At 40.5% G+C, this 115,343-nt stretch carries 105 protein-coding genes and 1 tRNA gene; 38 read left to right on the plus strand and 68 right to left on the minus strand.

Annotation, left to right across the window (positions count from 1 at the left end):
• Positions 1-330 precede the first annotated feature (330 nt).
• Both pruA and ACST14_RS08120 read right to left on the minus strand, forming a co-directional pair.
• Positions 331-1,959 (minus strand): L-glutamate gamma-semialdehyde dehydrogenase, encoded by a 1,629-nt coding sequence (gene pruA / locus ACST14_RS08115; RefSeq protein WP_459462418.1) that lies wholly within the window; start codon positions 1,957-1,959, stop codon positions 331-333.
• 57 nt (positions 1,960-2,016) lie between these two features.
• Complete coding sequence (locus tag ACST14_RS08120) at positions 2,017-2,712, minus strand: helix-hairpin-helix domain-containing protein (protein WP_459462420.1); 696 nt, start codon at positions 2,710-2,712, stop codon at positions 2,017-2,019.
• A gap of 411 nt (positions 2,713-3,123) precedes the next feature.
• On the opposite strand from ACST14_RS08120, the gene rpoB reads away from it, so the two are divergent.
• From rpoB to ACST14_RS08160, 8 genes are all read left to right on the plus strand, one after another.
• Entirely contained in the window at positions 3,124-6,996 is a 3,873-nt protein-coding gene (gene rpoB, locus ACST14_RS08125) for a DNA-directed RNA polymerase subunit beta (RefSeq protein ID WP_459462422.1), read from the plus strand.
• Between the two features lie 57 nt (positions 6,997-7,053).
• Positions 7,054-11,385 carry a DNA-directed RNA polymerase subunit beta' gene (rpoC, locus tag ACST14_RS08130; protein ID WP_459462424.1) on the plus strand — a complete coding sequence of 1,444 codons (4,332 nt, stop codon included), beginning with the start codon at positions 7,054-7,056 and terminating at the stop codon, positions 11,383-11,385.
• Positions 11,386-11,457: 72 nt separating this feature from the next.
• On the plus strand, positions 11,458-11,778 hold the full coding sequence (locus tag ACST14_RS08135) for a DUF3467 domain-containing protein (RefSeq protein ID WP_459462426.1): 321 nt from the start codon (positions 11,458-11,460) through the stop codon (positions 11,776-11,778).
• A gap of 88 nt (positions 11,779-11,866) precedes the next feature.
• Complete coding sequence (locus ACST14_RS08140) at positions 11,867-13,318, plus strand: tagaturonate reductase (RefSeq protein WP_459462428.1); 1,452 nt, start codon at positions 11,867-11,869, stop codon at positions 13,316-13,318.
• A gap of 186 nt (positions 13,319-13,504) precedes the next feature.
• A complete protein-coding gene (uxaC, locus tag ACST14_RS08145; protein WP_459462430.1) occupies positions 13,505-14,911 on the plus strand; it encodes a glucuronate isomerase in 1,407 nt (468 codons plus the stop codon).
• Positions 14,911-15,921, plus strand: a complete 1,011-nt coding sequence (locus ACST14_RS08150) for a PfkB family carbohydrate kinase (protein ID WP_459462432.1) — start codon at positions 14,911-14,913, stop codon at positions 15,919-15,921. Before uxaC ends, ACST14_RS08150 begins: the two co-directional genes overlap by 1 nt.
• 2 nt (positions 15,922-15,923) lie before the next feature.
• Complete coding sequence (locus tag ACST14_RS08155) at positions 15,924-16,586, plus strand: bifunctional 4-hydroxy-2-oxoglutarate aldolase/2-dehydro-3-deoxy-phosphogluconate aldolase (protein ID WP_459462434.1); 663 nt, start codon at positions 15,924-15,926, stop codon at positions 16,584-16,586.
• Position 16,587: 1 nt separating this feature from the next.
• Positions 16,588-17,871, plus strand: coding sequence for an MFS transporter (locus ACST14_RS08160; protein WP_459462436.1), 1,284 nt, complete (start codon positions 16,588-16,590; stop codon positions 17,869-17,871).
• Here the strand turns inward: ACST14_RS08160 and ACST14_RS08165 are convergent.
• The 6 genes from ACST14_RS08165 to ACST14_RS08190 are packed head-to-tail and all read right to left on the minus strand — an operon-like array spanning position 17,868 to position 22,713.
• On the minus strand, positions 17,868-18,452 hold the full coding sequence (locus tag ACST14_RS08165) for a precorrin-2 dehydrogenase/sirohydrochlorin ferrochelatase family protein (RefSeq protein WP_459462438.1): 585 nt from the start codon (positions 18,450-18,452) through the stop codon (positions 17,868-17,870). The genes ACST14_RS08160 and ACST14_RS08165 overlap by 4 nt on opposite strands.
• Positions 18,445-19,497 (minus strand): dual-specificity RNA methyltransferase RlmN, encoded by a 1,053-nt coding sequence (gene rlmN, locus ACST14_RS08170; protein WP_459462440.1) that lies wholly within the window; start codon positions 19,495-19,497, stop codon positions 18,445-18,447. Before rlmN ends, ACST14_RS08165 begins: the two co-directional genes overlap by 8 nt.
• 2 nt (positions 19,498-19,499) lie before the next feature.
• A complete protein-coding gene (locus ACST14_RS08175; protein ID WP_459462442.1) occupies positions 19,500-19,952 on the minus strand; it encodes a GatB/YqeY domain-containing protein in 453 nt (150 codons plus the stop codon).
• A 12-nt stretch (positions 19,953-19,964) separates the two neighbouring features.
• On the minus strand, positions 19,965-21,479 hold the full coding sequence (locus tag ACST14_RS08180; RefSeq protein ID WP_459462443.1) for a GH3 auxin-responsive promoter family protein: 1,515 nt from the start codon (positions 21,477-21,479) through the stop codon (positions 19,965-19,967).
• Positions 21,480-21,481: 2 nt separating this feature from the next.
• Positions 21,482-22,300 carry a glycerophosphodiester phosphodiesterase family protein gene (locus ACST14_RS08185; RefSeq protein WP_459462445.1) on the minus strand — a complete coding sequence of 273 codons (819 nt, stop codon included), beginning with the start codon at positions 22,298-22,300 and terminating at the stop codon, positions 21,482-21,484.
• A 41-nt stretch (positions 22,301-22,341) separates the two neighbouring features.
• Positions 22,342-22,713: a DUF4296 domain-containing protein gene (locus tag ACST14_RS08190; RefSeq protein ID WP_459462447.1), complete on the minus strand. Its 372-nt coding sequence runs from the start codon at positions 22,711-22,713 to the stop codon at positions 22,342-22,344.
• An 84-nt stretch (positions 22,714-22,797) separates the two neighbouring features.
• Here ACST14_RS08190 and ACST14_RS08195 point away from each other — a divergent pair, with 84 nt between their 5' ends.
• The 4 genes from ACST14_RS08195 to ispE are packed head-to-tail and all read left to right on the plus strand — an operon-like array spanning position 22,798 to position 26,305.
• Entirely contained in the window at positions 22,798-23,664 is an 867-nt protein-coding gene (locus tag ACST14_RS08195) for a DUF58 domain-containing protein (protein ID WP_459462449.1), read from the plus strand.
• Positions 23,664-24,518, plus strand: coding sequence for a hypothetical protein (locus ACST14_RS08200; protein WP_459462451.1), 855 nt, complete (start codon positions 23,664-23,666; stop codon positions 24,516-24,518). The genes ACST14_RS08195 and ACST14_RS08200 overlap by 1 nt, the downstream gene beginning before the upstream one ends.
• A complete protein-coding gene (locus ACST14_RS08205; RefSeq protein WP_459462453.1) occupies positions 24,508-25,500 on the plus strand; it encodes a VWA domain-containing protein in 993 nt (330 codons plus the stop codon). The genes ACST14_RS08200 and ACST14_RS08205 overlap by 11 nt, the downstream gene beginning before the upstream one ends.
• A 1-nt stretch (position 25,501) precedes the next feature.
• Positions 25,502-26,305 (plus strand): 4-(cytidine 5'-diphospho)-2-C-methyl-D-erythritol kinase, encoded by an 804-nt coding sequence (gene ispE, locus ACST14_RS08210; protein ID WP_459462455.1) that lies wholly within the window; start codon positions 25,502-25,504, stop codon positions 26,303-26,305.
• On the opposite strand, the gene ACST14_RS08215 is transcribed toward ispE, so the two are convergent.
• Genes ACST14_RS08215 through ACST14_RS08225 form a run of 3 tightly spaced genes read right to left on the minus strand, consistent with a single transcriptional unit; the run spans position 26,302 to position 32,243 of the window.
• Positions 26,302-27,420 (minus strand): efflux RND transporter periplasmic adaptor subunit, encoded by a 1,119-nt coding sequence (locus ACST14_RS08215; RefSeq protein ID WP_459462457.1) that lies wholly within the window; start codon positions 27,418-27,420, stop codon positions 26,302-26,304. The two genes, ispE and ACST14_RS08215, sit on opposite strands and share 4 nt — an antisense overlap.
• A complete protein-coding gene (locus ACST14_RS08220; protein WP_459462459.1) occupies positions 27,413-31,804 on the minus strand; it encodes a CusA/CzcA family heavy metal efflux RND transporter in 4,392 nt (1,463 codons plus the stop codon). Before ACST14_RS08220 ends, ACST14_RS08215 begins: the two co-directional genes overlap by 8 nt.
• Before the next feature lie 55 nt (positions 31,805-31,859).
• Entirely contained in the window at positions 31,860-32,243 is a 384-nt protein-coding gene (locus tag ACST14_RS08225; RefSeq protein ID WP_459462461.1) for a hypothetical protein, read from the minus strand.
• A gap of 82 nt (positions 32,244-32,325) precedes the next feature.
• Between ACST14_RS08225 and ACST14_RS08230 the strand changes: the two genes are divergently transcribed.
• The 10 genes from ACST14_RS08230 (at position 32,326) to ACST14_RS08275 (ending at position 39,567) form a co-directional block, all read left to right on the plus strand.
• The gene (locus tag ACST14_RS08230) at positions 32,326-32,943 is read left to right on the plus strand and encodes a DedA family protein (RefSeq protein WP_459462463.1); all 618 of its coding nucleotides are present in this window, start codon (positions 32,326-32,328) and stop codon (positions 32,941-32,943) included.
• The gene (locus ACST14_RS08235) at positions 32,940-33,419 is read left to right on the plus strand and encodes an NADH-quinone oxidoreductase subunit A (protein ID WP_459462465.1); all 480 of its coding nucleotides are present in this window, start codon (positions 32,940-32,942) and stop codon (positions 33,417-33,419) included. Before ACST14_RS08230 ends, ACST14_RS08235 begins: the two co-directional genes overlap by 4 nt.
• Positions 33,409-34,881 carry a bacillithiol biosynthesis cysteine-adding enzyme BshC gene (locus ACST14_RS08240; RefSeq protein WP_459462467.1) on the plus strand — a complete coding sequence of 491 codons (1,473 nt, stop codon included), beginning with the start codon at positions 33,409-33,411 and terminating at the stop codon, positions 34,879-34,881. Before ACST14_RS08235 ends, ACST14_RS08240 begins: the two co-directional genes overlap by 11 nt.
• The gene (mnmH, locus tag ACST14_RS08245; protein WP_459462469.1) at positions 34,881-35,900 is read left to right on the plus strand and encodes a tRNA 2-selenouridine(34) synthase MnmH; all 1,020 of its coding nucleotides are present in this window, start codon (positions 34,881-34,883) and stop codon (positions 35,898-35,900) included. The genes ACST14_RS08240 and mnmH overlap by 1 nt, the downstream gene beginning before the upstream one ends.
• On the plus strand, positions 35,890-36,693 hold the full coding sequence (epsC, locus tag ACST14_RS08250) for a serine O-acetyltransferase EpsC (RefSeq protein ID WP_459462471.1): 804 nt from the start codon (positions 35,890-35,892) through the stop codon (positions 36,691-36,693). Before mnmH ends, epsC begins: the two co-directional genes overlap by 11 nt.
• A gap of 1 nt (position 36,694) precedes the next feature.
• Entirely contained in the window at positions 36,695-37,570 is an 876-nt protein-coding gene (cysM, locus tag ACST14_RS08255; protein ID WP_459462473.1) for a cysteine synthase CysM, read from the plus strand.
• A 99-nt stretch (positions 37,571-37,669) separates the two neighbouring features.
• A tRNA-Phe gene (locus tag ACST14_RS08260) sits at positions 37,670-37,742 on the plus strand.
• A 169-nt stretch (positions 37,743-37,911) separates the two neighbouring features.
• Positions 37,912-38,673: a TylF/MycF/NovP-related O-methyltransferase gene (locus tag ACST14_RS08265; RefSeq protein ID WP_459462475.1), complete on the plus strand. Its 762-nt coding sequence runs from the start codon at positions 37,912-37,914 to the stop codon at positions 38,671-38,673.
• Between the two features lie 161 nt (positions 38,674-38,834).
• Positions 38,835-39,167 (plus strand): type II toxin-antitoxin system HigB family toxin, encoded by a 333-nt coding sequence (locus tag ACST14_RS08270; RefSeq protein ID WP_459462477.1) that lies wholly within the window; start codon positions 38,835-38,837, stop codon positions 39,165-39,167.
• A 4-nt stretch (positions 39,168-39,171) separates the two neighbouring features.
• Positions 39,172-39,567 (plus strand): helix-turn-helix domain-containing protein, encoded by a 396-nt coding sequence (locus ACST14_RS08275; protein ID WP_459462479.1) that lies wholly within the window; start codon positions 39,172-39,174, stop codon positions 39,565-39,567.
• On the opposite strand, the gene ACST14_RS08280 is transcribed toward ACST14_RS08275, so the two are convergent.
• Entirely contained in the window at positions 39,528-40,175 is a 648-nt protein-coding gene (locus tag ACST14_RS08280; protein WP_459462481.1) for a hypothetical protein, read from the minus strand. The genes ACST14_RS08275 and ACST14_RS08280 overlap by 40 nt on opposite strands.
• A 44-nt stretch (positions 40,176-40,219) precedes the next feature.
• Between ACST14_RS08280 and ACST14_RS08285 the strand changes: the two genes are divergently transcribed.
• From ACST14_RS08285 to ACST14_RS08310, 6 genes are all read left to right on the plus strand, one after another.
• Positions 40,220-43,234, plus strand: coding sequence for an amidohydrolase family protein (locus ACST14_RS08285; protein WP_459462483.1), 3,015 nt, complete (start codon positions 40,220-40,222; stop codon positions 43,232-43,234).
• An 8-nt stretch (positions 43,235-43,242) separates the two neighbouring features.
• Entirely contained in the window at positions 43,243-44,547 is a 1,305-nt protein-coding gene (locus tag ACST14_RS08290; protein ID WP_459462485.1) for an amidohydrolase family protein, read from the plus strand.
• A 185-nt stretch (positions 44,548-44,732) separates the two neighbouring features.
• Positions 44,733-44,939 (plus strand): helix-turn-helix transcriptional regulator, encoded by a 207-nt coding sequence (locus ACST14_RS08295; RefSeq protein WP_459462487.1) that lies wholly within the window; start codon positions 44,733-44,735, stop codon positions 44,937-44,939.
• A 20-nt stretch (positions 44,940-44,959) separates the two neighbouring features.
• Positions 44,960-45,499, plus strand: a complete 540-nt coding sequence (locus tag ACST14_RS08300) for a hypothetical protein (RefSeq protein ID WP_459462489.1) — start codon at positions 44,960-44,962, stop codon at positions 45,497-45,499.
• Positions 45,500-46,081: 582 nt separating this feature from the next.
• Positions 46,082-46,816, plus strand: coding sequence for an LPS export ABC transporter ATP-binding protein (gene lptB / locus ACST14_RS08305; RefSeq protein ID WP_459462491.1), 735 nt, complete (start codon positions 46,082-46,084; stop codon positions 46,814-46,816).
• Positions 46,813-47,940 carry a trans-sulfuration enzyme family protein gene (locus ACST14_RS08310; RefSeq protein WP_459462493.1) on the plus strand — a complete coding sequence of 376 codons (1,128 nt, stop codon included), beginning with the start codon at positions 46,813-46,815 and terminating at the stop codon, positions 47,938-47,940. Before lptB ends, ACST14_RS08310 begins: the two co-directional genes overlap by 4 nt.
• On the opposite strand, the gene ACST14_RS08315 is transcribed toward ACST14_RS08310, so the two are convergent.
• Positions 47,937-48,203 (minus strand): PEGA domain-containing protein, encoded by a 267-nt coding sequence (locus ACST14_RS08315; protein ID WP_459462495.1) that lies wholly within the window; start codon positions 48,201-48,203, stop codon positions 47,937-47,939. The two genes, ACST14_RS08310 and ACST14_RS08315, sit on opposite strands and share 4 nt — an antisense overlap.
• 61 nt (positions 48,204-48,264) lie before the next feature.
• Positions 48,265-49,788, minus strand: a complete 1,524-nt coding sequence (locus ACST14_RS08320; RefSeq protein WP_459462497.1) for a capsule assembly Wzi family protein — start codon at positions 49,786-49,788, stop codon at positions 48,265-48,267.
• A gap of 56 nt (positions 49,789-49,844) precedes the next feature.
• Between ACST14_RS08320 and ACST14_RS08325 the strand changes: the two genes are divergently transcribed.
• Positions 49,845-51,233, plus strand: a complete 1,389-nt coding sequence (locus tag ACST14_RS08325; protein WP_459462499.1) for an undecaprenyl-phosphate glucose phosphotransferase — start codon at positions 49,845-49,847, stop codon at positions 51,231-51,233.
• Here ACST14_RS08325 and ACST14_RS08330 read toward each other — a convergent pair.
• From ACST14_RS08330 to ACST14_RS08345, 4 genes are read right to left on the minus strand one after another with little or no spacing between them, the layout of a single operon-like run.
• Positions 51,208-51,915: a WecB/TagA/CpsF family glycosyltransferase gene (locus ACST14_RS08330; RefSeq protein WP_459462501.1), complete on the minus strand. Its 708-nt coding sequence runs from the start codon at positions 51,913-51,915 to the stop codon at positions 51,208-51,210. The genes ACST14_RS08325 and ACST14_RS08330 overlap by 26 nt on opposite strands.
• A 46-nt stretch (positions 51,916-51,961) precedes the next feature.
• A complete protein-coding gene (locus tag ACST14_RS08335; RefSeq protein ID WP_459462503.1) occupies positions 51,962-53,224 on the minus strand; it encodes an O-antigen ligase family protein in 1,263 nt (420 codons plus the stop codon).
• Complete coding sequence (locus ACST14_RS08340) at positions 53,211-54,848, minus strand: capsule assembly Wzi family protein (RefSeq protein ID WP_459462505.1); 1,638 nt, start codon at positions 54,846-54,848, stop codon at positions 53,211-53,213. Before ACST14_RS08340 ends, ACST14_RS08335 begins: the two co-directional genes overlap by 14 nt.
• Positions 54,842-56,410: a capsule assembly Wzi family protein gene (locus ACST14_RS08345; RefSeq protein ID WP_459462507.1), complete on the minus strand. Its 1,569-nt coding sequence runs from the start codon at positions 56,408-56,410 to the stop codon at positions 54,842-54,844. Before ACST14_RS08345 ends, ACST14_RS08340 begins: the two co-directional genes overlap by 7 nt.
• Before the next feature lie 36 nt (positions 56,411-56,446).
• Here ACST14_RS08345 and ACST14_RS08350 point away from each other — a divergent pair, with 36 nt between their 5' ends.
• Positions 56,447-57,337 carry a glycosyltransferase gene (locus tag ACST14_RS08350; RefSeq protein WP_459462509.1) on the plus strand — a complete coding sequence of 297 codons (891 nt, stop codon included), beginning with the start codon at positions 56,447-56,449 and terminating at the stop codon, positions 57,335-57,337.
• Here ACST14_RS08350 and ACST14_RS08355 read toward each other — a convergent pair.
• From ACST14_RS08355 to ACST14_RS08555, 41 genes are all read right to left on the minus strand, one after another.
• Positions 57,308-58,759 (minus strand): flippase, encoded by a 1,452-nt coding sequence (locus tag ACST14_RS08355; protein ID WP_459462511.1) that lies wholly within the window; start codon positions 58,757-58,759, stop codon positions 57,308-57,310. The genes ACST14_RS08350 and ACST14_RS08355 overlap by 30 nt on opposite strands.
• Entirely contained in the window at positions 58,759-59,580 is an 822-nt protein-coding gene (locus ACST14_RS08360; protein WP_459462513.1) for a hypothetical protein, read from the minus strand. Before ACST14_RS08360 ends, ACST14_RS08355 begins: the two co-directional genes overlap by 1 nt.
• A gap of 1 nt (position 59,581) precedes the next feature.
• Complete coding sequence (locus ACST14_RS08365) at positions 59,582-60,274, minus strand: glycosyltransferase family 25 protein (RefSeq protein WP_459462515.1); 693 nt, start codon at positions 60,272-60,274, stop codon at positions 59,582-59,584.
• Positions 60,267-60,986: a hypothetical protein gene (locus ACST14_RS08370; RefSeq protein WP_459462517.1), complete on the minus strand. Its 720-nt coding sequence runs from the start codon at positions 60,984-60,986 to the stop codon at positions 60,267-60,269. Before ACST14_RS08370 ends, ACST14_RS08365 begins: the two co-directional genes overlap by 8 nt.
• On the minus strand, positions 60,986-62,002 hold the full coding sequence (locus tag ACST14_RS08375; RefSeq protein WP_459462519.1) for a hypothetical protein: 1,017 nt from the start codon (positions 62,000-62,002) through the stop codon (positions 60,986-60,988). Before ACST14_RS08375 ends, ACST14_RS08370 begins: the two co-directional genes overlap by 1 nt.
• Positions 62,002-64,461 (minus strand): polysaccharide biosynthesis/export family protein, encoded by a 2,460-nt coding sequence (locus ACST14_RS08380; RefSeq protein ID WP_459462521.1) that lies wholly within the window; start codon positions 64,459-64,461, stop codon positions 62,002-62,004. Before ACST14_RS08380 ends, ACST14_RS08375 begins: the two co-directional genes overlap by 1 nt.
• A 109-nt stretch (positions 64,462-64,570) precedes the next feature.
• Entirely contained in the window at positions 64,571-65,422 is an 852-nt protein-coding gene (locus ACST14_RS08385) for a nucleotidyl transferase AbiEii/AbiGii toxin family protein (protein WP_459462523.1), read from the minus strand.
• Positions 65,419-66,057 carry a type IV toxin-antitoxin system AbiEi family antitoxin domain-containing protein gene (locus tag ACST14_RS08390; protein ID WP_459462525.1) on the minus strand — a complete coding sequence of 213 codons (639 nt, stop codon included), beginning with the start codon at positions 66,055-66,057 and terminating at the stop codon, positions 65,419-65,421. Before ACST14_RS08390 ends, ACST14_RS08385 begins: the two co-directional genes overlap by 4 nt.
• 303 nt (positions 66,058-66,360) lie before the next feature.
• Complete coding sequence (locus tag ACST14_RS08395; RefSeq protein ID WP_459462527.1) at positions 66,361-67,461, minus strand: Wzz/FepE/Etk N-terminal domain-containing protein; 1,101 nt, start codon at positions 67,459-67,461, stop codon at positions 66,361-66,363.
• Between the two features lie 5 nt (positions 67,462-67,466).
• The gene (locus tag ACST14_RS08400) at positions 67,467-69,857 is read right to left on the minus strand and encodes an SLBB domain-containing protein (protein ID WP_459462529.1); all 2,391 of its coding nucleotides are present in this window, start codon (positions 69,855-69,857) and stop codon (positions 67,467-67,469) included.
• Between the two features lie 160 nt (positions 69,858-70,017).
• Entirely contained in the window at positions 70,018-70,566 is a 549-nt protein-coding gene (locus ACST14_RS08405; protein ID WP_459462531.1) for a sugar transferase, read from the minus strand.
• Positions 70,559-71,776: a glycosyltransferase family 4 protein gene (locus tag ACST14_RS08410; protein ID WP_459462533.1), complete on the minus strand. Its 1,218-nt coding sequence runs from the start codon at positions 71,774-71,776 to the stop codon at positions 70,559-70,561. The genes ACST14_RS08405 and ACST14_RS08410 overlap by 8 nt, the downstream gene beginning before the upstream one ends.
• Before the next feature lie 8 nt (positions 71,777-71,784).
• Positions 71,785-72,918 (minus strand): non-hydrolyzing UDP-N-acetylglucosamine 2-epimerase, encoded by a 1,134-nt coding sequence (wecB, locus tag ACST14_RS08415; protein WP_459462535.1) that lies wholly within the window; start codon positions 72,916-72,918, stop codon positions 71,785-71,787.
• Positions 72,919-72,920: 2 nt separating this feature from the next.
• Positions 72,921-74,036: a polysaccharide biosynthesis C-terminal domain-containing protein gene (locus tag ACST14_RS08420; RefSeq protein ID WP_459462537.1), complete on the minus strand. Its 1,116-nt coding sequence runs from the start codon at positions 74,034-74,036 to the stop codon at positions 72,921-72,923.
• Positions 74,037-74,038: 2 nt separating this feature from the next.
• Positions 74,039-75,079, minus strand: a complete 1,041-nt coding sequence (locus tag ACST14_RS08425) for a polysaccharide biosynthesis protein (protein WP_459462539.1) — start codon at positions 75,077-75,079, stop codon at positions 74,039-74,041.
• A complete protein-coding gene (locus ACST14_RS08430; protein WP_459462541.1) occupies positions 75,080-75,859 on the minus strand; it encodes an AglZ/HisF2 family acetamidino modification protein in 780 nt (259 codons plus the stop codon).
• A gap of 9 nt (positions 75,860-75,868) precedes the next feature.
• Entirely contained in the window at positions 75,869-76,483 is a 615-nt protein-coding gene (gene hisH, locus ACST14_RS08435; protein ID WP_459462543.1) for an imidazole glycerol phosphate synthase subunit HisH, read from the minus strand.
• Positions 76,480-77,628 carry an N-acetyl sugar amidotransferase gene (locus tag ACST14_RS08440; protein WP_459462545.1) on the minus strand — a complete coding sequence of 383 codons (1,149 nt, stop codon included), beginning with the start codon at positions 77,626-77,628 and terminating at the stop codon, positions 76,480-76,482. Before ACST14_RS08440 ends, hisH (ACST14_RS08435) begins: the two co-directional genes overlap by 4 nt.
• Positions 77,615-78,820 (minus strand): hypothetical protein, encoded by a 1,206-nt coding sequence (locus tag ACST14_RS08445; RefSeq protein ID WP_459462547.1) that lies wholly within the window; start codon positions 78,818-78,820, stop codon positions 77,615-77,617. The genes ACST14_RS08440 and ACST14_RS08445 overlap by 14 nt, the downstream gene beginning before the upstream one ends.
• Positions 78,813-80,213: an O-antigen polysaccharide polymerase Wzy gene (gene wzy, locus ACST14_RS08450; protein ID WP_459462549.1), complete on the minus strand. Its 1,401-nt coding sequence runs from the start codon at positions 80,211-80,213 to the stop codon at positions 78,813-78,815. The genes ACST14_RS08445 and wzy overlap by 8 nt, the downstream gene beginning before the upstream one ends.
• A complete protein-coding gene (locus ACST14_RS08455) occupies positions 80,213-81,415 on the minus strand; it encodes a glycosyltransferase family 4 protein (protein ID WP_459462551.1) in 1,203 nt (400 codons plus the stop codon). The genes wzy and ACST14_RS08455 overlap by 1 nt, the downstream gene beginning before the upstream one ends.
• On the minus strand, positions 81,408-82,673 hold the full coding sequence (locus ACST14_RS08460) for an MATE family efflux transporter (protein WP_459462553.1): 1,266 nt from the start codon (positions 82,671-82,673) through the stop codon (positions 81,408-81,410). Before ACST14_RS08460 ends, ACST14_RS08455 begins: the two co-directional genes overlap by 8 nt.
• Entirely contained in the window at positions 82,636-83,631 is a 996-nt protein-coding gene (locus ACST14_RS08465) for a glycosyltransferase family 2 protein (RefSeq protein WP_459462555.1), read from the minus strand. Before ACST14_RS08465 ends, ACST14_RS08460 begins: the two co-directional genes overlap by 38 nt.
• 2 nt (positions 83,632-83,633) lie before the next feature.
• On the minus strand, positions 83,634-84,944 hold the full coding sequence (gene rfbH / locus ACST14_RS08470) for a lipopolysaccharide biosynthesis protein RfbH (RefSeq protein WP_459462557.1): 1,311 nt from the start codon (positions 84,942-84,944) through the stop codon (positions 83,634-83,636).
• Positions 84,945-84,965: 21 nt separating this feature from the next.
• Positions 84,966-86,021: an NAD-dependent epimerase/dehydratase family protein gene (locus ACST14_RS08475; RefSeq protein WP_459462559.1), complete on the minus strand. Its 1,056-nt coding sequence runs from the start codon at positions 86,019-86,021 to the stop codon at positions 84,966-84,968.
• Positions 86,018-87,031 carry a 4-hydroxy-2-oxovalerate aldolase gene (gene dmpG, locus ACST14_RS08480; protein ID WP_459462561.1) on the minus strand — a complete coding sequence of 338 codons (1,014 nt, stop codon included), beginning with the start codon at positions 87,029-87,031 and terminating at the stop codon, positions 86,018-86,020. Before dmpG ends, ACST14_RS08475 begins: the two co-directional genes overlap by 4 nt.
• Positions 87,032-87,040: 9 nt before the next feature.
• Complete coding sequence (locus tag ACST14_RS08485) at positions 87,041-87,910, minus strand: acetaldehyde dehydrogenase (acetylating) (RefSeq protein WP_459462562.1); 870 nt, start codon at positions 87,908-87,910, stop codon at positions 87,041-87,043.
• A 6-nt stretch (positions 87,911-87,916) separates the two neighbouring features.
• Entirely contained in the window at positions 87,917-89,755 is a 1,839-nt protein-coding gene (locus ACST14_RS08490) for a thiamine pyrophosphate-binding protein (RefSeq protein ID WP_459462564.1), read from the minus strand.
• Complete coding sequence (locus ACST14_RS08495) at positions 89,752-90,804, minus strand: NAD-dependent epimerase/dehydratase family protein (protein WP_459462566.1); 1,053 nt, start codon at positions 90,802-90,804, stop codon at positions 89,752-89,754. Before ACST14_RS08495 ends, ACST14_RS08490 begins: the two co-directional genes overlap by 4 nt.
• Entirely contained in the window at positions 90,801-91,898 is a 1,098-nt protein-coding gene (rfbG, locus tag ACST14_RS08500) for a CDP-glucose 4,6-dehydratase (RefSeq protein WP_459462568.1), read from the minus strand. Before rfbG ends, ACST14_RS08495 begins: the two co-directional genes overlap by 4 nt.
• Entirely contained in the window at positions 91,892-92,668 is a 777-nt protein-coding gene (gene rfbF, locus ACST14_RS08505) for a glucose-1-phosphate cytidylyltransferase (protein ID WP_459462570.1), read from the minus strand. The genes rfbG and rfbF overlap by 7 nt, the downstream gene beginning before the upstream one ends.
• A gap of 20 nt (positions 92,669-92,688) precedes the next feature.
• Positions 92,689-93,429 carry an SDR family oxidoreductase gene (locus tag ACST14_RS08510; protein WP_459462572.1) on the minus strand — a complete coding sequence of 247 codons (741 nt, stop codon included), beginning with the start codon at positions 93,427-93,429 and terminating at the stop codon, positions 92,689-92,691.
• Entirely contained in the window at positions 93,422-94,345 is a 924-nt protein-coding gene (locus ACST14_RS08515; RefSeq protein WP_459462573.1) for a Gfo/Idh/MocA family protein, read from the minus strand. The genes ACST14_RS08510 and ACST14_RS08515 overlap by 8 nt, the downstream gene beginning before the upstream one ends.
• Complete coding sequence (locus tag ACST14_RS08520; RefSeq protein WP_459462575.1) at positions 94,342-95,064, minus strand: acylneuraminate cytidylyltransferase family protein; 723 nt, start codon at positions 95,062-95,064, stop codon at positions 94,342-94,344. Before ACST14_RS08520 ends, ACST14_RS08515 begins: the two co-directional genes overlap by 4 nt.
• 2 nt (positions 95,065-95,066) lie before the next feature.
• Positions 95,067-96,113: a nucleotidyltransferase family protein gene (locus tag ACST14_RS08525; RefSeq protein ID WP_459462577.1), complete on the minus strand. Its 1,047-nt coding sequence runs from the start codon at positions 96,111-96,113 to the stop codon at positions 95,067-95,069.
• Positions 96,100-97,212, minus strand: a complete 1,113-nt coding sequence (gene neuC, locus ACST14_RS08530; RefSeq protein WP_459462579.1) for a UDP-N-acetylglucosamine 2-epimerase — start codon at positions 97,210-97,212, stop codon at positions 96,100-96,102. The genes ACST14_RS08525 and neuC overlap by 14 nt, the downstream gene beginning before the upstream one ends.
• Positions 97,209-98,225 carry an N-acetylneuraminate synthase gene (gene neuB / locus ACST14_RS08535; protein WP_459462581.1) on the minus strand — a complete coding sequence of 339 codons (1,017 nt, stop codon included), beginning with the start codon at positions 98,223-98,225 and terminating at the stop codon, positions 97,209-97,211. The genes neuC and neuB overlap by 4 nt, the downstream gene beginning before the upstream one ends.
• Positions 98,226-98,227: 2 nt before the next feature.
• Positions 98,228-98,851: an acetyltransferase gene (locus ACST14_RS08540; protein ID WP_459462583.1), complete on the minus strand. Its 624-nt coding sequence runs from the start codon at positions 98,849-98,851 to the stop codon at positions 98,228-98,230.
• A complete protein-coding gene (locus ACST14_RS08545) occupies positions 98,841-99,983 on the minus strand; it encodes a LegC family aminotransferase (protein ID WP_459462585.1) in 1,143 nt (380 codons plus the stop codon). Before ACST14_RS08545 ends, ACST14_RS08540 begins: the two co-directional genes overlap by 11 nt.
• On the minus strand, positions 99,976-100,974 hold the full coding sequence (locus ACST14_RS08550) for an NAD-dependent 4,6-dehydratase LegB (RefSeq protein WP_459462588.1): 999 nt from the start codon (positions 100,972-100,974) through the stop codon (positions 99,976-99,978). The genes ACST14_RS08545 and ACST14_RS08550 overlap by 8 nt, the downstream gene beginning before the upstream one ends.
• 244 nt (positions 100,975-101,218) lie before the next feature.
• Entirely contained in the window at positions 101,219-102,589 is a 1,371-nt protein-coding gene (locus ACST14_RS08555; protein ID WP_459462590.1) for an MFS transporter, read from the minus strand.
• A 296-nt stretch (positions 102,590-102,885) separates the two neighbouring features.
• Here ACST14_RS08555 and ACST14_RS08560 point away from each other — a divergent pair, with 296 nt between their 5' ends.
• The 3 genes from ACST14_RS08560 (at position 102,886) to ACST14_RS08570 (ending at position 103,996) form a co-directional block, all read left to right on the plus strand.
• A complete protein-coding gene (locus ACST14_RS08560; RefSeq protein WP_459462591.1) occupies positions 102,886-103,221 on the plus strand; it encodes a type II toxin-antitoxin system RelE/ParE family toxin in 336 nt (111 codons plus the stop codon).
• Positions 103,205-103,501: a helix-turn-helix domain-containing protein gene (locus ACST14_RS08565; protein WP_459462593.1), complete on the plus strand. Its 297-nt coding sequence runs from the start codon at positions 103,205-103,207 to the stop codon at positions 103,499-103,501. Before ACST14_RS08560 ends, ACST14_RS08565 begins: the two co-directional genes overlap by 17 nt.
• A 75-nt stretch (positions 103,502-103,576) precedes the next feature.
• Positions 103,577-103,996 (plus strand): helix-turn-helix domain-containing protein, encoded by a 420-nt coding sequence (locus ACST14_RS08570; RefSeq protein ID WP_459462595.1) that lies wholly within the window; start codon positions 103,577-103,579, stop codon positions 103,994-103,996.
• A 320-nt stretch (positions 103,997-104,316) separates the two neighbouring features.
• Here ACST14_RS08570 and ACST14_RS08575 read toward each other — a convergent pair whose 3' ends face one another.
• The 5 genes from ACST14_RS08575 to hisH (ACST14_RS08595) are packed head-to-tail and all read right to left on the minus strand — an operon-like array spanning position 104,317 to position 107,343.
• Positions 104,317-104,655 (minus strand): phage holin family protein, encoded by a 339-nt coding sequence (locus ACST14_RS08575; RefSeq protein WP_459462597.1) that lies wholly within the window; start codon positions 104,653-104,655, stop codon positions 104,317-104,319.
• Positions 104,656-104,663: 8 nt separating this feature from the next.
• Entirely contained in the window at positions 104,664-105,263 is a 600-nt protein-coding gene (gene hisIE, locus ACST14_RS08580) for a bifunctional phosphoribosyl-AMP cyclohydrolase/phosphoribosyl-ATP diphosphatase HisIE (RefSeq protein ID WP_459462599.1), read from the minus strand.
• Positions 105,264-105,270: 7 nt separating this feature from the next.
• Entirely contained in the window at positions 105,271-106,032 is a 762-nt protein-coding gene (gene hisF / locus ACST14_RS08585) for an imidazole glycerol phosphate synthase subunit HisF (RefSeq protein WP_459462601.1), read from the minus strand.
• Positions 106,026-106,754, minus strand: a complete 729-nt coding sequence (gene hisA / locus ACST14_RS08590) for a 1-(5-phosphoribosyl)-5-[(5-phosphoribosylamino)methylideneamino]imidazole-4-carboxamide isomerase (RefSeq protein ID WP_459462603.1) — start codon at positions 106,752-106,754, stop codon at positions 106,026-106,028. The genes hisF and hisA overlap by 7 nt, the downstream gene beginning before the upstream one ends.
• 1 nt (position 106,755) lies before the next feature.
• Positions 106,756-107,343 (minus strand): imidazole glycerol phosphate synthase subunit HisH, encoded by a 588-nt coding sequence (hisH, locus tag ACST14_RS08595; RefSeq protein WP_459462605.1) that lies wholly within the window; start codon positions 107,341-107,343, stop codon positions 106,756-106,758.
• Positions 107,344-107,384: 41 nt separating this feature from the next.
• Between hisH (ACST14_RS08595) and ACST14_RS08600 the strand changes: the two genes are divergently transcribed.
• Complete coding sequence (locus ACST14_RS08600) at positions 107,385-108,047, plus strand: TVP38/TMEM64 family protein (protein ID WP_459462607.1); 663 nt, start codon at positions 107,385-107,387, stop codon at positions 108,045-108,047.
• 238 nt (positions 108,048-108,285) lie between these two features.
• Positions 108,286-108,711, plus strand: a complete 426-nt coding sequence (locus ACST14_RS08605) for a hypothetical protein (RefSeq protein WP_459462609.1) — start codon at positions 108,286-108,288, stop codon at positions 108,709-108,711.
• A gap of 85 nt (positions 108,712-108,796) precedes the next feature.
• On the opposite strand, the gene ACST14_RS08610 is transcribed toward ACST14_RS08605, so the two are convergent.
• Entirely contained in the window at positions 108,797-109,183 is a 387-nt protein-coding gene (locus ACST14_RS08610; protein WP_459462611.1) for a Dabb family protein, read from the minus strand.
• Positions 109,184-109,209: 26 nt separating this feature from the next.
• Between ACST14_RS08610 and ACST14_RS08615 the strand changes: the two genes are divergently transcribed.
• Both ACST14_RS08615 and gpmI read left to right on the plus strand, forming a co-directional pair.
• The gene (locus ACST14_RS08615) at positions 109,210-109,887 is read left to right on the plus strand and encodes an NAD-dependent epimerase/dehydratase family protein (RefSeq protein ID WP_459462612.1); all 678 of its coding nucleotides are present in this window, start codon (positions 109,210-109,212) and stop codon (positions 109,885-109,887) included.
• Positions 109,888-109,939: 52 nt separating this feature from the next.
• Positions 109,940-111,460, plus strand: a complete 1,521-nt coding sequence (gene gpmI / locus ACST14_RS08620) for a 2,3-bisphosphoglycerate-independent phosphoglycerate mutase (protein WP_459462613.1) — start codon at positions 109,940-109,942, stop codon at positions 111,458-111,460.
• Positions 111,461-111,855: 395 nt separating this feature from the next.
• Here the strand turns inward: gpmI and ACST14_RS08625 are convergent, their stop codons facing one another.
• Together ACST14_RS08625 and eno are read right to left on the minus strand one after the other, a co-directional pair.
• Complete coding sequence (locus ACST14_RS08625; protein ID WP_459462614.1) at positions 111,856-112,176, minus strand: FtsB family cell division protein; 321 nt, start codon at positions 112,174-112,176, stop codon at positions 111,856-111,858.
• Between the two features lie 10 nt (positions 112,177-112,186).
• Positions 112,187-113,464, minus strand: a complete 1,278-nt coding sequence (gene eno, locus ACST14_RS08630; RefSeq protein ID WP_459462615.1) for a phosphopyruvate hydratase — start codon at positions 113,462-113,464, stop codon at positions 112,187-112,189.
• Positions 113,465-113,584: 120 nt separating this feature from the next.
• Here eno and ACST14_RS08635 point away from each other — a divergent pair, with 120 nt between their 5' ends.
• Positions 113,585-114,265: a thioredoxin domain-containing protein gene (locus tag ACST14_RS08635; RefSeq protein WP_459462617.1), complete on the plus strand. Its 681-nt coding sequence runs from the start codon at positions 113,585-113,587 to the stop codon at positions 114,263-114,265.
• Here ACST14_RS08635 and ACST14_RS08640 read toward each other — a convergent pair.
• The gene (locus tag ACST14_RS08640) at positions 114,246-115,217 is read right to left on the minus strand and encodes an aldo/keto reductase (protein ID WP_459462619.1); all 972 of its coding nucleotides are present in this window, start codon (positions 115,215-115,217) and stop codon (positions 114,246-114,248) included. The two genes, ACST14_RS08635 and ACST14_RS08640, sit on opposite strands and share 20 nt — an antisense overlap.
• Positions 115,218-115,343: the final 126 nt, after the last annotated feature.

Genomic DNA, 115,343 nt, shown 5'->3' on the forward strand with positions numbered 1-115,343 from the left:
GATTTAAACACAGTATCTCTTCTTTATTTCTATCAACACGTCAAAGAACTCTTGTACCTCCAAAATAGACCAACAAAGCAACCCGCCTTGTCGTGAATTTAATCACCGTCTTTTCTTTCAGTCTTGCTCTAAGAACCTTCTGTTCCTAGCGATTGGGAGTGCAAAGATGTAGGATTAATTCTTTAAACGCAAGTCTGCCTGCGAAACTTTTTAGGAAGAATTGCCTAAAACACTGAAAATCAAAGAGAACAAATGAAATAAAAAATGAAAAAATCCCCGCAAAAATTAATTCTGCGAGGATTTGGACTTTATTTGGCAATAAACAGATTATTACTTTTCTAAGAATGGGTACCTGAAATCCGTAGGAGAAACGAAGACTTCCTTCACCGTACGCGGCGAAACCCAGCGCAATAAATTCAAATAAGAACCGGCCTTATCATTCGTTCCAGAGGCGCGCGCACCACCGAAAGGCTGCTGGCCCACCACGGCGCCCGTGCATTTATCATTCAAGTAAATATTACCTGCGGCATTTTCTAACGCCTTCGTCGCCTCTAGCATCGCATATTTATCTTGGGCAAAAATTGCACCCGTTAGGGCGTAAGCAGATGTCGAGTCTACTAGGGCTAAGGTCTCTTTCCAGTCAGCATCTTTATATACGTAGATGGTTAATACTGGGCCAAAGATTTCCTCCACCATCGTGCGATAGGTCGGATTCGTGGTTAATAAGACCGTAGGCTCTACGAAATATCCTTTCGAATCGTCAAAGTTACCGCCAGAAACGACGGTTACTTCCGATGATTTTTTTGCTTCGCTTATATAAGAAGTGATTTTGGCGAAGGCTTTCGCATCAATAACCGCATTCACGAAGTTTTCGAAATCTTCTGTGCCGCCCATTTTGATAGCGGCTAAATCCGTTTTCAATTGTTTTTCTACGGCTGGCCATAAAGAAGCTGGAACGTAGGCACGCGAGGCGGCGGAGCATTTTTGGCCTTGGTATTCAAAAGCGGCACGGATTAAACCCGTTACTAAAGCTTGCGGATCTGCGGATGCATGTGCCACGACGAAGTCCTTTCCGCCTGTTTCACCTACGATTCGAGGATAGGATTTATAGTTGGCGATGTTTTGGCCTATATTCTTCCAAATCGTCTGGAACACCCCCGTCGATCCCGTAAAGTGAATCCCCGCAAAGTCACGGTGCGAAAACACCACTTCCCCTGCTTCCGGGCCATCCGCTAGCACTAAATTAATAACGCCAGCCGGCAAACCGGCCTCCTCTAAAATATCCATCAATAATCCCGCCGAATAAACCTGCGTAGGCGATGGCTTCCAAACCACCGTATTCCCCATCAAGGCCGGCGCTGCTGGTAAATTACCCGCAATCGCCGTGAAATTAAACGGAGTCAACGCATATACGAACCCCTCTAAAGGACGGTATTCTAGTCGATTCCAAACTCCCGGAGAAGAAATAGGCTGTTGGCTATAAATTTGTTGTGCATAATGCACGTTAAAACGTAAGAAATCAATCCACTCACAAGCCGCATCGATTTCCGCCTGGTAGGCATTCTTCGATTGCCCTAACATCGTGCGCGCATTCAATTGCATTCTATATTTAGTTGCTGAAAGATCCGCCGCCTTCAAAAAGATGGCTGCACGATCCTCCCAAGGCATCGATGACCAAGCTGGTCTAGCCGCTAAGGCCGCATCAATCGCCTGAGCAACCTCTACTTTTCCTCCTTCATAATAATGACCTAATACATGCTGGTGATCGTGCGGGCAAGTCATTGCGACTTTTTTGGCCCCCTTCACAGAACGACCCGCGATACGCATCTGCACATCGATTTGCTGATTGCGCAAACCATCTAAGGCTTGCTTTAATTTTATGCGTTCCGCTGAATTCGCGCCATATTGTAAAATCGGCTCATTCACAGGTATGGGAACTTGGAAAACTCCTGAGGACATATTGTTTGGTTGATGTGTAATTAATAGGATGCTAAATTACGTCTTTTCAAATAATTATCAAGGCGCATAACTAATGTAAGGACGCAGCCGCCTCCACGCCACTAGATCCAGCAAGGGCATTTGCTGCAAGGTTTCGAAATCCTTTAAAGGACCATGCTGTTTTCGATAGGCCAAAACCACCTTGGACTGCCCATATGGTAAATACGGATGCTTGAAATCTTTCCACTCCACCTGATTAATTTTCAAAAAGCGATAAACGCCTGCCCCTACTTTCAATAAAGCCTTATTTTCTTTCACCCAAATCGAGTCCAAGCCATAGACCTCCTTCAATTGATCCACCTGATAAAATCCCCCTAATTTCTCCCGATAAGTCAAAATCCTTTTGGCAAACCCTGGACCTATCCCATTCAGCGCCACCCAAGCTGCCGAATCCGCGGTATTAATATCAATCGCTAGCTGTCGCCTGTGACCTCCGGACTTATAGCTTCCATAGTCAACCCAACCTTTCCTTCGGACTCCGGACTCATAACCTCCGGACTCTTTCCCTTCGGACTTTGGACTAATTGCCTTATAATTCGCCTCCCAAACCACCGGATTAAATTCCAGCTTTTGCTCCTCCTTCTTTCGCCATTCCCAACCTATGTATATGAGGGCATAAAGAACCATCATCCCAAAGAGAACAATTATCCCTTTTATCTCGGCATGAGTGTATGCGAGGGTGAAGCGGAGGTAGTACATTAGTTTTGATTTCATTAGTGGTAGGTTTAAAAGCATAGAGCATAAAGCACAAAGAATAAAGTAGGTTAAAAATGAGGCTGAAGCCCCATTTTCGTATTGATAAAAAAGAAGACAACAACATTTCTTAAATGCGTCGCCTATAGCGACTCCAAATTTATTCTTTGTGCTTTATGCTCTATGCTTTCTTGCAAGCAATTTCAAATAAAAAAACGATACCCCCCTTGCATCTCGAAAAATTATCAGTACCTTTGCAGGCTATTTTAGGGTACAAGTCTACGGACCTACCCAAAAGAAATGATTTCTGAAACACAATTCCTTTATCGTAGGGGAAACGCAAAGGGGAATCATTTTTTCATCTACGAGGCATTTCAGCTTTAAATTGTGCCCTAAGGGCGCTTATTCATTTAATTTAAAACGTATATAGCCTTGAGTAACATCACTGCCACCGGAAGACACAGCTTTGCAAAAACGCAGTCTGTGATCGATTATCCAGATTTTCTGGATATCCAAATCAAATCCTTTCAGGATTTTTTCCAGCTAGAAACAGCTGCCGAGAATCGTACTGACGAAGGTTTATTTAAAGTATTTGCTGAGAATTTTCCAATCGCGGATTCGCGGGAAAATTTCGTTTTGTCGTTCGTTGACTACTCTGTAGATCCGCCGAAGTATTCGGTAGATGAGTGTATCGACCGCGGTTTAACGTATTCAGTACCTTTAAAAGCGAAATTACGTTTGATCTGTAATGATACAGATAACGAGGATTTCCAAACCATCGAACAGGAGGTATTCTTAGGAAACATCCCTTACATGACGGAGCGTGGATCATTCGTGATCAACGGCGCTGAGCGTGTAATCGTTTCACAGTTGCACCGTTCACCAGGTGTATTCTTCGCACAATCGAAGCATACAAATGGTACTAAATTGTATTCGGCTCGTATCATTCCATTCAAGGGTTCTTGGATTGAATTTGCAACGGACGTTAACAATGTGATGTACGCGTACATCGATCGTAAAAAGAAATTCCCAGTGACGGTATTGCTTCGTGCAATTGGTTACGGAAATGACAAGGATATCCTTGATTTATTTGGCCTAGCTGAAGAAATGAAGGTGGACAAGAAGAATTTAAAAACTACGGTAGGACGTCGCTTAGCTGCGAGGGTTTTGAAAACGTGGCAAGAAGACTTCGTAGATGAAGATACAGGTGAGGTAGTTTCTATCGACCGTAACGAAATCTTGATCGAGCGTGATACCGTTATAACGGAGAACGAGATCGAGACGATTTTGGAATCAGGATCAAGCACGATCATCTTGCATAAAGATGATGTGAACGTATCTGATTATAACATCATCTACAATACATTACAAAAAGATACATCCAATTCGGAAAAAGAGGCGGTAGAAGTTATCTACAAGCAATTACGTAATACGGATGCTCCAGATGAGCAAACGGCACGTGATATCATCCAAAACTTGTTCTTCTCGGACAAGCGTTATGATTTAGGCGAAGTAGGTCGTTACCGTATCAATAAAAAATTAGGCCACGATATCCCGATGGATATTAAGGTATTGACTAAGGAAGATATCATTTCTATCGTGAAATATTTGATCGGTTTGATCAACTCTCGCGCGGTTGTCGATGATATTGACCACTTGTCTAACCGTCGTGTTCGTACGGTAGGTGAGCAATTATATGCTCAGTTCGGCGTAGGTCTTGCACGTATGGCTCGTACTATTAAAGAGCGTATGAACGTTCGTGATAACGAGGACTTTAAGCCAGTAGATTTAATTAATGCACGTACGTTATCGTCTGTGATTAACTCGTTCTTTGGAACGAATCAGTTATCTCAGTTTATGGACCAAACAAATCCATTAGCCGAGATCACGCACAAGCGTCGTATGTCTGCACTAGGGCCAGGTGGTCTTTCTCGCGAAAGAGCTGGTTTCGAGGTTCGTGACGTTCACTATACGCACTACGGTCGTCTTTGTACGATTGAAACACCAGAGGGACCGAACATCGGTTTGATTTCTTCTCTTTGTGTGCACGCGAAAGTAAACGGAATGGGCTTCATTGAAACTCCTTACCGTCTAATCGAATCAGGTAAAGTAGATACGTCTACGACTGTTTCGTATTTAACGGCAGAAGAAGAAGATGGAATGAACATCGTTCAAGCGAATGCACAGATTGACAAAACGGGTAAATTCTTATCTGAGCGTGTGAAAGCACGTTTTGAAGGTGACTTCCCTTTAGTGAATCCAGCGGATGCACAATATATGGACGTTGCGCCTAACCAAATCGTATCCGTTGCTGCTTCTATGATTCCTTTCTTAGAGCATGATGATGCGAACCGTGCCTTGATGGGATCGAACATGCAGCGCCAGGCTGTACCTTTATTGCGCCCAGAAGCGCCTATCGTAGGTACAGGTTTAGAGCACCGCGTGGCGATTGACTCTCGCACATTAGTAGTAGCAGAAGGTAGCGGGGTTATCGATTATGTAGATGCCTTGAAAATCGTTGTTAACTACGATCAAACAGAAGAGCAAAAATTAGTGAGCTTCCACGGTTCTACTAAAGAATACAAATTAATCAAGTTCCGTAGAACGAATCAGGATACAACGATCAACTTAAAGCCAATTGTCTTCAAAGGACAAAAAGTGGTGAAGGGTCAAGCGCTTTGCGAGGGTTATGCAACTCAAGCGGGTGAGCTAGCTTTAGGTCGTAACATGAAAGTGGCATTTATGCCATGGCAAGGTTACAACTTTGAGGATGCGATCGTGATGTCTGAAAAAGTTGTTCGTGACGATATCTTTACTTCGATCCACATTGAGGAATTCGAATTAGAGGTACGTGATACGAAACGTGGTGAGGAGGAATTAACTTCAGAGATCCCGAACGTTTCAGAAGAAACTGTTCGTAACCTAGACGAGAACGGTGTTGTTCGTGTAGGTTCAGAGGTGAAAGAAGGGGATATCTTAATTGGTAAGATTACACCAAAAGGAGAATCTGATCCAACTCCAGAAGAAAAATTATTACGTGCCATCTTTGGTGACAAAGCAGGTGACGTGAAAGATGCTTCGAAGAAAGCGCCACCGTCATTAAAAGGGGTGGTTATCGATACGAAATTGTTCGCTCGTCCTAAAAAGGATAAAGAAGAACGTGACAAATCGAAAGCTGAATTGAAGAAAGTAATGAAGCAATACGGTAAAGACTTATTAGACGTGCGTAAAATCATGATCGAAAAGACCGTTACTTTATTAGCTGGCAAAACGAGTGGTGGTATCCGTCACAAGTTTGGTACAGTGATCGTAGAGAAAGGAGTTAAATTCACTGCGAAAAACATCGAAGAATTATTATTCCCAGATAAAAACTTATACCGCGATGAGTCAACGTATGCAGTTCCTGAAGAAGCAAATTTACTTTCAGATTTGATCGTAGAGGACGCTACTGCGGATGCAGCGACTAACGCGACTTTCTTAGCCTTAATCAAGAGCTTCCACGTTCGTCGTAACGAAATCGCTGGAAACTTTAAGCGTGAGCGTTTCGTGTTAGAGGTAGGTGATGAATTGCCTGCAGGTATCGTGAAATTAGCGAAGGTGTATGTAGCTAAGAAGCGCAAGTTAAAAGTGGGTGATAAGATGGCTGGTCGTCACGGTAATAAGGGTATAGTTGCCCGTATCGTTCGTGAAGAAGATATGCCATTCTTAGAAGATGGAACACCAGTAGATATCGTATTGAATCCACTAGGAGTACCATCTCGTATGAACTTAGGACAAATTTACGAGACCGTATTAGGTTGGGCTGGACAAAAATTAGGAAAGCGTTATGCTACGCCTATTTTCGACGGTGGAACTGAAGCAGAGGTGGCAGCTGAATTAACGTTAGCAGGCTTACCAGACTGGGGTCGTACGTATTTATACAATGGTTTAACGGGTGATAAATTTGATCAACCGGTGACTGTAGGTATCATCTATATGTTGAAACTGGGTCACTTAGTCGATGATAAGATGCACGCACGTTCGATCGGACCTTACTCATTAATTACGCAACAACCATTGGGTGGTAAAGCTCAGTTTGGTGGTCAGCGTTTTGGTGAGATGGAGGTTTGGGCATTAGAGGCCTTCGGAGCAGCAAATATCTTGCAAGAGATTTTAACTGTGAAGTCTGATGATGTGATCGGTCGCGCTAAAGCTTATGAAGCGATTGTAAAAGGAGAGAACATGCCTAAGCCGAACATTCCAGAATCATTCAACGTATTGATTCACGAATTGAGAGGTTTAGCTCTTGAGATCACCTTAGAATAAAACCATTGGGCTTTGGCCCTAAAAAAAGAGTTCATTTTCCAATAAAATACAAAGAAAATGTCATTTAAAAAGACTAGAAAGCTGAATAGCGATTTCCAAAAAGTAACTATTTCCCTTGCCTCTCCAGAGTCAATCTTAGAGGGGTCTAACGGGGAGGTAACTCAACCGGAAACCATCAACTACCGTACCTATAAGCCCGAAATGGGTGGTTTGTTTTGCGAGCGTATCTTCGGTCCTACCAAGGATTGGGAGTGTCACTGCGGTAAATACAAGCGTATTCGTTACAAAGGCATCATTTGCGATCGCTGTGGTGTAGAAGTAACAGAGAAAAAAGTACGTCGTGAGCGTATGGGCCATATTGAATTAGTGGTTCCCGTAGCACACATCTGGTACTTCCGTAGCTTACCGAATAAAATCGGTTACATGCTAGGTCTATCTACTAAGAAATTAGACCAAGTAATCTATTACGAGCGTTTCGTGGTAGTTCAAGCAGGTATGTACGCGGAAGAAGGAAAGATAGGTAGCCAATACCTTGATTTCTTAACAGAAGACGAGTACTTAGATATCTTAGACAAATTACCGCGCGAGAACCAACATTTACCTGATGAAGATCCACAGAAATTCATCGCGAAAATGGGTGCTGACGCGTTAAATATGTTATTATCTCGTATTGAACTTGACAGCTTATCGGCTGACTTGCGTCACTCTGCGGATACTGAATCATCTCAACAACGTAAGGCAGAAGCCTTGAAGCGTTTGAAGGTGGTAGAAGCATTCCGTGAGTCGATCGGTCGTATCGATAACCGTCCAGAGTGGATGATCATCAAAATGGTACCCGTAATTCCACCAGAATTACGTCCATTAGTGCCATTAGATGGAGGTCGTTTTGCGACATCTGATCTAAATGATCTATACCGTCGTGTGATTATCCGTAACAACCGTTTGAAGCGTTTGATCGAGATCAAAGCTCCAGAGGTAATCTTACGTAACGAGAAGCGTATGTTGCAAGAAGCTGTTGATAGCTTATTTGATAACTCACGTAAAGTAAATGCGGTTCGTTCTGAAGGTAACCGTGCCTTGAAATCCCTTTCTGATATGTTGAAAGGTAAGCAAGGTCGTTTCCGTCAAAACTTATTAGGTAAGCGTGTCGATTATTCAGGTCGTTCGGTTATCGTCGTAGGTCCAGAATTGAAAATGCACGAGTGTGGTCTTCCTAAGGATATGGCAGCTGAATTATTCAAGCCGTTTGTTATCCGTAAGTTGATCGAGCGTGGTATTGTGAAGACGGTTAAGTCTGCAAAGAAAATTGTTGATCGTAAGGATCCAGTGGTTTGGGATATTTTGGAAAATGTAATGAAAGGACATCCGATTCTTTTAAACCGTGCTCCTACCCTTCACCGTTTAGGTATCCAAGCTTTCCAACCGAAATTAATCGAAGGAAAAGCGATCCAATTGCACCCATTAACTTGTACGGCATTTAACGCCGATTTTGATGGTGACCAGATGGCGGTTCACGTTCCACTAGGACACGAAGCGATTTTGGAAGCCTCTTTATTAATGCTTGCATCACATAACATCTTGAACCCAGCGAATGGTGCCCCTATTACGGTACCTTCTCAGGACATGGTGTTAGGTTTATATTATGTAACGAAAGGTCGTAAGACAACTCCTGACCACATAGTACAAGGAGAAGGACGTCGTTTCTACGGATTTGAGGAGGTTGTTATCGCCTTGAACGAGAAGAAATTATCGAAGCACGCGAACATCTTAGTGAAAGCTACGGTACGTAAGGAAGATGGTACATTGGTAGAAGAAATGGTGGAAACTGTGGCTGGCCGAGTATTATTCAACTTATGTGTTCCTGAGGCGGTAGGTTATATCAATGAATTATTGACTAAGAAGAAGTTACAACAAATCATCTCACACGTTCACAAGATCTGTGGTATGGCTCGTACGGCTCAATTCTTAGATGATATTAAAGATTTAGGTTTCCAACAAGCCTTCCACGGTGGTTTATCGATGGGTATTGGCGATGTTCAAATTCCTGCTGAGAAAGCTTCTTTAGTGAAGAAAGCACAACAAGATGTTCAAGCGGTTTGGGACAACTACTTAATGGGTCTAATCACAGATAACGAGCGTTACAACGCAGTTATTGATATCTGGACAAAAGTGAACTCGAAAATTACCGAGACGCTGATGAAGCAGATGGAGGAAGACAACCAAGGATTTAACGCGATCTATATGATGATGCACTCCGGAGCCCGTGGTTCTCGTGAGCAAATTCGTCAACTAGGTGGTATGCGTGGTTTGATGGCGAAGCCTCAGAAGAACTTACAAGGTTCTATTGGTGAAATCATCGAAAACCCAATCCTTTCTAACTTTAAAGAAGGTCTTGACGTATTAGAGTACTTTATCTCGACTCACGGTGCGCGTAAAGGTTTGGCAGATACTGCCTTGAAAACAGCCGATGCGGGTTACTTGACACGTCGTCTACATGATGTAGCACAAGATGTTATTGTTAATGAGGACGATTGCGGTACCCTTCGTGGTATTGAAGTTTTCCCATTGAAAGACAACGAGGAGATCATCGAGCCATTATCTGAGCGTATCTTAGGTCGTGTTTCTATTCACGATGTATATGATCCGATCACGAATGAATTAATCGTTGCTTCAGGTGATGAAATCACTGAAATAGTAGCGAATAAAATTGATGAGACAGCGATCGAGTCAGTAGAAATTCGTTCAGTATTAACTTGTGAGACTTTAAGTGGTGTTTGCGCGAAATGTTACGGACGTAACTTAGCAACAGCAGCCATGGTGAACTTAGGAGAAGCAGTAGGTGTAATCGCCTCTCAATCGATTGGTGAGCCAGGTACACAGTTAACATTACGTACATTCCACGTGGGTGGTACGGCACAAAACGTTTCTTTAGATGCGAGCGTAAAAGCGAAATTTGACGGAGTAATTAACTTCGAAGAAGTTCGCTCTGTAAGCTCTACAGATGCGGATGGTAAGCCAGTTGAAATTGTGATGGGTCGTTCTGGTGAGGTTCAAATTGTGAACCCAGCAAACAAACAAATATTAATCTCTTCTAACATTCCTTATGGTTCATTCTTACGTGTTAAGGAAGGCCAAGCAGTGAAAAAAGGAGATGAAATCTGTGCTTGGGATCCATACAATGCGGTAATCCTTTCTGAGGCTGAAGGTAAAATTGAATTCGAAGCAATCGAAGAAAATAATACCTACAAAGAGGAAGCGGATGAGCAAACAGGTATGCGTGAGAAGGTAATTGTAGAATCGAAAGATAAGACGAAGAACCCATCTGTATTAGTTAAAGCAAAAGGAAAAGAAGATTTAGTATATAACGTTCCAGTAGGTGCTCGTTTAGCTATCGACGAAGGAGATAAAATCAAAGCGGGTCAAATTATCGCTAAGATTCCTCGTGCGGCTGGTAAAACGCGTGACATTACGGGAGGTCTTCCACGTGTAACGGAATTATTCGAAGCACGTAACCCTTCTAATCCTGCGGTGGTAACTGAGATTGATGGAGTTATTTCTTACGGTGTGATTAAGCGTGGTAATCGCGAGATTATCGTGACACCTAAAGAAGGAATAGAGCGTCGTTACTTAGTACCTTTGACTCGTTTCATCTTAGTACAAAATAATGACTTCGTACGTGCAGGTTCTCCTTTATCTGATGGTGCTATTACGCCTTCGGATATCTTGAAGATCAAAGGACCTACGGCAGTACAAGAATATTTAGTGAACGAGATCCAAGACGTTTACCGTCTACAAGGTGTGAAGATCAATGATAAGCACATCGAGTGTATCGTTCGCCAAATGATGCAAAAAGTACAGATCCTAGAGCCAGGTGACACACAATTCTTACAAGGTCAAAACGTAGATCGTTTCGTATTCCGTCACGAGAACGACTTGATCTTAGATCAGAAAGTGATCACGGAAGCTGGAGAGTCTGAAAAATACAAAGCAGGATCGATTCTTTCTGCTCGTGCTTTACGTGATGAGAACTCTTCGTTAAAACGTAGAGACTTGAAGTTAATGAAAGTGCGTGATGCGCAAGCAGCCGTTTCTTCGTCGAACTTACAAGGTATCACGCAAGCGTCGTTAGGAACTGAATCATTCATCTCCGCTGCGTCGTTCCAGGAAACTACGAAAGTACTTTCTGAGGCGTCGATCCGCGCGAAAGTGGATACCTTAGACGGCTTGAAAGAGAACGTTATCGTAGGTCACTTGATTCCAGCAGGAACAGGTCTTCGCCGTTACAAAGATATCATCGTTACATCGAAAGATGAACTGAGAGCTTTGGAAGCGAAGAAGGAAGCTGCTGAGATCGCAGAGGCGAAAGAAAAAGTAGAGGCTGCAAACTAATTTGTAGATTCATTTGAATAGACCCCCGGCTTTTCTTAAGTTCGGGGGTTTATTTTTTATACCAAAAGAATTATGGAAAATCCCACAGAAGAAAATCAATTAAATATCGAGCTTCCAGAAGAAATGGCGGAAGGTCATTATGTGAATTTAGCGCTCATTGCGCACAGCCCATCTGAATTTGTGATGGACTTTATTCGCATCCTGCCCGGCCTTCCTAAGGCAAAAGTAAAGTCACGAGTTGTCATGACTCCAGACCACGCTTACCGCCTGATGCAAGCGCTACAAGAGAATATTCAGAAGTATGAAGAGGCTTTTGGCCCTATTATGAAAGAAGGCGATACCACTGGTTTTCAATTTCCCATGAATTATAACGGCCCCATAGGCGAAGCGTAAACGTTTTAGGTCATTTAATCCCATTTTTTTACCTTAAAATCAGGTAAAAAGGCGGGATTTATGCCTTTAAAAGGAAATTACTATTACCATGCGTTTAACCAAAAAATTCCTAGAGTCAGGACAACTAAATTCTACTATTCCTTTACAGACCCCACCGGCGGAGATTTTCAACTATCCGGAGAAAGTCTTGCAGTTTGGCACGGGCGTATTGCAACGCGGACTTTGCGATTTTTATATCGATAAAGCGAACCGCGCTGGAATATTTAAAGGACGTGTGGTCGTGGTAAAATCGACTTCGAAAGGAGGCGCAGATGCCTTCGACGAACAAGATGGATTGTATACACACTGCATTAAGGGAATCGAAGATGGCGTAGCGAAAGAAGAAAATATTATTAACTCCTCCATCTCTAGAACGATTACTGCTTCTAAGGATTGGGATAAAATTTTAGCCTGTGCAAAAAGTGAGGACATGCAAATCGTCCTTTCGAATACAACAGAAGTGGGCATTAGCTATGTAGCGAATGATCCGATTGCAAATGGATGTCCAGCCTCCTTCCCTGCGAAATTGTTGGCTTTCTTACACGCGCGTTTCACGCATTTCGAAGGCTCGGCTTCATCAGGTATGGTGATCGTGCCTACCGAATTGATTATCAACAACGGAGATGTTTTGAAAGGCATCCTCTTAAAATTAGCGGCAGACCATGGTCTTTCATCCGAATTCGTTTCTTGGTTAGAAAACGCGAATCATTTCTGTAATTCCTTAGTGGATCGCATAGTACCTGGTAGTCCAGATGCGGCAACTAATGCCGAGATTTGTGCTCAGTTAGGTTATGAAGATTCTTTACTGATAATTTCTGAAGTTTATAGTCTGTGGGCTATTCAAGGCGGAGCTAAAGTAAAAGAAGTATTGTCTTTTGCCCCAGCAGATAAAGGGGTGATTATTGCAGAAAACATCGAAATTTACCGGGAATTAAAGTTGCGCTTATTGAACGGCACTCATACCCTACTTTGTGGAATGTCCTATTTATTAGGCTTCCGTTTAGTGAAAGATGTGATGGCAAATGGCTATTTGAGCAAACTGATTATGAATTTAATGCTGAGCGAATTAGCGTTGGGCATTCCATATAAGATGGATTTTAAGGTGGCAGACCGCTTCGGACGTTCAGTTTTAGACCGCTTCCGCAATCCCTATATAAACCATAAATTGATCGACATTACCGTACAGTATACGACGAAAATGCGGATGCGTAATGTGCCCTTGTTGATTAATTATGCCCAAAACTTTGGCAAAGCACCCGAGCTTTTCTGCATGGGATTCGCGGCCTATTTACAGTTTATGCAGGCGGTGAAAGAGGAAAATGGAAAGTATTATGGCGACAGCAATGGCGAGGCCTATCTGATCCAATGTGACTACGCTCCGTATTTCTACGAGGCTTGGAAGAATTTTGATTTGAAGAAAGTCTTGTCTGACACGGAATTATGGGGCGCTGATTTAAGTGCGGTTCCAGGGTTTGAGGAGGGGGTTAAGAAGTACCTTTAAGAGATTATAGATAAGAGAGTAGAGAGTATAGATTTAAAGCATAAAGAATAGAGCACAAAGCATAAAGAAGGAATCGCCTGCGGCGATGAATATGAAATGTTTTAATGTCATTCTTTGAACTTTGAACTTTGCCCACTGACCACTGACCACTGACTACTGAATAGATAAGAGATTAACCGACCTATTATGAAAGTATTTTTAGATAAAGATTTCTTGTTGCAGTCGCAGACGGCGCAGACTTTGTACCATCAATATGCGGCAAAAATGCCCATCATTGATTACCACAATCATTTGATCCCTCAGCAGATTGCGGAGGATAAGCAGTTTGATAACATTACCCAAATCTGGTTAGCCGGCGACCACTACAAGTGGCGTGCGATGCGTGCACACGGAGTGGATGAAAAATATATCACGGGGAATGCGTCGGACGAGGAGAAATTCTTGAAATGGGCAGAAACCGTTCCCTATACGATGCGCAATCCGTTGTATCATTGGACTCACTTGGAGTTACAGCGTTATTTTGGGATTACCGAATTATTGAATGCAGAGAGCGGTAAACGCATTTACGATCAGTGTAATGCTTTATTGCGGACACCGGCATTTTCGGTGCGTAATTTATTGCAAAAGATGAACGTGAAGGCACTTTGCACGACGGATGATCCGATCGACAATTTGGCCTACCATTCACAGATCAAAGCAAGTGGATTCTCGATCAAGGTCTTGCCTACATTCCGTCCGGATAAGGCGATGGGCGTGGATGACGAACTGACGTTTGTGGAATATGTGAATTCTGTGGCAGCAGCAGCTGAAATGGAGATTCACACCTTAGCGGATTATAAAAAAGCGATCGCTGCGAGACATGATTTTTTCCATTCGGTAGGGTGTCGTTTAAGCGATCACGGATTAGAACAGATTTACGCGGATGAATATAGTGAGCAAGAAATTGCGCACATTTTTGAGCGTTTGATGACAGGAAAAACGATTAATCAAAAGGAGAAAGTTCAATTCAAATCGGCGATGCTGGTTTATTTTGCGCATTTAGATCATGCCAAAGGTTGGACACAGCAATTCCACCTCGGTGCGATTCGCAATAATAACGACCGTCTTTTAGGAACTTTAGGCCCTGATACGGGATTTGATTCGATCGGGGATTTTGAGCAGGCGAGACCTTTATCGAAATTCTTAAATCATTTAGATTCGACGAATCAATTAGCGAAGACGATATTGTATAATTTGAACCCGCGCGATAACGAATTGTTAGCGACAATGACGGGTAATTTCCAAGATGGAACAATCGTAGGAAAGATGCAATTTGGGTCTGGCTGGTGGTTTATGGATCAAAAAGACGGCATGGAAAAGCAGATCAATACGCTATCTAATATGGGTATGTTAAGTCACTTCGTGGGGATGTTAACAGACTCTAGAAGTTTCCTTTCCTTCCCCCGCCATGAGTATTTTAGAAGAATCTTGTGTAATTTACTGGGCGCGGATGTGGAAAACGGCGAATTACCGGCAGATATCACTTGGTTAGGTAAGCTGGTGGAGGACATTTCTTATAATAACGCGGCAGGGTTTTTTAATTTCAAGAATTAATGAAGAAGGTTATTACTTTTGGCGAAATCATGGGACGATTAAGTCCTGCAGGCTACGGTCGAATCACACAAGCTCAATCGCTTAACATTACCTATGGTGGTGGCGAGGCAAATGTCGCGGGAGGATTAGCCCATATTGGGATTCCTGCGGAACACGTCACATGCTTTCCTAACAACGAATTAGGTAAGGCGGCGGCAGGATACTACCGTCAAGTGGGCGTAGATATGTCACATACTGTCTACAAAGAGGGCCGTTTGGGTTTGTATTTTGTGGAGTTTGGGGCTGCGATGCGTCCGAGCAAAGTGACGTATGACCGCGCTGATTCAGCTTTTGCCAATTTAAATCCAGCCGATTTTAACTGGAAAGAAATATTCACAGGAGCCGGTTGGTTCCATTGGACGGGAATTACGCCGGCGATCTCAGAGGCAGCAGCGACTGCCTTGAGAGCGGCTTTGAAAGAAGCCAAAGCACAAGGTTTGACGATTTCGGCAGATGTGAATTACCGTAAGAACCTTTGGCAATATGGCAAAACCGTTAAAGAAGTAATGCCTGATTTAATTGCGCAATGCGACATCATCGTGTGCGGGAAAGGCGATGCGGAAGATATCTTAGACATCGTTCCTAACGGTTCACAGAAAAGTGGCTGGCACGATATCTGTATTCAAGTTAAGGAGCGCTTCCCGAACATTAAGAAGATTATTAACACCAAAAGAGGCCAGATTTCTGCCTCCCAAAATAACTTGTCAGCGACCTCTTTCGACGGCAAAAAAGTCATCAAATCGGAGACCGTAGAAATTTCTCAAATCGTCGATCGCATCGGTGGAGGAGACGCATTTATGGCCGGATATATTTACGGAAACCTAGTTTTTAGCGATGAGGCAAAGTCTTTAGCTTTTGGAGTAGCAGCTTCCGCCTTAAAACATACGATCGAAGGGGACATTAATTTGTCTGACATAGATGAGATTGAAACCGTTATGGCCGGTGATTTAACAGGACGATTAAAACGATAAAAATGGCTAGAAATTCAGCAGATATAGTGTATGCACGATTAGCGGAAACGCCCATCGTTCCTTTATTTTTTAATGCCGATCAAACGATCGCGGAAAATGTCCTTAAAGCCTGCTACGACGGTGGAATTCGCGTTTTCGAATTCACGAATCGCGGCGAAGCGGCTCCCGCTATTTTTGCTAAATTAATCGATTTCTGCGAAAAAGAATGCCCGGATTTAGTGCTTGGAATAGGTACTATTTATGATGCCAAACAAGCGAGCGAATTCATTGAAATGGGGGCTGATTTTATGTTGCAGCCCTTTACTACACCCGAGGTAGGCGAAATCTGTGCGAAACACAACATCCCTTGGATGCCCGGTACGATGACCTTAACAGAAATCCGCAACGCGGAAATTTTAGGAGCAAAATACGTGAAGATTTTCCCAGGCAATGTGGTAGGACCCGCTTTCGTGAAAGCAATTCAAGGACCGATGCCGAAGACCAAAATTATGGTTACTGGTGGAGTTGAACCGAACAGAGAAAGTCTACAATCTTGGTTTGGCGCAGGTGCGGCAGCCGTAGGATTAGGATCCCAATTATTCCCAGCCGAATTAATTAAAAAACAAGACTATACCTCTATATCAAACACGATCGCTAATCTGATCAAAACCTATCACGAACTATAATATGGAAACAATTGGAAAGTACCGCTGGAAAATATGCGCTTTGCTATTTTTCGCGACGACGATTAACTACTTAGATCGACAGGTAATTGGATTATTAAAGCCGGTTTTAGAAAAAGAATTTAATTGGTCTGAGACAGATTACTCCAATATTGTGATTGCTTTCCAAGCGGCTTATGCCATTAGTTTATTGGGTTTTGGCGGCATTATTGATCGTATCGGAACCAAGTTAGGCTATTCGATATCGATCGTAGTTTGGAGTATCGCGGCGATGATGCATGCTTTAGCCACAGGCACGATGAGCTTTGCGTTTATGCGCGGTTTATTAGGTCTAGGCGAGGCAGGAAACTTTCCGGCAGCGATTAAGACGGTAGCCGAATGGTTCCCTAAAAATGAGCGGGCGCTGGCAACAGGTATATTTAATTCTGGAGCGAACATCGGTGCGGTGGCTGCTCCCATTTTAGTGCCTTGGATTTTAGGCGCTTATGGTTGGGAAATGGCATTTATCGCAACGGGGGCGATCGGGTTTATTTGGTTAATTTTTTGGTGGTTCTATTATGAAGTGCCTTCTAAGCACAAATCTTTATCGAAAGCTGAATTCGACTATATCCACGCGGATATGGAGGCAAAAGATGATAATGTAACGCCCGTGCGCTGGGCTAAATTATTTGGGTTCAAGCAGACCTGGGCCTTCTTTTTTGGCAAAATGTTCACGGATCCGATCTGGTGGTTCTTCCTATTCTGGTTACCATCCTACTTCTCTGAGCGCTTCCAATTAGACTTGAAGAAGCCTAGTCTAGAATTAATCATCGTCTATACGGCGACGACAATCGGCAGTATTGGAGGCGGTTGGCTATCAGGTTATTTGATTAACAAAGGCTGGCCATCGTTCAAAGCACGTAAATGGTCCATGTTCAGTTTCGCCATCGCGGTGGTGCCTATTATGTTAGCGCGTTACTGCGATAATATCTGGCAGGCGGTAGGGTTGATTTCCCTAGCAGCTGCGGCTCACCAGGCTTGGAGTGCGAATATTTATTCGATTGCGACGGACATGTTCCCAAAGAAAGCCGTGAGTTCGGTGATCGGAATCGGTGGAATGGCCGGCTCTGTCGGGGGTATTTTCTTCCCGATGATCGTGGGATCGCTACTAGATAAGTATAAATTATTAGGCAATATCAACGACGGTTATAACATCATCTTCCTACTGTGCGGAAGTGCGTACATGATCGCTTGGGTGATTATTTACAGCTTAGTTCCTACGCTAGAGACAGCTAAGATCGACGACTAATTTTTCTTAGGAAAAATCAAGTTCTTCGTTAATTCATTTAATTGGGTAATTTTCTCTTGAAAGTCACCCTTTAATGTCTTACGGGCAGCCTCTAATTGATCGAGTGAAGTTTGAATGTCTTCGGGGATCACATCTTCGAGGAAGGCTCTGATTCTTTTTGCCAAAGTAGGCGATTTCCCATTCGTCGAAATCGCGATCTTTAAATCCCCTTTCTGGACGATAGATCCTAAATAAAAATCACACAAAGGTGGCGTATCTGCTACGTTGCACAATAAATGCTGCGCAGCTGCTAAGGCTTTGATTTCTGCGTGCAACTCAGGTGAATCAGTGGCACAAATGATGAGGTCTAGGCCTTCTAAATCCGATGGCTGAAATCCGCGCGCTAAGATGCGAACATGGGGAAAATCTTGTAAATACTCCAGCGTTTCTGGGCGGAAAAAAGGCGCTACGAGCGTCAATTTTGCCTCCGGCGAATTGCGTAAAATCGCAGATGCTTTTTCTAAAGCCACATTCCCTCCTCCTACGACCAAAGTCTGGATTTGATCCATTTTCACGAAGATGGGAAACATCGTATTAGGCATCTACAGGAGCTTTTTTGCCGGCTAATTGACCACAAGCTGCGTCAATATCGCGTCCGCGAGAACGACGAATATTTACGATCATTCGTTTGCTTTCAAGATAAGCCGAAAACTTCGCGATGGCATCTGCCTCCGCATTGACGAAGGTCGATTGTGCGATCGGATTGTATTCGATGAGGTTGATTTTGCAAGGGATGCCTTTGGCAAACTCATACAATTCTCTTGCGTCCTCAATCGTATCATTAAACTTATTAAAAACGATGTATTCGAGCGTAATGTCATTCCCCGTTTTATCGAAGAAATACAATAGCGCTGCCTTCAGGGACTCCAAAGTATTGCTCTCGTTAATGGGCATAATCTGGTTCCGCTTCGTATCGTTAGCGGCATGCAGGGAAAGCGCTAAATTGAACTTCACCTGATCGTCCCCTAATTTCTGAATCATCTTTGCGATACCCGCCGTGGACACCGTAATGCGGCGCGGCGACATTCCCAAACCGTCCGGGGACGTAATCTGCTCGACAGACTTCAACACATTCGCATAGTTCAAAAGCGGCTCCCCCATCCCCATATAGACGATATTCGTTAGCGCTTGACCATATTTTTCCTGTGCCTGATCGCGGATGAGCACCACCTGATCGTAGATCTCGAAAGACTCCAAATTGCGCTTGCGGTCCATATAACCCGTCGCACAAAAGCTGCAGGTTAAGGAGCATCCGACTTGAGAGGACACGCAAGCCGTCATACGTTCGCGCGTGGGAATAAGTACTCCCTCTATGAGGTTTTTATCGAATAATTCGAAACTTGATTTGATCGTGCGATCTGAACTGTATTGCGCCTCCGCGGTAGTCACGATTTGCAATGAGAATTTCTCCGAAAGCCATTCGCGTGTCGTCTTTGGGATATTTCCCATCGCATCGAAACTGCGGACAGATTTCTTCCAAATCCATTCGTAGACTTGTTTTGCCCGGAATGCGGGTTCCCCAGCCGCGAGCATTTCTGCTTTCAGCTGATCAAAACTCATATTCCGTATCGCCACTTTCTTTTCCAATCCTATTTCTTTAATAATTCATTCACCTTCGCAGAAATGGCTTTGCCATCTGCTAAACCGGCTAATTGCTTGGAAGCGACGCCCATCACTTTGCCCATATCGGCAGGACTTGTTGCCCCTACGGAGGCAATGATTTCGGTAATTTTACCAGTTAATTCTGCCTCAGACAATTGCTTAGGCAAGAATTCTTCGATGATCGCTAATTCTACTTGCTCTTTTTCGGCTAAGTCAGGGCGGTTTTGGGCTACGTATACTTCTAATGAATCGCGGCGTTGTTTCGCTGCTTTCATTAAGATTTTCATCTCTGCATCTGCACTTAATCCATCCGAGCTAGAGCCTGAAGTTTCTTCTAATAAAATCATGGATTTGATCGCACGCAACGCACGTAAACGGTCTGCGTCTTTCGCGCGCATGGCATCTTTGATACCATTCTCGATAGTTAATTTTAACGACATAGCTTGTTTTGATTAAAAATGAGCTTTCACTCCTTCTAAAAATTCCCGGTGGTTACTTAACCTCGGAACTTTATGCTGGCCTCCTAATTTTCCCCGTTCTCGCATCCAGTTGTGGAAAGTTCCGGCTGGGGCGATGTGGATTACAGGTGGGCCAAGCACTAAATCATAAGACCTTTTCGCATCGTAATCCGAGTTTTGCTCGCGTAGCGTTTGGTCTAAAATCTGTGCAAAGGTACGAAAATCTTTTGGGGCTTTTGAAAATTCAATCACCCATTCGTGACAGCCATTTTTCCCTTCGTTCATAAAGGCAGGCGCTGCCGTATAATCCTTGATCTCCGCTGAAGTCGCGGCGCAAGCGCGCGCGACGGCCGTCTCTGCATTCTCAATGATCAATTCCTCCCCAAAAGCATTGATAAAATGCTTCGTCCGACCCGAAATCTTAATCCGATAGGGCTTCAAAGAGGTGAACTTTACGGTATCCCCGATCTTATAGCGCCACAAACCCGCGTTCGTCGAAATCACCATCGCATAGTTTACGCCTACTTCTACTTGGTCTAAAGCCACGATTGTATTAGCCTCTTCCCCCTCGTCGTTCATTGGAATGAACTCATAAAAAATGCCGTAATCGAGCATTAAAAGCATCTCATCGGGTTTGGACAGATCATCCTGAATCCCAAAAAAACCTTCCGACGCATTATATATCTCTAAAAATCCGACCTGTGAAGACGGAAAAATTTGGTTCTTAAACAACTCGCGATACGGCCCAAAAGCCACCGCCCCGTGAATCATAAACTCAAAATTCTCCCACACCTCTAAAATCGATTTCTTCCCCGTGATCTCTAAAATCTTCTCAATCAACACCAGCGTCCACGTAGGCACGCCTAAAATACTCGTTACATTCTCCTTCGAGGTCTCGAGCGCCATCTTCTCAATCTTCTGATCCCAGTCCCCCATCAGCGCCACATCGAGCGAAGGCGTGCGAATTATCTGTGCCCAAATAGGTAAATTCTTCATCACCACCGCCGACACATCCCCCATCAACATCCGTGAATTCACCGGACTTTCCGATAAACTTCCCCCGATAGACAATCCCTTCCCCTCGAAAACCTTCGTATCGGGCTTATTCTCAATGAGCAACGTAATCATGTCTTTGCCCCCCATCATGTGGCATTCCTCCAGCGATTCCTTCGAAACGGGAATAAATTTACTTCGCGCATTCGTCGTCCCAGAAGACTTCGAAAACCAGTTAATGGGCGTATCCCACAAAATATTTTGCTCGCCTTGCATCATGCGATCGATGTAAGGAAAAATCTCTTCGTAAGTAGAAATGGGAACTTGCTGCTTAAATTTTTCGTAATCGCTAATGTCTTGATAACCGTGTTTAGACCCCCATTCCGTCGAGCGACCGTGGGTCAAAAGACCCTGCAACATTTGTTCTTGTAGTTCCAAAGGCCTGTCATACATCGCCTCTATCCGTGGCATCCGCCGCTTCATAAACCATAACAAAGTCTCGTTAAACAGCGACATGTTTAGGGTTTTAGGAATTGAGGGGCGCGATTAGGGTAATCGGTGATGATTCCATCCACCTGCCATTCGCTGAATTTTTGCATCTCCGCCGTTGTGTTGATTGTCCAGGGAATAACCCTCATGCCTTTCGTGTGACACAAATCAATCTGCTCCTTCGTCAAAAACCGATGCGATGGACTAAAAATCTCCGGCACAAAACCGAGGTCAGCAAGCATCTGCTCCGGTGACTCTTTCTCCACTAAGGCAGAAATGCGGCCTTGATGAATCTCTGATTTCCAGTATTTTAATACAGCAAAATCGAAGCTTTGCAAAATCAAGGCATAAGGCAAAATCTGCCCAGCAATCACCGACCAAACCCGATCCGCAAACTCTTTCACCGTCGCCGGCTGGGAGATTCCATATTCAGAGGGTTCGGATTTGATTTCGATATTATAAAAAATCTGACGTCCTGTCTTGCGCGCATAGGCTTCCCCTAGGGCTAAAACCTCTGAAAGCAAGGGTTTATAGGTCGATACGCGTACTTGTTCTGGGAAAAGCTTGTTTCCACGAGAACCTACATCGAAGGATTTGATTTCTGAGTAGGGCCTTTGGTATAAATTAATCGTCGACTCTGTCACCGGACGCCCATCTGGAAAAGAAGCATATAATGGATTCATGTAGGGCTCATGCGAGACGTATACCTGGCCATCAGCAGAAAGGCAAACATCCATTTCGAGTACGGTCACTCCCATCTCAAGAGCATGTTGAAATGCGGGTAAAGAGTTCTCTGGATACAAGCCCCTGCAACCTCTATGTCCTTGAATATAAGAAGATTGTCCCATAGCAACTAGATTTACGCACAGTAATAAAAGAAGGTAGATTCTCATGGTTTTTTCTTTTCGGCCTTTTTAACCGCAGCTTTTTTCCCGCGCTCCTCGATGATCTCATTCACACGGGTATATAATTTGACAAAAGCGGCGGGATCCTGTACATAAGATCCAAAGCTTTTCGCGACCTGTGTCGAATCAAGTCCACGTTTTTTCAAAGTCTGCTGAGATAATTCATGATATAAGACAAGTGAAGTATCGGAATTGCCTACGTACATGTTTTGGATAATCGCTTCATCTATATGAATATCTGCCAAAACTTGCGCCATTTCTTCTTGGTCTAATCGATTGCTCGTCGATTCTTCCTTACAGGCGCTAAAAGTACCTGCACTCCAGGCCAAGAAAAGCAAAAATAAACCCTTTTTCATCTTGTAAATATACCCGTAAATTAGAAAGCTTTTCGCTCATTTCATTCAGATTGGGTAAAAAATAGGTAATTTAGTCTCGTGGATATGGATATCAAAGCCTTCCTGACACATGTCGTTCAGCTGGAAATTCGCATTAGAAAAGCGATTAACACGCAAATGCATGGAAATTTCTCCTCCGTCTTTAAAGGGTCGGGCTTAGAGTTTAGTGACCTACGCCAATACCACTATGGAGACGACGTGAGACACATTGATTGGAACACCTCGTCGAAGGGCCATGGTACTTTCGTGAAGCTATTTAAGGAGGAAAAAGAACAAACGGTATTCTTCCTGATCGACGTAAGTGCGTCGGGTTCTGTGGGGAGACGCGGGAATAGTAAAATCAAAACCTTGAAGGAAGTCGCTGGAGTTTTAGCCTTTGCGGCTATTCAAGAGGCAAGTCATTTAGGCTTCGTCTGCTTTAGCGATAAAAACGAGAAATATATGCCAGCGGCGATGGGCAAAAAACATGGCTATAAGGTAATTTCAGAGCTTTTTCGGGTGGAGCCGGAGAATACGGCCACGGATTTGAAAGCGGGACTAAACTTTGCCTTGCAGACTTTGAAGCGGAAGAGTTTACTGTTTGTCTTATCTGATTTCATCGACGAAGGTTACGAAGATTTATTGCGAGCGGCGGCTTTAAAACACGATTTAGTGGTCTTGCATGCCCTTGATAAACAAGAGATTCAATTGCCTTCTATGGGCATCATTCCCATTTATGACCCGGAGCGTAAGCGGACTACTTGGGTGAATACGTCTAGACGATCTTTTAAAAATTTACTCCAGCAGCAGGTCAAAAACCGAGGTGGGGAATTGAAAGAAATGTGCAAGAAATGGCATGCAGATTACGTGGAATTACGTTCTGGAGAGGATTTCGTGCCGTCATTAGTGCAACTTTTTAATGCCCGACGCTAATGCAAGAGACGCCATTCATCATAAAAGGAAAATTCCAGGAGGATTCCGTTGTCATAGGGCAGCCGATTCACTATTCCTTGTATGTGCGTCACCCGAAAGGACAAGAGGTGTTTTTTCCGAATGCGAACCACAATTTTGGGGCATTTGAAACTGTAAAAAGGGAGTTCTTTGCGACAAAAACAACGGCTTCCGGATCTTTGGATTCTGCCGTATATACCCTACGCTTATTTAATTTAGCTCCGGTTCAAAAACTGCAAATTCCTATTTACCTGTTGCAAGAGCCGGATTGCACGATTATTTACCCCGTCGTGGACAGCATTCATTTAAAACGTTTGCTGCCGCATCCGGAACAGATAGATTTGGATTCTTTGTACCAAAGCATTCCCATACAGCCTATCAGCCCGAAAACAGAATTGAAAAATGTGTTTGCGGGAGGGATTAGTTTGTTGATTTTGGTGGGTTTGATTTATTGGATTTTTGGCAAAACGATATCTAAACTATTCCAGCGATACTTATTGTGGAGACGACGCCGGGAATTTAGGCGGACTTTTCAACGCTATACGCGCCAGGTGGCTGGCACGCCGGTGGGTTTATCGAATTTAGAGAAGGCCTTTTCTGCCTGGAAGAAGTATTTAGAGGAATTAACCCATTTGCCCTTTACCACTTTTACCTCGAAAGAGATGCTGGATAATTTAGCGGATGAGGCAATGGAAAAGGTATTAAATGAATTAGATTCGGCGATTTATGGGGGGAATTTCTCCGCTAAAACAACGGAATCAGTTCAATATTTAGACGCATTAGCGACAAATTTATACGAAATAGCACAAGAGAAAATCAAGAATAATGAAGTTTAATCCGCTTTATTCCTGGCATCAAATACAGGCTTTTTTCACCTTTGAGTGGGAGAATGGCTTGTTTTTGTATGGCTTGATTTGGCCGTTTTTGCTTTACTTTATTAAGTACCTTCGCCAGCGAGGAAATAGACCGCGTCTCGAATTGTCATTATCGGTTCCGCTGAAACAAAATCGCCTTTCTTTGTTGCTGAGCTATGTACCCATGGTCATTCAGATGCTGTGCATTTCGTCTTTGATCATTGTGGCGGCTGGACCTTACCGAGTGATTAAGCACCAAAAGAAACAGGTGGAGGGTATCGATATCGCACTAGCCTTAGATATTTCCTCTTCTATGCAGACGCGGGATATCGCGCCTAGTCGTTTAGAGACCGCTAAAACGATGGGGACAGCCTTCATTCGTAAGCGCAGCCACGATCCTATCGCTTTGGTGGCCTTTGCAGGCGCGCCCTATTTAGCAAGCCCCATCACAACGGATACGGCTTTTTTATTGCATCAATTACGGCAATTTCAGACGAAACAAATTGTGGAGGAAGGGACGGCTTTGGGGGATGCTTTGGGGATGTGTATAAACCAAATCCGCGACAGCGAAAACCCCAAGAAAATCAGTATCCTTATATCTGACGGAAACAATACGGCGGGAAATTTAGACCCCGTTACCTCTGCAGAACTAGCTAAAAACTTTAACATCAAAGTCTATACCATCGCGGTGGGAAGCCTGCAAGCCAGTACTGACCCCGTTGATGAAAGTACCTTACGAGAGATTGCTAGCCTCACAAAGGGCAAGTTTTTCAGGGCTACAAATAGCCAAACATTGCAACAAATTTTCCAAGAAATTGATAAAATGGAAGCCTCCATTGTGAAAACGGTTACTTGGGAAGAACACATTTCCCTTTCTTATTTATTCGCAGAAATTAGCCTCATCCTGTTCTTTATCAGTCTGTGGGTTCGATTCAGTTGGATAGGCAACTCTTTAGAAGATTAATATGGTTTTATTTCCGCACGCGAAGATCAATATTGGATTATATATTACGAAGAAACGAAAGGATGGATTTCATGATTTGGAGACCTGCTTCTTTCCGGTGCCTTGGACTGATGTGTTAGAGATCAGCCCATCAGACGAATTCAGTTTCAGCTCGTCGGGACTAGAGATTACCGGAGCCATCGAAGATAATCTTTGCTACAAGGCTTATCAACTGTTGCGAAAAGAGCATAAAATGCCTCCGGTACATATTCACCTGCATAAAATCATCCCGATGGGAGCTGGTTTAGGCGGAGGATCATCAGACGCCGCCTTCACACTGATGGGATTGAGAGATTTATTTCAATTGCCATTGACGAACGAAGAGTTGCAACCTTATGCGGCAAAATTAGGCAGCGATTGTGCGTTTTTCCTTTCGAATCAGGCGGCTTTTGGGAAAGGAAAAGGGGACGTGCTGAGCCCGATAGATGCAAGTCTACAAGGCAAATTCCTCGTTTTATTATACCCTGCCGTGGGTATCTCCACAGCGGAAGCCTATGCAGGTGTAACGCCAGCAAAAGCTCCGGTCGATCTGCGCAAGGCTATTTTGAAAGAGGGTTGGAAAGAGATAATATCGAATGATTTTGAAAAAAGTATCTTCCCTCATTATCCTATTTTAGCCTCTTTAAAAGAGGAAATGTATGCGCTGGGTGCTAGCTATGCGGCGATGAGCGGTTCAGGATCGACGATTTTTGGAATTTTTGACAAAAAAATCGACCCACCTGCAGGATGGGCCGATTATACGATTTGGTCTGGATTAGTAGACTAATCTTTAGCAAAAATGGCCTCTAAAGCCGAGGCGCCCTTGATGACTAATTTCCCGGCCGGGAGTTCTTTCAATAATTTGATCCCCGCAAATTCCGGCGTAGAACTTATAATCTCCACAGGTATTTGCGCCATCACTCCATTCGTCATTTCCACATATATGAAGCCGCCTTTACCTACGCGCGCCAAACCCGCCTGCGGAATACTAGGAATTTTTTGCGTTCCTACCTCCACTCGCGCACTCACGAATTGACCCACTGTGAAATTCTTTTCGTCTGCTTTGTTCTCGAAATGTCCGTGAACAGACGTAGTGCGATTCGTTAAATCGACTTGAGGAGCAATTAAGAAGATTTTTGCTTTGGCTTTTTGGCCTTCTGATTCAAAATCAATGATCTGGCCTATTTTTAATTTGCCCAAATCCTTTTCAAACACCTTCAATTCCACGTGCTTATCTTCCATACCTACCACCTTAATTAACACATCAGACGGAGTCACATATTTGCCAATTGCTAAAAATTGATCTTGAATATAGCCGTCGATGGGCGAACGCAAGGTTAAAACGGAGGAGATATTTCCCTTCGCCAGCGATTTTAGATCACAGCCCAATACCTCTAATTTCAGCCCTAGCGCCTTCACCTGCGCATTGACATTCCCTAAATCTGCTTCCGATTGCTGCAACTTCTTCTTCGACCCCACTTCCTCATTTGTCAAAACCTGTTGACGCGATTTCTCCGAACTCATAAAAGTTTGAGATGAAAGTGCTTGTAAATATTCCTGCTGCATCTGGATAAAATCAAGCGAAGTCAAAGTCGCTAAGGCCTGGCCTTTAGACACTTTTTTTCCTGGAAGCAATTCATAGGTGGTCTTCACGTAACCTGCGATCGGAATCGAAATGGACGCTAAAGATACGGGGGGCACATCCACCACACCCGTGCACTTTATTTCTGTGGACATATCTTTTTCTTCCAAAGCCCCGAACTCGATTCCCGCATTCGTTTTTTGGTCCACCGTTAATTTAATTTCTGACATCGGGGTCTCTTTCGACGTTTCTTCCTTTTTCGAGCAAGAGACTAAACTGAATAAAAGGCTTAGGGCTGCGTATGTGAATAACTTATTCATTTCCAATGATTGTTTGACGTGTGATAATCGCCTGGTTGTAGGCGTTGACTTCTTGAATATAACTCTCTCGAATCTGCCAGGCTTGCTGCGTATTTTGCAGCATTTCGACGTATTCGATTTCCCCTTGCTGGTAACTTTTCAACGCTGTCTTTTCTAATAAAGCCGCCTGAGGTAGTGCCGTGGTGGTATAATAGACCAAACTCGCTTGGTATTTTGCGACCGCTGCCTCCGCGTTTTTATAATCCGTTTGCAAGGCCGATTCCGTTTGAATTTTTTGACTGACAAAAGCCTCCTCTTGTAATTTCGCTGAAGCGATTTTAGCTTTCTGCCCTTTCATAAAAATTGGTATGGCAAGGCCGGCTTGAACGAAGTTTTGGCCCCCTACCTTTTCTATACTCTGAGAAGTTATCCCAAAGCGCAAATCTGGTTTCAAGCGTTCCTGTTCTACTGCTGTCAGCAATTTCCCATGTTGCACCTGTTCGGCTAAAAGTTCGATGGTCGGATTTTTCGACAGATCAAATCCGTTCATTCCAGATTCCATTGTCAGAGATTCCTTACCTTCAATTTCAAATTCTCCGGGTTCATTAATCCAATAAGCCAGGTTTTGATAGGCTGTTTTTTGATCAGCTTCTAAGGCGATTCTTTTCTGTTGAAACTCTCTCAAACGAGTTTCTGCCGCCATTAATTCGAGGCGATTCGTCTCCCCTTGTTGAAACTTAATCGTAGCCGCACGCTTCATCTGCGTGTATAAACTATCTTGCGATTGCAAAAAGTATAGATTTTTTTGCTGTGCCAAAATCTGATAATAATAGAATTTCACACTCGAAGCCACTAAGTTTTGGGTGATTTTTAAACGCTTTTCACTCAATACTTTGGCTGAAGTCAAAGCCTTCACCTGTGCCCTCAATAGTGTAGGCCAAGGAATACTTTGGGACGCCATCAACGTATAATCCTGACTAGAAGAAGTCTGTGTCTTTCCGTACTGTGCATCCACCGTACTCTTCGGTAATTCTTTACCAGAATTGATAAAGGCCTCCGCGGTTTTAACGTCGGCGATGCCGGTGGCAAGGAGGGCGTTGCGTGTGGAGGCGAGGGAGAGGCAGCTCCTTAAAGAGAGACGGGCAGAGCCGGCAGTGGGCAGTGGGCAGTCGACAGTGGGCAGTGGGTCGTCGCTGTGCGACTTAGTCGACTTCGTCTTAGTCACTGCAAATGAAGTAAAGGATAGTAAAATAAATAAAACAATCATCCCTAATCCTTTGGCCTTCTGCTTCTGCTCTCTGCGGCCCATGACGATTGAGTATACGACCGGAATAACGACTAGCGTTAAGAAAGTGGCGGTGATCAAACCACCGATAACGACCGTGGCTAAAGGACGTTGCACCTCAGCACCCGGCGAGTGACTAAGCGCCATCGGCAAGAAACCTAAAGAGGCCACAGCCGCCGTCATAATCACGGGTCTGAAACGCAATTCCAAGCCTTTCTTCAAGCGTTCTTCCACGCCTAATCCTTCCTCAGATAATTGCTTAAAGTAGGAAAGGAGCACGATTCCATTCAAAACCGCGACACCAAACAAGGCGATAAAACCAATCCCCGCCGAAACTGAGAAGGGCATTCCTCTGAGCCAAAGCGCCACGACACCACCGATCGCCGATAAAGGAATCGCCAAATAAATGATGGCCGCTTCTAAGAAGGATTGGAAAGTAAAGAATAACAACACAAAAATCAGGGCGAGGGCGATAGGCACTACTAGTGCTAAACGCGATTTTGCTGCTTGTAAATTTTCAAACGTTCCACCATAGGTCACATAATAACCGGCAGGCAAAGTAATCTTGTTCTTCATGACTTTTTGGATATCAGCTACGACACTTTCCACATCACGACCCCGCACATTGATACCGATGGTAATTCGGCGGTGCGTATTATCACGGGAAATCTCTAAAGGTGCATTCTCATAATTCACGTCCGCCACCTCTTGAAGTGGAATTTGTGAGCCGGATGGCAAGTCGATGTACAATTCGCGTAAATTTTGAATGTCTTGGCGATGCACCGAATCCATCCGCACGACTAAATCAAAGCGTTTCTCCCCTTCCATCACGATTCCAGCGGTTTCTCCCGCAAAGGTCATTTTGATAGCCGAATTTACTTCGTTTACATTTAAACCATATTGCGCCATCTTCACGCGATTGTATTTCACGACAAGTTGTGGAATGCCATCGATTTGTTGGACTTTAATGTCGCCTACGCCATCGATTTGACGGATGTAACGGGACGCTTCGGTCGCATGATCAAATAATTCTTGTAGATCTTCTCCAAAAATCTTCACCGCAATATCCGACTTCACCCCTGCAATTAATTCGTTAAAACGCATCTGAATGGGTTGTGTGAATTCGAAACTTACTTCTGGAAAAGCATCTAATTCCTTATCCATCTTCTCTTCTAGCTCTTCCATCGTCTTCGCATTCTTCCATTCAGATGGATCCTTCAATTGAATGATCAAGTCACAGGAATTGATCCCCATGGGGTCCGTTGGGATTTCAGACGCTCCTATGCGGGATACCACTTGATTGATTTCTGTTGGAAATTTCTTCAATAACATGGCTTGAGCGGCGGTGTTCACTTTGATACTTTGGGACAAAGACGCATTCGTAGGTAAAATCGTTTCGACCGCGAAATCGCCTTCATTCAGTTCCGGAATGAACTCCCCGCCTAAAGTCATAAAGAGCATAATGCTAGCAGAAAATAGACCAAAAGCCGCTAATATCACTGCCTTGCGTTGCTTCAAAGCCCAGTGGATGATAGGTTGATAGCCACGGTACAAAAAGCCCATGATGCGGTCAGCAATGGTCAGATCATGACTGATTTTCTTGTTCAGAAACAAGGCAGTCATCATCGGGACATAGGTCAACGATAAGATCAAGGCGCCAAAGATGGCGAAACTCACCGTTTGAGCCATCGGCCTAAACATCTTTCCTTCGATTCCTCCTAAAGCCATAATGGGCAGGTAAACAATCAAAATGATGATGACCCCGAAGGCAGCGGATCCGAAAATGGCTTTGGCAGAAATCCCCACTTCCTCATCCATCGCATGCTGGCTTAATTCCTCGCCCTTTCGATGGCTATGGAGCCTATGTATAATGGATTCCACGATGATGACGGCGCCGTCTACAATCAGGCCAAAATCAATCGCCCCCAAACTCATCAGGTTCGCCGACACACCGAAAATGTGCATCAGTACAAAGGCAAATAAAAGACTTAACGGAATCACCGAGGCCACAATCAAGCCGGCACGCCAGTTTCCTAATAATAAAATCAAAATAAATACAACGATTAATCCCCCTTCGATCAGGTTCTTCTCCACCGTATTAATGGCGCGGCCAATTAGGACACTGCGGTCTAAATAGGGTACGATGTGAATTCCCTGCGGCAAGGTTTTACCAATAATGTCTAGCTGAACTTTAACGTCCTGCACGACTTGATTCGCGTTTGCTCCTTTTAACAATAACATGACGGCTCCTACAGATTCGCCTTCGCCATTACGGGTCATCGCACCATATCGCACCGCCTTCCCAAAACCTACTTTCGCCACATCTTTCACCAAGATGGGTAGCCCGGCTTCGCCTCTTTGGGATACTACCGTATTCTCAATATCCTCTAAGGAAGTCAGCATTCCTTCTGAACGAATAAAATACGCGTCCGTCCCTTTTTCTAGATAGCTACCGCCGGAATTGGAATTATTGATTTGAATGGCTTTGAAAACTTCGTTCACGCTCACATTCATCGCGCGCAAACGCTCCGGATCTACCGCCACCTCATATTGTTTCACATTACCACCAAAAGAGCTAACCTCCACCACGCCTTTGATCCCCAAAAGCTGGCGTTTAATCAACCAATCCTGGTAGGTCCGCAAATCCGACAGCGAATATTGGTCCTTAAATGCGGGGTCAACGACTAAAGAGTATTGAAAAAACTCCCCTAAACCCGTTGTAATAGGTGCCATTTCGGGCACTCCAGCGCCTTGCAATAAATAAGGTTCCGCGGCCTTTAATTTTTCCGCGACCTGCTGCCGGGTCACCTCCGTGGCGACCTCATCTTCAAAAACGACGGTGATAATAGATAAACCCATCCGAGAAATCGAGCGGATATCTTTTACATTCGGGATAGTCCGTAAGGAGATTTCCAGCGGATACGTAATGAATTTTTCGACCTCTGAAGTTGCCAACGCCGGCGATTGGGTAATCACCTGAACTTGGTTCGACGTAATGTCTGGAAGGGCATCGATTGGCAATTTACTCAACGAATATCCTCCCCAAAAAATCAGTCCCAGGACAAAAAGCCCCACCACTAATTTATTGCGTATACTAAAATTGATAATGGAATTAATCATGATTTTAAAATTAAGCATTTACATGAACGGTACAAACCGTGACTGTAGGCGTAATTTAAAATCGGGGAGGCGCGATTAAAACACGCTCCATAGAAAAATAGTAATTATTTTCGTAGAATTCTGAACGACGGCGGGTGATAATCAAGCCAGCAGCACAGATAAAGAACAAGGAAGCAACTGGAAGCACAAAGCCCATCGCACCTGAGAAATCGAAACTAGGTAAACTCGGATGACTAGTTGATTTTGCATGCTTCGAATCAGCAGCATAATGCATCCAAAGGAAGTCTGTAAAACTGAAACCTGCCGGAGCTTGTTTCTTGTGATCCTGAAAATGTTTTACTAATTCGTTCGCCTTAATGGCTTGCTCCATACCCACCTTGGGCAATAAGCCGCCAGTGAACATAATCACAAAAAGAACGTATGCAAGGACATTTTTCATCCCCCAAATGTAACAAAAATTCGAATTTTTCACCCATATTTATGTTTTCATTTTAATTTAAGATGGAATGTAGGCCTAAATCATGGATGAAATAAATCTTTTGTGGCATCAGCTCACTGATTCTGAAACTATTATCCGCTCCGGATTACTAGTAATTACCCTGATTGTTTTTGCTGAGAATGGCCTGTTTTTCGCATTTTTCCTTCCTGGCGATTATTTGTTGTTTTTGACAGGGGTTTTTGGCGGCACAGGAGTGCTAAAAGAGCCTTTAAGCACGTTATTGCTAAGTATTTTCGCGGCCGCCGTCATCGGTTCACTGGTGGGTTATTTAAGCGGACGTTTTTTCGGAAAATCGCTAATGAGCAGGCCAGATGGCTGGTATTATAAGAAAAAACACTTGGAGTCGACACGGGAATTCTTCGATAAATACGGTTTTATGGCGCTAGTAATCAGTCGCTTTTTGCCCATCGTGCGCACCTTTACGCCCATTTTAGCCGGAATTAGCCACTTATCTTGGTATAAATTTATCCTACTAAATGTAGTGGGAGCCGCTATGTGGGTAGGTATTCTGGTGACGGGAGGTTATTATTTAGGCCAAAATTTTCCCGGCATCATCAACTACGTACAATACATCATTATATTCTTCCTGGCTATCACGACGTATACGGTGATCAAAGGATATTTGAAATTGAAACAATGATCGAGCAATTTGGCTATGTAGCGGCATTTTTAGGGGCTGGGATTCTATTCCTAGGCTTGATTCTGATGCTTGCCCGATTCATTCGACCTAATCGTCCTAATGTCGAGAAATTAAGCACCTATGAATCGGGTGAAGCTCCTGTAGGAAATGCGAATGTCCGTTTCAATCCCCGATTTTATGTTATCGCACTCTTGTTCGTGCTTTTCGAAATTGAATTAGTTTTCTTGTTTCCCACGGCAACATTATTGCGAAACAAAGAGCTAGCAGATGCCGCACCGGAATTTCCCTTATATGCCGTAGTGGAGATTTTATTATTCGTGGGAATTCTGGCACTAGGTTTAGCTTTCGCTTGGGTGAAGGGTTATTTGAACTGGGAAAAGCCAGAAAGTTCAGCCGAGAAATTGAACATTCCCATTCCTGATGGTGTTTACGATAACATTAGAACGAAACATTCCTCCGCCAAAAATGTCTCATAAAACGCATAATTTCTCTTCATTAAACGCTTTTTCTTCTTTGCTACTGGATTATTTAGCAGAAAAGCCGGCGTTGAAAGAGTTTTATGGGAATGCTCCTCAAATTGCAAAGTTCAAAGAGCAAATTTCAGATAAAAAAGGGTTTCCTACTTCTTCGCGAGTGGTTTTGCAGACCGTTTTAACAGAGCAATACACAGCTATCGGAGTGGAGATGCCTTCCGTTGATTTACGGGATGAGAACACCTTTACGGTGACGACGGGACATCAATTAAATATCTATACGGGTCCGCTTTATGTGATATATAAGTTAGTCTCGACGATTAATTTAGCTAGAGCACTTCGCGCGGCCTATCCCTCTCAGCGATTTATCCCAGTCTATTGGATGGCAACGGAGGACCACGATTTTGAGGAGATTAATCATTTCTTTGCTTTTGGGACGAAATATGAATGGAATACGTCCCAAAAAGGTGCCGTCGGTCGCTTTCAGCTAAGTGATTTTCCACGTATACCGTTAAGAAACGAAATTTTCGATCAGGCTTATTCCGAAGGTAAAACGCTTTCTGAAGCAGTGAGAATGTATATGCACGCGCTTTTTGGCGCTGAAGGTTTAGTTTGTTTAGATGCAGATGATGCGCGGTTAAAGTCGATTTTCGCTCCCATCATGGAGGCGGATTTAAAGCAACAGGTGCACGAACCAATCGTGCGTGCGACCACAGAAAAATTAGAGGTTTTAGGTTATAAAACTCAGGTTTCGGCGCGTCCGGTGAACCTTTTCCGCTTGACGGCAAATGATCGCGTGCGATTAGAAAAAGGGGATTTCGTCGAGATAACAGATGCAAGTCCGAATGTGATTTTACGTCCCTTATACCAAGAAGTTATTTTGCCTAACCTTGCCTACATCGGTGGGCCGGCGGAGGTCGCTTATTGGTTGCAGCTAAAGGGCATTTTCGATTTACACCAAATTCCATTCCCTATCTTATTGCCACGAAATTTTGCCATCGTAAAGACGCAGAAACAGGCAGATAGAGCAGAGAAACTCGGATTAAGTTTGGCGGATTTGTTTAAGAATGAGTTAGAGCTTCGCCGCGATTTTGTGGCGGGTCGTACGGAACATGTACTAGATACTGCCTCAGAATTAAAGGCTTTGCAACCTATACTAGCTTCTCTCGCGGAAAGGGCAAAGTCCATCGATTCAACCTTAGAAGCCAGCGTTTTAGCCGAACAGGCACGTTGGACGAAAGGGTTAGAGCGATTAGCGAAGAAAATGAAGCGCGCGGAAGAGCGGAATCAAGGGGATGAAGTGAGGCAGGTTTTGGCCTTGAAAGAAACCCTATTCCCGGATGGCGAGTGGCAAGAAAGACACACGAATTTCCTCGAATTCGCCAGCGATCACCCTCATTTTATTACTGATTTACTCCAGACATTCGATCCATTACACTTCGAATTCTACGAAATAACCCTATAATGCCCGAAAAACTTAGTCCATCAGACTTCCTCGAAGCCGCAAAAATGTATCCGGTGCTCGATGTACGATCACCTGGCGAATACGCGCGGGCTCGGATTCCGGGTGCCATTTCGTTCCCTATTTTTGATGATGAACAGCGCGCGGAGGTAGGAACTTGTTATAAACAAAAGGGGAAAGATAAAGCGATTGAATTAGGGCTGGAAATAGTGGGGCCGCAACTCGCTAAATGGGTGAAAGCGGCGAAAAAAGTGGCTGTCGATAATACCGTATTAGTTCATTGCTGGCGCGGAGGAATGCGCTCAGGTAGTATGTCCTGGCTTTTTGAGACGGCTGGATTACAGGTAAAAATACTCGTAGGAGGCTATAAGGCCTACCGAAATGAGGTCTTGGACATTTTCGAAAGGCCTATTCCCTTCCGCGTTTTAGGCGGGAAAACGGGGTCAGGAAAGACAGAAATCCTGCATGAATTAGCCAAAAGAAGCGAACAAGTTTTGGATTTAGAGGGCTTGGCACACCACCGCGGTTCGGCTTTTGGTCATTTAGGACTGGCGGAACAGCCCACGAGTGAGCATTTTGAGAATGAAGTTTACCGCGTTTTAAACGGTTTTGATTATAGCCAAAAGATTTGGGTGGAGGATGAAAGTCGCCACATAGGCAAGGTATTTATGAGTGCGCCGCTGTATAATCAGCTGCGAGAAGCGCCTGTCGTATTTTTAGACATTGAAGCCATCTACCGTTTACCTCATTTAGTACACGTATATGCGTCGTATCCGAAAGAGGATTTAGCTACGGCTTTGGACAAAATAAAAAAACGCTTAGGCCTGGACCGCTACGCCATCGCGATGGAAGCACTGGAGGCCGGGGATTTCAGTTTAGTCGCAGAAATCACCCTCCATTACTACGACAAGGCCTATATGTATGGCTTGGAACAAAGAAACGAATCACAAATTACGCGCATCGAGGTCCGCACTTTGGACCCGATCGAACAAACCGAATTACTTTTAACACATGCTACCTAAGGAATTTTTAAGCCATATTTTAACGCAACATCAGCAGACGCCCCCATTTCCGGCGACCTCTGACATTATGAAGCTATTTACGAAAATTGTTTTGACGCTTTTCCCAGAACAAACGCGTAAACATTTTTCCAAACCGGAAGAGTTGAAAGCTGTTTGGGAAAGTATTGAAAACGGGTTAGAAAGTCTATTGCATTCGATGAAAGATCAACTTTCGGAAGAGCCCGCAGTCATTTCGCAGCGCTTTTTGGACCGCATTCCGTCAATATATGATTTATTGCAAACCGATGTAGAGGCAATGGTCGCGGGTGATCCGGCGGCGACGACTTCCTATGAAGTTATCCGTACGTATCCTGGCTTTTATGCCCTTGCTTTCTATCGTTTAGCGCATGGATTGCACCAGGAGAAAGTGCCCTTGATTCCTCGGATTTTGACCGAATATGCGCATTCCAAAACAGGTATCGACATCCACCCCGGCGCCAGCATCGGTCGCTATTTCTTCATGGATCACGGCACGGGAATCGTCATAGGCGAAACAACGGTGATAGGCGAACGCGTAAAATTGTACCAAGGAGTCACTTTAGGTGCCCTCTCAGTTGATAAATCGATGGCCTCTACGAAGCGCCACCCGACCATCGAAGACGGCGTAGTGATCTATTCCGGAGCCACCATTTTAGGGGGTGATACCGTTGTAGGAAAAGGCTCCGTCATAGGCGGAAATGTCTGGTTAACACGAAGTGTTCCTGCGAATACCAAGATATACCACCAAGAAACCGTCAAAGTCATCCAAGATTAATATGAGCCAGCTACTAGAATTAATCGGAAATACTCCCTTAGTTGAATTATCTCGCTTGAACCCGAACCCGAAGGTGAAGATTTTTGGGAAATTAGAAGGGAATAATCCAGGAGGTTCGGTCAAAGACCGTGCCGCTAAAAGCATGATCGAAGGCGCCATCGCACGCGGCGAATTAAAGCCTGGGATGAAGCTCATCGAAGCCACTTCCGGAAATACGGGGATCGCGCTTGCGATGATCGCTCGTTTATATGACATCGAAATCGAATTAGCCATGCCATCGAATTCCACGCGCGAACGCGTGCTGACGATGGAGGCTTTTGGCGCTACAGTTACCTTAACCGAAACGATCGAATCCGCTCGCGACTATGCTGTCGAAAAAGCGGCGTCTGGCGAGTTTTTTATGCTGAATCAATTCGAAAATCCAGATAATTATTTGGCCCATTACAAAACAACGGGTCCCGAAATCTACCGTGATACGGCTGGCCAAATCACTCATTTCGTCGCCTCGATGGGAACGACCGGCACCATTATGGGCACTTCGATGTATTTAAAGGAACAAAATCCTTTGATCCAAATCATCGGTTGCCAGCCCACAGACGGCTCGAAAATCCCCGGTATCCGCCGTTGGCCCATCGAATACCGCCCCAAAATCTTTGATCCCTCCCGCGTGGACCGCATCATGGACATCTCCGAAGCAGATGCCACCGCGATGACTCGGGCTTTAGCTAAAGTAGAAGGCGTCTTCGGCGGCATGAGCAGTGGCGGCGGCGTTTTAGCCAGTTTACGCTTAGCTACTGAGTTAGAGGAAGGTGTCATCGTCTGCATCATTTGCGACCGTGGAGATCGCTATTTGTCGAGTGGACTATTCGGCGAATAATTCCCTTCCTTACGAGATTTATTCGGTTTTTTTAGCCCAAGATTGGGATTAAATAAAATTTTACTTATTTTTGCACTCCCGATTAACGCGGGCAATTGAGGTGGATTAGCTCAGTTGGTAGAGCATCGGATTGAAAATCCGTGTGTCCCCGGTTCGAGTCCGGGATCTACCACTTCAATTAATAAAGACCCTAGCAGCGATGTTAGGGTCTTTTGTTTTAGGGGAAATTAGCGTGATTCTCTGTTTGCGATTTCTAGCTATTGACACATATTGTCAATACCTGAAAACAACTCACAGCAAAAACACGAAATTTTTACTATTTTTAGGAGAAATTACCCCCTATGCGCAAATTCCTATTAAACCTCATTGAAACTTTCGGTTACAAAGTCACTAAATTTGATCGCAACGCTGCTGGGCCTTACGCGGATATTCAGGACAAAACCTTTTGGAGCTTTTACGAGAAATGTCAGCCCTATACGATGACTTCAGTGGAGCGGATGTTCGCGCTATATCAGGCGACTAATTATGTGATTGATCAAAACATCAAAGGGGATTTCGTGGAATGCGGGGTTTGGAGGGGTGGTTCATCACTCCTGGTGGCGCAGGTTTTGGCAAGCCGCGGGGTGAAAGATCGCCACTTATACTTATACGATACCTTTGAGGGAATGTCGGAACCTACGGCGGAGGATGTAGATTTTAGGGGCCAAAAAGCCGACCAAATGCTCGAGCAAACACAGGATAAGAAGGAGACTTCGGTTTGGTGTTTGGCAAACTTAGACGACGTCAAATTAACGATGTCAAACAGCTCCTTTCCTTCAGCAAACATCCATTATGTTGAGGGCAAAGTGGAAGACACGATCCCTGTCACAGTTCCCGCAGGTCCTATCGCCCTATTGCGTTTAGATACCGACTGGTACACCTCCACGAAACACGAATTAATTCATTTATATCCCTCATTAAGCACTAATGGCATTATGATCATCGACGATTATGGCCACTGGGAGGGCTGCCGTAAAGCGGTGGACGAGTATTTCGCAGAGCAAAAAACTCCGATTTTCTTACAGCGAATTGACTATACTGGCCGTTTGGCGATAAAAAAATAAAATCATGCGCTTGTGGAACGAAGGTCGACACGTTTGAAGGTGAGCGGAGAAATTAAAAGTTTGTTGATAAAAATGGGAAGAGTTCACGTTTTGTGAAGTTTTATTGGTATGTTTGTGAAGGATTAGTGCTAGGTTTGTTTTTAAGAAAACACCTAACCACCATGAAAGTCCATTTAATTAAAGAGAAGACGATCTGTCTTTTTTCGATTAATCACACGAACTGCTATTTCCCCTTGGAAGATTGGGTAGATAAAATCAGGAATGCGGATTGGGAGAAACCAGACGATATTTTATTTACCTTTCCCTCCTGCGACCTACTGGGCAATGGATCGAGCCGCGTGATTTTTAATATCAAGGGAAATCCATTTAGGCTTATTGGTAAATACGGATTTGGAGAAACCCAGGTCCACCTATTCATCTGCTGGATAGGAAGTCATGCAGACTACTCGAAGCTCTGCGCGAAAGGATTGCAATACACTATTAGCATCTACTAATCGCATGAAATACCGCGTTATTGACTCAGATACCTTATACGAAAACTACTGCGATGTCCTCGAAAAACTCGTCTTTAGTTCCCCTATTACGCCTGAAATTCAAGATGAAATCAACCTCTTGACTTTACTAATCGAGACCTACGATAAACAAAATAGTCACTTTCGAAACCTCGATCCGGTTCAGCTATTAAAATCTTTGCTGGCAGAACACAAAATGAAAGCAGCGGATTTAGCCCGTAAACTACAAGTCAGCGAAGGCTTGATTTCCGATATCTTGAAATACAAAAAAGGGATGTCGAAAAAGACGATTCGTGCCATCGCAGAACTATTTAAGATGCAGCAAGAGGCTTTTAATCGGCCTTACGCTGCCTCCTCTACAAGCGAACTCACCCAATCCTGAAATAGCTCAGATTCGATCTGAACGGCCACTGCGGCATGCGTTGACCAGTCTGGCCAGGTTGATTTTAATTGCGAAATCATTTCGGCTAAATGCCCCTCTTCTTCCACGATGATGGATTTTACTTGAACCTTTGATTTGGTTTCCGTGAGGATTTGTTGGTAGATCGGATACAGTTCATCCGCCCGTAACTCGATCGCATAGGTCACTAATAAATAGGCCGCCCATTTAACGTCATAGCCGCTTAATCCGAGCTTTTTCTTCGCATATTGGCTGACACGCAAGTCTAATACATCTAAATAAAAACGAGAGGAACGCGGGTTGATCAAAAACGAATCGTCGTATGTCTCGAAACCAGAAGAAACTAATTTACTAATCTGCTTTTTTAGATAATACGCGTGGCGGTGTTCTTCCGCGGCGTGCTTTAGGATGAGGAGGCTGACTTCTTTTTTGTGCTCAAACTTAGAAATTTTGCGCGCGCCGGAATTTTCCATAAAGGAAAGTGTATTTAAAAAACGGGCATGGGATTCAGGATTCGCGACTAAATGAGCGATCGTTTCAGCAGTATTCATGATGGACTTAGGCAAAATGTGTAGACAAAGATAGGCCAAAGAAAAAAAATTTCTATCTTTAAATTCTAACAATAAATCAACGAATGAAAAAAATCTACTCCTATTGGCTGGGAGCGCTGTTCCTCCTCGTGAGCAGCCCTCTATTCTCCCAGGTCACTTTCCCGATTAATGATGTAGCGAGTCCGTCGAATGGCTATTATGCCTTCACGAACGCGACAATCGTGAAAGATGCTAAAACAACATTGACGAAAGCGACTTTGGTCATTAAAAATGGCAAGATCGAATCAGTCGGAACAGCGATTATTCCTAAGGACGCGGTGGTGATCGACTGCAACGGAAAATATATTTATCCTTCTTTCATCGACATCTACAGTGATTACGGAATGAACGCGGTGTCTCCGGGTGGTGGAAACTACCGTTCTCCGTCCCAAATGATTTCCAACACAAAAGGCCCTTATTCTTGGAATCAGGCGATTAAATCGGAGGTTTCTCACGCGAAATTATTCGAGGTGAATGACGCGAAGGCGAAGGAATTGCGCAAGCTAGGCTTTGGCACGGTATTAACGCACCAGATGGACGGGATTTCTCGTGGAACGGGCGTTTTTGTGAGCTTAGCGAAGCAGAGAGAAAACTTAGTCGTATTGAAAGAAAAGGCTTCGGCGCAGTATTCTTTGAATAAAGGTTCATCCACGCAGGATTATCCGGGTTCTTTGATGGGTTCGATTGCGCTTTTACGCCAAAACTTCCTAGATGCCGCTTGGTACAAAACGAAGCCGGCGAAAGAGGGGACGAATTTGTCTTTGGCCTCTTTTAATGAGATCCAAAGCCTTCCACAAATCTTCGAGGTAAACGATAAGTGGTCAGTATTGCGCGCAGACAAAATCGGTGACGAGTTTGGCGTTCAATACATCATCAAAGCGAGCGGTAACGAATACCAACGCATCGAGGAGATGAAGGCGACAAAGGCGAGTTTCATTTTACCTTTGGACTTCCCACAAGCGATGGATTTAGAAGATCCGACGGACGCGCGTTTTGTGAACGTGGCAGTTATGAAACACTGGGAATTAGCTCCTACGAATCCGGCTACTTTCGAAAAAGCGGGTTTAAACTTCGCTTTAACAGCCAATGGCTTGAAAGACGTAAGTAGCTTTATGCCAAATCTCCGCAAAGCGATTCAAAACGGATTGAGCGAGCAAAAGGCTTTAGAAGCTTTGACTTCGACACCAGCTACGATTTTAGGCGTTTCTGAACTGGTCGGAAGTCTTGATGCTGGGAAATTAGCCAACTTCGTGATCACAAATGGTCCGGTCTTCGCTGATAAAACGAGCATTATTGAGAACTGGATTCAGGGGGACGGATATTCGATTGCGAAAGAGCAATGGAGCTCAATGGCCGGAAAATATGACTTACAATTAGGCGCAAACAAGGCGACTTTGAGAATCTCTGGTGAGCCAGGAGGCTATAAAGTACAGTTGTTAGCGAAAGATACAACTTCGGTTGATTTCACTCAAAAAGAATCCTTAATCAACTTGAGCTTCTCATCGAAAGCGGACAAAGGCAAGCGTACGAGCTTGAGCGGAACTTTCGGGGATGCGACCTTCACCGGCACGGGACAATTAGCGAACGGCGACTGGGTTTCGTGGAAGGCAAATGCAATCGTTGTCACTGCGGCAGATACTACTGCGAAAAAAGCAGCAAAGAAAGAGTCGAAAGAAGAATTAGGGTCCGTTATTTTCCCATTTGCGGGTTACGGAACGGCAAAGCCAGCTTCATCGGAGACGATTTTGATCAAGAATGCGACGGTTTGGACGAATGAAAAATCCGGCGTTTTAACAGGTAGCGACGTTTTATTAAAGAACGGTAAAATTGCGGCGATTGGGAAAGGATTGAAAGATCCTTCGGCACGCGTGATCGACGGAACGGGCAAGCACGTTACGGCGGGTATCATCGACGAGCACTCACACATAGCTGGAACCGGTGGCATTAACGAATGTTCACAATCCGTAACGGCTGAAGTGCGTATTCAAGACGTCATCGATCCAGATGATATTGACATCTACCGTCAATTGAGTGGTGGTGTGACGGCAAGCCATATTTTGCACGGTTCTTGTAATACGATTGGTGGCCAAACTCAATTACTCAAGTTGCGTTGGGGTGCTAACGCGGAAGGATTGAAGTTTGCGAACTGGGATCCATTTATCAAATTCGCTCTAGGAGAGAACGTAAAACGTTCTTATAATACCTCGAATCCACGTTTCCCAGACTCAAGAATGGGAGTGGAGCAGGTGTTGATGGATGCGTTCACTCGCGCAAAAGATTATGAAAAGCAAGGTCCTGGTAAGCGGATTGATTTAGAATTAGAGACTTTGGTCGAAATTTTAAACCACAAACGTTTCATCACGTGTCACTCCTATGTTCAGAGCGAAATCAATGCGATGATGAAGGTGGCAGATCATTTTGGTTTCACGGTGAATACATTTACCCACATTTTAGAGGGGTATAAAGTAGCTGATATTATGGCCAAACATGGTGCTGCGGCATCTACGTTCTCGGATTGGTGGAGCTATAAAATGGAGGTGACAGATGCGATCCCACAAAATGCGTATTTGATGCAAAAGACGGGCGTGAACGTGGCGATTAATTCGGATGATGCGGAAATGGCCCGTCGTTTGAATCAAGAAGCAGCGAAATCGGTGAAATATGCGGGAATGTCGGAAGAGGAGGCCTTGAAAATGGTGACGTTGAATCCTGCCAAAATGTTGCACGTCGCTGACCGCGTCGGTTCGATCAAGGAAGGCAAGGATGCGGATATCGTGGTTTGGTCAGATAATCCTTTATCGATTTATGCTAAATCCGAGCAAACCATCGTAGACGGCGCTGTTGTTTTCGATCGTGCAGCGGATCTAATTCGTCAAGCAGAATTGAAAGCAGAGAAACAACGTTTAGTCCAAAAGATGATCGGAGCGAAAAAAGGCGGCGCATCGACTCGCCCTGCAACTCCATCTTACAAAGAGGAAAACGAGTGCGAGGTGGATCACCACCACGGCAACAGCATTTGGGACCGTATTTCGAGCCGTTGGGATAACACTGAAAACTAAAATTCAACATGAAAAAACAGATCATATATACACTCTTCTTTGTGCTTAGCGGAATAACTGCATTCGCGCAAGAAACTATGCACCCTTCCCCTGCCCAAATCAAAACCATCGTCATCAGCGGCGGCACAATCCACGTAGGGAACGGTACCATCATCGAAAACGGCACACTCGTTCTCGAAAAAGGCAAAATCAAATCCGTTTCCTCTACTCCTGTCACTATTTCAGGGGATGTGGAGCGCATTAATGCCACAGGCAAGCAAGTCTATCCGGGCTTAATCGCCTCTAACTCGAGCTTAGGTCTAGTGGAATTCGTTTCCACGAAATCAACCGTCGACATCGAGGAACTAGGCGAAATGAACCCGAACATTCGTTCGATTGTAGCCTATAATACCGATTCGAAAATCATTAACACGGTGCGTTCGAACGGCATTTTATTAGCTCAAATCACCCCACAAGGTGGAATGATCCCCGGTTCATCTAGTATCGTGCAACTCGATGCTTGGAACTGGCAAGATGCAGCTTATGCGATGGATAATGGCATTCATTTTAAGATGCCGGCTTTGATTAACCGGCCCGCTGCGTTTCAACGCAGGGGGGCGAACGCGGATCCCGTGGCAGCGGGATTAGCGCGCCTCGAAGAGGCGCGGTCCTTTTTCCACGAAGCGAAGGCCTATTTGAATGAGAAGACGCATACAAGCACGAACTTGAAGTTCGAAGCCACTAGAGGGCTTTTCGACGGAAGCAAGCCCTTTTTCGTTCACTGCGATTTAGTGAAGGAAATGCTGGCGGCGATTAATTTTGCCAAAGAATTCAATTTCAAACTCGTTCTCGTAGGAGCCACCGACAGCTGGATGATTGCAGACATTTTGAAGGAGAATAAAGTTTCGGTGATTTTGGGAGAAATCCATAGCCTACCCGCTACAGAAGACGATGCCGTAGATCAACCCTACAAAACCCCTGGTATGCTGCAGAAAGCAGGCGTTATTTTCACGATGGGCTTTGAAGGAAGTGATGGAAACTGGCGTCAACGCGACCTTCCCTTCCACGCAGGAACCATGGCCGCTTACGGAATAACTAAGGAGGAAGCCTTATCATCCATCACCTTAAACGCTGCTAAAATCTTAGGCATTTCTGATCGTACCGGAAGTATCGAAGCAGGAAAAGATGCAAACGTAATCATCTCCACAGGCGATGTGTTAGACATGCGAACCAGCGTATTAACCCATGCCTTTATTCAGGGCCGTGCTTTGAATTTAGATAACAAGCATTCGCAATTATTTGAGCGTTATAAGTACAAATACAACGTTAAATAATTTGACTTAAAGTTTAGATTTAAAAGTCCTCAAAAGCCGATTTTGTCTTTTGAGGACTTTTTATAAACTGCCATTGCGCACAAATATCAGTGTTTTCATAATCTTCACTTATAAAGTGGATTAAGTTTTGTTTTTGCATTTATTCTCTGAATATTATCAAAAATAAAATTAACCACTAAATATTTATGAAAACCAAACACGTCTTTTCAACCGTATTAATCAAGTCTCGCTTGACTTTACGGATGACACAATCACAAGTCGCCACCGCGGTCGGAGTTTCGCAAAGCGCCTACAATTATTGGGAATCTGGAAAACATTATCCGAACGCCACGAAAATTTACCTACTCATTAAGGTCTTGAAGATTCCCATTGAGGATGTGTACTCCGCTTAAAAATTTCTACCTTTGGGGGGATGATTCGCCTCAGCATTTTACTTTTTTTCACATTCATTGCGTGTACCAGTTCTCCGGAACCGGCCACTCATTTCTACGACTGGAAAAAAGAGCTGACCCGCCTATCATCTTCCCCCATTTCGGTAAAAAAGACCGTTATTCTAGACGGCAACACAGAAGTGATTGATTCGGTTCAGGTGGATTTGGCCAAAGAATGGGCCCTCTTCCAAGAAGCCGACTTAAATAAGCCCGCATTCGCCCTTAGCTATGAGGATCGCTCGACCCCTGGTCTCATCCTATATTTGTTAAAAAAAGGCGAGGATCTTCCCGTGCGTTCTTTTATGGTGACATTAGATTCTTTAGGTCGCCCTTCTACTGTTGAATTTGATATTTCCTCAGAGAATTTAGTATACCTGACGTCCAAAAAACTCTCCATGCACCTAGTCGCCGGTCGCGTCGTCTCCTATACTATTGCAGGTTCTCAAGCTTTGCGATGGTTTTCTTCGCCTACGCGGTATTCGGTTAGCGGGGTAGTGCTTCGTGCAGTCACTAGTCGCTAGTCACTAGTGGTCAGAAGAGTAGTCTCGCCTGCGGCTTAGTCAGGTCGCTTCGCGAAGTCATTGCTTCGCAATTTAGTCGTCACTGCGTGACTTAGTCGCCTACGGCTTAGTCAGGTCGCTTCGCGAAGTCATTGCTTCGCAATTTAGTCGTCACTGCGTGACTTAGTCGCCTGCGGCTTAGTCAGTTCACTTCGCGAAGTCATTGCTTCGCAATTTAGTCGTCACTGCGTGACTTAGTCGCCTGCGGCTTAGTCCTGAGAGGGCCTCTATGCGCTGTAAACGGCATAGTGTTGAAATAACTTCAAGGTACTGTAAGGCATTTTCAGGTATTGACACCTTTTGTCAATATGCTAAAATCGACTTTAGTGCTAGGTCTTTATAAACACTTCCCATACTATCTTTATAAACGCTTCCCCCACTTATTGACAACATCTGTCAATACCTGAAAATCGAGTTTGCCCCCAAACGATTTATTTCACCACAAGGCGTTTCTGAACAATCAGAAACCTTAGTGGGTGTAAACCCTAACGTGAGCGAAAAAGCAAAGCGCAAAAACATCGAAATTATTCGTATTTTTAAGGCATGATTTTACGGACAGAGAATTTAGTCAAGAAATACGGCCAGCGATTAGTGAATGATCACATTTCGTATCAGGTGGCGCAAGGGGAAATTGTGGGACTTTTGGGGCCAAATGGCGCTGGAAAGACCACCTCCTTTTATATCGCGACTGGATTAGTGAAGCCGAATGAAGGCAAGGTATACTTAGATGATTTGGACGTAACTGACTTGCCTATGTATAAGCGCGCGCGTTTAGGCATCGGGTATTTAGCGCAGGAAGCGTCGGTTTTTAGGACATTGAGTGTGGAGGATAATATTTTGGCGGTGTTAGAAATGACGAAATTGTCTAAAGAAGAGCAAAAAGAAAAATTAGAAAGTCTGCTCGAAGAATTCTCGCTGACACATGTGCGCAAGAGTTTGGGGCAAGTGCTTTCTGGTGGGGAGCGTAGGCGTACCGAGATTGCGAGGGCGCTAGCGGTGGATCCTAAATTCATCTTGTTGGATGAGCCTTTTGCGGGAGTCGATCCGATTGCGGTGGAGGAGATTCAGGCGATCGTGTCGAAATTGAAATATAGAAATATTGGAATCTTGATTACGGATCACAATGTGGATGAGACTTTGTCCATTACGGATCGGGCTTATTTGCTTTTTGAGGGAAAGATTTTGAAGGCGGGGACGCCGAAAGAATTAGCGGATGACGAACAAGTTCGTCGTTTGTATTTAGGTAAAAACTTTAAGTTGAAAGAGAATCAGCGATGAAAAAAGAGACGATTGCGGTACATGGGAGTCATTTGAAGGATGAAACGGCGGGGGCGATTGCGGCGCCGGTTTATTTGACGACGACTTTTGAACGGGCTTTGGATGGAACTTATCCAAAAGGCCACATGTATTCCCGCAACTCCAATCCTAACCGAACTGCACTCGAAAAAGGCCTGGCGGCCTTAGAAGGGGCGTCGCGAGGCTTCGCCTTCGGCTCAGGCCTCGCCGCCGTCAACGCCGTATTCCAATGCCTAAAATCCGGTGACCACATTTTGATGCCCGAAGTAGGCTATTATGCCTCGTATAAACTGGCAGAAGAAATTCTAGGCCCATGGGGTTTAGAAGTAACGCAAGTGGATATGACAGACTTAGCGAAAGTAGAGAAAGCCGTTCAGAAAAATACCAACCTCATCTGGGCAGAGACGCCGGCGAATCCGATGCTATGCTTAACAGACATCAAAGGCCTCGCAACCATCGCTAAAAAACACGGACTAAAGCTAGGCGTAGACAATACGCTTGCCACACCAATTATACAAAACCCCATCGCACTTGGCGCGGACATCGTGATGCACGCGACGACTAAATACATTGGTGGCCACTCCGACATTATGGGAGGCGCAGTGCTGGTAAAGGAGGAGGATGAGTGGGCGAAGCGTATTGAGCGCGTACAGATATTGATGGGGGCGACGCCTAATCCTTTGGACTGCTACTTATTAGCGAGGGGATTAAAAACCCTACCACTGAGAATGCGCGAGCATAGCGCGACGGCTTTGGAACTAGCTAAACGCCTAGAGAAACACCCCAAAGTAGAAAAAGTACATTACCCAGGATTGGAATCACATCCGCAGCATGCTTTGGCAAAAGCGCAAATGACACAAGGTTTTAGTGGTATGATCGCTCTACAAGTTAAAGCGGAAGAAACAGAAACCCGTAACATGGCAGGCAAACTGCAGATTTTTCAACAAGCTACGAGCTTAGGTGGCGTGGAGTCCTTAGTGGAACACCGCAAGTCCATCGAAGGGCCTCAAAGTACGACTCCGGGAAACCTATTACGTTTCTCGATCGGCTTAGAACATGTGGATGATTTGTGGGCGGACTTGGAACAAGCCCTACAGACAATTTAGAGATCTTTCTCTAATTTTAATTCGATTTCTTTATTAACTCCCTTGAGTTCAACACGTTGGCGTTTGTAGCCTGACTTCGAGACTGAGATGAAGTTGTATTGCTTCTCATCAATCTTAATTTCAATAGGAGTCTTCCCTACGAAGTAACCGTTTAATATAACTTCTGCACCAGCTGGGTCAGATTTGACTAAAATAGTTTTAGTAGCAGGCGAAACAAATGAACTTAAAGCACTGATTAACAATAAGATAACAAAATTTTTCATGATAGGTGTTGAATGAATTATTCAAATTTACCATAAAATACATGAATCTGTACCCTGAGGGCTAAAAATATCGAGTTGCTGATAATTGTAATTGGGTATTGAGTTTGACATTATCCAATACCCATTGGTAATTTCGGATAAGCGCAAAATTCAATTTTGCAGATAAAGCATAAGAACCGATGCGGCGTTGGTAATATCCACCAAAATTCACATCCACCCATTTGGAATCATAGGTCTTAAAGGCATCATAAAAATAGTCCATGTTATGTGCGTAACGCTCAATACTGAAGCCCACGACAGAAAATGGGCGAACGAAAGCGAGGTCGAAAGTTTGTAGATTAGATCCAGGCCCTATGCCAGCACCCAAAACCTTGCCTTCATTTGTATAACCATGACGTACAAAGTCGTGGCGATACCAGGGACCGTTATTGCGAACAATCCGATCTGCGGTCATTTCCATGGAGGTATTTTCCAAAGCAAAACGAACATAGCGCCCTGGCGACTGAGGGAAAACTTTGCGCAGACCGAATAAATAGGCCCTGGAATGCTCTAAAGAAAGATACCAATCAATTAAGCTATTTGGATAGTCATTCCAACCCACTTCACCATAGACCTCCAGGTTAGAGGCCGGGAAAACCCAACGCGCGGAAATGGAAGCCAATTGATCGCGCCTTTTTTCATCTTCGAACGGAATGCGCTTCTTTTCAAAAGGCAGAATAAAAGGAAACACGTCGGTTAAGCCCGAGCCCATATCAGACGTATAAATGTGGAAAGCACGAGAAAAACCGAGGAATAAACCGGGAATCCAGCGAGGCTGGTAATTCAATGTTACGGCAGAAATGTAGCGTGAATCGGTGGATTTGGGTTCTAAATAATTGATCCCATTTACGATATAATCAGACGCAGAAGGCTGAACTCCGGAGCCTTCCAGTCGACCGCCTATTAGCTGGAATTCAAAAGATCCGAGGAAAGTCTTCAAAGGTTTCACGCTATTGAATGTACCATGCAAGAAACCCGGGGCGTTATTTGACATGAGTAATGAGTTCCGGAAACCTGGGCCCCACCAGAGATTTTCGGTGGATATGCCGACAGAGACGGAGCGGGAAGAGAGGCGGAGGGCGCTTTGGCCTAAACGAAAACGAGTATACGTCGACGTCCCAAAACGCTCGGGAATATCCGTACTATTCCATAAAACGAGCATAGGCGCGCGCAAAGATCCCTGCAAGGAAAAAGTCTCAAACGAAGGGTTCGCTGCATAAACAAACTCAGGCTTTAACTGAAAACTCAAGGATTTGTATTTCAGAAAAAAACCAGCCGTTAGATAAGTTTGCAAGCCTCGCGCGGGGATCATCGCGGCGTCATTCCAGCCCAAAGGAGCATCGGAATTATAAGAAGTCAGGATAGTGGCGGGCAGAATACGAGAAGAGGAAGAATCCGAAACCGGCCTTATAGTAAACGAATAAGACGCCCTAGAAATTAGTTGCTGATTGCGTATACGCTCTTCCGAAAAATCTTGCATGCCCACGGGAACCGTCTGCGCAAAGATATGTGTGGTCAAAAAGAAAAAAAAGATCCATTTAAGCATGGGCAAATTTAGGTAGGAATGCGCGCAATTTGTAAATTTGAGTAATAAAGATTTCCATGAACAAAAAGACTAATAGATTTATACTAATTCGCTACGTGAATGATGCCTTCGTGGTTATCGCAGCTTATTTCGCAGCGCTTTGGAGTTTAGGTCACTTAGATCAATGGAATCCAATCTTTGGTATTCTTGCTATCGTGATATGGTATTTTGTCTCGTCATTTTCGAAACTCTATGCCGATAGACGCTCCAATAAGTTCGCAGAGGAGATTATTTTCATCGTTTATCACTTGATTTTATTTACGATTTTGCTCAGTTCGAGTCTCTTCTTTTTGAAGCCGACCGGGATCTATAACTTTAGCTTTTTTGTCTATTTCATCGGTTCTAATTTCGTTTTAGCCGCTGTTACCAAGTATATTTTACGTAAGAATCGCCACGCTGCCTTCTATCAAGGGCGTATGAACGATTTAGTCTTGTTAGTGGGGGCGACTGCCGCTGCGAAGAACTTTTATGATACTGTTCAGAAATACTATTACTACGGTTATAAAGTCGAGGGAATCATCGACGATGAATTGAATAACATTCAGGGCTGTGATTATTTGGGGAAAATTAGCCAGCTGGACCTCATTTTAAAATCTCGCTTTATCGATGAGGTCGTGATTGCTTTACCTACGGATGATTATTCGACCATTCAGCGCTGCATTAGTATTTGTGATTATTATCGGACCAAAGTCCGTATTTTACCAGATTTCCAACAATATGCTACGTCCTCTATTAGTATTCAAACCATCGGTCAAGTACCCGTGGTAAATGTGGGGCGCTTGCCGCTGGACCGAATGGAAAATAGAATTTTAAAGCGCGCATTTGACGTCGTTTTTTCGCTCGTATTTATGCTAACCTTTGGCCTAATACTATTCCCACTTATCGCCTTGCTGATAAAAATAACCTCTAAAGGTCCCGTTTTCTTCAAACAAGAACGTTGGGGTTTAAATAATGAAACATTGACTTGTTATAAATTCCGCACGATGGTGCAGGAAAGTGAGGATATGGATGAAGACGGCAATTACCTTCAGGCACAGAAAGGTGACCCTCGAATTACGCGCATTGGGACATTCTTACGCAAGACGAACTTGGATGAGATTCCGCAGTTTTGGAATGTTTTATTAGGGGACATGTCTGTCGTGGGACCGCGACCACACCCTACTCCATTGAATATCGAATCGATGAATACAGTGGATAATTACATGTTGCGCCATATCGTTTTGCCGGGAATCAGTGGCTGGGCGCAGGTGAATGGCTGTAGAGGGGAAACGCGCACGACGGAAGATATGCAGGAACGCGTGGACTTTGATTTGAGTTATATTCACCGCTGGTCGTTTTGGTTAGATTGCCAAATCATCCTTCAAACCGTCATTAACTTCTTTAGGGGCGATCAAAACGCGTATTAAAACGTTGTTTTATTATCAGCGGAATGAACACGGGCGCCTCCATAAAATAGCGCTTGAACATCCGCTTAGGTTCTTGCAGGAAGCGATAAAGCCATTCTAATCCTGATTTTTGCATCCACATTGGCGCTCTTTTAATCATTCCAGCGGCCACTTCGAAAGCGCCGCCTATACCGATCGCGAGATGCGTGTTTAGCATTGATAAATTTTCAGCAATCCAGATATCCTGCTTCGGCGCCGTCAAACTCACCAACAAAATATCGGGCTTCACCGCATTAATAGCCTCGATCATCTGCTCGTTTTCTTCCTGTGAAAACACCACTCTGAACGGCGGGACAAAGGTTCCTACAATCTTCACGCTAGGGTATTTAACTTCCATAGTGGTTTTTAGCGTTTCCGCTACCCCGGGAGAGGCGCCGAGCAAAAATACCGTAAAGTTTTGCTCAGCCGCAAACGGAAATACCTTTGGCAATACATCCAGACCCGTAATCCGCTCCTTGATAGGTGTTCCAAGGAACTCCGAGGCCCATTTCACGGGAACTCCATCGCAAAGAACGTAATCCGCGTTCCTATAGATCGCTTGAACGCGCGCTGTCGCGCGCGCCGCCAAAATCGAATTCACGGGAGTGATACACGCCTGAGCTTTTTGGCCTTCCTTAATCACCCGCTCCCAATCGTTGAACAATTCGTCCATCGTCAGCGAGGAAACCGGGGTGCCTAGAATGTCAACCTTATGATGCTGCATCTGTCTCTAGTTCCGGTTCTGGGAAGAAATCCCCTAAAAAATACAATCCAACCCAGGTCCAAAACGGGAAAGCGCCCATAGGTCCTTCTAGGAATACATCGAAGCTTCCGTTTAACCAAAAAGTGAACAAAACACACGAAATCATCAGCTGCTGGTCGTTCAATTGCCGCTTAAACATCGGTTTGAACAGACAAACCAGCCAATAAACCCACAATAAAAACAAAGGCCATCCGAAACGCGCCAAAATCGTCAAATTGAAATTATGCGGCGAACGCAAATCGTCAATCTCCGTCACTACGTCATCACTCTCCGCCAGACTCATCCCTAATCCCTTGCCTTGCAACGCATATTCCGGCGTGATACTGTAATCAATAATATTCGCCCACCACACGAGTCTCCACAACTTGTTTTGATCCAAGGTAGCATCCTTACTCACCCCAAAAATCGAGCCCACATTTTCCACCAGCTGCTCCATACCCACCTTTCGCCCCTGAAAGTTTTCTTTCACTTTAATGGACGCATATAAAGGCAAAACAATCAACAAGATAATAGGTAAATAGCGCGCATATTGTTTGAACAAAACCCGCATTTCCTCCCGCTTCGTATAGTATACAAAGAGGCCTAAACTAAGCAGATAAGCGAGCATTCCCGAACGAGAATAGGCCGTGATGATCAATAAATTCAACAGTATCGCCACCGCCATCGTTACCTGAAAACGAATCGATCGGTGGTTCAAATACAGCATCAACACTAAAGAAGAGATTAATAAATGTACCCCCATATCTCCGTATTTATAGAGGGCGAAGGGAACAGAACCGAAGAGAATGAATTTCTCGAAGAATTCGGAGAAGTTTTGGAGGTAAAAATTCAATAAGGCGAAAAAGGGGAACCAGGTGTAGATCAAAATAATATATCCCCACAATTGCGCACGCAAATCCTTGAACAAAAACACGAAAAAGGCAAACCAGCCGTATTGTATCACAAACGAATCGCGAATCACATCAAAAAGCGCATAGGAGCGCAATCCCCAGCCGATGTATCCCAGCGAAACAAAAAGAAAAAAGGCCAAAATCTTCGTCCGCTTATCCCAGCCAAAGACATATTGTTTGCGGGTCAAAAACAGCACAATGAATCCCCCAGCCCAGAGCGCCTCCGCCAAAAAACTGTAGGCAATCCCCTTGTTAAAAAACACATAAAGTGCCATAACGAGGCAATAAGCCTGCAAATAGAGCTTTTTAACGGCGTCCATGGAGACTGTATTTAAGCGATACCTGCCATTGCTGGTTCATGTAATCTGACTTCGTGGACGATTCTGACCAATCTGCGATTTCATCTTCGATGCGCACCCAGCCTAAATTATTCACCGTGGTTTGTAAGTAAGACCCCCCTAAAAGCAAATTCTTGGTAATTCCGATTTGGGCTTCGACCCCCAACATGATATTTACCCAATACCGGTTTTCGTAGCCTGATCCGTAATACTGGTAGACATAAAAATCGTTGTTCTTAGCCCACCGTTCCGCGTGCAATCGCAGCAGACTTTGACCCCGGTGAAAGCTCAAATAAATGTTCTGGCTATTCGACCCTGGCCCGATGGATGCTCCCAGTAGTTTCGCGTTTTGGGTATAGCCCTGGCGCATCTGCGTACTCGTGTACCAGCTGTTGCGAAGTGGTTCGCCGCCAGGTTGCGTATTGTCGATCACCATACCCGGATCCATTAATTGTAATTGCGTGAATTCGATGCCTAATTGCAGGTAGGATTTCTGTTTTTTGCCCAAAGGAAATAACTTCCGACCCCCTATCACAAAACCCGTCTTCGTGGAATCCCCGAAAAAACTGGCCGGCCCGACCACCTTATCCGGTTGACCTAATTCCGCATAGAATTCCGCATGGTCCTTAGGCAAGGCAAAGCGGAACAAGAAAGCCCCCAGCTGCATTTTAGGATTCTCCACAAATGGCTTACCCGGTTGAGGTCCTTCGTTTTCGAAGTAATTTTGGTGTGCGAAAGAGTAGCCAAGGTAGAAATTAGGCACCCATTTAGGCTGCCAATTCACGATAAAGGCCTTCAACATCCGAGTTGAGCTGTTCTTGCGTTCAATACCTCCTGCCCAAATAGGTCTGAAGTTCTTGTCTTCCGGCGAAAGGAGGCTCGTGTTTTCTAGCATCCCTACGATTCCTTTTCCCTCCAACTTCCCGATGGGAGTATTAATTGGTTTTCTGTTTTGGACAAAATAATGTAAAAATCCGGAGGCCTCATTCGTCATTAAAAGGCTATTTCTAAATCCAGGACCCCACCAATTATTCTCTGTGGAAACACCTACCGCCACATTCCCTAATCGCAAAGCGACACGAGATTGCCCTGGGAAAAAGGTCTTCAGCGGCTCTGTCCCAAAATGACTGTAATGATCAATGTTATTATTAATCAAAAAGAAAACCCTCGTCCAATAATTCCCATCCTGCGGACTTCCCGCGAAAGGAACCGTGGGCGAGTTCTCCGCTAATACCCATTCAGGCTGCAAGTTCACATCGAGAAATTTCCACGTAAAATGCACGCCTAGACTCCAGCGACGTTGAAACCCGACTGCCGGATACATCGTTCCTTCGTTAAAGCCGAAGGGCATCTTACTATTATTTTGAGAAGTGTGGCGCAGAGAAATGCCTTGTAACTTGAACTTATCACTTTCCAATGATTCCAATTCCTGAAAACGAGACGTCGATCGAATCATAAACGATTGATTCGCGTACTTAGAAGAATCTGCCCCATTCAATAATTGCGCATTCCGTTGCACATCCTGCAGACTAATGTCATCGAGCAAAGTCGTCTGTGCGAAGACCGAGGTAGTAAGCAATAAGAGGCCTAGGACGTACTTTACCATAAGAAAATCGTATTAATGAAGGCGTATACATTCGATTTCGAATGATCTTTTTCCCATAAATAGTTGTTGGAATTCACCCACTTCAGATCCCCTGTAAACAATAATTTTTTATAGCGATAGCCTCCTTGTAATCCAAAAGCATAGTCATCCCACTTGACATTTCGTGTAGAAACGGCATTCCCTCCGGTGACAGTGGTCGGTCGATTAGCCACGTGCTGAAAAGTCAAGCCTATTTTATTCCATCCCTGATTCCAACTGAGCGCAAACGATTGTGCATCATTTCCATGACCAATACCATTCGCGATAATCTGGTTATTATTCGTAAAACCCTCGTATACTTGACCGTGTTCGTACCAATTTCCCGCACCGCGCATTAAGTAGGACGGCGTTTCTGACATCTTTGTCGCTTCCGCCTGTAGGGAAATAAACGAACGCGCATTTAAGGGATGAAGCTTTTTAAATCCAACCACCCAAGCCGCAGAATGAGACATATCTAGTAAGAGGTCTCGGATATTTTGTTTGGCATCATTATAGCCAAATTCCGCGTAGACTTCCGCATGATTTTTGGGCATTAACCAGCGGGTGGAAAGACTCAAAATCTGGTCTTTGCTAAGCGTATCGTCATTATAATCGCTCTTAAACAAGTTATTCAGTACGGGTAAATAGGTATTCATGAACCTTGCACCAGGCCGATCCACGTCGTAGTTTTGAAAGGACCGAGAGGCAGAGAAAAACACATTCTTCATAAACCGCGGCTGGTAGGTCAAAATGATCCCATTGTACTGACGGTTCTTTGGATTAGCAGACAGATCGCGTTGTTTCAATAAGTTATTCTCAAAGCCTTGTAGGGAATCTCGCGTCATTCGCCCCAAAATCAATTGAATCTCAAAACTTCCGATCGGTGTCTTCAATGGACGAGTCGTATTCAAACTATAGTGCAAGAAGCCTGCCGCATTATTGGTCATCAATAAGGACGAATAATGGCCTGGCCCCCACCAAAGATTCTGATTCGAAACTCCTAACGAAATGCCTCCTGCCTCTAAGCGAACGGAGGATTGTCCTAGGCTTACACGATCTAAAGAGGGATTTACCTGACCCCAGGCATCACTTGTCTCATAATCCCCTGAAGCGGTATGTACAAATTCTGGTTTGAACTGCACATGCAGGATGCTAAATCGGGCATAAATACCGGCACTCGCCTGCATTTGATAGCCCGTTGAATTAGACATCGCTTGGTCGTTCCAGCCGTATGGACGAGAGGTATTTAGTTTTTGGCTCAAAGAAGCAGGCAATAAAATGGCCTGAAATAGCCCTTTTTTAAAGCTCTTAATAGAATCTTTAGCGGAGGGATCGATTAACCGATAGAGATCTTGATAACTTTGTTTGCCCGTAGAATAAAAGGGTCTTGCCAGCATCGACTGATTTGCGTCTACTTTGCCTAGTAATTGCAGGTTGCGGACTTGTTCATCAATTTCGGAGAATCCGATGGGAATGGCGTTTTGGGCGAACGATAAAAATGACGAAAGCAGCAGGCTGTAAAAAATTATGAGTCGCAATTTCATTGAATATCGTCCTATTTTTGATAATTTAACAAAGTTATGAATTTATCTGTATCCATGATCACCTTCCAGGGTGCGGCTTATCTAAAGGCGCAGATGGATTCGATTTTAGGCCAAAGTCTTCCCATTCAAGAAATTATCGTCTGTGATGATGGTTCTACTGATGAAACTCGTGCCATTTTAACAGAATATGCCGCACAATATCCCCAAATAAAGCTTCATTTTAACGAGCAAAACCTAGGTACGGTACAGAATATGCAGCAATGCCTGCGCCTGACGACGGGAGATATTATTTTCTTGGCGGATCAGGACGATGTTTGGTTGCCAAACAAAGTAGAGAAAACGCTTGTATTTTTCAAACAAAATCCAGCCGCAGAAGCCGTTTTTAGTAATGCAGACATTATTGATAAAACAGGAAATACACAAGCCGGGATAGCTTTATGGGACATCATCGGATTTCCTTTTGACAAAGTCGAACTAGGGGATTTCCAGAGACGCGTGGATAATGTAGTGACGGGTGCCGGATTGGCTTTTAAACGAGATTCCGAATTATTACAAAAGGACATCCCACAGATTCCCGGACTGTTACACGACGGATGGATTGGTCTTTATTTTGCCGCTAAGAACGCCCTCCAGGCAAACCCAGAGAAACTTTTTCAGTACAGAACTCATGCAAACCAACAGGTGGGTGGAAAAATAGCCGACAGAGCTCAATTACTTGATTTCAACTTCGCTTTGTATGATGGCGTTCCTGTGATGAAGGATTATAAAACCTGGAAAGAGTCCATGAAGAGGCTTTACACGAACTTGACATTGCCTTACATACAGACGGAGAAAATTCAAAACCAGATCGATCTGTATGCCGAATATGGTAAGACCTATTTCCAGCTGCGCGCTAGTTTATTCCTCTTTATGAAGGTGGTCCGCTAAGCGATTCCACTGCGCGCGGAAGATGGTATCCGGCAAAATAAACAATTGCAACACCACAAACCAAGCTAGGGAAAACACACCGATTACCAATAAACGCAATAAAAGGGTAGGAACGAACAGTTTAAATAAGAGCACAATTCCTACATAAGGGAGTAAGCCGAGCAATTGTTGAAAAAAGACCAGCGTATAATTTGATAGCGATATTTCGTTTCGAGTGAAGAAAACGAAGGCAATGCAAACAGCTAGTTCTGTCAATAATATCGTGATCGCTGCGCCATTTTCCTGGTAGACAGGCACTAATAGAAAGGCCAAAACGATGCTGACGAACATCCCGATCAGCGCAGAAATGAGGATGGATTTATCCTTGCCTACGGCACTGAGGATTTGGAAGCCAAAAATCCCGGACATACTGATAATCAGAATCAGCGGCGCCGTAATTTGCAAGGGCAAGATCGCTCGATCAAAGGCCGTTCCTAGCAAAATATGGATAATTTCTGGGGCACAAGTGATGATCCCTAGTACTAAAGGCATCGCTAAACTCACCAGCACATAAAAACACTGTTTCACGAGCAATACGAAGGCTTCTTTCTCCCCCTTGTGGTATAAACTCACTAAGCCGGGAAACATCGCCACCGAAATAGCGCTTAAGACCCCGATGAAAAGACGGTTTAATTTCAATGCGGACGAATAGTAACCCACGCTCTCGTTGTTCGCAAGAAAGCCTAATAAAATTGTATCCAACGAGAAATATACCGAGATCGTGAAGATGGTCAGGAACAACAAAGCCATCGGCTTCAAGTGTTTTTTCAGTTCTAAACTTTTCAAAGAGAGGCTCGCGAAATCCAATAAGTCCCACATACGTTTCCCATTAATAGCCGCTAAAATGACTGCTAAGCCTACCTGCATCCGGAAATAATTCACGTAATCATTCGTGTTTCGGATGAGTAAAAACACGGCGGCTATGAAACAGAGGCGAATCACCAGCGATCGAATGGCGATGAATTTGAATTGATTCATTCCTGAGAAAAACCATTCTAATTGGAAGACCTGAAGAATAAAATAGGCCAAAGCCCAATGGAACAAAGATTTTTCCGCGGCTAATTGCGGTAATGCCGCAATAAAAACAAGGAAAATCACACTTAAAAGTAAGGTTCCTAGGGCATTGATGATGAAAATTTCGGTGGCGGTTTTTGTTAATTGAACGCGGTCGGAAGCTACTTTGGCGATTTCGCGAACCCCATAAATAGGGATGCCGAGTGCGGCGAGAAGAACGAAATACTTCGCAAAACTCTCCGCAAAATTCAATACCCCCACGTGCTCCGGACCCAGGGTTCGAGCCAAATAAGGAAAGGTAATCAGCGGGAATAAAACCTGCGTAATTGCCAGTAAAACGTTATAAAAGACATTTTTCCGAGTCTCCATTAGCGGTAACTAGCGTCTACGATGAGTTTATACAGGTTACGCAGCATGGTGGGAATGCGTTGGATTTTATAGGCCAAAGGCACCCCATGCACATAACGTCTATCTAAAACTTGGTAATGAAATGCCGAGTCAAAAAGCTCCGGTTTTTCCGCGGCCATCGCACGGCAAACTCCTTGCACATAGCGAATCTCTTCTAAATTGGTCTTCCCATTCGAGAATACGCGGTTATCTGTTCTAATAGGTCGTGCATGCTTTAATTGCACCCCATGCACTACCGCTGTTTTAGTCTTTCCTATCAAGCGTTGAATCGTGGGAATCAAATAGACATCTAAACCTGTGCCTGAAATCGAATGCTTGAAATGTGGTCCCGCAGCTTGAAAAACGGCTTCACTGTAGAATGGGGACATGATTTCCACCCACCAAGATTCTTGGACTAAATAGCCCGGCTTGTGAATGAATTGACGCAAATTATAGTAAGAATCGTGGTTCAGGCTGGGCTGAAATACGTCTAATTTCTCTAAGTTGGCAATGAAAAAAAGCTTGTTTAGATCCGATACAGAAATGATTTGATCGTCATCTAAAAAACCGATATAGGTTAAGGGCGTTGACTGCAGTTTTGCATAAATATGCTGCATCACATCGCCCTTGCACTCTGATTTTTGGGAAATATAGTGCTTTGTAGGCATCGGGGCCTCCGCTACCTCGCCACTGTAGTCATAGAGTAACCAATCGAAAGCAGGCTCCGCATCGAAATGGATGTGGTCCATGGGGCTGGATTTCCCGTCCCAAGTAATGGCTACGATAGAAGCTGGTTGACTCATGTTAACAAAAGTACGATTGTATCGTGTTTCGGCAATAGAAAATCATCCGAATTAATTCAGCGGTCCATAAATGCAGGCGACTCTCCGTTCGAATTAAGGAATCCGAAGTTCTCCAGGTGGAAATTACTTCTGGTACGATGCTTCCGATGGATAAGGCCAAAGGGTCAACAACGTTTTTGTACATATCCACCGGATAAGCGACGCGAGCCGTTTTTTTCAATAAATAAGCCGCCGCTTTCGCGTTCAAGGAATAACCATAAGCTCCGTAAACCGATTTGATTAAGGGTTCCCCCACTCCATTCTTAACAGTGGATCGCTTTAAGCTAACATATCCGTTCCACGCTCCCCAGAAAAATAGATCGTATTTTTCCGCTGTTTCTGCTTTTAAAAGCTCTGGCTTTATGATTCGGCTATCAGATTCTAACACTAGAAAGTGCTCCTTCGTTTTATCTCGAGCGATATTAGCCCAAATTTTCCGATGACTCAAGATTACCCCGATCTCGGTAGGTAACAAAGCCTTTCCAGTCCTCTCCTGAGATTTTTCCATTAAACGATCTAAAAAGGGAAGATGCACAAGCGAAGGAAACACAGGCTCCACCACCTCTAATCCAGGCACGACGGCCTGCATCGTTTCTAGGTGCGTAAGACGCTCTACTTCATGCTCCGCAAAAATGACAAAGGCGCGCTTAAACATAAGTAAACTGATTAAACGTGCTGTAAGATCCAGAAGCTAAAGCATCAGGCGTAAAGAAGTCAAGCTTGCCGCCCTCTGGATATAAAATATAGTGGGGCTTGCGACATAAGTAGGCTAGGTGTAAGGGTAGGGAATCCGCTGCATAGATATAATCTGCTTCTTGAATCAGCCCGATTAACTCTTCGAAGTTTTTGTAATCTACTCCGAAACGAACTACGCGACCTTCAATCTGAGCTAAGATCGAATATGGAATCTCCCTTTTTTGCAATCGAGCATCCGGAAATATCAAAATGCTCCCCGTTCTTTTGCCGAGGCCTCGTGACGATAAGCCATAAGCCGCATAAACAGGAGACCCCGTTTCGAAAAGGGCCTGAAAAGTATGACCCGTACAGAAATTCATCAGCCCTAATCGTGCACTTTGTTCCACAAAGTCAGTATATCCAGGATTTGCGCTGATGTATTTCTTGATTTTCAACAATTGACGAAATGTGTCAATACGCAAAAAGTCCCGATTAGTAAATAGGTTTAATTGTGATCCCGAAATCCCGAAATCAACGAAGGAAATAGCGCGAGGCGAAATACATCCTCGAGAAATAAGCGCCTCATACAAGGGTTTCAAATGCAGAGAAGCAACAATCTCGTCCAAAGGCGCTAGACCTTGCGCCGCTATCGTAAAATCTCCGTAAGCGCGCAAAAGAAACACCCGCCGCATTATTTATCCGTATAAAGGTAGAGGCAAAGAACAATGGCAGCGAAAATACCCACGATAAAACCGACCAGCCCTAGGAAAAGATAGGACTTGCGGTCATCCATTAGTGGGTACTTGGGCACATCTAATAACTGAATTACTGGCGTCTGCGAAACAAGGGCAATGCGACTCATCTCTAAATTCTTTGTTACCTCTGCATAGATACTGAAGACGATTGATTTATCACGGGAGCTCACTTCCGCCGGAACAGACATGGATTTAAAGGCCACATTCGGATCGAGAATCTGAAAGGATGCCGTCGCATAGGACTTCGCATTCAAAACACGCAATAAAGAGTCTCCTCGTGCCTGCAAACGCTTCACATTTGCTGCTGCATTACTCGTTTTTACATTCACATAATACGTTGTCGTCTCTTTTAACAAACGCTCTGCGAAGTTCTTCGAGAACACTTGGTTCTGAGACACCGTCACAATTTTAAATATGGACCCTTTCTTGTTCAAGCGATCCACCGACACGTTTTTCTTGGCGATTTGCTCATACATCACATACAAAACAGAATCTTGGTACACGGAATGTGCAGAAGCCGCAGCAGCAAAAGAAACCGGAGCAGGCAAGCGCTCTCCCATTCCAGAGAACTCCAAATACAAATCAGCTAATGTCTTTCCTGAAGTTCCCGAAATAGGCGTTAATAGCACTTTCTCAATAATCACACGGGACTTGATGATATCCAGAATATTATCACCGGTAAACAAACTAGAACCACCACCTAAACTACCTAAGTCTAAACCCACTTGAGAAGCGATTCCCGCCAAGCCTCCGCCAGTCGCTGATTTCTCTTCTAAAATAAAGGTTGTAGAAGCCGCATAAGCGGGCTTTTGCATGGCACGATAGACTAATGGAAGCACTAAACCGATAACACCACACGCAATGATTAATAAAAACTGAGAGCGCAAATAGCCAAAGAATCGTTTAATTGATTCGATGACATCCCCTAGCACGATTGTTTTCTTTTCTGACATTATTTCACCGTGTTAATTAGTGCGATGATTAAACCACCCAAAGAAGCTAAACCAGTGCCCAAAGCAATGTATTCTGGTGTGGATACAGGTCTTTTATCTTTCTTAGCAGGAACATATACCTCCGCACCTGGCTCTAGACTAGGGTAGAAGCGGAAGAATAGGAATCTTTTCGTCGTTTTGATTTCGCCATTAGGGCGCACCATATAGGCATAGCGGCGGGATGCATTAGGTGCGAACCAGCCTGATTCAGAGATTAAGCCGCGGAAACCTAAGCCATTTCGGTAAGCGACCTGACGAGGTACGTTAACCGCACCAAAAGTCTGCACCGTCTGTGTTAACTTAGGCACTTTGATCACATCGCCCTCCTCTAAAATAATATCGTATAAAGACCCTGGTTGCGCCATCGCATCGGAAAGACGAATCCCTACCGGTTTTTGGTCGACTAATAAACCATTGACATTCGAGGCGATTTTAGCCGTATCAGTGGCCGCAAAAGAGTTATTCGAACTACGCTTAGATTGATTCGAAATCGTGTTTATTTTCGAAGAGAACAAGGCCTCGTCAGCCGCTGTCTGATTCACGCGCGTCTTACGTAATAAAACGGCCCCAGATGCATAGCCCGTTTGCTTCAGACCGCCTGAACGTGCAATGATATCGGAAAGACGCTCTTTGTTACCAGACAAGGTATAATTACCTGGATACAATACTTCACCTTCCACTGAAACGCTAATCTGAGAACGATACGAAGGCGATTTACGCACGGAAACAATGTCAAAAGGCTGTAAAACGAAATTCAAATCCTCCGCCGAAGAAGACCCTAAATCAATCGTTTGAATAATAGAATAGGCCGTTGTATCCGATGTAGATTTAGAAGAAAGACGACGCGAAACCTCGATACGCGAACGAGAGGCTCCCTCTTTAAACCCATCCGCTAATAATATTAAATCTTGCACGCGCATGTTATCCGCAAAGACAAACGAAGCTGGACTATTCACCTCGCCATTAATCGTCACAGAATAATTCTCGCGCAAACCAGCTAATGAATAAATGTGAATTTTGTCCTCCCGCTGCAGGCGGATCTCCGTCTTTCCAGTCAGCACATCTTTCACATTAAAATGCAACATCGCCGGTGTTAAATCCGGATTCAAGCGACTTAATAGCGCGCGATCTGTAGACGCATTTTCTTTCACACGAACGGCTAACAATAAATCTTTCAAGTTCGAGAACTCGTTCAAACCATATTCCCCTCGGTAATACACTGCTCCGTCTATAATGATACGATTTGTATAAGTATTTGCCAAAGCATCCACCACCAAGGTATCTCCAGAATGTAAATTAAATGCAGCCAATCCATCTGCTTTCACAGACTGAACTTCGAAACCAGTCGATCCCATTCGCTTCACACGGACACGCTCTTTAAAAGCCCCATCTGCAAAACCACCTGCATACTTTAAAATATCAGCCGCATTTTCCCCATTCTTAACATCAAAAAATGCATTCGTTTTTACCTCACCTATAACCGCTACACGTGATTCGTAGTTTCCTACTCTAATCACATCCCCATCTTGAAGTAATTTATTTTTAGATAAGTCCCCTTTAAATAAAAAGTCATAAATATCTAATATGGTTATCGTTTTACCATTTCTAACTAATTCAACTTTACGCATAGACCCTAATTCAGAGGGGCCACCAGATGCATATAAAGCATTCATCAGCGTAGATAATGAGGATATTGTATAATTACCTGGTCTTTTAACCTCCCCCACTAAAGTGACTTGTATTGATCTCAATTGTCCCAATGAAACCAGCACTTTCGTACCACCTCCCGAAATAGTGGTGTAAATTTTAATTGCCATTTCGCGAATTTTGGCCTGCGCCTCTTCGATCGTTAATCCTGCTACTTTTATGGGACCTAGGTTAGGGAAACGTACATAACCCTCCGTAGTTACTTTCAATTTTTTCGTGCTTTCGCTTAATCCAAAAATGTCAATAATTAATTCATCCCCCACACCGATTACATAATTACGAGGGGTGGAAATGGTTAAATTAGGCTCAAAACTTAAATTTTGATTATCAAAAATTTCCATTCCAAAAACGGAAAGTTTATCTCCTGAAAAAGCGGATAGATTATCTGCGGATGAATAGGGGGGAATTATTTTTATTTTTTTACGAGGAACGGAATTTTCATCTCTAGTTTTGGATTTATAAGAATTCATAGAAACCCCAGTTAATGGGTCCATTTCAGCTATTCTCCGATTTAAAATTAAAATTTGCTCTGGTGGAAGTCCTTTTAATTTCATAACCTGTTCAATTTCCTCAGGCGCCTTTCCCTGCAATTGATAACGCACCATAATCTGCGCTAATTGCTGATCACTGATGTTATTAATATCCACGGGAATATCCTGGGCGAACACGGGAATAGCCAAGATCAATAATATAAGTAGGCGTAATGCTTTCATCTCTGTTTTATTTAGGTCAAGTCCGAAGACAGAAAACCAGTCTATAAAATTACTATTTTATTTTATAAGATGATGGTTAATTTATTCAAAGGGAGATAAAACAGCATTACTAATTTACTTCCAGCTTCTCACAGACTTGCTGAAAATACGCTCTTGACCAAATATCTAAATCTTGTGGATTAGGTATAAATCGAATTACGTCCTCTTTTACCCTATTAATATCTAAGGTTGCAATTTTCAACGCAAGTAAATCAAGCAATTGATTTTTTGTCATTGATTCTTGAGACCAGTCTCCACTTTCAATAGCTCTTTGGCAAAAATGGCTTAGGTTAAGTTTCACTCCTTTTTTAATGTACCATTCCAAATCATACCAGTCGCGACCTTTAACCCTTGTCTTCCATTTGCGAAAAAGTAGCGCATGCATTTTACCTGCAAATAGATCTGGAAGGGTTAGGCAGTTTACGTAAAACGAGAATGGTTTAGTCAGGAGTTTGTTTTCTGTACCAAATTGGAGTGGCGGATTAGTATCTATTTCCAACTTGATTTTAATGTTTGGCTTTATCGAGAGTTTAATCTGAGGAATCGTATCTTCAAATATCAATTCACTCCAAAACGTATCTGATTTTAGAAAAGCAGAATCAATGGAGGAAATCGTGGACTTTATTTTTTGATTCAAACTTACCTTTATGCCCAGCGACTGAAACTCATCAACGATTGATTTAAAGTAATAGTCGAATTGAAATTCCATGTCCTTTTGTAATAAAGAAAAGTCCAAATCCTCGGAGAATCGATTCAGCTTATGAAAAATTCTAAGTGCGATGCCTCCATAAAATGCTGCATGTTTGAAAAAATTTGCTCTGTATAAGCCTGCCAAAGCAATTTCCTGCATTATTTCTCGTAACGCCTGTTCGGTGTCTTGAATATTTTTAGGCTCATAAGATTCAATCCATTCCTTGATCATAATTCTGCTATCGCTTCGATTAGATTTTTAATACTTGGCCGTTTAGGGCAAACAGGTAACCACTTAAGCATCTCTCTTAAATTCAACTCCCTAAGGCGATCTTTCTCCATTCGTAAGTCCTCTACCAGAAAGGTCATCGCTTGCTTTTTACTTCTCAGATTTACACCAGAAGTAGTCAGCACTTTATCACAAATACATTTTTCCGGGCTTGCAATTAAAATGGTTTGTTCATCTGTTAATTTTATTGATTTTATCCCAAGCGGGTAATAGGTCAAAGGCAAATGGGTAAAGCTAAACACCGTGTTTTGTACTATAAATCTTTTAGCAATTTTGCTCGTGACACTTGTTATTTCAAAAACACGCTCTGGAATAAAACCCCAATAGTACAAAGCTGAATCTAGTGAAACGTAACTAGGGCCAAACAAATGATTTGCAATTAAAAAAGGTTCCGGTCTATTCGTACTTATTGAAGTAGTAATCATGTAAAGCCCCTTTCTTAGCTGAATTAGATCTCCCTGATTCACTAATTCCATGATTTTATCATAGGGCCTTTTATAGTCCTTCAATATAGTAAGTAGAATCTGCGTGCTAATGGGCTGTTCGGCATATTCTACTAAAAGTGTTCTGACATCCATATGCCAAATTTAATTTATTAATTCGGAATTAATCCGAATTATATTGTTTTTTTTAACATTATATGTCAAATATTCATTTATAATTCGGAAAAATAGCATGCCTAGGACTTCGTCTTTCCAGAAATAAAGGTAGCAAAATTGCCAAGCCATCCCTATCAACAAACTGATAATCCCCCTAACAAAAAAGCCCCCCTTCCAGCGAGCTTCTTTTTATTAATTCGACTAAGTCACGTAGTGACGACTAAATCGCAGAGCGATGACTAAACGACGCAGTCGTGACTAAGCCGTAGGCGACTCTCCTCCTTACCCTAGTAATTCTTTCAAATTCACCGTCTTAAAAAACACATATATCAACGCCGCAAACACCCCCACAAACATAAACCCGATTGTAATCAAACTACGCTTAGGCCCATCCTTTTGTACCGCTACCTGAGCGGGCTCTAAGACCTTAAATACAGGCGTCTCGCGGTGTAATTTTACTTTCGACTCTTCATATTGACTACTGATGGTGGTGTACAAGTTGTAAGCCATATCAACCTCGTATTGTAATTTCTTCTCCCGGTCTTTCGCCACATTCAAGAACAAGTTCATATTTTGATCGCGGTAGGCACTCAGTGTAAATAAAGCTTGATCATAACGCGCACGCGATTCAGTTAATCTTTTCTCTAAAAAGGCTAACTCTTGTCTCGCCTTCTGAGTACGGTAATCCGTCACATACTTCGTTAAGTAATGTTGAATCAGGGAAGTAATGTTAGCCGCAGCTACCGCATTCGTTAATTTAGTCGTTAATGAAATCACACCCGATTTTTTATCGATCTCCAGCACAACAGAAGCCCTCAGTTTTTTTATTGCAAATCGTTCTTTCTTATTTAACTTGATTAAATCAATAGATAGGGCACTAGAGGGCACCTTATCTAATTTTACGTCGGAAACTTCATCGTCTTCAGAAGGATCACCCCCTAAATCCAATGGAGCTGTGTCTTGTTTCTCCGATAAAAATTCTAAAACCGTTTGCCACTTCTTATACTTCGTACTATAGATTTTTGCTTTTAATACCTCTTGCAATAGCGGAGCACTTTGAACAATATTAGGATACAAATCCGGGCGAATGGCCTCTGCTCCAGAAGAACTTCCTCCTAGATCAACGCCAGCAAGACCGGCTAAGGATTTTAAGCCCCCCATTCCTCCCGCACCACCAGACTTAGAATCTAATTCCGGCAAAAGCTTCGCGTTCGAACTATATTCATTCGGCTGTGTCAATGAATAAATGGCCCCTAAAGCCGCAAATAACACAGCGCAGGATGCTATTAAAATTCGATAGGACTTTAGCGTGCGGAATATCTCACCAAAATTGATCGAAATTTCCCCGTTATCTTCTATTTGATTCTTTTCTAAGTTAGACATGGAGATTATTTAGTCAAATTATTAATCAATGTGGTCAACGTAAGTGCTACTGAAACAAGGGCAGACGATAAACCTACCGCTTCAGCCGTCGTTAAACCTTTCTTCATATTCGTAGGGAATTCAGGAATAACTATTTCTGAGCCAGGAACAACTGTAGGATTAATTCGGAAGAAAAGAAAGCGTCTACGCTTAGTCGAAATACCATTAGGCGCTTTCACGTACACATTTTTCTTGTCGGCGTATTCCGTATATCCTCCAGCGCCATCTAAATAGTCTTGAAGTGAATTCCCTTCTACGTACGCAATGGCAATCGGGTTTTGTACTCCCCCTGATAACTTAACAGTTTCTAATATCCTTGGAATGACTAAGCGGTCATTTCCCACTAAAAGAAGGTTGTTTTTAGAAGCGGGGTTTTTCAAAACTTCCGATAGCCTTACCCCTACCACCGTTGAATCACGGTATAATATTGCCCCGTCTAAGTAGCCTTCCGGTTTCAATCCGCCTGCCTCAAAAATTAAATCAGAAATTTTCTGATCATCTTTCGGGATGGCATAGCGACCTGGGTAATTGACCATTCCTTCGATGCTCACTCCCCTCTGCACTTCATAGTTAGGGGATCTACGGATAGATATGATATCAAAAGGTTTCAATTCATATTGACTAACTTCATTGCCGATGTTTAAGGAACCATCTATATCGAAAGTCTTAACTATAATTTTTTCATTATTCCCATTATCACTTCCGTGGGTAATCACGCGGCGGGACAATTCGATTTTAGCATAACTAGCCGCTTCTTTGAAACCTTTAGCCATCAAAATCAAATCAGCCACTTTCATGCCCGCACGGAATTCGAAAATACCTGGCTTATTCACCTCGCCAAAAATACTCACCCGCTGGTTCTCCCGAAGAGAATCTAGTGAATACACCGTTAAGGAATCTTCTCGGTGCAGAGCAATGTCAGCCAGTTCACCTCTTAATACTTTGCCTAAATCAAAAGAAATCATTTCAGGATCGTAATTCTCTTTTCTGCGAGAAATGGTCGCACGACTTAAGAACGCATTTTCACGTGGTCCCTCGGCGCGTTTAATTAAGTCTTTTACGGTCGTTAATCCATTTTCGATGGCGAAAACACCGGGTCTGAAAACAGCCCCTACGACGGTCACTCGGTTTTCATAACGTTCGATGATTTTACCCACTGAAATGGAATCCCCATTTTGTGGTTGAAAAGTCGCTACTTCATCTTGCGTGATATTCAATAACTTCATTTCGCGTGACGTGTTTCTACGAACATTCAACGAATAAGTATAAGCTTTGTCTGTGAATCCCCCCGCATAACGTAAGATATCCTTTAACGTTTCGCCTTTAATCGCTTCGAAGACCATGGGGCGTCTTACTTCCCCTGCTAATTCCACATGTGAGTCGAAATCGCCCACGCGGATGATATCTTGGTCTTTTAATTGGATGTTGTCCTTCTGATCTGCTTTTAATAAGAAATCATATAAGTCCATTGTGCGAACTACTTTGTTATTACGAATCACGCGGATGCTACGGTAGGATCCGTTTTCATTGGGTCCTCCAGCTAGATATAAGGCGTTGAATACGGTGGCTAAAGAGGATATGGTATATGACCCCGGATTTTCCACTTCACCTACTAAAGTGATTTTTATGCTTCTTACGTTGCCCAAAGTCACAATGGCCGATGACCCGCTTCCCGGACGATTCAAACCCTGATATAATTGTCGTAAACGACTAACAATACGCGTGCTAGCTGTTTCAACAGTTAAGCCATTCACATAAATAGGAGAAAGATTGAGTATTTTAACCGTTCCTTCTGGACTAACCGTTACGGTATAATTATCCATTACCTCACCAAAAACATCAATATTTAATTCGTCGTCAGGTCCTAGCGTATAATTCACCGGAGTAGCAATACGAAGATCTGGTTCGAAGTTTAACTTCTTGTTATTGAATAGGTTTGCACCGTAAATAAGTTTCTTCGGGAGGTTAGTAGAATCCACCATTTCTTCGTCGGTATTCTCAGTATCCTCGAAGTCTTCGTCATCCGCATTTTTAGCTCTATTTTTCGTACTTAATTTGCCCGAAACACTACGCTTGTTACTGCTTTTTGACTTATTATTTGTCGTTTCCTTGATTTTTTTATCGCCTAATTGTGTCATTCGACTACGCATTTTTGCGATGTCTGCTGAGGTATAGCCTTGAGTTTTCGCGGCTTTTTCTAATTGTGCTTCTGTCATGCCACTGGATTGGGCACGTTCGAAGAAGGTTGCAATTTCTTCATCACTCAGATCTTCCACTTTACGTTTTGCTTGCGAGAAAGCAGCGTGAACAAGTATAAGAAAGGAAAGGGTAAATAGAATTCGACTGAATAATTTCATACTAAAATATTATGGTACGTATTAGTTTAACAAATTTAACTAAAATTTAGGATAAGCGATGCTACGACAATAATGTGGAAAATATTTTTATTTAATTGTAATATTTAAAAACAATAAAGCCCGCTATCTAGCGAGCTTTATTTCTAAAGCATATTAAAATTCAATGTGCCACCCCCTTACTAAAAAGAACTGAAGTAAAAGTCTTCACCAGAATCACCATATCAAACCAAACCGATTTCATCTCTAGGTATTCTTTCTCCAAAGCCACTTTAGCCTCAATGGAAATCTCATCCCTTCCATTAATTTGAGCCCATCCTGTTATTCCTGGCTTCAATTTATCTACCCCTGCTTCGACACGTAAAGCCATTAAATCGTCTTGGTTATACAAGGCCGGCCTAGGCCCCACGAATACCATTTCTCCTTTTATTATGTTAATCAGGTTAGGCAATTCGTCCAAACTAAATTTCCGTATCAAACCTCCTATTCTCAACAAATAGGACGCAGGATTTTCTAATAAATGCGTCGCGACATTCGGCGTATTCTTCTTCATGCTTCTGAACTTGTAGATGTTAAAGAATGTATAATTTACACCTACTCGTTTTTGATTGAAGAATATGGGCGATCCGTCTTCTATAAATATGGCCAAAGCCACAGCTAGAAAGATAGGAAAGAGTATTAAAACAATAAAAATTGCAAAAAGCCTATTCAATTAAATTATTGGTTATAAACATGTCTTCAAGCTTATTTAACAACACGTTTTTCGAAAACTCGTTGAAATAAAGATTTTTAGAGTTGTTCTCAAATTGTATTTTTTGTGGAGTTGTAAGATTTTTTAAAAAGACTGCATTACTAGACAATGAATTAAAATCACCAGACTCACTTGCTAGACCTACATTATTATTATTTATTATGGATTTAGCTTCTCCATTTATGGCTCCTAAAATTATTTTACCTGAAGCCATATAAGCTTGTAATTTTGCAGGAACTGTCAGTTCAGAGATAGGAGATTTTTTTAATGTTAGCAACATTACATCGGCACTTTGAAAAAAAGTTGGCATTTTCTCAATTGGGTATCTCCCATAAATATAAACATTATGCAAATCATGAACTTTAACTTGACTTTTAACCCAATTAAGTTTCCGTCCATCTCCAATTAAAACCCAATTTATACTTTCAGTTTTTGTAAGATTAGCCGCTTTTAAAATTGTTTCAAAGTCTTGGGCTTCTCCAATATTTCCGGCAAACATGATATTGAATCCTTTTGGCAACACCGGTAATTCTAAATCCTCTTTTATTTCCGGATTTTCATACAAACTTTCTGCCCAATTAGGGAAATACATAATCATCTTATTGTCAGATCTCAACTTAATTGATTCTTCAAATAACTTAGAACTTACAAGAATATAATCTGCCTTCGAATATATATATCTAACAAATTTATCAAGTAATCCAATAACAAATCTATTACTAAATCCAGAAGTTGATGTTACTGATTCTGGCCATAAATCCAATACCCATAAATAAAGCTTAGCTTTTTTATTTCTTTTCAAAGCCCATATCGCAGGCAAAGCCATCGTAACAGGTGACAATTGTTGGACAAATATTATATCAAAATCTCTGTCAACTTTAAACCTTGCTGGGAAAAATGAAAAAAGAATAAATGAACAATAATTAAGAATTAATCTTGCTGCCCCGCCTTTTCCTCTTGGAATAGTTGGAATTCTAATAACATTTGCCCCATGAATTTGCTCATTTTGAATTCCCCAAAATTTATACCCTTCATAAAAAAATCCTAAAGGATAATTCGGCTTTCCAGTCAAAACAGTTACATCATGCCCTTTAGAAACTAAATCAAAAACTATATCATTCCCACGAAACGTCTCTGGGTAAAAATACTGAGACACATATAATATTTTCATTAGTAATTTTATTCAGACCAAACCACTCTTTTGATATAATCAACATAGCTAACAATTATTCGAACGACTTTATCTGAAACATTTGGCATAGAATAGTCTGCCACATTTCTAAATGATCTTTCATCGCCTCTTTTTTGTGTATCTAGCTGAATTAATCCTTGTAATATTCTCTCAGGATTTAGGCCAACCATCATGACAGAAGCTTCTTCCATTGCTTCAGGCCGCTCGTGTGCTTGCCTTATGTTTAAAGCAGGGAAATTCAAGATGGATGATTCCTCTGAAATTGTTCCACTATCTGATAATACAGCTTTAGAGTGCAACTGCAATGCATTGTAATCATTAAACCCTAAAGGTTTTAGTAGCTGTATATTTTTATGCAATACAATTCCTTTTGCATCGATCATTTTTCTAGTTCTCGGGTGAGTACTTACAATTATTGGCAAGTCATATTTTTCTGCTACTAAGTTTAAACTAGTAACTAAACCCTTAAAATTCGATTCACTACTTATGTTCTCCTCTCTATGAGCAGATACGACAAAATAATTATTTTGCTCTAATGATAGTCGCTCTAAAATATTCGAAGATTTAATGGATGGCAAATAATGTTTCAATACTTCAAACATCGGGGAACCGGTTTTGATTATTCTATCCGCAGATAAGCCCTCGCGCAATAGATATTCACGCGCAATATCACTATAAGTCATATTGATGTCTGAAATATGATCAACAATCTTACGGTTGGTTTCTTCAGGAACACGTTGATCGAAACAACGATTACCCGCTTCCATATGGAATATAGGTATATGTCTTTTTTTGGCAGGAATTGCACATAAACAGCTATTAGTGTCACCTAAAACTAAAAATGCATCTGGTTGTAATTCTTCTAACAATGGGTCAATGTTAATCAGAATTTTTCCAATAGTTTCTGTGGCAGTCGTTCCTGCGGCATTTAAAAAATAATCCGGTTTACGAATCGCTAAATCATCAAAAAATATTTGATTCAGCTCATAGTCATAATTTTGACCAGTATGAACAATTATATGTTCAATTGCATCAGAGTTGTCCAAGGCATTCATGACTCTTGCTAATCTAATAATTTCAGGCCTCGTGCCTACAACAGTCATTACTTTTAACTTATTCATGATTATACTATTTCAAAGTAAGTGTCCGGATCATTTGGATTGTAAAATTCATTAATCCAAAACACGGTATATAAATCTTCTTTACCAATATTTTTAATATTATGTGTATACCAGATAGGCATATCGACATAGGCTGGTTCAGCTCCTGACAAGTAATAATCAAATGTATCGATGTCCCCTATTTTTCTTAATTGAATAAGCGCTTCCCCTTTAATTACCGAAAACCTCTCGACCTTTCTTGTGTGAAAATGATTCCCTCTTGTAATACCTTTTTTTGTAGTAGAAAAAGAAACTTGACCGCCAATTTCTAATTTTATTACTTCTACAAAATTACCACGATCATCTATATTGTTGGTATATTTAATTGGGAAATGCGTATCAAAATCAAAGTATGATCGAAATGTGTTAAATAAATTCAATTCAAACTTATTGTTAAAATAAGGAATTTGACCTTTATCAAAATATTTTACTTTAAACGAAAGCAAAATTTCCAATATTTCGGAAACCTTATATGAATCCGTGTAATTGATATTAATATTTTCATTTGACTTTATATCGATCAAATCAATAATTACTTTTATCAAATCATTAATATAGATTAGATTGAGCGTTACATCATTTTCAATTATTGGAGTTTCATCATTAACTAATTGATGACAAAATGTAGAAACCACTGAATTGTAAAATGGCATGCCAAATGCTCCAAATACATTTGGAATTATTAAACCTTTGAAATTAGCTTCTGCATTAATTGCCCAATTATATAATAACTCCTTCGCAAGTTTTTTTGAATTCCCGAAACTATTATTCCGTTCTTCTTGTATTGATGAAGAAAACAAAACATGTCCCTTAAATCCTGTTCTTTTAAATGATTTAATTAATTTTTCGGCTAACCCTACATTTGTATTATAAATAACATCATCCTCACTATGCCGATTAAGTCCTGCTAAATGAATTATTACATCACATTTGGCAACAAATATATCAAGCTTTTTATTTTCATTAAACCATTCTCGATTAAATTCAATGACTACAAATTTATTAAGATCTAATCTTAAAGTCTGACATAAATGCCATCCTATAAAACCATTCGATCCTGTCACTCCTACTTTAATCATAATTAATATGGATATTGAATTGCGTCAACTTCTCCTAAAATATCTTTTCTTATAATTGGCAATTTTAATAATAATTTCTTCATACCATCTACATCTAAGACGGAGGTATTGTGAGAATGATACTCGTCTAAATTTGCCAATTCAGGCGTTCCCTCAGAAAAAAATTGTTCGTAATTCAAGTCACGATTATCAGCAGGAATTCTATAATACTCCCCCAAATCTTCCGCTTTTACCATATCTTCTCTATTTACAAGAGTTTCATATAATTTTTCACCATGCCTTGTCCCAATTACTTTTATTTCACTAGTTGATTTATACAATTCAATTAAAGCCTGAGCTAAAGTCCCAACAGTTGCAGATGGAGCTTTTTGAACAAAAAGATCACCCTGGTTTGCATTTTCAAAAGCATAAAGTACTAAATCAACAGCATCCTCTAGTGTCATCATAAAACGAGTCATAAGGGGATCTGTCAATGTTAATGGTTTCCCGGCTTTAATCTGTTCAATAAATAAAGGGATTACAGAACCTCTTGAGGCCATTACATTGCCATATCTTGTACCGCAAAATATAGTTTTAGTTGAATCAATTATTCTTGATTTAGCAACCATAACTTTTTCCATTAATGCCTTTGACATTCCCATTGCATTAATCGGGTATGCTGCTTTGTCAGTACTAAGTACAACAACCTTTTTAACTTGATATTCTTGAGCTACGGTCAAAACATTGTCAGTACCTATAATATTTGTCTTTACAGCTTCAAGTGGGAAAAACTCACAAGATGGCACTTGTTTAAGTGCTGCAGCGTGAAATATATAATCAACTCCATTTATAGCAGGGATTAAACTATCTCTGTCACGAACATCTCCAATATAAAACTTGACCTTATTATTTGAAACTCTTTTTCTTAAATCATCTTGTTTTTTCTCATCTCTACTAAATATTCTTATTTCAGTAAAATACTCCGTATTTAAAAAACGATTTAGAACTGCATTACCAAATGATCCAGTACCACCAGTTATAAGTAAAATATTATTATTCCGCATTTATAAAATTTTAAAATATTGATTAATTAATTCGTCTTTTTCTTTAAAATTGGGGTAGTTAATTAATACAGCTTTATATTTTCCTTTAAAAACAAAAAGACTCCCCGCTGCAGCGCCAATTATTCCATACTTATTGATAACTTGACCAATATGTTCTAATCCTCCGGCCCCTCCCAAAACAGTTAATGGCAAGGTGATATTATTCCTTATTTTTTCAATCAAATCCAGATCGTAACCTTTCATTACCCCATCATTATCTATAGAGTTTATAACGATTTCTCCCGCCCCCTCATTTTCCATCTTTCTTACAAAATCAATTGGGTTTAAACCAGTAGATTTCTTACCATTATCAGTAAACATTTCATAACCACCGAAAAGCTTTTTCTTTACATCGACAACTACTACTACACTTTGACTCCCAACTTTTGAGGCGATATCAGAAATTAAGGCTGGATTTTTTACTGCAGCAGAACTAATTGCAATTTTTTCAACCCCCAATGAAAATATTTTCTGAGCTTGGTCCAAATTTCGGATACCCCCTCCATAGCACAGAGGCATTCTACATTCAGTCGCCAAATTTTCAATCATTCTATAATCTGGCTCAGATAATTTAGCAGTAGCATCGATATCCAACACCATTAATTCATCTGACTCTTTTTCATTAAATATTCGAACTGCATTTATGGGGTCTCCAATATATTTACCATCCTTAAATTGTATGGTTTTAACAAGTCCTTTATTCCTGACTAACAAACAAGGTATTATCCTAGGTCTTAGCATTACTGAATATTAAATATTTGAAAAATTTTGAAGTAATCTGATCCCTGATTGGTGACTCTTTTCAGGATGAAACTGAACGCCATATATGTTATCATGATTAACTGCGCATGTAAACTCGTTCCCATATTTTGAAAGTGCTATTGTATCGTTTTCAAAATTTGGCTCAAAATAGTAGCTATGCAAAAAATAAAATCTAGAGTTATATTCAAGATTACTTAACAAAGTATTTGTTCTCTTAACACTAATTTCATTCCAACCCATATGAGGTAGCCTCGTAGTTTGTGTTAACAAATCAGAATCAATTTTTTTTACTTTAGCATCAATCCATCCCAAACCAGGCATATTCCCCTCTTCACTTGAATTTGCCATCATTTGCATTCCAACACAAATCCCAAGTACAGGAATTTTCTTGCTTTGAACTAGTTCATCAACAACAATTCGCATTCCGGAATTATTAAAGCATTTCATTGCATAATCGAAATGACCAACACCTGGTAAAATTAACTTTGATGATTCTAATAAATCGCTCGGCTTTTGAGCAATTTTCACATCTATGGACAGTTTTTTAAAAATGTTGTAAAAGGCCTTTATATTTCCTACTCCGTAATCAATAATAGTTATCATCTAAAAAGTCTTTTTTCTAATCCTAAAATTTTCATGAACCTTGCACCTAATTTAATTACACCAATCTTATTTCGATAAGATTTATAACTAAGATTTGGAGCATTAAATATACCTTCCAGCTCTTCATTGGTTAAATCTAATTTATTAGCTACATATTCAAATTCTTGATTCAAGAATAATTCATCCATTTCTGGCTTTGAAATCCTTTTTAATGCTTCTTCTCTATTCATTTGACCTGTCATAATAAGACTTGAAAAATGGGCTCTTCTTTTTTCATATCCAAATTTTCTAGGTAACCAATAATCTTCATAAAATCTAGTAAACCGAGATTCATGATGCTTATGTAGATATGGCTCCCACCCAAACTTATCTTTCAACAGTTTTTCAGCTTCTTTCTTAGAAAATGGTACTAAATTTAATGGTTTTACAACTTCCATACCATTTATATACCTATCCCAAATCTTGTATTTTAAAATGTCAACAAGAGGAAAAGAACCTATACTTTTATCTCCATGCTTCGATATGATATCACTAAATAGAATTGTATCAATACCTGGATATCCTCCCCATTCTTCTGGCTCTCTGCAACATTCGGTTGAGTAATTCGCGCCGGTAATGATTGATTTTATATTATACTTATTTGCGAACTTATACAATGAGGAAAAAAAAGCTGCATCCTGAGGCAAATCTTGATCTGGAATTTGAGATTTTAAAAATGCAACTTGAACATTTTTCATTTTTTCCCAATCAATTACTTCTGTAAATAAGTCTAACCCCAAGCCATTGACTAGTTTTTCAATATTAGATACAGCTTGCTCTGTATTCCATCCTGCATCTACATGTAACAATAATGGTCGTAAACCCATGACTTCTTTGGCAACATAAGCAACATACGAACTGTCTAATCCACCACTTAATCCGATTATGCAATCAAAATCTTTACCCTTACCTTGTTCTTTAATTTTTTTTGCAATGGATAAAAGATTTTCATACGCAACATTATCAGTTAACCAGCTAGGCTTAATACTTTCGTTGAAATTATTACAGTAATCACAAATCCCGCTATTATCAAATTGAATAGTAGGGTCACTTGTATCCATAATGCAATTATTACAAATCAAATATTCTTTCTTATTGACAATCATTATAGAACTTATTTAAGTTATTAATTATATTTAATTCATTAGTCTCATCTAGGCTATGCCTAATACAAAAATATCCAAATTTAGTATACTCATCTAAGAGTGTTGAATCATAAGAAACAACAACATCAACATCAGGAAAATATTGGACATCTTTTATATTTATACAATTTTTAAAATTATCTATATACACTAAATTGCTGGGGTGAGGCTTGTAATAAAATATTATATTAGAATTACTTTCTAACGATTTAACTAACCTATTGTGTAATTGATAACAAGCAAGATTTCCTATAATAAAAACTTTAAATCTTTTTTCATTAAAATTTTTAACAGTTACAAAATGATTATTATTAAGAATAATATCATTAACAATACATTCAGTGTCAAAAACATTTTTTTGCAAAAATAAAAGGCTAGAATTATTATCAAATAACACTAGACTTGAAATATTTTTCAATTTATAGGGTAAGGTAAATTCTGTATCAATACTATTAAATTTACCATGTTGATGTAAAAAATATTCAACCGAACCTTGGCTTTTAAAATAAATTTGCGAATCAGCTAAAATCGCATATCTGTCATAATGATCAAATGAATGAAAGTAACGATAGCTGATGTTTTTCAAAGTTTCCAATTGAGTTAACCACCTAAGATAGAGAAAATTATAAACCCTAAATTGGCCTTTAAACAAAAAAAAAGCTCTAATTGATAAATAAAAACTAGAAATTAATGATTTGTAACTTATGATTTCAAATGAATCAAAATAATTACAATCTTTTTCTAAATATTTTCTAAGATCAATATTTATAATAAAGAAAGCACATTCTCTTAAATCAATTTTCTCTGATGATATAAAATTCTTTGCCAAACCGGCAGAAACCGGTGAATTAATAAAAAACAAATGTTTACATTCAATATTTTTATGCCTTGAAAAAAAAATGGAAAGAAAAGATTTTAAAAATACCAAGCAAAAGAAAAAAAAAGTAAAAAAATAATAGCATTTTGATATAAGAAAATCAAGAATTAAATAAAAATCACCATATAAATTATAGGCATTCAATCTACTTTGAAACTTTGGAAGCCCCTTAGAAATTTTTATTTTACTATTATCAATGAGTGAATTAAATCTAGTGTCTAAATAAATTTCATTTTTAATAGCATTATGCAAATAGTTTAGTTCAGATCTAATCATTTTTTTGAGGCTGTATTTTATTAAAGAAAACAAAAACAAATTTTAATAAAAGATAGACAAAAACTAACTTAATTAAATTTAGAAAATTTGGTAGGGCCTCAGCCCTAGGCATTATAAAAATATAAAGAAAAAGAAAATATGAAATAAATCTAAAAAAAACACTGTTAATAGTGAGATTGGAAAAATTATATAGAAATATACCAAAAATTAAAGAGAAAAATATACAAAATAATAACCCTAATTCATACAATTCAACTATGTAAGTACCACCCATGCCACCGCCACTTAAATAATAATCTGGACTAAGTACATAGGTAATGATATCTTTGAAATTATTAGAAATCATAACACTTTCTGTATTCTGAGATTGAAATATTTTAGAAGGATACTTTATAACTAGATATGGCAATAATAAATTTGATGTTATCATATATTTACCATATTTTTCGACTTGAGGTTTATTGTCCAAATAAAGCGAAAATAGTTGCACTGATCTACCTTGTGAAGCGATAATTGAAAAGGCTACTTTATTAACATCTACACTATTTTCACTTTTATCTCTATTTAAAGTCAAAAAGCTAATCAAGGATATTAGCAGTATAAAAGGTATTAATAATTTCTTAAGTTTAAAATTTGTATGATATACTAATGTACTAAACCAAAAGAAATAAAGAATAGGGGAAACTAAAGAAAAACGCCCGCCTTTGAAGCTTTCAAAAATTGAAATACAAAGTAATATTATAAAAAATCGATTAAAGATTTTTTTAGAAGGAACTGCTGAACAAATTAAACAAAAACCGTAAAAAAATGGATAAGTTACATATGTCAAAAATGGAATTGGATATTTAACATTAGCAATATCACCATTATATATGGAAAGATATCCAGCCTCTAATAAATATTGAATTTGAAAAACAATTAGTAATACAATGAAAGGTAAAGATGTCGTCATCAATATACTTCCAACCTTAAATAAAAAGTGATTAAATTTAGAATTATAAGAATCAAGGTTTCTAACAAATAACAAGTTAATATTTAGACTCGCAGAAAAATTAATGACTGAAAGAGAAATCATTACAATAATCGAACAAAAATCTAAATCTCTTTTACTGAATTCTGAAACAACTATTGATTCTAAAACAAAATTTTCCTGAGCAAGAAAAAGATTGATTAACGGAGATCCAAAAAAAAATAAGAGTGATGAAAAATTGAAAATATTTAAAATATGGAATATAGTCTTGTATCTTCTATAATTTATATAAATTACAATACTTAAAATAATAGGAGCTGATAAATAAATATTGCCCCCAAAGTCTCCAATTAAATTATTTGAAAATAAAAAGTAAAAAAATAAATATACTCCAAATATTAATATGTTAAAAGCTGATGCCATTATTTAACAACTAGCTTAAAAAATTGAGAATATTTGTCTGCAAAACTTTGATTTGAAAACAAACTATTAAACACCTTTTTAGAATTAAATGATAATGTTTCTAATTGCAAAGAATTTTCTAATAACCTATTAAGTACTCTGACGATATCACTGATATCTTGATTAATAAAAATACATTCATTTTCGGCAAATATTTCCGGTAAAGAACCAACACGCGTACAAATTATAGGTTTGTAATATGATAATGCTTCAATCAATGAAATAGGCAATCCTTCCTCTCTACTCGGTAGACAAAAAAAACTACACTCTTCTAATAAGCCTCCCACATCATCTATATTTCCCAATAATAAAACATTATCTTGCAAAGAATACCTAACAATTAATTTCTCTAAATTAATTCGCTCCTCGCCCTCTCCTGCAATGCGAAGAATGCACTTCTTGCGAACATTTAATGACAGCTCTCCTATTGCAGCAATTAATAAATCAAACCCCTTACGATACTGTAAAGAGCCAATTGCAAGAATATTAATTACCTCAGATTTACTAAATGCATTCACGTTAAAATCATTCTTTAAAGACTTAACAAAACTGGTATTATAAATATTTTTGATAGTTTTATTAGGAAATGATTTTTGTAAATTTCGAGCAAAATCTTCTGAAAGTGTGACAATCCCACACACATGAATCATTACAAAATGAAGCATATAGCTAAGAAAATTTTCAACAAAAGTGTTCTTTAAAAATGCAAAAATCATAAAAAAATCGCGAAGGGGATCATCACTCGAATGAAATATAATTACAGTTTTAGAATTTTTGGGTAGTAATTTAATTGTAAAAAAAGCAACAAATAAGTCATTGAAAAAAAATACTTGACTTCTATGAGATTTATTTGAAAAATAAAAACGAAATACCCTAACTGCAATAACAATAGCCTGAAAGATATAAAAATATAAAAACTGCAAAATTTTATAAAATATAATTTTTTTTAGAAACCTCGCTTTAAAGTTAGCATTAGAATTCTGTGAAAAACTATTTTTTATAGTACTGGATTTACTATCCTCTGGAACAAATACTTTATTTATAATAATACCATTATTGATGAATAATTCCTTTATTTTGTCAAATCCATTAATAAAAGTACTCACACCGTTTTTATCAGATAAATTTGAGATTGATACAATATTTACAGATATATCAGACATTTGTAAAATGATTTAAAACTTTTTTTGAACTTGCCTTTAGTTTAAAAAAAATTATACTATTCGTAATTAAACTAGCGTATGCTGCACCAGGAATAGAAAACAATCGAATCAACACAAAATTCAAAATAATATTAGTAATACTAGCAATCAAAAATATATATAGTATTGAACTATCTTTTTTCGCAATAAATATGTCAAGCTTATACACATCAGAAAAAGTATACAAAGAAGCTGAAATCAATAAAATGAAAAATGAATGAATATTTAACCAATATTCAGACTTATTGATGAAATATAGTAAAGGAAAAATTCCAATCCCAAGTAAAATAGTAATTGCTACAATAACATTTAAATAGGCTTTCTGTAATTTTACCTTTTCTAATAAATAATCATTTAAACCATTTAAAGCAAAAACTTTAATTGCTTTAGGACCCTCAAATGAACCAACACTAAAACTTACTACAATAGAGATAATTGAACAAACTGTAAAAAAGAAGAAATATACAGTTAAATCACTATTAGAATTTGAATTTAAAATAAATTTATCTAGGTAAGAAATAATACTAGAAAAAAGTAACATTCCTATAAAATATTTAGCTTCAATAATTAAGGATACTAATTCTTTCAAATAAACACAACTACCTTTAAAAGCTATGTTTACTTGATTTTTAAATTTAACGTATGTAACAACAATACTTAAAAAGGAAAAAAAACTCCACACAAAAATAATTAAATATAAGTCAAGTCTAAAACCAAAAAAATTGGTTAAAACAAAGACTATTAAAATCCAAAAAAATGTTCTAAGGAATAATAACTGTGTTGCTAAATCTGGTTTTAGAAAGGTTATTAAAATTCTAAATAACTCCAAATTATGATGTTCGAAAATTAACAAACTATATATCCCTAACGTTATATACAAGTCAAGTTCCATCCTAATATGAAAGAAATAATATACAATAGGAAAAAGAATAATATAGCAGATAAAATGAATAAAAAACTCTTTCTTCAATATGTATATTTGATCATTTTTTTTAAATGAATGTATCTTTCTATTAACAATTTGATTTAGTTCTAAACCTAAGATTGAAGTTGCTAAGCCAACAGTAGTAAAAATTAAAGCAATTCTGTTATTAAAAAGTGGATCTCCATTTTTTAAAAAAATAACAGTAGCAATAAATTTGGATGAAGCTGAAACTCCCCGAAGAAAAAAATTCGCAGCTCTATTTTGAATTACGCTGAAAATATTTTTTAATTGCATGAGCGAATTTAAATATAAAATTAGGTGATAAAATTAGTGGGATAAAAGTGATATAGAACTTCACACTCCTAGATCGAAAGATAAACATACGTCCAATTATTTTTTTAATTTCTTTGAAATCGTATGATTTTGTTGTGAGTTTATAATTAATTATGTGTGAAATATCACCATTCATACAAAATTGAATCGCGGCCTTTACTTGATCAACTGGATATCCATAACTTGACAAGTTACTACAAAATTCCACAATTTTAAGATGAGCATAGAAGTAAAACTCTATATCATCTACTTTACTCTTATGATTACGTGAACCTTTTAAATCCGACTGTAGCATTTCAACTAATACTTCACCAATTACTAAAGACTTCCCTTCTAAGAGTATATCTCTAGCCATATAAAGATGGATCCACGCTGTGTCAAAATACCTTTCTGGGTTAAAAACTTTCCAATAGCTTACTTCAAATATACATGATGAAATCAAAGTATTTGAAAATTTTACATAATTCAGCATTTTAACAGAGTCAATTACGTATGATCCTTTGGTTAATGGGCATGATGAAGGATAGTGCTTCTGATTTTGAAACACATTATAATTAACATATGCAAATCTAACATAGCTATGATTCGACAATTCATTGCAAATTATTTGTATAGAATTACCTTTAATATTATCATCATCTGATAGGGTCCATAAATATTGCCCCTTCGCATATTCAAACAATGAGTTGACATTTCGATCGAATCCGACATTTGTTAGTTGTCTATGATATCTAAAATTAGGTGGAAAAATATTATTATTAAAAAAGTCGTAAGTTCCATCATTAGAAGCATTATCAGAAATTAACACTTCAACTTCAAAAGTCTCATCTAAAGATGATAATTGTAACTGAATCTCCGAAATAACATTTTTTAGACTATTAATTCTGTTAAATGTTGGGATACCAATAGTTAAAAGCATATTTATATTGAATTTTTTATATAGGCATCTACTTTGTCAAAAATATATTGCAAATGATCTTCATTAAGACCGGGCCAAACTCCTAACCAAAATGAATCATTCATAATTTTATCTGTATTAGATAGTGATTCACTAATCCTATAATTTACATCTTTATATGCTGGTTGTTTTGTTAAATTACCACCAAAAAACAGTCTAGTACCTATTTTTTCCGTCTCTAAATATTCTACTAATTTATTTCTATTTAAAAGTTTACTATCCTTAATGGTCAAAAGAAAACCAAACCAACTTGGATTAGAATTAGGAGTAGCTTCTGGCAAAATAAAGTACTCTTCTAATGGTTTAAATAAGCTATAAAGTTTATTATGATTTTGCCTTCTTCTCTCAATAAAATAATCTGCCTTCTTTAATTGGCTTAAACCAATAGCTGCTTGGATATCTGTTGCCTTTAAATTAAACCCAATATGAGAATATGTATATTTATGATCATACCCGTCAGGCAAATCGCCCAATTGTTGACAATATCTAAGTCCGCATGTATTATCTACACCTGGAGCGCACCAACAATCTCTTCCCCAGTCACGAAAACTTTCTGTAATTTTTTTTAATTTATTATTATTAACTAATACAGCTCCTCCCTCACCCATCGTGATATGATGCGCTGGATAAAATGATAAAGTAGCTAAATCTCCGAAAGTTCCAGTTTTTTTTCCATTATATGTTGCTCCTAAAGAATCACAATCATCTTCAATTAACCATAAATTATATTTTTTGGCTAAATCCGTAACTATATTTAAATTAAATGGATTTCCCAACGCATGAGCTAACATAATTGCCTTGGTTTTACTTGTAATTGCTGCTTCAATTTTTTCGGCTGAGATATTACACGTATTTAACTCAATGTCAACAAATACTGGAGTACATCCATACTGAATCATTGGGTTAATAGTTGTTGGGAATCCGGCGGCGACTGTAATAATCTCATCCCCAGCCATAATCTGTTTGTCCCCAAGTTTTGGAGATGTTAGTGCATAAAATGCTAAAAGGTTAGCTGAAGATCCAGAGTTTACCAGAAAAGAATATCGAGAACCAAAATAATTCGCTAATTCTCTTTCAAATTTAACTGAAAATCTTCCTGCAGTTAACCAGCCATCTAATACTGCATCTACACCAAATAAAATATCTTCTTCATCTAATACTTTACCCGTTACAGGTATATAGTTTTCTCCTGGGATAATTATTTGAGTTGTTTTTATCTTTGCAATTCCTCTGAGACTACTGATTAAATTATCTTCTTTTAAATTTTGTAACATGTCTTACTTGTTTAAATATTATTAATTATTTTTTTTCGCTTGATTCCACAAAATCGTTCTGCTAATTGCTTCATCAAGTGTAAATATTTCCTTAAAATGAATTTCATTATTTATTTTATCAGTATTAGGAACTAATTTAGAAACACTCAAATAATTTTCTTTTGATGACCTAAATACTATTTCAATATCAGAAGAAATATGATTTTGTATCTTGATGGCTAAATCATTTAATGATATTGGAGAGTTGCTTCCTAGATTATAAACCTCACCTATTTTTCCATCAACTAATGATTTTAAAATACAATATGCCATATCACTTGCATAAAGATAACTTCTTTCTGTTAAACCATTCCCTAAAATTCGAATGGGACCTCCCAAAATAGCGTCTCGAATAAACCCATTAATTGCCCAAGGCTTTTCTAGATCTTGATATGGTCCAATAAAAGCAAATGGTCTTAAAATTATTATTGGTAACCTTAAATTATTCTTATAATAAGAACATATAGTTTCTGCTATTCTCTTAGATTCTGCGTAACAGTTAGCAATATTAAGTGCTTCAATTGAGCCAAATGAATTTTCATTTATTGGTTGTCCTGTTCCATTATTACCATATACTTGGTGTGAACTTAAGTGTACTATTTTTTTCAGATCTGGAATTCTTGATGCTGAATCTAATAAAGATTGAGTTCCTTTGTAATATGTTTCAATTGTTCTTAATGGTTCAGAAACATGCTCTCTATTATCAGGAGAACCTGCAGCATGAATAATATAATTAATATCAACTGGCAAATCATGTAAATACCTTACATCTTGTTCTATAAAATTTATAAATGTTTTTTGTGCCAAATGAGGTACCTCTTCTTTAAACTTTGCAATATCTCTGCCCAATAAATATAATTTAATATTTAAATTGCTAGAACTATTAATGTAAGAAACCATTTCAACAATCCATTTACCAACAAAACCTGTTCCGCCAGTAATAAGTATTGATTGATTGTTTAAAACTGAAAAGCTATCGATTTCAACACATGACTTTTTACAATCCTCAAAGACAATTTTATTTATAGCTAAATTCATAATTTTCGATTTCTCATTAAATTCATTACGACCTCTATAATAATATCTTCTTGACCTGCAACAATTTTTCTCTTTCCCAATTCTCGGTACACATCTCTTGGATCTACCTCATATTCACTTGAAATTCTTGAAACATGCTTAGAAAAGCCCGAAAACACACCAGATAATCCACTAATGATACTTTCAGATTTAATAATTGGGACAGCATTCACAACTTTTTTTTCTGCTATATCAGATGCATCTAAAATTTTATACAAATCTATACCAGTTACATAATCCATTTTTTCTAAAACTGCAACCAAAACTTCTATTTGTGCATTTCCAGCTCCTGCTCCAAAACCTCTAGCAGTTCCATCGAGCATTTTCGCCCCCGATTCAATTGCAGTTATAGAATTTGCAATAGCCATTCCAAGATTATTGTGTGCATGAAAACCTACGGGAACTTTTAATGCGTTCACTAAAGCCGAAATTTTTTCTTGTACTTCAAAAGGTAAATATGCCCCTGCTGAATCCATAATTATAATTCCTTCAGCTCCATAAAGTTCCATTTTATGGGCTTCTTCTACCAAAACTTCAGCTGATGCCATATGGCTCATCATCAATACTCCATAAGCCTCTTTGCCTCTTTCTCTTACATATCCTAAATGACGTTGAGTAATATCTGCTTCCGTACAATGTGATGCAACTCTAATTATATCAACTCCAATATCTATGGCATTAATTAAATCCCTCTTTATAGTAGCAAATCCGGGAATTACGTGAATTCCAAGCTTACTCTTGCTTAGAAACTTTCGGGCGGTTTCAATCATAGCCTTGTCCGTTTCTTTACAAAGTCCAACTTGTAGCGAGGATGCACCTAAACCATTCCCATGACCAACCTCAACTATTGGAACTCCCGCCTTATCTGCTGCCTCTGCATAAATAGCAATCTGCTCAATACTCAACTGATGAGCGCAAGCATGATTACCATCACGTAAAGTAGAATCACTTATCAATATTTGCTTAATCATGAGATTTTATTAGAATTTATAAGAAATTGAAAACCGCTCTGCAACTGCTATTGCCGCACAATTTATAATATCCAAATTACCTGCATATTTCGGTAAATAGTCCCCTAGTCCTTGCACTTTTACCATAATTACAATTCTTCCATTTTCAAAAACAGGAGGAACTAGTAAACTATATCCAGGTACATATTCTTGTATTTTTTTAATCATTTCATCAATCTCCGTCTGTAGATAATCCATATCTGGATTATCTACCTGTGCAAATATCGTAGTCTGCATATCAATACATGGAATGGCGGGATTCAAATTTAAAATTACTTTTGTTCTAGAAACATTGGAAAAATGTTTAATGGCATCTTCAGTTGTTTCCACATATTCATCTAAATTTAATCTAGTTGCTGGCCCGGCACTTCTTGAAGCAATACTGGATACCACTTCAATATATTTAACGTTTTTCTGAGTTTTGCCAATAACATGGGCAACAGGAATTGATGCCTGGCCGCCACAAGTGATCATATTAACATTCCTGTGTTCTAATACTTCATCCAAATTTACTGCTGGAATACAAAAAACACCTAGTTTGGCAGGAGTCATATCGACAACAATCTTTCCTAATTTATTTAAAATCTCCCAATGAACTTTAGCGTCTTTGGCTGAGGTAGCATCAAATACCAGATCGACTAATTCTGAATTTTTAACTATTGCATTTATACTTTCATCTGAAACTTTTATACCTAAAGATAAGGCTTTAGCCATACCAGGTGAGGAAAGATTTCTACCAATAAACATTACACATTCTAAGGATTCGGAACGCTGGATTTTAATTAATAAATCTGTTCCTATATTTCCACTTCCTAATATTGCTACTCTAAGTTTTTTCATTTTTAATTATTTAGCTTCAATCAAAATTGACTTCGGATGCAATCCATTTAACATATTCCTCTTCAATTCTTGCCTTGAAAGAAAAGGGGATAAATCTTCTAAAGGCGGAGAGATTAAGCTACCATCATTTTGAATCGCTAATCCTAATTTTGGAACAAATAATTGATGTGGATGCATAAAAACTTCACAAATTACTGGTCCATTTATTTCTTGTACCAGGGGAATTATATTTTCAAAATCTTCCCATGTTCTAATTTGAAATGAAGGAATTCCAAAAGCTAAAGCCAATGCACTAAAATTAGGACAGGTTACGCCAGAATTAGTATCGACACCTGCTCTTCTTCCATTAAAAAGAGCATTTTGTGTATGTTTAATCATTAAATAACCATCGTTGTTAAAAATAAACAACTTAATAGGTAGCTTATAATGTACTATCGTTTGCAGTTCTTGAAGATTCATCATCATGCCTCCATCGCAATTCAAACACATTACCTCTCCGTTTCCTCTCGCAATCGAAGAACCAATTGCAGCAGGTAAACCATATCCCATCTCACCTAATCCGGTAGAAGTCATTAATCTTTGATTCTTTCCAATACTTAAAACTTGATGTCCGCTTAAAAGTGCGGTACCCATATCTGTAGTTATGTGCTGATCTACTTTTAAATATGAATTTAATTTTTGCATAAATTTATATGAATTAATAAATCCATCAGTATCAGGGTGGTCTAATTCATTTACCCAAGGATAATCTAATCTATACTGATTACAAATTTTAACCCAATTTGAATAATCTAAACTTTGATCATTTTCAATAGCCAACAAACCACTTATAAAATCTTTGGCATCAGAATTGATTGAGTACTTGTATCTAGCCTTATATTTATCTAATTCATATTTGTCAATATCTACAACTGCAATTTCTGCATCTCGAGCCAATTCAATAATATCATATCCTATCTGAGAAATTGCCATTCTGGTTCCAATACAAATCAATAAGTCGCAATTCTGAAGTATAAAATTAGCGCATCTTTGTCCATAAGTTCCGGCACGACCATATACTAAAGAATGATTAGAATCAATTATATCAATACCAGCCCATGTAACAAGTGAGGGAATATTATATTTATTTAATAAAGGTTCTATTAGTTGTTCTGCATTTGCCAATCTTATACCATTTCCAAACCAAAATAAAGGACGCTTTGCTTTTTTCAAATCTTCTAAAATAGATTCTATTTTAGAAGATAGATCAATTTCAGAGTTTAAATTTAAGTCAGGTAATTCTATATTTTTAAAACGTAATAAATCGTCTGTTGAAATATTTAAAGATTGCACATTCATTGGCACATCAACCCAACATGGTCCTGGTCGTCCATGTGTAGATATTGCATAAGCTTTTTCCAACTCATAAATTACAGAATTCGGATTTGATGCTTGAATTGCATACTTAGTTACTTTTTCAACCATCGAAGGACTATCATACCCCTGTACACCCCACATTCTTAGATTTTCATGCAAATCAACATATTTTGAATGCTCATTCCCAGAAATAATAACTCCCGGAATTGAATCTGCCCAAGCACTAACAACTCCAGTTATTCCATTTGTAGATCCAGCTCCCGTCGTAAGTATGGCTGCTGTTACTTTACCACTTGTTCTAAAATAAGTTTGCATTGCCATACAGGCGGCTTGCTCATGGTGTACGCAAATAATTTCTGTATAACCTTTCTGTTTTATAGAATCGAAAATATGGGCATTACCAGCTCCGATAATACCAAAAACGTGTTTTATTTCTTTTTCAATTAAAAAATCTGCGATTAAATCACTTACTTTTATATTTTTACTCATAACGAATTATCTATATTATTTTCATAAAAATTAATAGTTTTTCTTACACAATTTTCAATATCAGTATATACTTTTAAATTTAATTCATTCATAGCTCTTGTAATGTCTGGGACATATCTTAATATAGGTTTTTTAGACAACTTGGATTTAACTATTACTTTAGTTTTTATGGTATTATTATTGTTAGAAATTAATTCTGCCAGTTGTGATATACTTACAGGCTGATTAGATCCTACATTGTAGGGAGTATTATTTTTCCCTTTGAATAAAATAGTCCATAGCCAAATTACCAAATCAGCTGAATACATATAAGATCTTATAGGAGTACCATCGCCTTCAATGATAATATCTTCCCCTTTTATCTTATTTCCAATAAAATTTCCAGCTGCGAAGTGCGAATCTAATACTATAAAGGGTCCCATAAACGCATAACATCTTGCAATTTTTACAGGTAAATCAAAGTGTTTATGGTATACTGCGCACAAAACTTCTCCAATTCTCTTTCCTTCTCCATAAACAGAACTAGAATCAGATAAATTAGGCGACCCTAGATAATCTTCAGAAATATTTTCAAAATGTGATGGTTGTTTACCATATACAGCACCGCTACTTGTAAATAAAAAGGACTTAATTTTTTTTAATTGAGCAAAATCTAAAACTCTTTTTGTACCATTAACAACTGTTTCAAACATAGTTAATGGTTCTTCAACATTTAATTTTACACTAGCCTCCGTAGCAGCATGAATTATATAATCAATATCGTCTTCAATAAAATCAAAACTTGTAACATCCCCCTCCACAAAACTTATCTCCGAATATTCAATTAGCCATTCATGTTTTTTTATAAATAGATTTTTATTCCTAGTCAATAAAATAATCTTAGAGTTTAATTTTAGCGTTTGGTTTATATGGATAAAACTCATTATTAACCAAATGCCAAAAAAACCAGTCCCCCCGGTTAAAAAAATCGTTTTATTTTTAATTTCTTTCCAAGAATAAAAAGTATTATCCAATACTAAATTCAAATCATCTTCAAAATATTTTATCATTTGAAAGAGTTGTAATATAAAAAATGGTTAATCTGCTGAGATGAAAAGTCACAAATATTTTTTTCTTTATTATAAAATTCTCTGTACCAATCCAATGTTAATGATATAGTTTCTATTGCATTCATTTTAGGGACCCAATTCAACTCTGATTTCACTTTACTAATATCCAATTTCAACAACCCTGCTTCATGAGGCTGGTTTGATTCATTTTCTACTTGATATTCTCCAGAACCCCAAGAATCAATAGCCAATTGTACCATTTCTTCTACCGACAAAGCATCTTCCGATTGCGGTCCAAAATTATAGGCTTGTGAGAAATTTAAAGGTTCGTTTTCTAAATGCATACCTAAGCTCAAATAGCCTACAATAGGCTCTAAAACATGTTGCCAAGGGCGCACTGCATTGGGGTTTCGTATTACAATAGGATTATTTATCATCAAGGAACGAACAATATCTGGAATCAATCGATCTTTAGACCAATCGCCACCCCCAATTACATTCCCGGCTCTAGCTACTGCAATCCCTTTTAAATGTTTATCGTAATCTTTAATATTAAAAAAAGAATTACGATAGGAATCAATTAGTAATTCAGCACATGCTTTACTTGCACTGTAAGGATCATAACCTCCTAGTCGATCGTTCTCTCGATAGGGATATATCCATTCATTATTGTAGTATACTTTATCTGTAGTAATTAAAACAACACTACACTTTTTTTGAAAACGTTTTACCCCATCCAAAACATTCGCTGTTCCAATCACATTTACCTCAAAGGTCTCTGTAGGGATTTCATAGGACAATCTTACAAGTGGTTGAGCCGCTAAATGAAAAATAAAATCCGGTTGGAATACTACTATTTCTGATTCTAGTCTTTCCTTATCTCTCAAATCAGCAATAACTGACTGACACAATTTTTTGCCCTCGATTAAATGAAATAAATCATTCTGTGTTTGAGGTTCCAATGCATAACCTTTAATTTCTGCACCTAACAAAGACAAAGTCTTCAACATCCAAGCTCCTTTAAAACCAGTATGTCCCGTTAAGAAAACTTTCTTTCCTTTATACGTATTTTCTAATTGTTGAAAATTTACCATGTTTTCCATTGAGCATTATCAGAGTTCCACATTTCTTCTAATTCAATCCGATCTCTCAAGGCATCCATACATTTCCAAAAACCATTATGTTTGTAAGCTGCTAGTTGATTATGTGCTGCAATAGCTACTAAAGGACCTTTTTCCCATTGAACATCCTCCATATCTTCAGAAAGATAATTAAATATACCTGGCTCTAAAACAAAAAACCCTCCATTAATCCACATACCGTCGCCTGCTGGTTTTTCCACAAAAGTTCCTACTTCACCCGCTGTGTTAATTTCTAAATTTCCAAAACGACCTGGAATTTGTACACTTGTCAAAGTAGCCAAACGTCCATGCGATTGATGAAACGCTAACAATTCTCTAAAATTGACATTAGCGACACCATCACCATAAGTCAACATAAAAGTTTCGTCTTTAACATATTTTTGAATACGCTTCAAACGACCTGCCGTATTAGTATGTAAACCTGTATCTATTAAGGTGACTTTAAAAGACTCCGTTTCAGAATAATGTACCTTAATGTTATTATTAGCTAATTCAATCGTTACATCTGAATTGTGCAGATAATAGTTGTAAAAGTATTCTTTAATATAAGTTGCTTTATACCCTAAACAAATGACAAATTCATTGTATCCATAATGTTCGTACATTTTTAAAATATGCCATAATATTGGTTTACCCCCTATTTCTACCATTGGTTTAGGTCTGGCTTCTGTTTCTTCCATTAATCTGGTACCAAATCCTCCAGCAAATATTACAACTTTCATATTAGTTTAAATTAAAAATTTTAAATAACTGTCCATCCGCCGTCAACTATTAAATTTTGACCAGTAATGTATTTAGCTTCATCCGATAATAAAAAGGATACTGCTGGGGCTATATCATCCGGATTCCCCATTCTCCCCATAGGAACCTTTTTTTCATAATTAGATACAAAGCTTTTCTGTTGATTATCAAAAATACCTCCTGGAGAGACACAATTGATCCTAATACCTTTTCTTCCATAATAAGAAGCCAAATACCTCGTAAAATTAATAATTCCCCCCTTAATAGCTGAATAAGGAGCAGCAGTTGTTATACTGGTATTCTCATATATGGTTAGATCGTTTCCTACAACGCCATAAATTGAAGTTATGTTTACAATTGAGCCTTTTGTATCTAGCAACTCAGGTATAAACTTTTGAATACACAAAAAGGTCGAATTCATTTGTATATCAACATTTTTTTGCCAAGAATCATAACTAATATCTTCAAATTTTGTACCCCAATCTTTTGTTCTAGGATAAGCATTATTAACTAATCCATTTATTTTACCATAAAAATCAATTACTAATTTAATTCCATTCAAAATAGATTGTTCTGAGGTAACATCAAGGTTGAGCGTATGCTTTTCAAAATCTGTAACTACACTAACATCTGCATTAATTGCAATAGCACCTTTAGATTTTAAGTTTACTATAATTTCCCTGCCTAACAATCCAGAACCACCAGTGACAATTATTACTTTGTCTGTTAAAATATTAGTCATTTTTTAAACAAATTTTTAAAATTTCAATTGATTCTGATAAGCTATTCATAGGAGATCTACCACTTTTCAAATAACTTATAAAATATTCAAGCTGATCAAAATAGGTATCCTTTATATGAAAAGTGGGATCTTTAAATAGGATTTCATCCTGATCATTTTTAATTTCACTTTTTATTAAGTCAATGGTCCAAGACTCATTTTCCAAAACAATTTCTATCTCTCTTTTAGGCTTTCTACGAAAATAATTTAAAATAATATTTGCATTAAATCTATTATATTCTAGAATGTAATTTGCATAATCTATAGAATCAATATTAAGACTCGAAGCGCTTCTTAAAAAGGATTTACTAACAATGGGGTGTCCAAAAAGCCAAACGGTATAATCTAATTCATGAAATAAATCCAAATGAACTCCCCCACCCAAAGAAGAATTTGAACTATAAATTGTTCTAAAATTTACTCCAGGACGCCAATCTGGCAAGTAGGAGCCACAGTACACATTTACTTCATTAATGATTAAATTATTTTCACTTAATATATTTCTTAAATATTTTATGCAAGGATGAAATCTCAAATTACAAGCAACATAAGTTTTTATTTTATTTTCTTCAACCAGATTATTCAATCTTTCATAATTATCTAAACTATGAATTGCTGGCTTTTCGATAAATAAATCAACACCTTTTTTTGCTAATTTTTCTATAAACTCATAATGTAAGTGCGTTGGATTTGAAATTATTGCAAAATCAAAAACCACACTAATTTCATCTAAATTAAAAACGTTTTCTATTCCATCTTCATTAAAAGCATTCTGATTGGAACGTAATGCATAAATTTTGAAATCAATATTTATAGCTCTTAGGGCAATAATATGTTTTTTTGCAATGGAGCCAAGTCCAATTATCAAAATGTTCATATTTCGAAATCAAGTTTATCATTATCCAACAAATATTCCATGAATAAAAAATCTACCGGATGATCTAAATCAAAACAAATATGATTCATTTCATAAATTAATGACCTATTAGTTATTGCTGATTGTTCTCCTAAATCAAAAAATGATCTTCTATACCAATAAAAGGAGGCATTTAATTCAAATACTTTCGGAGCTAATTGACGTGACATCACGCTTCCATCAGACTTAGTTTTAGCTAGTGTATAGAAACCATCACTATTTTTTTCAACCATATTAAAATATGGATTTCTAGCTGCCTGATTTACTGAAAATAAATTCTTAGCCTCCTTATTTGCAATAAAAAGGTCTAAAGCTAACTCTACATCCTCTAAAGTCCTCAATGGAGATGTAACATCTAAATCTAAAACAAAATCATATTTATAATCAACTAATGTCTCTTCGTAAAGAAGTAAATCTTTAATTGTATCTATTTTACCAGCTACATCAGTAGATAAAAACGTGGGTCTGTTATATTCTGAAAAAAGACCATATTTTAATGCTACACTTTTAATTTCATCTTCATCGGTTGATAGAGCAATCTTAGCACTCAATTTTGTTTTTAATTTATTTGCTAGTGCTATTGTATAGGAAATTAAGGGCTTTCCTGAAATTAACTTAATATTTTTCCCTGGTATTCCTTTTGAACCCCCTCTCGCACAAATCGTAATTAATATATTCACAGTTATAATTTTAAGTTGTGTATATCTACTTGCGCCTTTTCAAAATCTTCGTGCTTACCCACATCTAGCCAATATCCTGAAAATGGAAATGAAATTATTTTTTTATTTTGTTTAATCAAGTCTTCCATTAAATCAGTAGCATTATAAAATTTACTTTGAGGAATCAAGTGAGTCATCTCTTTCTTCATCAAATAAATACCACCGTTTGAATAATAAGTATAGGTAGGCTTTTCTTTGAAACTTTTTACCTCCCCTTTTTCGGTTTCTAGCACAGCATAAGGTATGGCTACCTGATATGGAATGGCCAATACAGCCAAATCTGCACCTTGTTTAATAAATTCTAAAAAGAATTGTTCGTAATCAATATTTGTTAGTAGATCAGAATTCGTAACTAACACATAATCGTGCTTGAAATTTGATATTTGAGCAACAGCTCCAATAGTTCCTAATGGTTCATTTTCCCAAACATATTCAATGTTGATGTTTTTTTGTTTTCCTGATCCAAAATATCCTTCAATTTGTTCGCCTAAATATTTTACCGACACCCAAAAATCATCGATTCCATACATGGCTAACCGGTTCAAATTGTGTTCCATTATAGGCTTATTCCCAATTTTTAATAATGGTTTTGGCGTAGTATCAGTTAATGGTTGTAACCTCTGACCTCTACCTCCTGCCATAATCACAGCATCAATTGGCAAATATGATTTTATATATCTAAAATTAATCACATTAATGACAACATCGTTATCGTCTAAAACAGGAATTACTTTGTATTCTTCTTCTCGGTATTTTATAATTTTTTGAATATCATAATTTCCTTTTCTTATGTATCTAGGATTCGGCTGGATAATTTCTTCAATTTTATTTTCTACTGTAAAATCGTTCAATAATCCACGTCTAACATCACCATCTGTTAATGACCCAATTAATTTGCTATTATCATCAACAACAAATAAAATAGCATCTTGCGATAAATCATTAAGTACGCCGAGCGCCTGTTTTATAGTGCTCCCGTTTAAGATTAAATGTTCTTTATAGGATCTCATTGAATTGCTTGATCTGGTCAATAATTAAATCTGCTGAATGTTTATTATAGTAATTATTTATACCAATAAATGTTTTGTTAACTAGCGCTTTGTCAACTGCTTCAACTATATTTTGATGATTGAATGAGGCATTTATGACATTCTCACTTTGCAAACGTCCTTTTTGCCTTTCACCAACATTCACAACATATTTACCAAAAGAGGCCGCCTCAATTATGCCACTAGAAGTATTACCAATAAGCAATTTCGAATAGTACATGGCACTAAAATAATTTTCCTTTCCAAAATTTTCTATACACAATATACTCTCAAAGAATTCCTCTTTTAATTTTGCTATTTCTTTTCTATATACTGAACCCATCGTATCAGCATTGGGCATTGTTATAACTAAAAATAGCTTTTCAGCAATTTGAGAAAGAGCTAATCTCATTTCAAGTGCATATTCCTTATTTAATTGCGTAGCAATAGTCTCAGGGTGAAAAGTTACTAGTGCAAATTCTTGGTTTGGTATTTTAAATCGATCGTAAAAAAGTGATTTTTCAATAGGTTTAAAACTTCCAATCCCATCTAAGCTTAAGGACCCTACTGTATGTACTCCATTACTACTACCAGTTAGTTCTGTAATTTTTTCAGAAAATGAAGCTGCTGCAGTAAAATGTAAGATAGAAGCAATGGTTATTTGATGTCGATAAATATTATCAATTGCGCCTAAAGTTGTTTCTCCTCCGTGAATATGTGCGAATTTAACACCAAATGGAATACCTGCTTGGACAGCAGCGCTCATCTCAAATCGATCACCTAGGCAAAAAACTAAATCGTATTTATTCGACTGCCAAAAATCTGCAAATTTGATTGCAGTTAATCCATATGAAGTTGCAATTGATTGCTCATCATCATTTGATAATAGAGAGGAGATTTTGTGAATAACATTATATCCGTTTTGTTTAATTTCATTAATTGTAAATCCATGAAATTTAGATAGGTGTGTTCCAAAAGCAATTATCTCTAATTCAAAAAATGGATCAGCTTTAAGCTTTAAAAGCAATGGCAAATAAATTCCATAATCAGCTCTTGAACTAGTTAAAACTCCAATTCTCATAATTCTAACTTAATTAACTCGTCTTCATCGAAATCTTGACAAGCTACTTTTCCAATAACTTCATCCCACTTCATCGGTGAAACACCCATTCCTGGTCTTTTTGTAGTGATATTAAATTCTGTAAACATGTCACCTTTTTGAATTGAGGTCTTTGCTACTATACTTTTGCGGGCAATGGAAATATTTTTAGTTTCAGACTCACTTGGTTCTTTTATACCTGTTCCACCGATAGCCTTCTCAATGTTCCGAATTGAATTAACCATATTCTTTAGTTCATCAGGCTCAAGAGAAGCTAATTGATCGGGGCCAGGCAAGCTTCTGTCTAATGTAAAATGTTTTTCAATCATGGTGCCACCCATTGCAACGGCCGCAATAGGGATTTCTATTCCCATGGTATGGTCTGAATATCCCACTTTAACACCAAACATTTTTTGAATAGCCAACATAGCATTCAAATTGACATCTGACATGGGTGTAGGGTATTCAGTATTACAATGTAAAATCGTGATATCGTTTTTTTTGATCCCCGCTTGAAGAAATACATCAAGAGCTTCTTCAATTTCTACCATTGATGACATACCTGTAGAAATAATGACTTCTTTGAATAACGCGGCCGCTTTACGTAAATATGGTAAATTTGTGATTTCTCCTGATGGGATTTTAACAATATTTAGACCCAACTCTTTTAAAAAACTTAAGGACTCTAAATCGAAAGCAGTAGAAAAAAAGGAGATATTTTTATTATTACAATATTGTACTAATTCAAAATGTTGAGAATTTGACAACTCCAATTTTTTTAACATCTGCAATTGACTTTCAACTTCGTCTTGTGTGTTTTCAATTTGATAGGTAGCTTTTTTTGCAAATTTTGAGACTAAACTTTCAGACCTAAATGTTTGAAACTTAACATAATCAACACCAGCCTCTACAGCAACATCAATAAGCCTTTTTGCCAATTCAATGTTTCCGTTGTGATTTACTCCAGCCTCTGCTATAATGATTACCTTATTCATAATTATATAAATCGATGGGGATTTCCTACTATTTTTTTCCCATCTGAAATATCATTTAATACAACAGTACCTGCGCCTACAATGACATTTTTACCTATTTCTACTCCTTGTTTGATAACTGAATTTGCGCCAATAAAGGAACCAGAACCAACCTTGACGTTACCTGCTAATACTGCACCAGGTGCTATGTGGACGTTATCTCCAATCATACATTCATGTTCAATTATGCATCCTGTATTTAGTATTACATTACTTCCAATTTTCGTGAAAGCATTAATAGAGACATTTCTATTAATAAAAACTCCATCTCCTATCGCTGCAAAACTTGATATAGATGACGTTGAATTTATCAATGAAATTACTTTTTTGCCGTTCTTAAGAATATGTTTATAAATTTTTTCTCGAAGTATATTGTCTCCAATTCCCAAAATAAAGGCAACATCTAAATCCCATCCTTTAAAATTTGAACTAGATTCATCTCCTAAATATTCTAGCTTAAATGGGTTTACTTTATTTACAGATTTTTCCGTATACCCAATTACATTCAAATTATTTTCTAAAGCTGTGTCAGCAACTACTAAACCATGGCCAGAATAACCAACTAATATAATTTTCTTATCTGACACTACTAGGTATATTAACGATTCTATCTTCTAAATACATGGCATTTATCTGCTCGTCTTTTTGAAATCCGGCATACAAAGGAGATTTAAAAATCAATTGCCAAATAGGCCTTGTCATTACGCCATTTTCATTAGTCTCTTTTAAAAATAACTCTCTTTCCAATTTATTTTCTAACTCTACACACATGAGCCAATAATTTGCCTTGGTATGAGGTAATTCAGTTCGGAAGTTGATTCCTTTAGAATTAAAAAAAGAATCATACTCCTGTGCGAGAGTCCGTTTATTATCAATAAAAGATGGGAGCTGCTCTAATTGTGCACAGGCTAAAGCAGCATTTAAATTTGGCATTCTGAAATTGTACCCAATCTCATCATGAACGTACTCATAGGGATGAGGAACTTTTGCCGTGGTCGTTAAATGTTTTGCTTTAATTCCCAATTCAACATCATTAGTTACAATAGCACCACCACCACCACTCGTTACGATCTTATTCCCATTGAAAGAAAATACGCCTAATTTACCAAAACTACCAATGGGTTTCGCATGATATTCACTTCCAATAGCTTCAGCAGCATCTTCCACGAGAGGTATATTCCATTTGTTGCACACTTTTGATAATTCATCTAAGTGCACTGGAAACCCAAACGTATGCATGGGCATACACGCGGCAATTTTTTTATTCGTTTTCTTATTGTAGCAGATTCCTTCTCGCATCTCCCCAAACTCTTCTAAAAAAGCATCCACAGCATCAGGAGAGAGCCCCATGGTGTCTATATCAACATCAATAAAGATAGGAGAGGCTCCATTATAAATAATCGCATTAATCGTAGCAATAAACGTTAGGGCTTGAGTAATAACTTCGTCTCCCGCATTAACACCAGCTAGTCTTAAGGCGACTTGTAAAGCTGAGGTTCCATTAACTACGGCTATTGATTTATTTGTCCCAGAAATAGAAGACATCATTAACTCGAACTTATCAACATATGCTCCCACTGAAGAAACAAAAGTAGAGTCTATTGTGTCTGCCACATACTTCTTCTCGTTCCCCCAAAAGCGAGGTTTGTGTAATGGAATGAATGCTTTATTATCAAACTGGTTTTTGATGAAACCAATTACATCAGAGTAGTTAGACATTATAAATGTCAGATTTATATTGTTGTAAATTTTCCTTCTTAGAGAACCATTCAACTGTTTCAGCTAAGCCTTCATCAAGACTATAATTTTGTTTCCAGTCGGTGAAAGATTTCAACTTCTCATTTGATCCAAACAACCTAAATACTTCGGATTTTTCAGGTCTTAGCCTGATTGAATCAGAAACAATCTTAGCATTGGGATTTATTTGATTTATTAATGACTGCGCTAATTCACATACCGTAATTTCTGATTGCGTGGCGATGTTAACTTCGTGCCCAATTAGCTTATCACATTCTGCAATTTTCAAAAATCCATTTACGGTATCTTTCACAAAAAGCAAGTCTCTAGTAGGCGTTATATCACCAAGCTTTATCTCTTCAGCACCATTTAATAACTGAGAAATGATGGTAGGGATAACAGCTCTTGCTGATTGCCTAGGGCCAAAAGTGTTAAATGGCCTAACAATTGTTAATGGCAAATCAAATGATCTATAGAATGAATCAGCAATGGCATCCGCACCAATTTTAGATGCAGAATAGGGTGACTGAGGTTGCTTTGGATGTAACTCTGTAATAGGAACAAATTGGGCAGTTCCATACACCTCTGAAGTAGACGTAACTAGAATACGACTTACTTGATTATCTCTTGCCGCTTGAATTATATTTAAGGTACCCTTGACATTTGTATCAATGTATGAATCTGGTGAATGGTAACTAAAAGGTATTGCAATCAATGCCGCTAAATGAAATACAATATCCACTCCTTTCATTGCTTCTCTTACACCATTCGGGTCACGGATGTCTCCTGCAAAAAACTCAATCTTACTTTTCGTTTCAGCAGAAATTGAATCTAACCAACCATATGAATTAAATGAGTTGTAATATACAAATGCACGGACATCATACCCTTGATTAACTAACGCTTCCGTTAAATGAGATCCAATGAATCCATCTGCTCCGGTAATTAATACTTTTTTTTGCTTCAACGTCATTTTGAATATTGACTTAGATTAAAGTTGTAATAAGAATCTAGATTATGAAAATGCTTTAATTTAATAAAGTTTTGTAAGCCTTATCACTATCCACGGCTTCGCCATCCTGAGTCACACAAAAAAGGCTCTCAGAAAAACGAAATTCAGAAACAAATATACCCCCATTTTGGTTTAGCGCCAAAGCATATTTATTTTATGGGAATATTTTAAAATATGTCCACCGAATTATTGTAATAGTTCAATTTCAGTCGCTGAGTGCTTTTCCTTTCGTTTCTGGCAAATAAATCATGCCCACGATGACCGTTAAAGCCGCTAGGGCGATGGGATAGAACAATCCAGCGAAATTCGAGTGAGTGATTGAACCCAGCCAGGTGGCCACGAAAGGGGCACAGCCGCCGAACACCCCATTAGCAAAGTGATACGGGATGGAAAGGGAGGTGTAGCGGATTTTGGTGGGAAAAAGTTCGACTAGGAAGGCGGCGATCGGGCCGTAGGCCATCGCCGCGAAACTCACCAATAAGCTGCAAATGAAGGCTAATTCGAGCTTACCCGTCCACGTTAGGAAGATGGAGCCGTTGATTAAAGTGCCCTCTTGAGCGACGATGTTCGCCATCCAAGAGAATAGAGGGTAGTACCCGAGCGCAGCGAGGGCCATCCCGCCCAGCATCACTTTCTTGCGACCCACGCGGTCGGACAAGCTGCCGAAATAGACGAAGAGAGGCGTCCCCACCACTAAGCTTGCGGCGATAATGAGATTTGTGGTAATGAAATCGACCTGCAGGATCTTGTTAATGAAAATTTGGGCATAAAACTGGCCTGTGTGCCAGACTACGCCTTGGCCTACGATAGCACCGAACATCGCGATAAGCATTAAGCGGCGGTTTGCCTTGCTCGCGAAAGCTTCTTTTAAGGGGTTTTCGGAGAGTCGCCCTTCGGCTTTGAGTTTGGAGAAGAGTGGCGACTCGTCCATGTTTCGGCGGATGAAATAGGAGACTACGACGAGGATGCCGGATAGGGCGAAGGGCACGCGCCAGCCCCAGTCTTTGAAGGCCGAATCGCCCATTACCTGCTGCGTCACTAAAATGACTAAGATGGAGACGAAGAATCCGAGAGTGGCGGTGGTTTGGATGTAGGACGTGTACTTTCCGCGTTCTGCGTCCGGTGCATATTCCGCGACGTAGGTGGCGGCGCCCCCATATTCGCCCCCTAAGGCTAATCCCTGTATGATTCTTAATGCCAAAAGAATTGCTGGAGCCACCAACCCAATCTTCTCATAACTCGGTATAAACGCAATCGCAAACGTCGACCCACCCATCAGCATCAAAGTCAACAAAAACGTATACTTCCTCCCTATCAAATCCCCCAACCTCCCAAAAATAATCCCCCCAAAAGGCCTCGCCACAAACCCCGCCCCAAAAGCCGCCAGCGTCGAAATAAACGCCGCCGTCGGATCCTCTTTGGGAAAAAAGCTAAGCGAAATAATCGCACTCAAACTCCCAAAAATATAAAAGTCATACCACTCAATCACCGTCCCCACACTCGACGCCATAATCACCTGCCACAACTTCTTAACCGGCACCTTATTATTATCAAAATTAGTATCCACCTCTTGCATATAGTATTCTCAATTTCTTTCTAAAAATACAGAAAATATCACATTCCCTAACCGTTCTTTTGGACATTCTTACAATGCGTCCTCTATTGATGATTTATGTTGTATTTCGTCGCATTTATATAAATGGCTTTTTGAGGTAATGACAAGATGTGTCAATACCTGAAAATCGCTTATACAGCACAGCGCGTAGATTATCAATAACCTGTTAGCATCCACTAAATGGACTTTCTACATTTATATCAGCAATATTAGTTGTCCGTTCGGATAACTATGGATACCTTTATAACACAAGACCGATGAAGCATCGCCAATTAGTATTCCACGGGGATTACTTTAAAAACTATTTTGATAAACAAAGACCTAAGGTAAGAGATAAAATCGCCTGGACTTTGAAAATCATCCAAGAGCAAGAGCAAATACCCATTGATTTCTTTAAGCACATTACGGGGGAAAAGGGGCTTTACGAAATCCGAACTGAGTATTCTGGCATAATTTGTAGGATGTTCTGTTTTTTTGACACGGACAATTCCATTGTCCTAATTAATGGATTTACTAAAAAATCACAAAAAACACCAAGAGTTGAAATCGAGAGAGCTCTTAAAATCAAGTATACATATGAAACCGAAAAATAAAACACTAGAAGAATTTATTGACGAAAATTATGGAAAGGAAGGTTCCTTCTCCAGGAAAGAGTTTGACAAAGGATACGAAGCCTTTAAAATTGGATATCTAATCCAAAAAGCACGTCTAGAACGAGGCCTAACGCAAGAAGAATTAGCAGAAAAATGTGGCACCAATAAAGGATACATCTCAAAAGTGGAGAACAATTTGAAAGAAATCAGAATTTCAACCTTGCAAAAAATCGTTGAATTAGGCCTCGGTGGGCGATTAGAAATAAATATCGAACTCTGATTTTAGATTATCAATAAGCTGTTAGGTTAGGGGGGATGGAGGGAATACATTTGGAACACCAAACCACTAATCAATATGTTTAACCACTTCTCTAGATACCTGAAGCTCATCCGTGCCGTTCCGCTGCACGTGATGGCCCAGGATCTCGGGATCGATGCCGGACTTCTCAGTAAATATGAAAATGGCAGTCGCATTCCAGATCTTGACCTCGTCATCATTTTTGCCCATTACCACGACGTAAACCCGCGCGAACTATGCGTTTTCTGGATGCGAGAACGCATTAAACGTTCCATCGCAGGATACGAATTACTAGCTTTAGAAGCTTTGCCCTTTTGTTCCAAAGACCTAGACGCCTACCTCATCGGCCGAAAAACCGGCCTGGAACATAAACTAATCCGAAAACTACACATCCAATCGCCCCTCACCTACGATCCCACCCAGGTTGTAAACCTAATACGCTTTCAATACCGCCGCCACGGCGTAATCAACCACTAAACAAATAAAACTATGAATTTCTTCAGACCAAAAGAACCCCTTCTTTTCTACAACGGCCACATGGGACCTTATAAATTCACCAAAGTGACCATCACAATCACCGAAAAAGAGCACGAAATCTATTGCGAATCAGTCATCGTCGCCCCCGTTTCGACCAAAAATCTAATTTTTGACTCGAGGAAGTTTCTGAATGATTTGCGAAATAGATGAAATCTACGAAAAGTATTTGAGCGATTTCTGCATATTGACAGAATGTGTCAATACCTGAAAAAGCCAGCTACACGCGGCGCCAAAATATCACAAAAACTAGCCCCAGAGCCTTATTTCGTGAATAAACCCACTAAAGAAGTGGAAAGCGATACAATAAAACTAAAAATCAACGGAGCCACAATGCCTGAAACGGTAAAGCCAGGCACATAAGCAGCCACTAAATAAACTAGGCCCACCGAGATTACTAAGGAGAACAAGCCTAAAGTCAAAAACGTAATAGGGAAGCTAATGATCTTCAACACAGGCTTAATGAAAGAATTCACAAAACCCATCGCTAAAGCGACTAAAAGTGCAGTCGTATAACCGTCTACTGTTATTCCCTTTAAATAGCGCGGGATAACTAACACGACCCCGGCAATAATGATGTAACGAATGATGAAACCGATCATAGTATATATTATTTAGATGCGTGACGAGATTGAAGAACCGCAATGATTTCGTTTAAATCGATGCCGCGATCTTCTAATAAGACTAATAAGTGGAAAATTAAGTCCGCCGCTTCGCCTTTGAAAAGATCATCGTTTTGCATTAAAGCTTCGATAACGAGCTCGACGGCTTCTTCGCCTACTTTTTGGGCAATCTTGTGGGTGCCTAATTGAAATAGAGAGGCCGTGTAAGACGACGATGCGGATGCGGTTTTGCGACTTCTTATAACGTGTTTTAATTGATCTAACCAAGCTGCGTTGTCTGCGTTTGAGTCATCGAAACAGGTATCTGAGCCGGTGTGGCAGGTGGGGCCGGCTGGTTTGGCCTGAACTAAAATGGTGTCTGCGTCGCAATCGATGGAAAGGCTGATGACGTCTAGAAAATTGCCTGATTCTTCGCCTTTGGTCCAAAGACGGTTCTTCGACCGGCTAAAAAACGTCACGCGCTGCTCAGATACTGTCTTCGCATACGCCTCTTCATTCATGTAGCCTAACATGAGAACCGTGCGCGTGGACGCATCTTGGATGATGGCAGGCACGAGGCCTTTGGAAAAATCGGGTTGCTTTGACATATTTCTATTAAATGCGCATCGGGATGCCTTGAGTTGCAAGGTAATTCTTCAATGCCAAAATTTCAATTTCTTTAAAGTGAAATATACTCGCGGCTAAACCGGCGTCGGCTTTACCGCTGGTAAATACTTCGGTAAAATGGGCCATCGTTCCTGCTCCACCAGAGGCAATAATGGGGATGGAGGCGGCTGAGGAGACTTTCGCAGTCAAATCACAGGCAAAACCTGCTTTCGTTCCGTCGGCGTCCATCGAGGTTAATAATATTTCTCCAGCACCGCGGTTTTCAACTTCGCGGGCCCATTCGAGGGTTTTTAGTTCTGTTATTCGACGGCCGCCGTGGGTGTGGACGAAGTCCAGGCCCGCGGCGGGTTCAAAGCGTGTGTCGATCGCGACGATGATGCATTGGGAGCCAAAAGCCAAAGCCAATTCATCCACCAGCCCTGGCCGGCGCACCGCAGACGAATTGATGGACACTTTGTCCGCGCCGGCGTTCAACAACGCCGATACGTCAGCTATGGACGATATTCCACCTCCCACGGTAAAGGGAATATTCACGTGCCGCGCGACTTCGCGGACTAAATTCACCAAAGTCTTCCGGTCATCAACCGTCGCCGTTATATCTAAGAAAACCAGCTCATCCGCCCCCTGCTGGGCATAAAGGGCCCCCAACTCCACCGGATCGCCGGCATCGCGCAGGTCCACAAAGTTCGTCCCTTTCACGGTCCGCCCTTCTTTAATATCGAGACAAGGTATGATTCGCTTGGTTAACATGATGCTGAAAATTTGGCCAAATCAGCTAAGCTAATTCGACCCTCATAAAACGCTTTCCCCACAATCACCCCAAACAAATTCATCTCCCGCAGCTTTTCCAAATCCTCCAAACAAGCCACCCCACCACTCGCAATCACGCTCAGCGATGGACTTGAGGCCTGAATCTTTTCGTATAAATCGAAGCTGGGACCTTGTAATAATCCGTCTTTGGCGACATCCGTCGAAATCACATATTTCGTCCCTTTCGCCGTATAATCCTCCAAAAAGTCAAATATCGAGATATTCGAATTCTCTTGCCAGCCAGACACGGCGATCATTTCGTTTTGGGCATCCGCGCCTAAAATAATCTTCTCCGCCCCATACTTCTGCAACCATTCGCAGACCAGCGCAGGATTACGCACGGCAATACTGCCGGCGGTAATCTGCGCCGCACCCGCAGAAAAAGCCATATCAATCATTTCGTCGGACTGAACTCCTCCACCAAAATCAATGTGCAGTTTTGTGTTCGATGCGATTCGCTCTAATACATCTGCATTCACAATCTTTTTTGCCTTCGCCCCATCCAAATCCACCAAGTGCAAACGCTGAATTCCAGCCCCTTCGAAGGCTTTGGCAATCTCCAAAGGATCCTCGGAATAGACCTTTTTTTGGCAATAATCCCCCTGAGTCAAGCGTACGCATTGCCCATTTATCAGATCGATCGCCGGAATTAATTGAAACATATTAGAGTGCTAAGAAATTTTTCAAAATTTGTTCGCCAGCCTTGCCGCTGATCTCCGCGTGAAACTGCGCGGCATAAAAATTATCCTTGTGTAACATCGCCGAAAACGGCTGCACATACTCACAAACCGCAGTCGTATACGCAATTACGGGCGCATAAAACGAGTGTACAAAATAGACGAATTCGTCCTCTTTCAGTCCTTTCATTAAGGGGTTTTCTCCTTTTGCAGTGATAGAATTCCACCCTACATGCGGAATTTTCAAGTCTTTGCTTACGAATTTCTTCACCTCTACATCAAACACCCCGATGCAATCCGTATTACCTTCTTCTGAATGTTTGCATAACAATTGCATGCCGATACACGTAGCCAAAACAGGCTGCTTTAATCCTTTTATCAAGGTGTCTAGGCCCTTTTCTTTCAAATAGGCCATCGCCGTACTCGCCTCACCCACCCCCGGAAAAATCACTTTGTCCGCATTTTTAATCTGCTCTTCGTCATCCGTCCACTGGTACTTTTGCCCAATACGGTCCAACGCGTACATCACCGACGCCACATTTCCCGCATTGTATTTTATGATTGCAATTTCCATAAGCGTACAAAGGTATTAACTTTGGGGAATAATCGCCTCCTTTGCGGGGCCCTTTTATGAACAAAAAACTCGTTTACGAATCGCTTTACCTTGTTTGGATGGGGCTTTTACCACTTTTGGCGTCTGGCTTTTTGGGCTACTTTGCGCTTTCTAATCCTGCGTTTTTTACGTCGTTTTCTTTACTTTCGTCGGTGGTTTTTTGGATCTGTGCTGCCTTGATTATGGGTCTGGCCCTGTGTCCCACCACGTTTTTTGCTTTGTTTACAGGCTATGTGTATGGCTTTTCGGGGTTGTTGCCTTTGATTTTGGCTTATTCGGCGGCTTCGGCTTTGGGTTATTTTCTCGCCAAACAATTCGGCGCGACAGCTCTGCTGTCGCGCGTTCCTTCTAGCTTCCTAGCGAACGTGCGGTCATCCTCCTTTTCGTGGGTATTCCTCGCGCGGCTTTCTCCTATTTTCCCCTTTGCGATCACAAACGCAATCATGGCCTTCGTGGGTGTGCCCTTTCGGTGGTTTATAACGGCTGGAACTTTGGGGATGCTCCCGCGGACATTTTTGGCGGTCTTTACTGGGATTTCAGCGTCTTCGTGGGGGCTGTTATTTGCCCGCCCTGAGTTATTGCGCTGGCAAGATGTGGTTTCTGTGCTGCTTTTGCTTGTTTCCGCTGTGGGGATGTATGTTTTAGGGCGCCGTTCTTTGCGATAAGTGCTTCTGGGGTCTTTAATGGCACTATTGTGATGAAATATGTTCAAGGGGCCAACTGGCTTTTTCAGGTATTGACAGTTTTTGTCAAAATTCAAAGTCCAAAGTTCAAAGACCAGATTGCGAAGCGATGACTAAGCCGGAGGCGACCAAGTCACGAAGTGACGACTAAGCGACAGAGTCGCGACTAAATTATCAGTTTTTAAAGTTGCTTTACAGCCAATAAAGCATACATTTATCCATGCAACCACTAAACATCAAATTATACGATTTAGCTCGTGCTAAATTGCACCTGAACGACACCGACGCAATGGACTTTGTATCGAGTATTCACGAACTGCAAGATCACCGATTCGAAAATCTGGTGACGAAAGAATACTTGGATCAAAAACTTTTCGGATTCACCGAAAAAATCAATAAACTAGATATAAATAGCATTGATCGAACAAATAATTTAGGAATAAGTCTCTTTGAAAAAATGAATCAAATAGATTCAAATAGCATTGATCGAACAAACAAGTTAGAAACAAGTCTCTCCGAAAAAATCAATAAACTTGAAATTTCCATTTCTGAATTCAAAGCCGACAATTTGAAATGGATGTTTATTTTCTGGGTCGGCCAAATGTCGGTGACTATAGCCGTAGTTATGATATTTATCAAAAGATAAATTTGACTAAGTCCGCAGGACGACTAAACGACACAGTCGTGACTAAATCGCGCAGCGATGACTTCGACGCAGTCGTCGCGACTTGCTACGCAAGCGAATCTATCACCTGAACTTTTCCCCAAAGGTGCTTGTTCTCATCAATGAACTTCATGTGCAGTGGGTGATGCAAGTATTCCTTCTCTTTTTCGGCGCTGTCGAAAACTAGGACCACTGAAAAGGTGTAACTTGCTTCTGTTACGGGTTTGTCAAAATCCGTGACGATTGGCTTGCCTACGTGGGCTGAGGCGATCATTGGGAGTGTTCCTAAGGATTTTAGGGCGCGGAAGAGTTGATCGGTTTCGGTGGTGGAAGCAGGGTTTTTGGCCCAAAACAACACATGATGTATAAAAGTCATTTTCGTAGTGGATTCAGCAGAGGCCACAAAGGGCAAAGTCGAGGCTAAAGCGATAAAGTCGCGGCGGGAGGTAGACATAGGTTTAATATTTTTTCAATTCTACGATGGAAATTCCACAAATCAAAGTTATTGTGACCGGGGTGACCGGTATGGTGGGCGAGGGCGTGATGCTGGAGGCGTTGCGGTCGCCTTTTGTTAGTGAGGTTTTGGCGATTAGTCGCAAGCCGTCTGGGCATTCGCATCCGAAATTAAAAGAGTATTTCTTATCTGATTTTTATCAACCGGAGGAGATCAAAGAAGTCGTGAAAGACTACGATGCTTGTCTTTTTTGCCTAGGAGTTTCGTCCGTGGGGATGAAGGAGGAGGAGTTTAGGCGCAAGACCTATGACTTAACATTGGGTTTTGCGGCCCAAATGCCAAAACACATAAGCTTCAGCTATATTTCCGGGATGTCCACGGATAGCACGGAGAAGGGTTCAATTATGTGGGCGAGGGTGAAGGGGAAGACTGAAAATGACCTCAAGAAAATGGGCTTTCGGGATGCCTATGCATTTAGGCCGGGGTATTTGGAGCCGATGAAGGGAAATAAATTCACCTTGAAATACTATAAATATGTCAATTGGATCTATCCGATATTGTTATTGGTGGCGGGTAAGACGGCGTCGACTTTGGAAGAATTAGCCAAAGCGATGATCGAGGTTTCTGCCTTTCCGGTGGAAAATAAGACGATAGAGGTGGTGGATATTAAGGTTTTGGCAGAACAAATGAAACACAGAATATAGGGTAATTGCTTAGAAATGGGTAATTTTAGGCCAAAATGTAATACAATTAAGAATGGATAAGAAAGTAGTTTTAATGATCTTAGATGGCTGGGGCATCGCAACAAACCCCAAAGTTTCCGCTATCGACGCGGCGAAAACGCCATTTATCTCTTCGCTTTATGACAAATATGCGCACTCGAAATTAGAGGCGTCCGGCATAGCGGTGGGTTTACCAGAGGGCCAAATGGGCAACTCCGAAGTCGGCCACATGAACTTAGGTGCGGGCCGCGTGGTCTACCAAAACCTCGTTCGCATCAACAAAGCTGTCACAGAAAATACCTTGGGCCAAGAGCCTGAACTAGCGAAGGCATTCGACTATGCGAAAGCGAATAACAAGTCCGTTCACTTCATGGGCCTCGTGTCCGATGGCGGCGTTCACGCACATATCGAGCACTTGAAATCTTTGCTTTCGACTGCGTCAGAGGCAGGTTTGGGCAAAGTTTTCGTCCACGCTTTCACAGATGGTCGTGATACGGATCCCAAATCAGGTCTCAAATTCATGACCGATTTATATAATCATACTTTAAAAACCAACACGCAAATCGCCTCTGTAACGGGTCGTTACTATGCGATGGACCGCGATAATCGCTGGGAGCGGGTGGCTTTGGCCTACAAAGCGATGGTCCACGGCGAAGGAAATCCTTCTGCCGATGTGCTGAAATCCATCGAAGCGAGCTACGCTGCTGGTGTAACCGACGAATTCATCCACCCGATCATCATGACGGATGCCGCTGGTGCTCCTATCGGAAATATTCAAGAGGGCGACGTGGTGATCTGCTTCAATTTCCGCACCGACCGTGGTCGCGAGATTACACAGGCTTTGACGCAGCGTGATTTCCACGAGGAAAATATGCACAAATTGAATTTGTACTACTTGACGATGACGGAATACGATAAAGAGTTCCAAAACGTCCACGTCATCTTCAACGACTCCAACCTTCCCATGACGATGGGTGAAGTATTAGAGGGCGATGGCAAAAAACAAATTCGCATCGCCGAAACCGAAAAATACCCACACGTCACTTTCTTCTTCTCCGGTGGCCGCGAGGCCCTTTTTACAGGACAACAAAATATTCTACGCAACTCTCCAAAAGTCGCCACCTACGATCTTCAACCCGAAATGTCTGCTGCAGATCTTCGCGATGCGTTGATCCCTGAACTAGAAAAAGAGGAGGTAGACTTCGTTTGCTTAAACTTCGCTAATCCTGACATGGTGGGCCACACGGGTGTTTTCTCTGCGGTAGTCAAAGCGGTAGAAACAGTTGACGCTTGTGCTGAGGCAGTGGTAACCGCGGGTCTAGCACACGGCTATTCCTTCATCATCATTGCTGACCACGGTAACGCTGACGTGATGATGAACGAAGATGGTTCACCTAACACGGCGCACTCTACGAATTTGGTTCCTTGTATTTTGGTAGATAACGACTTTAAACCGACGCTTCGTGATGGTAAATTAGGGGATGTTTCTCCTACTATCTTGAAACTAATGGGTGTGGCACAACCGAAAGAGATGACGGGGGTGGCGTTATTCTAGTCGCCGCTGCGCGGCGAGTCAATGAGTCGTCCCTGCGGGACTTAGTCGCGACTGCGTCGCTTAGTCCGAAGGTGCCTTGAGACGTTCCTAGAGCAGAAATAGGTTAAAATACTTTCAAAGTACTAAATGGCTTTTTCGCGTGTTGACAACATCTGTCAATTCCTGAAAAAGCCATTTATACTTTTAGCCTTTATTTCACACACTATTGGGTTTGGGGCATATAGAGGCAGGTTAGGCTAAATCCACTATACGATTCGCCAAAGGCGAAACCAACTTTATTCTTTGTGCTTTATGCTTTGTGCTTTATGCTTTGTGCTTTAAGCCGAAGGCTCCTTTGAACTTTGCTCTTTGCTCTTTGAAATAGAAGAAGCCCAGCGCTGCGCGCCGGGCTTCTTCTATTTTTCAATCGGCTGATTCTCTTGATCAACAATCACAAAGACATCCTCTGATGGACGCTTCATAAAATATTTCTCTCGAGCGTATTTTTCTAATAACGCTGGATTTCCCATCACGGCAGCGCGTTCCTGTTTCAGCTCTTTTAACTTGTGCCGATAATATTCGTGCTCTGTTTTCAAATCTGCTAGCTCTGTGTAAAGTCTATATTGAACGGATAAATCGTTATTGTCTAGTAAAAACATCCAAACCAACAAAACGCAGGTGGAGATGTAATAGAAACGATTTGGCCCTAAAAATAGACTACGAACGCGATCGAGCATAGAAATAGAATTAGAAATTCAAACCTGGGAAATAAGCGTTAGCCCCTAATTCCTCCTCAATGCGAAGCAATTGGTTGTATTTAGCCATACGATCAGAACGAGAGGCAGAACCAGTTTTGATTTGGCCTGTGTTCAATGCTACTGCTAAGTCAGCAATGGTCGCATCTTCGGTCTCTCCTGAACGGTGTGACATGATGTTTTTGTAAGAATTGCGTTTTGCTAAGTTCACCGTATCAATCGTTTCAGTTAATGAACCGATTTGGTTTACCTTCACTAACACTGCATTTGCAACGCCTTTGTCGATACCTTGTTGTAAACGCTTCACGTTCGTTACGAATAAATCGTCGCCTACTAACTGGCATTTAGAACCGATCAATTTAGTTTGCTCAGCCCAACCTGCCCAATCGTCTTCCGCCATACCGTCTTCGATCGAGATGATTGGGTATTTGTCAGCCCAAGTCTTCCAGTAAGCAGCCATCTCCATAGAGTTCAATTGCTTGCCGTCAGATTTTTTGAACGTGTATAGTCCTGTTTTCTCATCGTAGAATTCAGATGCAGCAGCATCCATCGCGATGAAGATTTCTTCGCCTGGCTTGTAACCTGCTTTTTCGATAGATTGTAAAACGATTTCGATGGCTTCTTCGTTCGACTTGATGTTCGGTGCAAAACCACCTTCGTCACCTACGTTAGTGGAATATCCTTTGGACTTCAACACACCTTTCAATGCGTGGAAAACTTCCGTACCCATACGTAATGCGTGAGAGAATGACTCCGCTTTCGCTGGCATAACCATGAATTCTTGGAAGTCAATCGAGTTATCCGCATGAGAACCACCGTTTAAGATGTTCATCATCGGAACTGGTAAAGTATTTGCGTTTACACCGCCGATGTAGCGGTATAAAGATAAGCCTGCTTCTTGTGCTGCTGCTTTAGCTACTGCTAAAGAAACGCCTAAAATCGCATTTGCGCCCAATTTACTCTTGTTTGGCGTTCCGTCTAATTCAATCATGATGTTATCGATCATGTTTTGTTCAGACACTTCTAAACCCCAAAGTTCTTCTGCAATCGTCGTATTTACATTCTCAACAGCCTTTAAAACACCCTTTCCTACGTAAACTGATTTGTCTTCATCACGAAGTTCTACTGCCTCGTGAATACCTGTAGAAGCTCCAGATGGAACTGCTGCACGTCCAAAAGCACCGTCTTCGGTCTTAATGTCCACCTCAATTGTTGGGTTTCCGCGTGAATCTAAAATTTGTCTTGCGTGTACATACTGTATTGCACTCATCGTATTATATTTATTTTGATTAAAGAATTAAGATTATTGCCTAAATTGAACTGCAAATTAACGCTTTTTTGCCTAATTCCGTATTATCAGATGATAAAATGTATTTCGAGTTGCCTTGTAATGGCCATCGTATTACTACTGAGCCTCAACGCTTTCGCACAAAATGTGGACGTTGACGCTTTTGAAAAGAAGATCAAAGAGACGCCGAACGCTTATTTGCTGGACGTCCGGACTACGGGGGAATTTGGTGGAGGACATTTGCCAAAGGCGATGAACATCGACTTTCGCTCCGCCGATTTCAGCGCGAAGGTGGCCCAATTATCCAAAGATAAGCCCGTCCTAATCTATTGTCTTTCAGGCGGACGTTCCGCACAAGCAGCAGAGCAAATGCGCGCGGCAGGTTTCCAAGTGACGGAAATGAAAGGGGGTTATTTAAAGTGGACGACTCGGATGAAACCATTAGAGGGTGTGCCTGATGTGAAGCATGATGCGGCTTGGAATTTGGCAGACTTCAAAAAAGAAATCGCCTCATCAGACGCCGTCGTGGTCGATTTTTATGCCAAATGGTGCGCCCCTTGCCTCAAAATGATGCCCATCGTCGATAAATTAGCGGAAGAATTCAAAGGCGTCGTGACCGTTTTAAAGGTCGAAGCAGACGGCAACCAAGCCATCATGCAGGCCTACGGAATAGACGAAATCCCGAGTTTCATCGTCTTCTCTAAAGGGGAGTTGATCACTAAAACATCGGGATTCCGGGAAGAGGCCGCGTTAAAAGAACTTTTTACTGCGACCAAGAAGTAGGCTGACGCTCCCAGCGGTGCGCGCGCAACTCTTCAACTAAATCATTTGATAAACCCTGTCCATCTGAAGTAGCGGTATTACTTTCCACGTGCTTAATCTTACGCATGCCCGGAATGATCGTACCCACATCTGGATTTGACAGGATGAAACGTAAAGCCACTTCCGGTAAATCCATTCCCTCAGGAACAAGCGGTTTCAACGCATTTGCGTGATCCACACTCGAAATCAAATTCTCTGGAACGAAATACGTCGAACGCCAATCATTCGCAGGGAATGTCGTGTCATAAGTCATCAAACCTGTCAAACTTCCCTCATCAAAAGGAACGCGCGCAATCACACCCACGTCTAATTTCTTGCAAAGAGGAAATAATTGGTCTTCTGGATTTTGGTCAAAAATATTATAAATCACCTGCACCGAAGATATCAAACCTGTTTCTAAGGTGTTCAAACAATTATTCGGCTCCCAGCGATTCACCGACACACCCCAATGAGCTACTTTTCCTTCTTTAGTTAATTTCTCCACCGCCATCTTCCACTCATCACGATCAGCCCAGGCATCTTCCCAAACATGGAACTGCTGCAAATCAATTTGCTCCACTTTCATGTTACGCAAACTTTTTTCCGTGTATTCCACGATATGATCAGCCGGGAAGCAATCTTCGATATAAAAATGTGGCTTTGATGGCCAAGTAAAATTTTTGGGCGGAATCTTCGTCGCCGCATATAAGGTGGTTTCTTTATGACGCTTCAAAAGACCCCCTAGGATTTCCTCCGACTTACCTTCTGCATATCCCCAAGCGGTGTCAAAAAAGTTACAGCCCAGTTCTACTGAACGATCCAACGATTTATTTACTTCCTCCACATCAGAGCCAGTCCATCCAGCTAATCCCCACATGCCATATCCCACTTCACTCACCTGCCAGCCTGTCCGGCCAAATCGTCTTGTATTCATTTTTCTATTTTATTATTCGAAAATTAAGTAAAAAATCCCTTACCTCTGTACCGTTAAGTACGTGATATCTTAAATATTAGTAAACAATCAGATGCCATTTCTACATGATTTGCTAATATAATATAT

This window comes from Aquirufa sp. A-Brett2-15D (assembly GCF_054558735.1).

Coding starts and splice junctions, on each gene's coding strand:
- ACST14_RS08615 (WP_459462612.1), top strand. CDS start 109,210: ATGGAAATTCCACAAATCAAAGTTATTGTGACCGGGGTGACCGGTATG.
- ACST14_RS08380 (WP_459462521.1), bottom strand. CDS start 64,461: ATGAAAGCATTACGCCTACTTATATTATTGATCTTGGCTATTCCCGTG.
- ACST14_RS08445 (WP_459462547.1), bottom strand. CDS start 78,820: ATGATTAGATCTGAACTAAACTATTTGCATAATGCTATTAAAAATGAA.
- ACST14_RS08560 (WP_459462591.1), top strand. CDS start 102,886: ATGAAGCATCGCCAATTAGTATTCCACGGGGATTACTTTAAAAACTAT.
- hisIE (WP_459462599.1), bottom strand. CDS start 105,263: ATGTCAAAGCAACCCGATTTTTCCAAAGGCCTCGTGCCTGCCATCATC.
- ACST14_RS08410 (WP_459462533.1), bottom strand. CDS start 71,776: ATGAAAATATTATATGTGTCTCAGTATTTTTACCCAGAGACGTTTCGT.
- ACST14_RS08225 (WP_459462461.1), bottom strand. CDS start 32,243: ATGAAAAATGTCCTTGCATACGTTCTTTTTGTGATTATGTTCACTGGC.
- hisH (WP_459462543.1), bottom strand. CDS start 76,483: ATGATAACTATTATTGATTACGGAGTAGGAAATATAAAGGCCTTTTAC.
- rfbF (WP_459462570.1), bottom strand. CDS start 92,668: ATGAAAGTTGTAATATTTGCTGGAGGATTTGGTACCAGATTAATGGAA.
- neuB (WP_459462581.1), bottom strand. CDS start 98,225: ATGAATAAGGTAATCATTATAGCAGAGGCTGGAGTAAATCACAACGGA.
- gpmI (WP_459462613.1), top strand. CDS start 109,940: ATGGATAAGAAAGTAGTTTTAATGATCTTAGATGGCTGGGGCATCGCA.
- mnmH (WP_459462469.1), top strand. CDS start 34,881: ATGCCCGAAAAACTTAGTCCATCAGACTTCCTCGAAGCCGCAAAAATG.
- ACST14_RS08180 (WP_459462443.1), bottom strand. CDS start 21,479: ATGTCGCTGTTTAACGAGACTTTGTTATGGTTTATGAAGCGGCGGATG.
- ACST14_RS08370 (WP_459462517.1), bottom strand. CDS start 60,986: ATGCGGCGGGTGTTTCTTTTGCGCGCTTACGGAGATTTTACGATAGCG.
- ACST14_RS08165 (WP_459462438.1), bottom strand. CDS start 18,452: ATGCCTAATACGATGTTTCCCATCTTCGTGAAAATGGATCAAATCCAG.
- ACST14_RS08185 (WP_459462445.1), bottom strand. CDS start 22,300: ATGGGACAATCTTCTTATATTCAAGGACATAGAGGTTGCAGGGGCTTG.
- ACST14_RS08175 (WP_459462442.1), bottom strand. CDS start 19,952: ATGTCGTTAAAATTAACTATCGAGAATGGTATCAAAGATGCCATGCGC.
- ACST14_RS08455 (WP_459462551.1), bottom strand. CDS start 81,415: ATGTCTGATATATCTGTAAATATTGTATCAATCTCAAATTTATCTGAT.
- hisA (WP_459462603.1), bottom strand. CDS start 106,754: ATGTTTCAATTAATTCCGGCGATCGATCTGATAAATGGGCAATGCGTA.
- ACST14_RS08320 (WP_459462497.1), bottom strand. CDS start 49,788: ATGCTTAAATGGATCTTTTTTTTCTTTTTGACCACACATATCTTTGCG.
- epsC (WP_459462471.1), top strand. CDS start 35,890: ATGCTACCTAAGGAATTTTTAAGCCATATTTTAACGCAACATCAGCAG.
- ACST14_RS08140 (WP_459462428.1), top strand. CDS start 11,867: ATGCGTTTAACCAAAAAATTCCTAGAGTCAGGACAACTAAATTCTACT.
- ACST14_RS08625 (WP_459462614.1), bottom strand. CDS start 112,176: ATGCTCGATCGCGTTCGTAGTCTATTTTTAGGGCCAAATCGTTTCTAT.
- ACST14_RS08570 (WP_459462595.1), top strand. CDS start 103,577: ATGTTTAACCACTTCTCTAGATACCTGAAGCTCATCCGTGCCGTTCCG.
- ACST14_RS08120 (WP_459462420.1), bottom strand. CDS start 2,712: ATGAAATCAAAACTAATGTACTACCTCCGCTTCACCCTCGCATACACT.
- ACST14_RS08640 (WP_459462619.1), bottom strand. CDS start 115,217: ATGAATACAAGACGATTTGGCCGGACAGGCTGGCAGGTGAGTGAAGTG.
- ACST14_RS08285 (WP_459462483.1), top strand. CDS start 40,220: ATGAAAAAAATCTACTCCTATTGGCTGGGAGCGCTGTTCCTCCTCGTG.
- ACST14_RS08425 (WP_459462539.1), bottom strand. CDS start 75,079: ATGCGGAATAATAATATTTTACTTATAACTGGTGGTACTGGATCATTT.
- ACST14_RS08340 (WP_459462505.1), bottom strand. CDS start 54,848: ATGGTAAAGTACGTCCTAGGCCTCTTATTGCTTACTACCTCGGTCTTC.
- ACST14_RS08550 (WP_459462588.1), bottom strand. CDS start 100,974: ATGACGTTGAAGCAAAAAAAAGTATTAATTACCGGAGCAGATGGATTC.
- ACST14_RS08205 (WP_459462453.1), top strand. CDS start 24,508: ATGAAGTTTAATCCGCTTTATTCCTGGCATCAAATACAGGCTTTTTTC.
- hisH (WP_459462605.1), bottom strand. CDS start 107,343: ATGGAAATTGCAATCATAAAATACAATGCGGGAAATGTGGCGTCGGTG.
- rfbG (WP_459462568.1), bottom strand. CDS start 91,898: ATGGTAAATTTTCAACAATTAGAAAATACGTATAAAGGAAAGAAAGTT.
- ACST14_RS08160 (WP_459462436.1), top strand. CDS start 16,588: ATGGAAACAATTGGAAAGTACCGCTGGAAAATATGCGCTTTGCTATTT.
- lptB (WP_459462491.1), top strand. CDS start 46,082: ATGATTTTACGGACAGAGAATTTAGTCAAGAAATACGGCCAGCGATTA.
- ACST14_RS08605 (WP_459462609.1), top strand. CDS start 108,286: ATGCAACCACTAAACATCAAATTATACGATTTAGCTCGTGCTAAATTG.
- ACST14_RS08420 (WP_459462537.1), bottom strand. CDS start 74,036: ATGATTAAAGTAGGAGTGACAGGATCGAATGGTTTTATAGGATGGCAT.
- neuC (WP_459462579.1), bottom strand. CDS start 97,212: ATGAGAATTGGAGTTTTAACTAGTTCAAGAGCTGATTATGGAATTTAT.
- ACST14_RS08575 (WP_459462597.1), bottom strand. CDS start 104,655: ATGATCGGTTTCATCATTCGTTACATCATTATTGCCGGGGTCGTGTTA.
- ACST14_RS08385 (WP_459462523.1), bottom strand. CDS start 65,422: ATGATCAAGGAATGGATTGAATCTTATGAGCCTAAAAATATTCAAGAC.
- pruA (WP_459462418.1), bottom strand. CDS start 1,959: ATGTCCTCAGGAGTTTTCCAAGTTCCCATACCTGTGAATGAGCCGATT.
- ACST14_RS08310 (WP_459462493.1), top strand. CDS start 46,813: ATGAAAAAAGAGACGATTGCGGTACATGGGAGTCATTTGAAGGATGAA.
- wecB (WP_459462535.1), bottom strand. CDS start 72,918: ATGAATAAGTTAAAAGTAATGACTGTTGTAGGCACGAGGCCTGAAATT.
- ACST14_RS08200 (WP_459462451.1), top strand. CDS start 23,664: ATGCAAGAGACGCCATTCATCATAAAAGGAAAATTCCAGGAGGATTCC.
- ACST14_RS08495 (WP_459462566.1), bottom strand. CDS start 90,804: ATGATAAAATATTTTGAAGATGATTTGAATTTAGTATTGGATAATACT.
- ACST14_RS08565 (WP_459462593.1), top strand. CDS start 103,205: ATGAAACCGAAAAATAAAACACTAGAAGAATTTATTGACGAAAATTAT.
- ACST14_RS08440 (WP_459462545.1), bottom strand. CDS start 77,628: ATGATTGTCAATAAGAAAGAATATTTGATTTGTAATAATTGCATTATG.
- rpoC (WP_459462424.1), top strand. CDS start 7,054: ATGTCATTTAAAAAGACTAGAAAGCTGAATAGCGATTTCCAAAAAGTA.
- ACST14_RS08295 (WP_459462487.1), top strand. CDS start 44,733: ATGAAAACCAAACACGTCTTTTCAACCGTATTAATCAAGTCTCGCTTG.
- ACST14_RS08525 (WP_459462577.1), bottom strand. CDS start 96,113: ATGAGATCCTATAAAGAACATTTAATCTTAAACGGGAGCACTATAAAA.
- ispE (WP_459462455.1), top strand. CDS start 25,502: ATGGTTTTATTTCCGCACGCGAAGATCAATATTGGATTATATATTACG.
- ACST14_RS08230 (WP_459462463.1), top strand. CDS start 32,326: ATGGATGAAATAAATCTTTTGTGGCATCAGCTCACTGATTCTGAAACT.
- ACST14_RS08635 (WP_459462617.1), top strand. CDS start 113,585: ATGGCCATCGTATTACTACTGAGCCTCAACGCTTTCGCACAAAATGTG.
- ACST14_RS08240 (WP_459462467.1), top strand. CDS start 33,409: ATGTCTCATAAAACGCATAATTTCTCTTCATTAAACGCTTTTTCTTCT.
- ACST14_RS08150 (WP_459462432.1), top strand. CDS start 14,911: ATGAAGAAGGTTATTACTTTTGGCGAAATCATGGGACGATTAAGTCCT.
- hisF (WP_459462601.1), bottom strand. CDS start 106,032: ATGTTAACCAAGCGAATCATACCTTGTCTCGATATTAAAGAAGGGCGG.
- ACST14_RS08315 (WP_459462495.1), bottom strand. CDS start 48,203: ATGAAAAATTTTGTTATCTTATTGTTAATCAGTGCTTTAAGTTCATTT.
- ACST14_RS08485 (WP_459462562.1), bottom strand. CDS start 87,910: ATGAAAAAACTTAGAGTAGCAATATTAGGAAGTGGAAATATAGGAACA.
- ACST14_RS08365 (WP_459462515.1), bottom strand. CDS start 60,274: ATGTTTAAGCGCGCCTTTGTCATTTTTGCGGAGCATGAAGTAGAGCGT.
- ACST14_RS08610 (WP_459462611.1), bottom strand. CDS start 109,183: ATGTCTACCTCCCGCCGCGACTTTATCGCTTTAGCCTCGACTTTGCCC.
- ACST14_RS08195 (WP_459462449.1), top strand. CDS start 22,798: ATGGATATCAAAGCCTTCCTGACACATGTCGTTCAGCTGGAAATTCGC.
- ACST14_RS08465 (WP_459462555.1), bottom strand. CDS start 83,631: ATGCTTTTAACTATTGGTATCCCAACATTTAACAGAATTAATAGTCTA.
- ACST14_RS08290 (WP_459462485.1), top strand. CDS start 43,243: ATGAAAAAACAGATCATATATACACTCTTCTTTGTGCTTAGCGGAATA.
- ACST14_RS08335 (WP_459462503.1), bottom strand. CDS start 53,224: ATGGACGCCGTTAAAAAGCTCTATTTGCAGGCTTATTGCCTCGTTATG.
- ACST14_RS08475 (WP_459462559.1), bottom strand. CDS start 86,021: ATGAATTTAGCTATAAATAAAATTGTCTTTGAGGATTGTAAAAAGTCA.
- cysM (WP_459462473.1), top strand. CDS start 36,695: ATGAGCCAGCTACTAGAATTAATCGGAAATACTCCCTTAGTTGAATTA.
- ACST14_RS08325 (WP_459462499.1), top strand. CDS start 49,845: ATGAACAAAAAGACTAATAGATTTATACTAATTCGCTACGTGAATGAT.
- ACST14_RS08270 (WP_459462477.1), top strand. CDS start 38,835: ATGAAAGTCCATTTAATTAAAGAGAAGACGATCTGTCTTTTTTCGATT.
- ACST14_RS08215 (WP_459462457.1), bottom strand. CDS start 27,420: ATGAATAAGTTATTCACATACGCAGCCCTAAGCCTTTTATTCAGTTTA.
- dmpG (WP_459462561.1), bottom strand. CDS start 87,031: ATGATTAAGCAAATATTGATAAGTGATTCTACTTTACGTGATGGTAAT.
- ACST14_RS08275 (WP_459462479.1), top strand. CDS start 39,172: ATGAAATACCGCGTTATTGACTCAGATACCTTATACGAAAACTACTGC.
- ACST14_RS08375 (WP_459462519.1), bottom strand. CDS start 62,002: ATGTCAGAAAAGAAAACAATCGTGCTAGGGGATGTCATCGAATCAATT.
- ACST14_RS08555 (WP_459462590.1), bottom strand. CDS start 102,589: ATGCAAGAGGTGGATACTAATTTTGATAATAATAAGGTGCCGGTTAAG.
- ACST14_RS08235 (WP_459462465.1), top strand. CDS start 32,940: ATGATCGAGCAATTTGGCTATGTAGCGGCATTTTTAGGGGCTGGGATT.
- eno (WP_459462615.1), bottom strand. CDS start 113,464: ATGAGTGCAATACAGTATGTACACGCAAGACAAATTTTAGATTCACGC.
- ACST14_RS08510 (WP_459462572.1), bottom strand. CDS start 93,429: ATGACTAATATTTTAACAGACAAAGTAATAATTGTCACTGGTGGTTCT.
- ACST14_RS08360 (WP_459462513.1), bottom strand. CDS start 59,580: ATGAGTCAACCAGCTTCTATCGTAGCCATTACTTGGGACGGGAAATCC.
- ACST14_RS08135 (WP_459462426.1), top strand. CDS start 11,458: ATGGAAAATCCCACAGAAGAAAATCAATTAAATATCGAGCTTCCAGAA.
- ACST14_RS08460 (WP_459462553.1), bottom strand. CDS start 82,673: ATGCAATTAAAAAATATTTTCAGCGTAATTCAAAATAGAGCTGCGAAT.
- ACST14_RS08345 (WP_459462507.1), bottom strand. CDS start 56,410: ATGAAATTGCGACTCATAATTTTTTACAGCCTGCTGCTTTCGTCATTT.
- ACST14_RS08155 (WP_459462434.1), top strand. CDS start 15,924: ATGGCTAGAAATTCAGCAGATATAGTGTATGCACGATTAGCGGAAACG.
- ACST14_RS08350 (WP_459462509.1), top strand. CDS start 56,447: ATGAATTTATCTGTATCCATGATCACCTTCCAGGGTGCGGCTTATCTA.
- ACST14_RS08515 (WP_459462573.1), bottom strand. CDS start 94,345: ATGAACATTTTGATAATTGGACTTGGCTCCATTGCAAAAAAACATATT.
- ACST14_RS08190 (WP_459462447.1), bottom strand. CDS start 22,713: ATGAAAAAGGGTTTATTTTTGCTTTTCTTGGCCTGGAGTGCAGGTACT.
- ACST14_RS08300 (WP_459462489.1), top strand. CDS start 44,960: ATGATTCGCCTCAGCATTTTACTTTTTTTCACATTCATTGCGTGTACC.
- ACST14_RS08430 (WP_459462541.1), bottom strand. CDS start 75,859: ATGCTAAGACCTAGGATAATACCTTGTTTGTTAGTCAGGAATAAAGGA.
- ACST14_RS08265 (WP_459462475.1), top strand. CDS start 37,912: ATGCGCAAATTCCTATTAAACCTCATTGAAACTTTCGGTTACAAAGTC.
- ACST14_RS08390 (WP_459462525.1), bottom strand. CDS start 66,057: ATGGATGTCAGAACACTTTTAGTAGAATATGCCGAACAGCCCATTAGC.
- ACST14_RS08400 (WP_459462529.1), bottom strand. CDS start 69,857: ATGAAATTATTCAGTCGAATTCTATTTACCCTTTCCTTTCTTATACTT.
- ACST14_RS08355 (WP_459462511.1), bottom strand. CDS start 58,759: ATGGAGACTCGGAAAAATGTCTTTTATAACGTTTTACTGGCAATTACG.
- ACST14_RS08490 (WP_459462564.1), bottom strand. CDS start 89,755: ATGAGTAAAAATATAAAAGTAAGTGATTTAATCGCAGATTTTTTAATT.
- ACST14_RS08545 (WP_459462585.1), bottom strand. CDS start 99,983: ATGTCTAACTACTCTGATGTAATTGGTTTCATCAAAAACCAGTTTGAT.
- ACST14_RS08395 (WP_459462527.1), bottom strand. CDS start 67,461: ATGTCTAACTTAGAAAAGAATCAAATAGAAGATAACGGGGAAATTTCG.
- wzy (WP_459462549.1), bottom strand. CDS start 80,213: ATGGCATCAGCTTTTAACATATTAATATTTGGAGTATATTTATTTTTT.
- ACST14_RS08220 (WP_459462459.1), bottom strand. CDS start 31,804: ATGATTAATTCCATTATCAATTTTAGTATACGCAATAAATTAGTGGTG.
- uxaC (WP_459462430.1), top strand. CDS start 13,505: ATGAAAGTATTTTTAGATAAAGATTTCTTGTTGCAGTCGCAGACGGCG.
- rfbH (WP_459462557.1), bottom strand. CDS start 84,944: ATGTTACAAAATTTAAAAGAAGATAATTTAATCAGTAGTCTCAGAGGA.